This window comes from Clostridium magnum DSM 2767 (assembly GCF_001623875.1).
Classification (GTDB): domain Bacteria; phylum Bacillota; class Clostridia; order Clostridiales; family Clostridiaceae; genus Clostridium_AM; species Clostridium_AM magnum.
In genome coordinates, this window is record NZ_LWAE01000002.1 from 748,380 (window position 1) to 863,722 (window position 115,343).

Annotated in this window: 96 protein-coding genes, 2 tRNA genes, 3 rRNA genes, 3 pseudogenes and 1 riboswitch (1 of these 105 only partly in view); of the genes and pseudogenes, 81 read left to right on the top strand and 23 right to left on the bottom strand. The window is 32.1% G+C overall.

What is annotated here, in order from left to right:
* Nucleotides 1-91: 91 nt before the first annotated feature.
* Nucleotides 92-2,434 carry a YcdB/YcdC domain-containing protein gene (locus CLMAG_RS10910; protein WP_066621981.1) on the top strand — a complete coding sequence of 781 codons (2,343 nt, stop codon included), beginning with the start codon at nt 92-94 and terminating at the stop codon, nt 2,432-2,434.
* A gap of 106 nt (nt 2,435-2,540) precedes the next feature.
* Here CLMAG_RS10910 and CLMAG_RS10915 read toward each other — a convergent pair whose 3' ends face one another.
* Nucleotides 2,541-2,723: a hypothetical protein gene (locus CLMAG_RS10915; protein WP_066621983.1), complete on the bottom strand. Its 183-nt coding sequence runs from the start codon at nt 2,721-2,723 to the stop codon at nt 2,541-2,543.
* 142 nt (nt 2,724-2,865) lie between these two features.
* Here CLMAG_RS10915 and malQ point away from each other — a divergent pair, with 142 nt between their 5' ends.
* Together malQ and CLMAG_RS10925 are read left to right on the top strand one after the other, a co-directional pair.
* Entirely contained in the window at nt 2,866-4,344 is a 1,479-nt protein-coding gene (gene malQ, locus CLMAG_RS10920) for a 4-alpha-glucanotransferase (protein WP_066621985.1), read from the top strand.
* Between the two features lie 187 nt (nt 4,345-4,531).
* On the top strand, nt 4,532-5,182 hold the full coding sequence (locus CLMAG_RS10925) for a PspA/IM30 family protein (protein ID WP_066621987.1): 651 nt from the start codon (nt 4,532-4,534) through the stop codon (nt 5,180-5,182).
* A gap of 46 nt (nt 5,183-5,228) precedes the next feature.
* Here the strand turns inward: CLMAG_RS10925 and CLMAG_RS10930 are convergent, their stop codons facing one another.
* From CLMAG_RS10930 to CLMAG_RS10940, 3 genes are all read right to left on the bottom strand, one after another.
* Nucleotides 5,229-5,837, bottom strand: a complete 609-nt coding sequence (locus tag CLMAG_RS10930; RefSeq protein WP_423231069.1) for an ABC transporter ATP-binding protein — start codon at nt 5,835-5,837, stop codon at nt 5,229-5,231.
* 99 nt (nt 5,838-5,936) lie between these two features.
* Nucleotides 5,937-6,695, bottom strand: coding sequence for an ABC transporter permease (locus tag CLMAG_RS10935; RefSeq protein ID WP_066621991.1), 759 nt, complete (start codon nt 6,693-6,695; stop codon nt 5,937-5,939).
* Nucleotides 6,655-7,668, bottom strand: coding sequence for an ABC transporter substrate-binding protein (locus tag CLMAG_RS10940; RefSeq protein ID WP_066621993.1), 1,014 nt, complete (start codon nt 7,666-7,668; stop codon nt 6,655-6,657). The genes CLMAG_RS10935 and CLMAG_RS10940 overlap by 41 nt, the downstream gene beginning before the upstream one ends.
* A gap of 441 nt (nt 7,669-8,109) precedes the next feature.
* Between CLMAG_RS10940 and CLMAG_RS10945 the strand changes: the two genes are divergently transcribed.
* On the top strand, nt 8,110-9,774 hold the full coding sequence (locus CLMAG_RS10945) for a ribonuclease J (RefSeq protein ID WP_066621995.1): 1,665 nt from the start codon (nt 8,110-8,112) through the stop codon (nt 9,772-9,774).
* Between the two features lie 76 nt (nt 9,775-9,850).
* On the opposite strand, the gene CLMAG_RS10950 is transcribed toward CLMAG_RS10945, so the two are convergent.
* Together CLMAG_RS10950 and CLMAG_RS10955 are read right to left on the bottom strand one after the other, a co-directional pair.
* A complete protein-coding gene (locus CLMAG_RS10950; RefSeq protein WP_066621997.1) occupies nt 9,851-10,393 on the bottom strand; it encodes a serine/threonine protein kinase in 543 nt (180 codons plus the stop codon).
* 201 nt (nt 10,394-10,594) lie between these two features.
* Entirely contained in the window at nt 10,595-11,605 is a 1,011-nt protein-coding gene (locus tag CLMAG_RS10955; RefSeq protein ID WP_066621998.1) for an AI-2E family transporter, read from the bottom strand.
* A 395-nt stretch (nt 11,606-12,000) separates the two neighbouring features.
* Here CLMAG_RS10955 and CLMAG_RS10960 point away from each other — a divergent pair, with 395 nt between their 5' ends.
* The 9 genes from CLMAG_RS10960 (at nt 12,001) to CLMAG_RS32385 (ending at nt 20,923) form a co-directional block, all read left to right on the top strand.
* On the top strand, nt 12,001-12,837 hold the full coding sequence (locus tag CLMAG_RS10960) for a site-2 protease family protein (protein ID WP_066621999.1): 837 nt from the start codon (nt 12,001-12,003) through the stop codon (nt 12,835-12,837).
* Nucleotides 12,838-12,893: 56 nt separating this feature from the next.
* Nucleotides 12,894-13,916 (top strand): DNA polymerase beta superfamily protein, encoded by a 1,023-nt coding sequence (locus tag CLMAG_RS10965; RefSeq protein WP_066622000.1) that lies wholly within the window; start codon nt 12,894-12,896, stop codon nt 13,914-13,916.
* On the top strand, nt 13,903-15,264 hold the full coding sequence (locus tag CLMAG_RS10970) for a CCA tRNA nucleotidyltransferase (RefSeq protein WP_066622001.1): 1,362 nt from the start codon (nt 13,903-13,905) through the stop codon (nt 15,262-15,264). Before CLMAG_RS10965 ends, CLMAG_RS10970 begins: the two co-directional genes overlap by 14 nt.
* 71 nt (nt 15,265-15,335) lie before the next feature.
* Nucleotides 15,336-15,439: riboswitch (purine riboswitch) on the top strand.
* 178 nt (nt 15,440-15,617) lie between these two features.
* Nucleotides 15,618-17,015 carry an NAD(P)/FAD-dependent oxidoreductase gene (locus CLMAG_RS10975; protein WP_066622003.1) on the top strand — a complete coding sequence of 466 codons (1,398 nt, stop codon included), beginning with the start codon at nt 15,618-15,620 and terminating at the stop codon, nt 17,013-17,015.
* A gap of 215 nt (nt 17,016-17,230) precedes the next feature.
* Nucleotides 17,231-17,860 carry a hypothetical protein gene (locus tag CLMAG_RS10980; protein WP_066622005.1) on the top strand — a complete coding sequence of 210 codons (630 nt, stop codon included), beginning with the start codon at nt 17,231-17,233 and terminating at the stop codon, nt 17,858-17,860.
* A gap of 41 nt (nt 17,861-17,901) precedes the next feature.
* Nucleotides 17,902-18,609, top strand: coding sequence for a purine-nucleoside phosphorylase (gene deoD / locus CLMAG_RS10985; protein ID WP_066622006.1), 708 nt, complete (start codon nt 17,902-17,904; stop codon nt 18,607-18,609).
* Between the two features lie 105 nt (nt 18,610-18,714).
* Nucleotides 18,715-19,974 carry a sensor domain-containing diguanylate cyclase gene (locus tag CLMAG_RS10990; RefSeq protein WP_066622007.1) on the top strand — a complete coding sequence of 420 codons (1,260 nt, stop codon included), beginning with the start codon at nt 18,715-18,717 and terminating at the stop codon, nt 19,972-19,974.
* A 65-nt stretch (nt 19,975-20,039) separates the two neighbouring features.
* Complete coding sequence (locus CLMAG_RS10995; protein ID WP_066623040.1) at nt 20,040-20,552, top strand: GNAT family N-acetyltransferase; 513 nt, start codon at nt 20,040-20,042, stop codon at nt 20,550-20,552.
* Nucleotides 20,553-20,770: 218 nt separating this feature from the next.
* Nucleotides 20,771-20,923 (top strand): hypothetical protein, encoded by a 153-nt coding sequence (locus CLMAG_RS32385; protein ID WP_161486954.1) that lies wholly within the window; start codon nt 20,771-20,773, stop codon nt 20,921-20,923.
* Nucleotides 20,924-20,983: 60 nt separating this feature from the next.
* Here CLMAG_RS32385 and CLMAG_RS11000 read toward each other — a convergent pair whose 3' ends face one another.
* The 3 genes from CLMAG_RS11000 to CLMAG_RS11010 all read right to left on the bottom strand — a co-directional run bounded on the left by CLMAG_RS11000 (nt 20,984) and on the right by CLMAG_RS11010 (nt 24,376).
* Nucleotides 20,984-22,537: a cell wall-binding repeat-containing protein gene (locus CLMAG_RS11000; RefSeq protein ID WP_066622009.1), complete on the bottom strand. Its 1,554-nt coding sequence runs from the start codon at nt 22,535-22,537 to the stop codon at nt 20,984-20,986.
* Between the two features lie 154 nt (nt 22,538-22,691).
* Nucleotides 22,692-23,579 carry a DUF2156 domain-containing protein gene (locus CLMAG_RS11005; protein ID WP_066623046.1) on the bottom strand — a complete coding sequence of 296 codons (888 nt, stop codon included), beginning with the start codon at nt 23,577-23,579 and terminating at the stop codon, nt 22,692-22,694.
* Nucleotides 23,580-23,818: 239 nt separating this feature from the next.
* Nucleotides 23,819-24,376 (bottom strand): GNAT family N-acetyltransferase, encoded by a 558-nt coding sequence (locus CLMAG_RS11010; protein WP_066622010.1) that lies wholly within the window; start codon nt 24,374-24,376, stop codon nt 23,819-23,821.
* A gap of 279 nt (nt 24,377-24,655) precedes the next feature.
* On the opposite strand from CLMAG_RS11010, the gene CLMAG_RS11015 reads away from it, so the two are divergent.
* The 9 genes from CLMAG_RS11015 to CLMAG_RS33675 all read left to right on the top strand — a co-directional run bounded on the left by CLMAG_RS11015 (nt 24,656) and on the right by CLMAG_RS33675 (nt 35,085).
* Nucleotides 24,656-25,990 carry a D-glucuronyl C5-epimerase family protein gene (locus tag CLMAG_RS11015; protein WP_066622011.1) on the top strand — a complete coding sequence of 445 codons (1,335 nt, stop codon included), beginning with the start codon at nt 24,656-24,658 and terminating at the stop codon, nt 25,988-25,990.
* A 455-nt stretch (nt 25,991-26,445) separates the two neighbouring features.
* Complete coding sequence (locus CLMAG_RS11020) at nt 26,446-28,485, top strand: HD domain-containing phosphohydrolase (protein ID WP_066622012.1); 2,040 nt, start codon at nt 26,446-26,448, stop codon at nt 28,483-28,485.
* A 248-nt stretch (nt 28,486-28,733) separates the two neighbouring features.
* Nucleotides 28,734-29,819, top strand: a complete 1,086-nt coding sequence (locus CLMAG_RS11025) for a GerAB/ArcD/ProY family transporter (RefSeq protein WP_066622014.1) — start codon at nt 28,734-28,736, stop codon at nt 29,817-29,819.
* 27 nt (nt 29,820-29,846) lie between these two features.
* On the top strand, nt 29,847-30,059 hold the full coding sequence (locus tag CLMAG_RS11030) for a hypothetical protein (protein ID WP_066622017.1): 213 nt from the start codon (nt 29,847-29,849) through the stop codon (nt 30,057-30,059).
* Nucleotides 30,060-30,112: 53 nt separating this feature from the next.
* Complete coding sequence (locus CLMAG_RS11035; protein ID WP_066622018.1) at nt 30,113-31,711, top strand: spore germination protein; 1,599 nt, start codon at nt 30,113-30,115, stop codon at nt 31,709-31,711.
* Between the two features lie 32 nt (nt 31,712-31,743).
* Nucleotides 31,744-32,919 carry a Ger(x)C family spore germination protein gene (locus CLMAG_RS11040; RefSeq protein ID WP_066622020.1) on the top strand — a complete coding sequence of 392 codons (1,176 nt, stop codon included), beginning with the start codon at nt 31,744-31,746 and terminating at the stop codon, nt 32,917-32,919.
* 82 nt (nt 32,920-33,001) lie between these two features.
* Nucleotides 33,002-33,163 carry a hypothetical protein gene (locus CLMAG_RS11045; protein WP_341420317.1) on the top strand — a complete coding sequence of 54 codons (162 nt, stop codon included), beginning with the start codon at nt 33,002-33,004 and terminating at the stop codon, nt 33,161-33,163.
* A gap of 33 nt (nt 33,164-33,196) precedes the next feature.
* Nucleotides 33,197-34,279, top strand: a complete 1,083-nt coding sequence (locus CLMAG_RS11050; RefSeq protein WP_066622024.1) for a GerAB/ArcD/ProY family transporter — start codon at nt 33,197-33,199, stop codon at nt 34,277-34,279.
* A 413-nt stretch (nt 34,280-34,692) separates the two neighbouring features.
* Nucleotides 34,693-35,085 carry a group II intron maturase-specific domain-containing protein gene (locus tag CLMAG_RS33675; RefSeq protein ID WP_278330527.1) on the top strand — a complete coding sequence of 131 codons (393 nt, stop codon included), beginning with the start codon at nt 34,693-34,695 and terminating at the stop codon, nt 35,083-35,085.
* Nucleotides 35,086-35,177: 92 nt separating this feature from the next.
* Here the strand turns inward: CLMAG_RS33675 and CLMAG_RS31660 are convergent.
* Nucleotides 35,178-36,052 (bottom strand): annotated as a pseudogene (locus CLMAG_RS31660) (APC family permease).
* Between the two features lie 285 nt (nt 36,053-36,337).
* Here CLMAG_RS31660 and CLMAG_RS11065 point away from each other — a divergent pair.
* The 5 genes from CLMAG_RS11065 (at nt 36,338) to CLMAG_RS11085 (ending at nt 41,935) form a co-directional block, all read left to right on the top strand.
* Nucleotides 36,338-37,099 (top strand): DeoR/GlpR family DNA-binding transcription regulator, encoded by a 762-nt coding sequence (locus tag CLMAG_RS11065; protein ID WP_066622027.1) that lies wholly within the window; start codon nt 36,338-36,340, stop codon nt 37,097-37,099.
* 79 nt (nt 37,100-37,178) lie between these two features.
* Complete coding sequence (gene pdxA / locus CLMAG_RS11070; RefSeq protein ID WP_066622029.1) at nt 37,179-38,186, top strand: 4-hydroxythreonine-4-phosphate dehydrogenase PdxA; 1,008 nt, start codon at nt 37,179-37,181, stop codon at nt 38,184-38,186.
* Between the two features lie 380 nt (nt 38,187-38,566).
* Complete coding sequence (locus CLMAG_RS11075) at nt 38,567-39,862, top strand: four-carbon acid sugar kinase family protein (protein WP_066622031.1); 1,296 nt, start codon at nt 38,567-38,569, stop codon at nt 39,860-39,862.
* A 31-nt stretch (nt 39,863-39,893) separates the two neighbouring features.
* Nucleotides 39,894-41,231, top strand: a complete 1,338-nt coding sequence (locus CLMAG_RS11080) for a GntT/GntP/DsdX family permease (RefSeq protein ID WP_066622033.1) — start codon at nt 39,894-39,896, stop codon at nt 41,229-41,231.
* Nucleotides 41,232-41,632: 401 nt separating this feature from the next.
* Nucleotides 41,633-41,935 carry an MFS transporter gene (locus CLMAG_RS11085; protein WP_201787646.1) on the top strand — a complete coding sequence of 101 codons (303 nt, stop codon included), beginning with the start codon at nt 41,633-41,635 and terminating at the stop codon, nt 41,933-41,935.
* A 378-nt stretch (nt 41,936-42,313) separates the two neighbouring features.
* Here CLMAG_RS11085 and CLMAG_RS11090 read toward each other — a convergent pair whose 3' ends face one another.
* Nucleotides 42,314-43,129 carry a MerR family transcriptional regulator gene (locus CLMAG_RS11090; RefSeq protein ID WP_066622039.1) on the bottom strand — a complete coding sequence of 272 codons (816 nt, stop codon included), beginning with the start codon at nt 43,127-43,129 and terminating at the stop codon, nt 42,314-42,316.
* A 271-nt stretch (nt 43,130-43,400) separates the two neighbouring features.
* Here CLMAG_RS11090 and CLMAG_RS11095 point away from each other — a divergent pair, with 271 nt between their 5' ends.
* From CLMAG_RS11095 to CLMAG_RS11120, 7 genes are all read left to right on the top strand, one after another.
* On the top strand, nt 43,401-45,158 hold the full coding sequence (locus tag CLMAG_RS11095; RefSeq protein WP_066622041.1) for a diguanylate cyclase: 1,758 nt from the start codon (nt 43,401-43,403) through the stop codon (nt 45,156-45,158).
* 146 nt (nt 45,159-45,304) lie between these two features.
* Nucleotides 45,305-45,946, top strand: coding sequence for a hypothetical protein (locus CLMAG_RS11100; RefSeq protein WP_066622042.1), 642 nt, complete (start codon nt 45,305-45,307; stop codon nt 45,944-45,946).
* A gap of 100 nt (nt 45,947-46,046) precedes the next feature.
* The gene (locus CLMAG_RS11105; protein ID WP_066622043.1) at nt 46,047-47,225 is read left to right on the top strand and encodes a sensor histidine kinase; all 1,179 of its coding nucleotides are present in this window, start codon (nt 46,047-46,049) and stop codon (nt 47,223-47,225) included.
* Nucleotides 47,226-47,267: 42 nt separating this feature from the next.
* Nucleotides 47,268-47,954, top strand: a complete 687-nt coding sequence (locus CLMAG_RS11110; protein ID WP_066622045.1) for a response regulator transcription factor — start codon at nt 47,268-47,270, stop codon at nt 47,952-47,954.
* Nucleotides 47,955-48,074: 120 nt separating this feature from the next.
* Nucleotides 48,075-48,239, top strand: coding sequence for an aconitase family protein (locus CLMAG_RS31670; protein WP_278330529.1), 165 nt, complete (start codon nt 48,075-48,077; stop codon nt 48,237-48,239).
* Nucleotides 48,232-48,573 carry a LeuD/DmdB family oxidoreductase small subunit gene (locus CLMAG_RS11115; protein ID WP_082831887.1) on the top strand — a complete coding sequence of 114 codons (342 nt, stop codon included), beginning with the start codon at nt 48,232-48,234 and terminating at the stop codon, nt 48,571-48,573. Before CLMAG_RS31670 ends, CLMAG_RS11115 begins: the two co-directional genes overlap by 8 nt.
* 196 nt (nt 48,574-48,769) lie before the next feature.
* Nucleotides 48,770-49,132 (top strand): P-II family nitrogen regulator, encoded by a 363-nt coding sequence (locus CLMAG_RS11120; protein ID WP_066622049.1) that lies wholly within the window; start codon nt 48,770-48,772, stop codon nt 49,130-49,132.
* Nucleotides 49,133-49,346: 214 nt separating this feature from the next.
* On the opposite strand, the gene CLMAG_RS11125 is transcribed toward CLMAG_RS11120, so the two are convergent.
* Nucleotides 49,347-50,123 (bottom strand): ion transporter, encoded by a 777-nt coding sequence (locus CLMAG_RS11125; RefSeq protein WP_066622052.1) that lies wholly within the window; start codon nt 50,121-50,123, stop codon nt 49,347-49,349.
* 321 nt (nt 50,124-50,444) lie between these two features.
* Between CLMAG_RS11125 and CLMAG_RS11130 the strand changes: the two genes are divergently transcribed.
* Nucleotides 50,445-51,230 (top strand): GDSL-type esterase/lipase family protein, encoded by a 786-nt coding sequence (locus CLMAG_RS11130; RefSeq protein WP_066622053.1) that lies wholly within the window; start codon nt 50,445-50,447, stop codon nt 51,228-51,230.
* A 335-nt stretch (nt 51,231-51,565) separates the two neighbouring features.
* On the top strand, nt 51,566-51,844 hold the full coding sequence (locus CLMAG_RS11135) for a hypothetical protein (protein WP_066622055.1): 279 nt from the start codon (nt 51,566-51,568) through the stop codon (nt 51,842-51,844).
* A 78-nt stretch (nt 51,845-51,922) separates the two neighbouring features.
* On the opposite strand, the gene CLMAG_RS32390 is transcribed toward CLMAG_RS11135, so the two are convergent.
* Nucleotides 51,923-52,060, bottom strand: a complete 138-nt coding sequence (locus CLMAG_RS32390) for a hypothetical protein (RefSeq protein WP_161486957.1) — start codon at nt 52,058-52,060, stop codon at nt 51,923-51,925.
* Nucleotides 52,061-52,481: 421 nt separating this feature from the next.
* On the opposite strand from CLMAG_RS32390, the gene CLMAG_RS11140 reads away from it, so the two are divergent.
* From CLMAG_RS11140 to rrf, 5 genes are all read left to right on the top strand, one after another.
* A tRNA-Met gene (locus CLMAG_RS11140) sits at nt 52,482-52,557 on the top strand.
* A 507-nt stretch (nt 52,558-53,064) separates the two neighbouring features.
* Nucleotides 53,065-54,574: ribosomal RNA gene (locus tag CLMAG_RS11145) — 16S ribosomal RNA — on the top strand.
* Nucleotides 54,575-54,696: 122 nt separating this feature from the next.
* Nucleotides 54,697-54,772 (top strand) — tRNA-Ala (locus tag CLMAG_RS11150).
* Between the two features lie 262 nt (nt 54,773-55,034).
* Nucleotides 55,035-57,940 (top strand): 23S ribosomal RNA (locus CLMAG_RS11155).
* A gap of 261 nt (nt 57,941-58,201) precedes the next feature.
* A 5S ribosomal RNA gene (gene rrf / locus CLMAG_RS11160) occupies nt 58,202-58,318 on the top strand.
* Together the 16S, 23S and 5S rRNA genes with 1 tRNA gene alongside form the textbook arrangement of a ribosomal RNA operon.
* A gap of 119 nt (nt 58,319-58,437) precedes the next feature.
* Here rrf and CLMAG_RS11165 read toward each other — a convergent pair.
* Nucleotides 58,438-59,898, bottom strand: a pseudogene (locus tag CLMAG_RS11165) (IS1182 family transposase).
* A 432-nt stretch (nt 59,899-60,330) separates the two neighbouring features.
* Here CLMAG_RS11165 and CLMAG_RS11170 point away from each other — a divergent pair.
* Genes CLMAG_RS11170 through CLMAG_RS11185 form a run of 4 tightly spaced genes read left to right on the top strand, consistent with a single transcriptional unit; the run spans nt 60,331 to nt 63,898 of the window.
* Nucleotides 60,331-62,199 carry a SpoIIE family protein phosphatase gene (locus tag CLMAG_RS11170; protein WP_082831888.1) on the top strand — a complete coding sequence of 623 codons (1,869 nt, stop codon included), beginning with the start codon at nt 60,331-60,333 and terminating at the stop codon, nt 62,197-62,199.
* A gap of 20 nt (nt 62,200-62,219) precedes the next feature.
* Nucleotides 62,220-62,777, top strand: coding sequence for a SiaB family protein kinase (locus CLMAG_RS32395; RefSeq protein ID WP_066622057.1), 558 nt, complete (start codon nt 62,220-62,222; stop codon nt 62,775-62,777).
* Between the two features lie 4 nt (nt 62,778-62,781).
* A complete protein-coding gene (locus tag CLMAG_RS11180; RefSeq protein ID WP_066622058.1) occupies nt 62,782-63,159 on the top strand; it encodes a DUF1987 domain-containing protein in 378 nt (125 codons plus the stop codon).
* Nucleotides 63,160-63,172: 13 nt separating this feature from the next.
* Nucleotides 63,173-63,898 (top strand): GGDEF domain-containing protein, encoded by a 726-nt coding sequence (locus tag CLMAG_RS11185; RefSeq protein WP_066622060.1) that lies wholly within the window; start codon nt 63,173-63,175, stop codon nt 63,896-63,898.
* Nucleotides 63,899-63,949: 51 nt separating this feature from the next.
* Here the strand turns inward: CLMAG_RS11185 and CLMAG_RS11190 are convergent.
* Nucleotides 63,950-64,567: pseudogene (locus CLMAG_RS11190) on the bottom strand (alpha/beta fold hydrolase); the annotation flags it as partial.
* 151 nt (nt 64,568-64,718) lie between these two features.
* Here CLMAG_RS11190 and CLMAG_RS11195 point away from each other — a divergent pair.
* The 12 genes from CLMAG_RS11195 to CLMAG_RS11250 all read left to right on the top strand — a co-directional run bounded on the left by CLMAG_RS11195 (nt 64,719) and on the right by CLMAG_RS11250 (nt 75,996).
* Entirely contained in the window at nt 64,719-64,928 is a 210-nt protein-coding gene (locus CLMAG_RS11195) for a spore coat protein (RefSeq protein WP_066622062.1), read from the top strand.
* 14 nt (nt 64,929-64,942) lie between these two features.
* A complete protein-coding gene (locus CLMAG_RS11200) occupies nt 64,943-65,305 on the top strand; it encodes a spore coat protein (RefSeq protein WP_082831889.1) in 363 nt (120 codons plus the stop codon).
* A gap of 20 nt (nt 65,306-65,325) precedes the next feature.
* A complete protein-coding gene (locus CLMAG_RS11205; RefSeq protein ID WP_066622063.1) occupies nt 65,326-66,462 on the top strand; it encodes a zinc-dependent alcohol dehydrogenase in 1,137 nt (378 codons plus the stop codon).
* Nucleotides 66,463-66,559: 97 nt separating this feature from the next.
* Nucleotides 66,560-66,796: a spore coat protein gene (locus tag CLMAG_RS11210; RefSeq protein WP_066622064.1), complete on the top strand. Its 237-nt coding sequence runs from the start codon at nt 66,560-66,562 to the stop codon at nt 66,794-66,796.
* A 26-nt stretch (nt 66,797-66,822) separates the two neighbouring features.
* Nucleotides 66,823-67,128 (top strand): spore coat protein, encoded by a 306-nt coding sequence (locus CLMAG_RS11215; RefSeq protein WP_066622066.1) that lies wholly within the window; start codon nt 66,823-66,825, stop codon nt 67,126-67,128.
* Nucleotides 67,129-68,632: 1,504 nt separating this feature from the next.
* Nucleotides 68,633-69,802, top strand: coding sequence for an ABC transporter substrate-binding protein (locus tag CLMAG_RS11220; RefSeq protein ID WP_066622067.1), 1,170 nt, complete (start codon nt 68,633-68,635; stop codon nt 69,800-69,802).
* Between the two features lie 89 nt (nt 69,803-69,891).
* Nucleotides 69,892-70,776 carry a branched-chain amino acid ABC transporter permease gene (locus CLMAG_RS11225; protein ID WP_066622069.1) on the top strand — a complete coding sequence of 295 codons (885 nt, stop codon included), beginning with the start codon at nt 69,892-69,894 and terminating at the stop codon, nt 70,774-70,776.
* A 10-nt stretch (nt 70,777-70,786) separates the two neighbouring features.
* Nucleotides 70,787-71,737 (top strand): branched-chain amino acid ABC transporter permease, encoded by a 951-nt coding sequence (locus tag CLMAG_RS11230; RefSeq protein ID WP_066622071.1) that lies wholly within the window; start codon nt 70,787-70,789, stop codon nt 71,735-71,737.
* Nucleotides 71,715-72,497, top strand: a complete 783-nt coding sequence (locus CLMAG_RS11235) for an ABC transporter ATP-binding protein (RefSeq protein ID WP_066622074.1) — start codon at nt 71,715-71,717, stop codon at nt 72,495-72,497. Before CLMAG_RS11230 ends, CLMAG_RS11235 begins: the two co-directional genes overlap by 23 nt.
* Complete coding sequence (locus CLMAG_RS11240; RefSeq protein ID WP_066622076.1) at nt 72,491-73,195, top strand: ABC transporter ATP-binding protein; 705 nt, start codon at nt 72,491-72,493, stop codon at nt 73,193-73,195. Before CLMAG_RS11235 ends, CLMAG_RS11240 begins: the two co-directional genes overlap by 7 nt.
* 206 nt (nt 73,196-73,401) lie before the next feature.
* Complete coding sequence (locus CLMAG_RS11245; RefSeq protein WP_066622078.1) at nt 73,402-74,427, top strand: homoserine dehydrogenase; 1,026 nt, start codon at nt 73,402-73,404, stop codon at nt 74,425-74,427.
* 357 nt (nt 74,428-74,784) lie between these two features.
* On the top strand, nt 74,785-75,996 hold the full coding sequence (locus CLMAG_RS11250) for an EAL and HDOD domain-containing protein (protein ID WP_066622080.1): 1,212 nt from the start codon (nt 74,785-74,787) through the stop codon (nt 75,994-75,996).
* An 82-nt stretch (nt 75,997-76,078) separates the two neighbouring features.
* Here the strand turns inward: CLMAG_RS11250 and CLMAG_RS11255 are convergent, their stop codons facing one another.
* Nucleotides 76,079-77,185: a DEAD/DEAH box helicase gene (locus CLMAG_RS11255; protein ID WP_066622082.1), complete on the bottom strand. Its 1,107-nt coding sequence runs from the start codon at nt 77,183-77,185 to the stop codon at nt 76,079-76,081.
* A 328-nt stretch (nt 77,186-77,513) separates the two neighbouring features.
* On the opposite strand from CLMAG_RS11255, the gene rsgA reads away from it, so the two are divergent.
* The 4 genes from rsgA (at nt 77,514) to CLMAG_RS11275 (ending at nt 81,581) form a co-directional block, all read left to right on the top strand.
* Nucleotides 77,514-78,596: a ribosome small subunit-dependent GTPase A gene (gene rsgA, locus CLMAG_RS11260; protein ID WP_066622084.1), complete on the top strand. Its 1,083-nt coding sequence runs from the start codon at nt 77,514-77,516 to the stop codon at nt 78,594-78,596.
* 155 nt (nt 78,597-78,751) lie between these two features.
* Nucleotides 78,752-79,999, top strand: a complete 1,248-nt coding sequence (locus CLMAG_RS11265; RefSeq protein WP_066622086.1) for an MFS transporter — start codon at nt 78,752-78,754, stop codon at nt 79,997-79,999.
* A 112-nt stretch (nt 80,000-80,111) separates the two neighbouring features.
* Nucleotides 80,112-80,657, top strand: a complete 546-nt coding sequence (locus tag CLMAG_RS11270; protein WP_066622088.1) for a pyruvate kinase alpha/beta domain-containing protein — start codon at nt 80,112-80,114, stop codon at nt 80,655-80,657.
* A gap of 93 nt (nt 80,658-80,750) precedes the next feature.
* The gene (locus tag CLMAG_RS11275) at nt 80,751-81,581 is read left to right on the top strand and encodes a Cof-type HAD-IIB family hydrolase (RefSeq protein ID WP_066622092.1); all 831 of its coding nucleotides are present in this window, start codon (nt 80,751-80,753) and stop codon (nt 81,579-81,581) included.
* A 279-nt stretch (nt 81,582-81,860) separates the two neighbouring features.
* Here the strand turns inward: CLMAG_RS11275 and CLMAG_RS11285 are convergent, their stop codons facing one another.
* A complete protein-coding gene (locus CLMAG_RS11285; RefSeq protein ID WP_066622097.1) occupies nt 81,861-82,850 on the bottom strand; it encodes a LysR family transcriptional regulator in 990 nt (329 codons plus the stop codon).
* Between the two features lie 310 nt (nt 82,851-83,160).
* Between CLMAG_RS11285 and CLMAG_RS11290 the strand changes: the two genes are divergently transcribed.
* Together CLMAG_RS11290 and CLMAG_RS34710 are read left to right on the top strand one after the other, a co-directional pair.
* Nucleotides 83,161-84,525: a citrate:proton symporter gene (locus tag CLMAG_RS11290; protein ID WP_066622100.1), complete on the top strand. Its 1,365-nt coding sequence runs from the start codon at nt 83,161-83,163 to the stop codon at nt 84,523-84,525.
* A gap of 370 nt (nt 84,526-84,895) precedes the next feature.
* Nucleotides 84,896-86,398, top strand: a complete 1,503-nt coding sequence (locus CLMAG_RS34710; protein WP_066622101.1) for a chorismate mutase — start codon at nt 84,896-84,898, stop codon at nt 86,396-86,398.
* A gap of 86 nt (nt 86,399-86,484) precedes the next feature.
* Here CLMAG_RS34710 and CLMAG_RS11300 read toward each other — a convergent pair whose 3' ends face one another.
* Nucleotides 86,485-87,447: an AEC family transporter gene (locus CLMAG_RS11300; protein WP_066622102.1), complete on the bottom strand. Its 963-nt coding sequence runs from the start codon at nt 87,445-87,447 to the stop codon at nt 86,485-86,487.
* A 271-nt stretch (nt 87,448-87,718) separates the two neighbouring features.
* On the opposite strand from CLMAG_RS11300, the gene CLMAG_RS11305 reads away from it, so the two are divergent.
* The 6 genes from CLMAG_RS11305 to CLMAG_RS11325 all read left to right on the top strand — a co-directional run bounded on the left by CLMAG_RS11305 (nt 87,719) and on the right by CLMAG_RS11325 (nt 95,996).
* Nucleotides 87,719-90,841: a DEAD/DEAH box helicase gene (locus tag CLMAG_RS11305; protein WP_066622104.1), complete on the top strand. Its 3,123-nt coding sequence runs from the start codon at nt 87,719-87,721 to the stop codon at nt 90,839-90,841.
* Nucleotides 90,842-91,015: 174 nt separating this feature from the next.
* The gene (locus CLMAG_RS32980; protein WP_169809801.1) at nt 91,016-91,159 is read left to right on the top strand and encodes a hypothetical protein; all 144 of its coding nucleotides are present in this window, start codon (nt 91,016-91,018) and stop codon (nt 91,157-91,159) included.
* Between the two features lie 611 nt (nt 91,160-91,770).
* Nucleotides 91,771-93,396: a spore germination protein gene (locus CLMAG_RS11310; protein ID WP_082831891.1), complete on the top strand. Its 1,626-nt coding sequence runs from the start codon at nt 91,771-91,773 to the stop codon at nt 93,394-93,396.
* A gap of 5 nt (nt 93,397-93,401) precedes the next feature.
* Nucleotides 93,402-94,556: a Ger(x)C family spore germination protein gene (locus CLMAG_RS11315; protein ID WP_242873033.1), complete on the top strand. Its 1,155-nt coding sequence runs from the start codon at nt 93,402-93,404 to the stop codon at nt 94,554-94,556.
* Nucleotides 94,557-94,610: 54 nt separating this feature from the next.
* The gene (locus CLMAG_RS11320; protein ID WP_066622108.1) at nt 94,611-94,826 is read left to right on the top strand and encodes a hypothetical protein; all 216 of its coding nucleotides are present in this window, start codon (nt 94,611-94,613) and stop codon (nt 94,824-94,826) included.
* A gap of 72 nt (nt 94,827-94,898) precedes the next feature.
* Nucleotides 94,899-95,996 carry a GerAB/ArcD/ProY family transporter gene (locus CLMAG_RS11325; protein WP_139264272.1) on the top strand — a complete coding sequence of 366 codons (1,098 nt, stop codon included), beginning with the start codon at nt 94,899-94,901 and terminating at the stop codon, nt 95,994-95,996.
* A 148-nt stretch (nt 95,997-96,144) separates the two neighbouring features.
* Here the strand turns inward: CLMAG_RS11325 and CLMAG_RS11330 are convergent, their stop codons facing one another.
* On the bottom strand, nt 96,145-97,197 hold the full coding sequence (locus tag CLMAG_RS11330) for a DUF5667 domain-containing protein (RefSeq protein ID WP_066622110.1): 1,053 nt from the start codon (nt 97,195-97,197) through the stop codon (nt 96,145-96,147).
* A 281-nt stretch (nt 97,198-97,478) separates the two neighbouring features.
* Here CLMAG_RS11330 and CLMAG_RS11335 point away from each other — a divergent pair, with 281 nt between their 5' ends.
* The 12 genes from CLMAG_RS11335 (at nt 97,479) to CLMAG_RS11390 (ending at nt 111,159) form a co-directional block, all read left to right on the top strand.
* Nucleotides 97,479-98,165 carry a sigma factor gene (locus tag CLMAG_RS11335; protein WP_066622111.1) on the top strand — a complete coding sequence of 229 codons (687 nt, stop codon included), beginning with the start codon at nt 97,479-97,481 and terminating at the stop codon, nt 98,163-98,165.
* Nucleotides 98,155-99,063 (top strand): anti-sigma-I factor RsgI family protein, encoded by a 909-nt coding sequence (locus tag CLMAG_RS11340; RefSeq protein WP_066622116.1) that lies wholly within the window; start codon nt 98,155-98,157, stop codon nt 99,061-99,063. Before CLMAG_RS11335 ends, CLMAG_RS11340 begins: the two co-directional genes overlap by 11 nt.
* 146 nt (nt 99,064-99,209) lie before the next feature.
* Nucleotides 99,210-100,016 (top strand): MBL fold metallo-hydrolase, encoded by an 807-nt coding sequence (locus tag CLMAG_RS11345; protein ID WP_066622117.1) that lies wholly within the window; start codon nt 99,210-99,212, stop codon nt 100,014-100,016.
* A 366-nt stretch (nt 100,017-100,382) separates the two neighbouring features.
* Complete coding sequence (locus tag CLMAG_RS11350; RefSeq protein WP_066622118.1) at nt 100,383-101,129, top strand: SDR family NAD(P)-dependent oxidoreductase; 747 nt, start codon at nt 100,383-100,385, stop codon at nt 101,127-101,129.
* Nucleotides 101,130-101,174: 45 nt separating this feature from the next.
* Nucleotides 101,175-102,155: a thiamine pyrophosphate-dependent dehydrogenase E1 component subunit alpha gene (locus CLMAG_RS11355; RefSeq protein WP_066622120.1), complete on the top strand. Its 981-nt coding sequence runs from the start codon at nt 101,175-101,177 to the stop codon at nt 102,153-102,155.
* The gene (locus CLMAG_RS11360) at nt 102,148-103,122 is read left to right on the top strand and encodes an alpha-ketoacid dehydrogenase subunit beta (protein WP_066622121.1); all 975 of its coding nucleotides are present in this window, start codon (nt 102,148-102,150) and stop codon (nt 103,120-103,122) included. The genes CLMAG_RS11355 and CLMAG_RS11360 overlap by 8 nt, the downstream gene beginning before the upstream one ends.
* 26 nt (nt 103,123-103,148) lie before the next feature.
* Nucleotides 103,149-104,486 (top strand): dihydrolipoamide acetyltransferase family protein, encoded by a 1,338-nt coding sequence (locus CLMAG_RS11365; RefSeq protein WP_066622122.1) that lies wholly within the window; start codon nt 103,149-103,151, stop codon nt 104,484-104,486.
* A 130-nt stretch (nt 104,487-104,616) separates the two neighbouring features.
* Nucleotides 104,617-106,329, top strand: coding sequence for a dihydrolipoyl dehydrogenase (gene lpdA / locus CLMAG_RS11370; RefSeq protein WP_066622123.1), 1,713 nt, complete (start codon nt 104,617-104,619; stop codon nt 106,327-106,329).
* 257 nt (nt 106,330-106,586) lie between these two features.
* Nucleotides 106,587-107,228 (top strand): GntR family transcriptional regulator, encoded by a 642-nt coding sequence (locus CLMAG_RS11375; RefSeq protein ID WP_066622124.1) that lies wholly within the window; start codon nt 106,587-106,589, stop codon nt 107,226-107,228.
* A 362-nt stretch (nt 107,229-107,590) separates the two neighbouring features.
* A complete protein-coding gene (gene lipA / locus CLMAG_RS11380) occupies nt 107,591-108,451 on the top strand; it encodes a lipoyl synthase (RefSeq protein WP_066622125.1) in 861 nt (286 codons plus the stop codon).
* The gene (gene lplA / locus CLMAG_RS11385) at nt 108,451-109,440 is read left to right on the top strand and encodes a lipoate--protein ligase (RefSeq protein ID WP_066622127.1); all 990 of its coding nucleotides are present in this window, start codon (nt 108,451-108,453) and stop codon (nt 109,438-109,440) included. The genes lipA and lplA overlap by 1 nt, the downstream gene beginning before the upstream one ends.
* A 411-nt stretch (nt 109,441-109,851) precedes the next feature.
* Nucleotides 109,852-111,159 carry an MFS transporter gene (locus CLMAG_RS11390; RefSeq protein ID WP_066622130.1) on the top strand — a complete coding sequence of 436 codons (1,308 nt, stop codon included), beginning with the start codon at nt 109,852-109,854 and terminating at the stop codon, nt 111,157-111,159.
* Between the two features lie 156 nt (nt 111,160-111,315).
* Here CLMAG_RS11390 and CLMAG_RS11395 read toward each other — a convergent pair whose 3' ends face one another.
* The 4 genes from CLMAG_RS11395 to CLMAG_RS11410 form a co-directional block, all read right to left on the bottom strand.
* Nucleotides 111,316-112,242: an ABC transporter permease gene (locus CLMAG_RS11395; protein WP_066622134.1), complete on the bottom strand. Its 927-nt coding sequence runs from the start codon at nt 112,240-112,242 to the stop codon at nt 111,316-111,318.
* Entirely contained in the window at nt 112,235-113,344 is a 1,110-nt protein-coding gene (locus CLMAG_RS11400) for an ABC transporter permease (protein ID WP_066622135.1), read from the bottom strand. Before CLMAG_RS11400 ends, CLMAG_RS11395 begins: the two co-directional genes overlap by 8 nt.
* Nucleotides 113,334-114,872 (bottom strand): ABC transporter ATP-binding protein, encoded by a 1,539-nt coding sequence (locus CLMAG_RS11405; RefSeq protein ID WP_066622136.1) that lies wholly within the window; start codon nt 114,870-114,872, stop codon nt 113,334-113,336. The genes CLMAG_RS11400 and CLMAG_RS11405 overlap by 11 nt, the downstream gene beginning before the upstream one ends.
* Before the next feature lie 224 nt (nt 114,873-115,096).
* Nucleotides 115,097-115,343 carry the final stretch of a BMP family lipoprotein gene (locus CLMAG_RS11410; protein ID WP_066622137.1) on the bottom strand. It continues 818 nt past the right edge of the window, so 247 of the gene's 1,065 nt are visible here — the last part of the coding sequence; the start codon falls outside the window, past its right edge — the gene reads right to left on this strand; its stop codon occupies nt 115,097-115,099.

Below are 115,343 nucleotides of genomic sequence, written 5' to 3' on the forward strand. Positions count from 1 at the left end.
TTTTAGATATATCTTCGTAATTATGCATTTCTTTTCTAAAGCTTGCAGTATAATAATAAGTATCAAATTAAATTTTTAGGGGGACTTAATTATGAAAAGTAAAAGGATGGTTGTACTTGTTTTAACTGCTACTCTTATAGTATCAACGAAATCTGTATTTGCGCAGGGAATAAATGATACTGCTAATAACTCTAAAACTATATCTATTTCTTCAACTAATATTACTACGGACAAGCTTTCTGCAGTATCAGAAAAAGAGAAAGCAAAGATTTCCCAAGATCAAGCAAAGCAGACTGCAAGGGAAGTATTGAAAAATTATTTTGAAACAACTATTGACGATACAAAATTTCAATGTAATGTAAACTTTAATTTAGCCTATAATGGTGCAAAAACAAGTACTTGGGATATACACTGGTATAATCCAAATGAAGATAAACAGGTTAATATTGATGTTGCAATAGATGGAAGTACAGGAAAAGTACTTCGAGTAAATAAATTTGAAATGATACCTAATCAAACATCTTTAGCTATAGCAACTATTACACAAGAACAAGCAAAAGATATTAGTGAGGCCTTTTTAAAAAAAATTAATCCTAAAGAGTTTTCGGAAACTACACTGGTTAAAGACAATAATTCCATGATTAGTTATGGGATGAATAGCTATAGTTTTACTTATAGTAGAACTATAAATAAAATTCCTTGTGAAAGTAACAACATAAGGGTAGAAGTAGATGGTATAACAGGAAAAATTATTTCCTATGGAATTGTATGGGATAGTGATTTAAAGGTTCCTAGTTCAGACAAGGTAATAAATCAGCAGGAAGCACAAGAGATATTTGATAAAGATACAAAAATGAACTTAGTTTATAATTCTTATATAGAAAAACCATATAATCATCAAGATATTAAAACAAAACTAGTGTATACAACAGATTCCTCTTCACCACTTATTATAGATGCTGAAAATGGTAAGGCCTTGACATGGAATGGAGAATACATGGAAAGTATAAAGACTAGAAATATAACAGATCAACAAAAGGAAGAAATCTTTAAAACTGGTAAATCAACAGAAAAGTTTAGTAGCCCTATAGGTAGTGAAAAAGCTGAACAAGTAATAAAGGAGAAAATCAAAAAATTATTTGGAGATGGATACGATATTAACTCTATTAATTATGAGGAAAATGAAAATGGATATCTAGGAAAAGGAATGAAAGTTTGGTATGCTGACTTTGTGAAGAAGGGGAACAATACTAATTTTGGTCCGCCTGAGGGAAGTATAAGCATTAATGCTTTAACAGAAGAATTGGTGAGAATGGATAAATTCAATTTCAATGATAAATCGGATGAAAAATTTCAACCTAAATTAAACTGGGAACAAGGCTATGATAATGCTATTAGTTTCATAGCTAAGAACTGTCCACAAAAAATTAAGGAAATAAATACAGAACAAAAGAATTATAATAATCAATCATATATATATGGGGGTATCCCAAATAGATTTATAACATTTAATTTTGGAAGAATAGTAAATGGAGTAGGATTTAACAATTCTATACCTTACAATAATGATGGTATAAATATCACCTTTGATACTAAAACTGGAGAGATGAATTCGTATTCGTGTGTTTGGCAAGATAAATTAGATTTACCTACCGCTACAAATACTATAAGCAATGATAAAGCAAAGGAAATATTTTTAAGTGCTAATAAACCTCAACTTATCTATTTACTTTTAAACAAAGGAGAAAACATGGACAAAGTCAACTCAAAACTCCAATTGGTATATTCTGTTGGTAACTTGAACAGTCCATTAAACAGTATAGATGCGTACACTGGAGAGTTATTAAATTTTTACGGTGAAAATATAGATGAAAATATGGATGTATTTAAGAGTAAGGTTAAAGGAAGTGATGTAGAAAAGGAATCAACTATATTAGCATCACAAGGAATTATTGATATAAAAGATTTTAAACTTGATTCTGAAATTACAAGACTTCAACTTGTAAAAATACTTGTTAACGCAAAAGGCTTTAATCCTTACCTAAAAGGCATGAATGAACTTAGCTTTACAAAGGGAATAGGAGATAAAGATTCTACTGATTATAAATATGTGCAGCTAGGAGTAATGTATGGGATTATTGAGGATAAAAAGGAAGTGTTTAAAGGAGAAGAACTTGTCACAAGGGAAGAACTTGCAAAAAGTTTAGTGAAATTATTAGGTTATGATAAAATAGCAGAAATTAAAGGCTTGCTTAATATTACATATACTGATGGTAATATGATAAGTGAAGATAAGGTTGGATATGTTTCATTAGCAGGTGGGTTAAAACTTATTGAGGCAAGTATTGATAATAAAATCAGACCAAAGGATACTGTAACGATGTCAGAATTGATCAAAGCTGTATATACCGCATTGGGAAGTTTGCGAAAATAGGTTAAATTATATAAAAAAGCTTCAAAATAAAGTGACAATTTTATTTTGAAGCTTATTTGAAATTTATACTATATATTTAATATCATTTACAATTTGAATTTTTAGATTAAGCAGTGAAACTATCATAGTAGGAAGCAACATCAATGATGTCGTTTTCTGCGATATTGTTAATGTTATAAAGATTGGCAATAGAACTTAAAAATTCTTGTTTAGACACACCGGATTTTTGTACTAAACCATCGAACTCTTTTAATAATTCTTCTGAAATTTTAACTACATGATTACTCATTAATATACACCCCTTAATTTTATAATATACTACATTATATTATAAATATAAATAAAGTAGCACACATATTTCGTTTGATTTATATATATAGTATAACACTAATGAAAAATAAATTCAATAATTGAAATAAAGGAGAGTTATAATGATTACAAGAAGTAGTGGTATTTTAATGCATATAACATCCTTACCGAGTCCTTATGGCATTGGAACCTTTGGCAAGGAAGCCTATAAATTTGTAGATTTTTTATTAAAAGCAGGTCAAAAATATTGGCAAATACTCCCCATGGGACCTATAGGAGCAGGAGATTCACCTTATCAGTCCTTTTCAACTTTTGCAGGCAATCCATACTTTATAGATTTTGATCTACTTAAAGAGAAGGGATTATTAAAAAAAGGAGATTATGAAAATATAGATTTTGGAGATAACTGTACAAAAGTAGATTATGAGAAAATATTTAATAATAAAATGCCTATTCTAAGAATTGCTTTTCAAAATAGTAGAGGAAAATATGAAAAGGAAATAAAAAAATTCAAGCAGCAAAAGAAAGATTGGTTAGAGGATTATGCACTATACATGGCTGTAAAAGTTAAGTTTGGCTTAAAATCATGGCAGGAATGGGAGGAAGATATCAAACTGAGAGATATAAATGCACTGCTAAGGTATAGGGAAGAATTAAAGGAAGAGATAGATTATTGGATATTTTTACAATATATATTCTTTCAGCAGTGGGCTGATTTAAAAAAATATGCCAACATAAATGGAGTTAAAATTATAGGGGATATTCCGATTTATGTAGCAGAAGATAGTGCAGATACTTGGTCAAATAGCAGGAATTTCCGCTTAGATGAGAATAAAAAACCTATTAAAATTTCTGGATGTCCCCCAGATGCTTTCTCTGTTACTGGTCAGTTATGGGGAAATCCTATATATGATTGGAGATATTTAGAAAGTACTAATTATAAATGGTGGATAGAAAGGATTAAAGGAAATATTGATCTTTATGATATAATAAGAATAGACCATTTCAGAGGTTTTCAAGCCTTTTGGGAAATACCCTATGGTGATAAAACAGCAGTAAATGGACAATGGGTGAAGGGGCCTGGAATTAAGTTATTTAATGTGATAGAAGAGACTTTAGGTGAAGTGGAAATTATAGCAGAAGATTTAGGATTTTTAACAGAAGAAGTTATTAATTTTAGAAGTGTTACAGGATACCCGGGAATGAAAGTATTAGAATTCGCTTTTGATACCAGAGAAGAAAGTGATTATCTGCCTCATAATTATGATAAGAATTGTGTAGTTTATACAGGAACTCACGATAATGATACTGTTATGGGATGGTTTGAGAATACAGAGAAAAGTGATATAGACTTTGCTAGGAAATACCTAAAGTTAGATGACAATGAAGGATATAATTGGGGATTTATTAGAGGAGCTTTAAGTTCAGTTGCAAACCTTGCTATTGTACAACTTCAGGACTATTTGGCTCTTGGAAGCGAAGCAAGGATGAATACGCCATCAACTTTAGGCGAAAATTGGAAGTGGAGAGTAAAAAAAGAGGATTTAACTAACAAACTATCTGGAAAAATTAGTGAAATTACTAAGCTATATGGAAGATAGGAATCGATTCTCAAAAATTGAAGATAGATTTAGATATAGAGAGATTCAGCTAAATATCTAAAGAAAATGGTTTAAAAACTGTCTAATAAGGATTAAAGTAACATTGTTATATTGTATTAAATACTATATAATAAATTTATAGTTATTAAAATATATTTTTTAAAGAGGTTTAGGAGGAATAAATTTTATGGGAATGTTTAAAAGAATATCAAATATTTTTAGGTCAAAAGTTAATAATGCTCTAGATGAGGTTGAAAATCCGATAGAGCTGTTAAATCAAAAGGTAAGAGACATGGAAGAAAGTTTAAATACAGCAAAACTTTCATCTGCACAAATTTTGGGAAATGTTCATGAAATTGAAAAGAAAATGAGTAATGCTAAAAGAACATCAGAAGAATTTGAAGAGAAGGTAAAACTTGCAATGAGCAAGGGTAATGAGGAGTTGGCTAAAAAGGCTTTAGCCAAAAAAATTGAAGCTGATAAGAGCTATGATTCATTAAAGATGAGTTATGATGATGCTGTAAAAAAGGCGGAAGGCATTAAGAAAAAATTAAGAGAATTAGAGGCAGAGATAGAAAAGACTAGAACCTATAGAGATGAGGCTGCTGCAAGATATAATAATGCAGAGGCTAGTAAAAAGGTTAATGAGATATTAGCTAATGTAGATGCTGGAAGTAACAAAATAAACTTAGATGATATAGAAAGAAAAATACAGAAAAAAGAGGCTATGGCTGAAGGTCTAAATGATTTAAGAGAAGATAATTCTTTAGATAAAGAATTTGAAAAACTGAAGGAAGTTGACCTAGACGCTGAGTTGCAAAAATATAAACAAAGCTAGTAACTGGATAAAACCAAAGGTCTGCTTGATTAGCAGGTCTTTGGTTTTATTTCACATTTAAAGGGTATATTATATCTCCTAGGAGCTTTGCTTCTTCCTTGTCATGAGTTACTAGTATGACAGTCCTTTTATCTTTTTTATAGAGCTTTAAAAATTCTTCTATTATTTCAGTTTTTAATTCATCATCTAACCCTTTAAAGGGTTCATCCATTAAAAGTAACCTACTTTTATATGCAAAGGCCCTAGCAATGGCAACCCGTCTTTTCATACCACCACTTAATTTAGATGGAAGTTTATTTTTGAACTCTATTAGTCTAACCATTTCTAGATATTTAGTTATTATTTTATCCATTTCATTTTTATCTAGCGTAGACTTTAGTACAAAGGCTATATTCTCATAAACTGTAAGATAGGGAATAAGCCGGTCTTCTTGAAATATATAAGAAATGCTATTATCTTTTAGGATAACTTGTCCACTATCTTTTTTTTCAACACCACTTATAATGTTTAGTAATGTGGTTTTTCCACAACCGGAAGGCCCTGAAATAACAGTAATCTTATTTTCTTGTATGTCCATATTTATATTGTCTAAAACAGTATTTTCTTCATAGGATTTACATAAATTTATTAACTTAACTTCGTAATTAGCTGACAATTTAATTTAACCTCCTAAAATAATTAAGTATAATTACCTTAATAGCTGCATTAAAAACTTTTAGTAAATATTCTGATGTCACTTAATTAAATTATTAAATTAATTATTTTCTCTCTTTTTTATATAGTATTTAAATATAAGTTCAAAAGCAAAGCTTAATAAAACAACTACAATAGTCCAAGCAAAAAGTTCAGCAGTCTCTAAAGTAGATTTAGCTTTTAGCAGATTTAGACCTATGGAGTACCTAGGAGTACTAAGTATTTCAGAAGCTACTGAAACCTTCCAGCCAATACCTAGGCACATTAGTATTCCTGATACAATATAATGTTTTATTGAAGGAAGATAAATATCTTTTATTATATATATTTTTTTTACTTTATAAATGCTAGCCATTTGGATTAGCTGCTTGTCTACAGCTTTTATCCCCTGCAATACATTGGTGTAGATTATAGGAAAGCATATTAGTATAGCGGTAAAAATTACTACACCAGAGGATCTGAACCAAACTAAAGCTAAGATTATTATAGACATTACAGGAGTAGCTTTTGTAACTACTATTAAAGGTTCCAACAGCTCTTCTATAAAGCTGATAAGTCCGGCTGCAACTCCTATTACTATTCCTATACCTATAGATAGAAAAAGGCCTAATACAACTGTGGTTACGCTGTTACAAACACTTTTCCAAAAATAAATTTTTCCTGTAAGAAAAAATAATACTTTTGCTACCTCTATGGGAGAAGGTAGTAAAAGTGGATTATTAATAAAAAGGGAGCAAAGCTCCCAAACTGATATCCAAAATGATAATGTTAAGATTTTTCTAGTTACTCTTCTCAGTTCCTTTGTAATAGAATTTTTCATCTGGCATTTTTCCTCCGATGGATTTTGGATCATTTTCGTTTAAAACACTGTAGAATTTATCTAAGGATTCTTTTCCATCCTTTGCACTGATAAATACAATATTACATTTTGGAATAGCCATTTCTGCTACTTTAGCTTTTGGAATTATTCCGTTTTTTTCAATTAATTTTCCCGCTTCCTCTTTACTGCTATTTACAAAATCAACAGAGTTTTTATATTTACTTAAGAATTCATCTAAGTCGTTTCCTCTTTTATCTATGAAATCTTTTCTAAATACTAAAGTACCCATTACCAACTGATTCTTACCTTCTGATGCTTTTTCCCATTCTTTAGTTAAGTCTATTGATACTTGTAAATCTGTATCTTTCATTTGTGTTGTAGTTACAAAAGGCTCTGGTAAAACAGCTATTTTAACCTCTTTTGATGCTACTGCAGCAGCCAAATTACTATGATCTGCCTTGTATTCAATTTTAACATCTTTATCTGGATCTAAACCATTTTTCTCCAATATGTAATTTAAAACAAATTCAGGTGTACCACCTTTTCCGCTGGAATAAATAGTTTTACCTTTTAAATCCTTTATATCTTTTATGGTATTACCATTTTCTACGATATATAGCACTCCTAGTGTGTTTATTCCTACTATTTGAACAGCACCCTTTGTCTTATTATACAAAATTGGTGCTAGATTTGATGGTACTGCTGCCCCATCAACTTCACCATTTACTACTTTAGAAATAATTTGGTCAGGTGAATCAAACAAAGATATATCATAACTATCTTTATTTTCCTCTATTAGTTTAACCATTCCCATGCCGGTAGGGCCTTTTAAAGCTGCTATTTTAATTTTTTCTTTTTTGCTTTGTTCAGAAGCTTGACCAGAACTGCTGGTTTGCTTAGAACAGCCTGATGCAAGTAAAATTGAAATTACTAGCATAAATGACATTAATAATGTTACTGTTGTTTTTTTCATGGTAATCCCCCTTGTATAGTGTGTTATAGCTACCTTATTTGTCCGATGACTACCTGCTCTAATACTCCCATCTGTATAGGAAACTCCTCTTCCTAACGTCGGAGGAGTAAGCGATTCATACAAAATCATAGATTTTGTGTGAATCGCTTAACTGTACGTTGCGAGCGGCTATGTCCCTAGATTCGTTCAACTAAGAATCAGGTGGGGGTTAAATGCCTAAATGGCATTTAACGGGCAAAGCCCAGGGTCGTAGACGAAACCCCATCTGATTCAAGTTTCCACTTCATTAAATTATAGATCACATATACCAATTATAACATTAATTTGAAGCTAAAAAAATGATAAAAATTGAATAGTAATTAAATTAAAGAAAGAAAAGAATTAATTTTAGTTTTAGAAGGCAAAATATAATAAATGAACTATTGATGAGGAGGTAGTATAGTGAAAAACGAAAATAATGTAAAAGTTATCCCTTTGGGAGGTCTCGGAGAAATAGGAAAAAATATAACAGCCTTTGAATATAAAAACGAGATTATTGTAATAGATTGCGGCATATCCTTTCCTGATGAGGAAATGTATGGTGTAGACCTGGTAATACCTGATATAACTTATTTGTTAAATAATTCAGATAGGGTTAAAGGTATTTTTATAACCCATGGACATGAAGATCATATAGGATCTTTACCCTATATTTTAAAGCAGCTAAATGTGCCTGTCTATGGCACAAGACTTACTCTAGGGATAGTTGAAAATAAATTAAAAGAGCATAATATTCTTTCAGATTGTGAACTCAATAAGGTGGAAGCAGGAGATATAATAGAATTAGAAAATTTAAAAGTTGAATTTATAAGAAACACTCACAGTATAGCGGATTCCTGCTCTATTGCTATTCATACGCCAATTGGTGTAATATTACATACCGGTGATTTTAAAATAGATTATACTCCTATTGATGGATTAGTTATGGATTTAGAGCGTATTTCAAACTTGGGAAGAAATGGGGTACTGCTACTTATGGCAGATAGTACTAATGTGGAGCGCCCAGGTCATACAATTCCAGAAAGATCTATAGGGGAAACCTTAACAAGAATTTTTTCTAATGCGAAAGGAAGAGTTATTGTGGCGACCTTTGCCTCAAATATTCACAGAATGCAGCAGATAGTAAATGCTTCTGTAAAGTATGGAAGAAAAATAGCATTTAGTGGAAGAAGTATGGAAAATATTTCAGAGGTAGCCATGGATTTAGGATATTTACATATACCTGAAGGCAAAACTATAAGTGTAGATGAGATACAGAGTTATCCTAACGAACAGGTAACAATTATAACCACTGGAAGTCAAGGGGAACCTATGTCAGCTCTTGCTAGAATAGCATTTTCTACTCATAGAAAACTTAAGATTGAACCAAAAGATTTATATATTATTTCTGCATCGCCTATTCCAGGAAACGGGAAATTAGTATCTAAGGTGATTAATCAATTATTTAAGAGAGGCGCAGATGTAATTTATGAAGCTTTAGAGGAAGTACATGTATCTGGTCACGCATATCAGGAGGAATTAAAGTTAATTCATACATTAGTTCATCCTAAGTACTTTATGCCAGTTCATGGCGAATATAGACATTTAAGACACCATTCAGAATTAGCTCAGAAGTTAGGAATGGAAGAGAAGAATATTTTTAATCTTGAAACAGGTCAAGTTTTAGAGTTATCAGATAAAGAAGCAATGATTACAGGAAGGGTTCATACTGGATCTGTATATGTAGATGGATTTGGAGTAGGGGATGTAGGCAATATAGTACTTAGAGATAGAAAACATTTGGCACAAGATGGCATGCTCACAATAGTAGCTACAATAGAAAAAGAATCCTATAGTATAATTGCAGGACCAGATATAATTACAAGAGGATTTGTATATGCAAAGGAATCTGAAGCTTTGATAAAGGAAGCAAAGGACATTGTTAGAAAAGAGTTAGAGGATTGCTTAGAAAATAAAGTTATTGAGTGGTATGTACTAAAAGCTAATATGAAAAAATCTATGGAGAAGTACCTATATGAAAAGACTAAACGAAGACCAATTATACTTCCAATTATTATGGAAATCTAATTTTGTAAATTAAAACAAAATCATGAGCAATATGATATTAAGTCAACCTGATGTAATTATCAGGTTGACTTTTAAACTATAAATTTTTCCAATGAGAATATTTATCACTATATTTATTTTTTATTAAACTAAAGAATTGATCTAAATATCCAAATTTCCTTAATGTGCCTAATATTTTTTTAGGATATTTCTGGACAATATGAAAGGTTTTTCTAGGGTCTATTGCTATAATAGATTCGTCAGCTTGTACAAAAATATGAGGAGCACGTATATCTAATCTTGTAAATCCAAGCCTTTCAAATTCACATACTAATTCTACTAATTCAAATGCTAGTTTTTTACTTAATTTATTTTTTGCCAAGTAGTCCCTAAGATTCACTCCTGGTACAAAGTCCATAACTATAGAGTAGTCATCATGTTTGTATACTTTAGGAAAAAATCTGCTATTTTTTGCACACTCTAAAATATAAAATTGATCTTTACAGGAACGGTTACTGTGAAAAATCTTTATTACTTTGTTAGGTGGCAAGAAATATACTTTACCTTGGGTACCTTGTCCAATAAATTTCAAGTTGATTACATCTATACCACTATAATAATCCCCATATAGCTTGCTCATAATAATTACCTCACTTTGTAATTTTTTATCATGTGTAGATTATTTTATAGTATAGTATATTGCTAAAGAGGATAATATGTTACTTTATATTGTAAAGTAACATTTAAACTATATAAGAGAATTAAGGAGTGGAGTAATTACACAAAATAAAAAGGTTGTCTAAAGTTTATACTTTAGAAACAACCTTTATTACTGCAATAATTAAGTTTCTTCTATGTGCAGTATATCTAACAGGAATACGAACAGAGGTATACCAATGATTAGTCCCCATACTCCCATATAATGTTCTGAAAAAATCAAAATTACAAACACAAAAAATACTGGTAGATTAACAGATATAGACATTAATTTTGGTTTTAGTATATAACCTTCCAATAAATGTAAAATCCCTAGAATAACTAATACATAAATAACTGTTGTTATTCCACCTATGTTAAAGGCTATTATTAGAAGTGGTATAAGTGCTATAAGTAATCCTGCTATAGGTATCAGCCCTAAAATAAACAGCATAAATCCTATTCCTAGAACATTGTCAAAACCTATAAATGCAAATGCAATAGATGCGAATACTGAATTTATAATAGAGAGAATAGCTTGAACTTCCATTATTTTTCCGAAGGAATTTAAAAACTTTTTACCAAGATATTTATAATACTTATAAATAAAAGATATCTTGCTATTTTCAATTTTTCTCACAAAGGTAACTAATTGATCTTGCTCTATCATAAATAATAAGCTTAGTAAAAATGCAAAACAGATATCTAGACTTAAATGTTGTACTTTTAGTAACCATTTTACAAGTATGCTGCCACTTTGATTCAGATAACTGCTTAAATGTGTTTGTTGTATTAGTGATAAGATTCTACTATCCAATATATCCTTATAATCATCAGGATTAAAATGTATTACTTGATTTCTTATAAAATGTAGTTGCTTTATAACAGCAGGAACATAATTATAAAATAAATAAGATATACCTAAAAATATTAGAGTGTAAATAAATATTATTATAGCTTTCCTTTTAATAGGAACTATTCTATGTACCCCTTTGTATGTAAAATTAACACCTTTATAAAACAGGAAAGAAAAAACAAATGTTAGCAGTACTAGTGTAATTATACTTTTTATAGAATAGAACAAAACAATTAGTGAAAAGATAGCGAAGAGTTTTTTGATAAAATCTTCTGTAAATATTCTTCTAAATAGATCCATTAAGTTCACGTCCTTTTGTTAAGATTAAACAGCGTATATTAATATTATAAACTTTTTTATCTATTGTTACAATGAAGATAAAAAACTTGTTTGTATAATTACTAACTAAAATATAATATTTAATATATACAAGTTACTTTTGAAGCTTCATTTATAACTTATTTAGGTTTTAGATAGAACTTTAAATATGCAGGTATTGGAAGAAAGTGAAAATATATAAGATAAAGATAAGTTGTGAAATTAATAGATAGTTAAGAATTAAAGGACAAATTCCGGATATAAATGAATTTTTGAGTTTAAAGAGCAACTTGATTATGTGTTAAATAAATAATATAATATTGTATAAATAATTATTTTAAGAGTTATTTTATACTTTATTAAAGGGGTGGCTAAAAATGGATGATGATATAAAAATAGAGATAGGGGAAGAAAATGGAGTCCAAATTGCAAAAGGAATAGAAGAAGTTAACAGAGAAAAATCTAAAAAGAAAAAAGGCATTCTTGCAATACTTGCAGCAGCTGGAGTGTTTTTAGGTAAGTTTAAATTCTTATTTATATTTCTAAAGTTAGGAAAAATATTTTCAACCTTTGGATCTATGTTGCTGATGATTTGGGTATATGCAAGAATTCATGGATGGACATTTGGGATAGGTTTTGTTTTACTATTGTTTATGCATGAAATGGGACACTACTTTGCTGCAAAAAGAGTTAAATTGCCAGTATCAACGCCGATATTTATACCTTTTGTTGGAGCTCTTATATCTATGAAGGAACAGCCTGCAGATGCTAAAACAGAAGCATTTGTGGCTATAGGAGGACCGGTTTTAGGAAGTATAGCTGCGTTTATATCCTTGGGCATTTACTATGGAACAGGTAAAAGTGTATTTCTAGCTTTAGCCTATAGCGGATTTATATTAAATCTGTTCAATCTTATTCCTGTCCACCCCCTTGATGGCGGAAGAATTGTTACAGCTATATCACCAGTTCTTTGGTTTGTGGGTATTCCTTTAATGCTGATTGCTGTAGTAAAGTTTTTCAATGTGATAATTATAATGTTTCTGATATTAGGAGTGATGGAACTTTATAAATATTATAAAAATCCAGATAAGAAATATTTTGAAGTTCCAAAATCCATAAGGGTAATGTATGCTTTAGCTTATTTCGGATTAATAGCTCTACTAGGTGTATTTAGTGGATATATATATCAAATGGTACCCAGAAATTTCCAGTAATTCTATATATGAGATTCACAGTTGATTTATCCAGATCTGAAAGGGAGGTAAGCAAAATGAAGGTTGAAGATATAGTTAATAAATTAAATAGCACAGAATACAAATTTTTAAGAGAAGAGAAATCCCTTGGAAACAATATTATCTTACTCACCACAGGAGGCAGTCATGCTTATGGAACAGATGTTGAGACGAGCGATTTGGATATCAGAGGAATTGCATTAAATAGCAAAAAAGAGCTATTAACGATGAAATGTAAAGATAAGCCTTTTGAAAATAGGGATAATGAAAAAGATGTAACCATCTATTTTCTAAAACAAATAATAAACTTGTTAACTAATGCCAATCCTAATGTATTAGAAATATTAGGAACAAAAGAAGATCATCTTTTTATTTGTACTAAAGAGGGTAGAATGTTAAAAGATAATGCGAATATGTTTTTATCGAAAAGAGCTTATGTCTCTTTTGGAGGCTATGCGATCCAACAATTGAGAAGACTGCAGAATGCTCTAGCAAGAGATAGCTACCCTCAAGTGGAGAAAGAGAAACATATATTGGGAAGTATTGAAAAACAAATGATGACATTTACTGATAGATATAAGAAAGTAATAAATGGTGAATTAAAGCTATATATTGATAAATCTAGCAGACAAGGATTTGAAAATGAGATTTTTATAGATATTAGTTTGAAAAAATATCCTTTAAGAGATTTAAAAGGTATGTACTCTGAAATGAATCAGGTAGTTAACGATTATTATAAACTTAATCATAGAAATAGTAAAAAGGATGAATTACATCTAAATAAACATGCTATGCATCTTATTAGATTACTAGTAACAGGGACTGAAATACTCGAGGGAAAGGGTATTAATACTTATAGAGAAAAAGAAAGAGAATTGCTTCTAGACATAAGAAGTAGCAAATATACTTATGAACAAATTTTTGAAATGGTTGATACTTATGATAAACAATTTGAATATGCAAAAAAGAATTGCAATTTGCCGGATACACCAAATTATAAAAAGATTGATGAGTTAGTCATAGAGATTAATAAAGGAGTAGTAGTCAATGGAGAAGATTAATATTATGATACCAAAGGATGTAAGGTTTATAATTAGTACTTTAAAAAATGAAGGCTATGAAGGCTACAGCGTAGGGGGATGTGTAAGGGACAGCATCCTAGGGAGAGAACCTCAGGATTGGGATATAACTACAAATGCCTTACCTCAGCAAACCATGTCTATATTCAAAAATAAAGGGATTAGGGTTATAGAGACAGGGCTAAAACATGGAACAGTAACAATACTTATTAATAATATTGGATATGAAGTAACTACTTACAGAATAGAGGGAGAATATTCGGATAATAGGCATCCAGACAATGTAACATTTACGACTTCGTTGAAAGAGGATTTGTCTAGAAGAGACTTTACAATAAATGGGATGGCATACAATGATGATAACGGAATAGTAGATTATTTTAACGGGCTTCAAGATTTAAAGAACAAGATAATTAAATCCGTTGGAACTGCTGATGATAGATTTAAGGAAGATGCTTTAAGAATGCTTAGAGCTGTAAGGTTCTCGTCACAGTTAGGCTTTGAGCTGGATTATGAAGATTTATTCATTAGCATTAAGAAAAATGCCCATCTAATAAAGAATGTAAGCCAGGAGCGTATAAGAGAAGAGTTGTGCAAAATTCTAGTTTCTCTAAAACCAAGTGTAGGCATAATAGCATTAAAGGAAAGCAATCTTCTAGAACATATTTTGCCAGAATTAATGATTTGTGTTGGTTTTGATCAAAAAAATTATCATCATGATAAGGATGTATTTAATCATATATTAGCGGTATTAGATAATACTCCTGCAAAACTGGAAATAAGATTAGCAGCTTTGCTTCATGATATAGGAAAACCTCAATGTTTTACAATAGACGAGAAGAGTATAGGACACTTTTATGGACATCATAAAAATAGTGCTGATATTAGTAGAAGAATATTAAAAAGACTAAAATTTGATAATAAAACAATAGATGTTGTATCATTGTTAGTTTATGAACATATGAGCAAATTTGATAAGATAAAAACTCCAAGTATTAAAAAGTTCATGAATAGAGTTGGAATTGAAAATTTAGAAGATTTATTTGAATTACAAATAGCAGATAGTAAAGGATCTGCAAAGAAGTTTCAAGATTATAGTAAAATCTTGGATTTGAAACACAAATGTCAAGTAATACTAGATGAAAAACAGCCATTGAGCATAAAGGAATTAAAGATTAATGGAAGTGATTTAATAGAGTTAGGTATAAAACAGGGAAAGCAAATAGGAGAAGCTTTAAATATGTTGTTAGAAATGGTTCTTGAAAATCCAGAATTGAATGATAAGAAAAAATTAATAGAGATTCTAAATAAATCAAATTATATTAAGTGACTATTAAAAAAAGTATTGCATTTTTCAGTAACTTGAGTTAAAATTTCGTTGTAGCAAGAACTTTAATGATAAAAATGATAAAATTGTTCACTTATATAAATCTGGCAATATGGGCTGGATGTTTCTACCGAACTACCTAAAATAGTTGTAGGCTATAAGTGCTTTATGCACTATAGTTATACAATTTTCTTCATTTTTTGCATTGAAAATTCCTTTGGGGAAATTTAATGTTAAAAGGATATAACACTAAAATATAATTTGTTTTAAACTCATAGCATTGTTCGTTACTAGGCGAATAATACTATAAGTGATTTATATTCAGAAATAATGAAGGTATTAAGGAGATGATTAGTTTGGTTTATGATGTAATAATAGTAGGAGCTGGTCCGGCAGGAATTTTTACTGCTTTAGAGATGGTAAGAAAGAAATCTAAGAAAAAGATTTTGATAATTGAAAAAGGAAGAAGTATAGATAAAAGGCATTGTCCAAAAGAAAAAACGAAGCAATGTGTTTCTTGCAAGCCTTATTGTCATATTACAACAGGCTTTTCAGGAGCTGGTGCATTTTCAGATGGCAAGTTGTCTTTAAGTTATGAGGTGGGTGGAGATTTACCAAGTCTAATTGGAAGCGATAAGGTACAGGAGTTTATTGAATATACAGATAAAATATACCTTGAATTTGGAGCAGATCCAAAGGTAGAGGGATTAGATAATACTGAGGAAGTTAAAGAAATAAGAAGAAAAGCAATAGAAGCTAGTCTTAAATTAGTGGACTGTCCAATAAGACATTTAGGAACAGAGAAAGCTCAAGAAATTTATTTTAAAATACAAAATTACCTTTTAGACTCTGGAGTAGAAATTAGATTTGATACAATAGTTAAGGATATAATTATTGAAGAAGGAGAGGTAAAAGGTGTAAAAATAGCGGATTCCAAAACTAAGAGTCAGGAAGAAAGTATATATAGCAGCAATGTAGTGGTGGCTGCAGGAAGAAAAGGAGCAGACTGGCTTAAAGATATGTGTGTAAAACATAATATTAGCCATCGTGCAGGTACTGTAGATATAGGTGTTCGTGTTGAAATTAGAAATGAAGTTATGGAGAAGGTAAATAATGTCCTTTATGAGTCAAAGCTTATAGGTTATCCAGCACCTTTTAGAGATAAAGTAAGAACCTTCTGTCAAAACCCGGGCGGTTTTGTAAGTCAGGAAAATTACGACAATGATTTGGCTATAGTTAACGGACATTCCTATAAAGAGAAAAAATCCAACAATACTAATTTAGCTATATTAAGTTCTCATAATTTTTCTGAGCCATTTAATCAGCCTATTGAATATGGTAAGCAAGTAGCAGAATTAGTTAATATGCTTGGAAATGGTAAGATATTAGTTCAAAGATATGGTGACATTTTAGATGGAAAGAGAACCTGGCAGAAGGAATTATATCAATCAAATGTAAGACATACACTACCAGATGCTGTGGCAGGGGACTTAACTTCAGCCATTCCATATAGACCAATGATGAATATCTTGAATTTCATTAATGCAATGAATACTGTTGTACCAGGTTTTGCAAGTAGAGAAACATTACTATATGGACCAGAAATAAAGTTTTATAGCAATAAAATAAATTTAGATGAAAGTTTTAATACAAATATAAAAGGACTCCACTGTTTAGGGGATTCCAGTGGATGGACAAGAGGATTAATGATGGCATCTGTTATGGGAGTGTTGATGGGACAAATAATTGAATAGGATAAATAACTCAAAATACTAAGTAAAAGCACATTAGAGCAAGGAAGCATTTTAGGGATTGTTTCATTTTTCTAATGTGCTTTTTATACTATTGTGAAAAATTCGAATGAGGATATAATATGTGTATATTTTGTAACTTAATAATTTACTATAAATAATATCTTAAATATGGGCAAAATAAATATAACAGTTAGTATTTTTAAGGATGTGCTAATATGAAAAAAATTGTATTATTACTAATCTGCTTTACAATATCATTTACAGCAGGATTTGTATCTGCTAAAGGCCCATTACGAATATTTATAGAAAATAGAGAAGTTGAAAGTAATGACGGATATATGATAAAGGATGAAAAAGTGTATGTGTCTCAAGATGCACTAAAAAGAGATTTTGGATTTAATGTATTTTATGATAAAAATGAGAATCGAGTAAGGCTATATGATATGAAGAAAATATCTTTAGAAGGCAGAGTTAAATCCTTTGAAGAATTTGTAGAGTATTATGAACCTAAAACTCCTGATGAAGCTTCAGAGCTTTGGGCAAAAGGAGTCAAGGAAAGAAATGGAGTATTTCAATATGCTGTTCTAAATAAGGGCTTGAAAGAACAATTTAAGAATAAGGCTGAAGAACATGGCAGCTGGGTAACAGGATTTTCTAGTCCTTGGGTTGAAAGTTATGAAGTAACAAAGAAAAAAGTAAATGAATCAACCTGGGAATACAAGATAGTCTTTAAAGCTGTAACATCAGCTTCAGATACATATAATTGGAATGCAGCTTTGATAATTGGTAAAGAAAATAATAAATGGAGAATAATTGATATTAAAAAAGATTTTGATATAATGTAATATATGTAGGGAATATATTATTTAATTAGGAGGAGTTTGTAATGAGTATTCATATAAATGCAAAAGAAGGTCAAATAGCTGAAAGTATATTGCTCCCAGGAGACCCATTGAGAGCTAAATTTATAGCAGAAAATTTTCTCCAGGATATTATATGTTACAATGATGTAAGAGGGATGTACGGATTTACGGGAACATATAAAGGAAAGAAAGTTTCTGTTCAAGGAACAGGTATGGGTATACCATCAATATCAATATACGTAAATGAGCTAATTCAAAGTTATGGTGTTAAAAATCTTATAAGAGTTGGAACCTGTGGTTCTTTTCAGCAATCAGTTAAAGTTAGGGATATAGTTATTGGTATGGCTGCTTCAACAGATTCTAATATAAATAAGATAAGATTTAATGGAAGAGATTTCGCACCAACAGCGAGTTTTAAGCTATTAAATAAAGCTTATGATATAGCAATTAAAAAAGGATTTGACCCAAAAGTGGGCAATATCTTTAGTTCTGACACATTTTATAATGACAATCCAGATGAATGGAAACAATGGGCTAAATTCGGATGTTTAGCAGTAGAAATGGAAGCTGCGGGTCTGTACACATTAGCTGCAAAGTATGGGGTTGATGCACTTACTATACTTACAGTAAGTGATCATCTTGTAACTGGTGAACTTACAACAGCAGAAGAACGACAAACAACTTTCACAAATATGATTGAAGTGGCACTTGATACTATACATTCACTATAATTGTATCCACATATTAAACTAAGCTATAGCGATCTAACTGATACTATAGCTTATATTTTAGATAAAAATTTTATTATATAAAGTAGCAAAGGATTTGGTGTTGGTATGGAATATTTAGAGAAGAAATCAGTTCATAGAAACTCAATTTTTGATAGTATAAAAAAAGAGATTACATTTGAATTAGATAGCAGTAATTTAATTATTGATATAAGCCATAACGTAATTAATATATTAGGATTTTTATCTGATGAAATGATAGGAAGAAATATTTTTGATTTTATTGAAGTTAAGGAAAGTTATTTTAATTTGAACTTTCTTGATAATATAGACATGTTCTTTATTCATAAGAATAGGGGCTTAGTTTATATGGAATTACAAATAAAAGTTATAGAAGATGACAGAGGGAAAATTTTAAGAAAGTATGGATCTATGATAGATATATCAAAATATAAAGAAATTGAACGAAGGAAGGAGCACTTTAAAGTTGTACTTGAAAGTGCTAAGGATATAATATATCGTTTTGAAATTATACCTGAGCCTAAATTTGTATATATTAGTTCAGCTGTAGAAGAAGTATTTGGATATGAGGTGGAAGAATATTATAAGAACTATATGCATGTTTTTAATACATCTCATCCAGATGATATTTCAATTTTGTATAAAAAAATGAATAATGAATTAGATTACTCTAAACCAATTGAATCCCGTTGGATTCATAAGAGTGGTAACTGTGTTTGGATAGAAGACTATGTTACGCCAGTATATGATAATAGTGGAAAACTTATTGCCTTTGAAGGTGTTTGCAGAGATATTAGCTATAGAAAAGCTTTAGAAGAAAATCTTAGTTATTTAACTTATCATGATAGTCTAACAGGCTTAAAGAATAGAGCTTTTTATGATAAACAAATTGAAGAACTAAATACTTTAAGTAACTTACCTGTTGGAGTAATTGTTTGTGATTTAGACAACCTCAAGGTAATAAATGATACCATGGGACATAATAAAGGGGATTCAATAATTAAGTCAGTTTCAGACTTATTATTAGGAATAGAAAATAATCATATATTTATTTCAAGAATAGGTGGGGATGAATTTGTTATTTTAGTTAAAAATACAAGTGAGTTTGAGATAGAAGAACTAGGGAGAAATATAAATTTGTTAATTAAAAAGCATAATTCAAAGAATCGAGAGTGTCCTATTCAATTATCTATTGGATATGCTTTTGCTGATAGATCAGTTGGAAAAATGGAGGAAATTTTTAAGATAGCTGATAAAAATATGTACGCTAACAAATTGCATAAGAACAAAAGAGATAGAAATGCTATTGAAGTTACATATAATTATACTACTATTGCTATTGAATAAATATAACACTTATTGAATTTTCAGGAGTACCTATGAGCTCTGCATATGAGAGGAGTGGTAAAATAGTGAAAATATCTGTAAAACGTGTTACAAAAGAAGATGTTAAAATAATAAGTAACATTTATGCTTTAAGTTGGAAAACTGCTTATAGAGGATTAATACCTCAAAAGTATCTAGATGAGCTAAGAGACGATTTTTGGGTAGGAACTTTTGAAAATTGGATAACAACTAAAGTGATAACAGCAGATATACTATCTGTAGATAACTTTCCGGTTGGAGGTATAGCCTATGGTAAATCTAGAGATGAGAAGTTGACAGATTGGGGAGAAATTGTTTCTATTTATGTTCACCCAGATCATTATCGATTAGGATATGGAAAAATATTGTTAGATACAGCTTTAAAATTCATGAGAGAAGATGGTTATAAAAAATGTTATCTTTGGGTCCTGGAACAAAATGAAAATGCAAAATGTTTTTATGAAAAAAATGGTTTTAGGTGTAATAAAGATCAATTTGAATTTCAAATAATGGGTAAACAATTAACTGATTTAAGATATGTTTTGGATTTAGATAACTAGATATTATTATAAAAAAATAGTAATAAGTAATTTGGTGAATAAACTTACGTAGGAAGTAAAACCTATATCAGATCACATTTGAAAGCCCATCTGATTTAAGTTTCCACTTCATGAGTGTACTTTCCACAAATAACAGAAAGATCAGAAATTAGGGTACAAAACACTAGAATAAAACAGTTTCACCGGGATAACATAACATTAGAAAGGAGCGTTGTAGAATGAAAAATAAATACAGCAATTCTTTAGATAATGTAATGACAAAATACAAAAATGATATGAATGATATAACTATTATAGATAAAGGGGACATCATGGCCATGTTTAATACAGAAAGACCAAAAAAGAAGGGTAGGTTTAGAATATTTAATTAGAGTTATTAAAAAATGAAAAAACAAATTACATCCTTAGGATATCCTAAGGATGTAATTATATTACTGCATACTATTTTTTATTTTTGTAAGTCTATCATTTAAATTTTTGATATTGTCTTCTCCGCTTGGTAATTTTTTTAGGTCAGTCATATATTTATTGTTAAAATCTTCTAATTCTATAAATTTTTGCTGAACTGTATTCATGTCCAAAGCTTTAAAAGCATTTTTAATAGAATCAAATATACCTGCATAGGTATCTATATATCCCTTTAGAGTATCTAGACTCTTTATTTCAGTATCTATATTATTTATATAGTCTGACTTAAGAGATTCAAGTCCAGCGGGACTTTGTAAGTTGTAAGCATCATTTTTAAGTTTAATTAGATTCTGTTTATATGTCTCTAAATAAGCATTACCATCTTTAAATGCCTGAGAGAATTTACCGAAAGCGTCAGATATTTGGTTTGGATCGGTTAAGTTTGCAAGTTCATTATTAACATTAATATCATTTAATAATTTAGTCATATAGTTATATGAATCAGTGCTCTCAGTTATATAATCACTGCAGTAATCAGATAAACTATTTATATAATTCTTTTCTGCAGTGCTAATTTGGCTGGCACCTTTTAATGAGTATTCAATTGGTAAATCGATTGAGCCTAAGCCACCAAGAAGAATTAAATTTTTATAATTCTTAGTATCCATAAATGCCTGTTGATTGATTAAATCCTGTCCGTTTGTTAGTATTATAGGTGCACTTAATTTTGAAGCAAGAGCACTTCCAGATAGGGCATCTGGAAAGTTTTCACCATTTGCTAATACGGCATTATCAGTATCTAAATTAAAATATTTACATATTTCCAATGAAGTATCATACCTAGTTTGTCCAGCTATTCTAATCACTTTATCACTTGCTAAGGTAGGAACTAAATTTTTTACTTCATTTACAACATTATCTGATACAGAACCAGTTCCCCCTATAATATATACTTGACTAGGCTGTATAGTGGAAAACATATTTTTAGTTTCATCTGGTAGATTTGATGCTCCTGTCATTAATATAGGATATCCTTTTATAGAAGCAACACTTGAAACACTAAGTGCATCTGCAAAACCATACCCATTTGCAATAACTACTGGAGTTCCTTTCTCTAAATTCATAGAATCAACTATGAACTTATTTGTATCAAATCTATTCTTTCCCCCAAGTCTTACAATATTGTTGTATCCTTCCTTCCTCATTTCGTTAACAAATTCGTTACTTACTGATGCATCTCCACCTAAAACGTATATATGCCCAGTTTTATCTAAATGAGTCTTTATGTAGTCAATAGAGTCTGTGCTTTCATTTAGGGTACTATTCAGAAGTAGTATAGGGGCATCGTATTTTTGGGAAAGTACACTTCCTGCTAGAGCATCAGGAAAGTTTTTACCACTTGCAACTATTACATTTTGAACTGTACCGCTATTAAAGCTATTTGAAATACTGATAGAAGTTTTATATCTATCTGCACCATAAAGTCTGTTTACGTTATAGCTGTCCCTCGCATATGCAGTATTTGAAATGCCAACAACAATAGAGACAACTGCAACTAAACTCAATATTTTTTTCAAGCAATCACGCTCCTTTACAATGTTATATCTAGAGTTTAACATATAAAAGACAAAAAACACATAGGTAAAATTAAGTAATGAAAAATTAACGAACCGATAAGAGTAATAACTCTATCGGTTCGTTAGTTTAACTAATTATGAAGTGAAACTTAAACTATAAGTTTACACAATACTTTTCTTCCAATTTCAAAGGATAGTAGGATCTTTTGGCTTTTCTTAAGCCTTCTATACCTAGATCTTGTTCTCTATTAATATATTTTGTATTGCTTAGGTACTTTTCTACAAAGACTTTATTAGTAAATGTATAGATACCTCTTATGTCAGAACGTCCTTTTTCTACATGAACTATTGACATATCTTTGTTAACGGATTCGCCTATAGTAAAAGCAGCTATAGCATCATCAACATATACAGCCATCCCTTTTAAACTAAGCTTATCTGAATTAGATATTATTTCTCGTATACCCTCTAATTCGTAAGATAAGTATTCATTGTTACTATTTTTTTCTTCATGCCAAGCTTGTGAAGCTTTAATACAATCTTCTTTGACGTTAGGTTCAGAAAAGTCTCTTACAGCATAATTATAAGTTTTTAAAAAATAGTTATAGTGATTTTTTTTGCTGTGAAGTTTTTTTCCAGATAAATTTATAAGTTTGTCGGTAGCATATATATAATCAAAGTTATCCACATCTTCTTCTATTGTTATATTATCATTGTAAATCTCTTTAAGTTCATCTAAAAAAGAACTTTCTACATCTTTAAAAAGATAGGGCATTTTATTTTCAGTTTTATAGTCCCTTAATTTTTCAACTATACATCTTAGATTTTCTTTTTTATATCCGACTGGCTGCATAAAATGATAATTTCCTTTGAAATCTCTTTTCTTTATAATTAATGTACCGTTATATATAGTATAACTGATATCGCAACCTTTACGCCATATAATGAGATTTACAAAAGAATATTCACTAGTTTTAAATCTATAGTCTTTTAAATATTTATCAAATAAAGGCTTATCATGAATCGTTAATGAATTAAACATAAGCTTATTTTTTTTAAAATTTTTATGGCCTTCTAATACATCACAAGTATTTATAGGTTTTAATGTTAACATAAATACACTCCTTGTTTATTGATAAAAGTCAAGCAAACTTTATAATTAATCTACCTTAATTTAAGATTAATTATAAAATTTGCTTAGTATCACTAAAGTTAATTATATAACTCAGTGTATATAATAGAGAAGTATGCACTTTTTAGTTTTATAGTATCAAAAAGATACTATTTATTAGCCTTGTGTTCCCATTCTGAACGTAAAATTCCATATAGATACATGTCGTATCTCTTGCTATCCCTATGAATAAATTCCCTATAAGTCCCTTCTCTCTTAAAACCTAACTTTTCATAGAGACTTATAGCAGGTTCATTATAGGATAAAACATTAAGTTGAATCCTATGCAAATTTAACTCCTCAAAGCCAAACTCCATAGTTAGTGCTAGAGCTTCACTACCAAAGCCCTTACCTCTGGATAAAGTATCTCCAATACCGATATATATAACTGCTGTACCATTGTTCCATAGTATATTTTCAAAACCAGTAACGCCTATTAGTCTATTGTCAACTTTGATTCTTACTGCAAAAATATATCTATCATGAGCTTGCCTAATATCTTTTAACATATCCTTTAATTCAATTTGTGATACAGGAAAAGCTGCAACCATATCATAAGATCTTAGAAAAGCTATATTATTGTACCATGATTCAAAAATAGACAAGTCTTCTTCTTTAAATGAGGTCAAATATAAATTTTCACCCTTTAATAAATCTTTTAATAACATTTTATAATTCCTTCCCTAATAATTCATATAAAGCTATTATAACTTATAAGTTACCTATTATTCAAATCTATAAAAAATGAAAGGAGAAACTTAACGTTTTATTGACTAAGTTTAAGATATATGCTATTAATTTGAAATCAAGGAAGCACCAGTCTTTGGAAAGATATTGACAGGGAGTAGCTTGTATACTATTCTATACTATGAAGTTGCTAGTATTTAGTAATAACAAGTTACTATTAGCAATAATTATATTTATAGAAAAGGGTAATGGTTGTAAATATGAAATATTTTAAAAGATTATTAATGCTTAGTTGTTTTATTTTAATTTTTTCATTAAGCGGTAATTTAGTGAAAGCAGCTCAAAACTCCGCTGATGACTATTATAAAAGAATATGTGGATACGGATATTCAGAGACTTATGAAGCTTTAAATCTGCTTTCTGAGGCACATAAACTATATCCAGAGGATAAAAGATTTATTGAAGGACTAAACGATAAAGCGGATATAATATTAAGCTGGAGCAAGGGAAGTCAGCTTAATCAGTCCTATGATGGGGCTATATGTGGATATAATTCAATAATAAAGACTGAAGGTATATCTCAGGATATAAAGCATGAAGCGAATGTTTGTCTAACACTGGCAAAAAGAAGAGAAAGAGGTATAACTGGGAGATTTGAATTAAAAAAGGATTATAATTTAATAAAAAACTACAGAGAAGAGTATGAAGGAAACTATGAATATCAAAATATAAATTCCTATAGTACCTTTGGAAATTATTTATTCATAGAGAATACTTCAAGTTATACTAATACTGATGAAATAAGATTTGATATTAATGGGATACCTAAAGTCAATTATTCCGGGGATTTTCATTATAATCCGGTAACTATAGGACAATATGCCCTTACTCTTTATGATAGATATTTGAGTGCACAAGTTGGTAGAAATCAAGACTTAAAAAAACAATTTTTAAATGTGGCAAACTCTCTTTTGTATAGTGTTGATAACACCGGGGCATTAAGATATGAATTTGAGTACAAGCACTATCTTGAAGATAATAATTTTCAACCAGGATGGGTATCGGCTATGGCGCAAGGAGAAGCATTAAGCGTATTTGCTAGAGCTTATCATTTGACAGGTGACAAGAAGTATATCCAAGCGGGAAATGCAGTGTTTAAGTTTTTAATAACTAAAACGTCAGATGGTGGAGCGATGGATGATTTAGGAAGCTTAAATGAATCCCTTAGAGATCATATTTTCTTTCAATTATATGTGACAGACCCTCCATCCTATACTTTAAATGGACATATGTATACATTAATTGGACTCTACGACTGGGCTAATGTAAGTTATGATAAAAAGATAGGTGATCAAGCTAAATATTATTTTAATCAAGGCTTAGAAACTTTAAGATATATACTACCTTATTATGACATAGGGGGTTTTGTAGCTTATGATCTTGGATATCTAACAAAACCGGGTACAAATCCCACAGTTAATTTAAATTATTATGGTATTCATATTACATTGTTAGATGCTTTATATAGAATAACAGGTGATAAGACTTTTGAGGATTACGGTAACTTATGGATTTCCTATGTAAAGAAGTATTAGTTACAAAAAGATGTTGATAGTTATTATTGTCAACATCTTTTTGTATTTACTGATCTGCTGTGTGTGGAATAAAGTGCCATAACAGTTTTTAAGTCTATAAAAATATAAATTTAGATATAAAGTTATGTATAAATTTACGATAATTATAATATAGTAGAACTCTTATTTTATGTAGTAAGTTATTTAATTAAATTACAGCACAAATATAACAATTGATTTAGAGTGTAGGGAGTTGTTTTTTTAATTATATTGGACGGATACTGTATATCTAGAGGAACTATTAGTATGCAACATTAAATTGAAATATGAATAATGTAATAGGTTATGAAATATATTTTCAAAGTTTATATTAAAGTTGATTTTAAGTAGTAACAAACGAGTAATCGTTTGTTATTGTCTTTATTAAAAAAACAAAATCCTAGGAGCTCTTCTGTCTTTTTAAAGGAGATGAATTTATGACTGTTAAGTTTAAGACTTTATTAATTTCTGTTATTAGTTTTTTACTTATTACAATTTCAACATATACAGTATTTAATGTTATTGTTTTTAACTATATTAACAAAATTGAAATTCAAAGTTTAAATAATAATTTTGAAGTGGTGAAATCATTATTAAATAGAGAAGAAATTGCTATGAATAAAACTGCTATCGATTGGGCAAATTGGGATGATACATATAATTTTGTATTAGGTAATAACAAAGAAGTTTTCATAGAGTCAAATCTACAAGACACCACATTAAAACAATTAAATCTAAATTTTATGTTTTTCACTGATACAGAAGGTAATATTCTTTATAGTTTAACAGGTAATTTAGAAAGTAAAACAAAAGACTTATTAATAGAAAACCTATTTAATATAAATAAAAAGTTAAATCCAATAATGAGTTTTAAAAATAATGGTGAAGTTCATTATGGAGTTTTTAGTCTTAATGAAAAATTTTTCATTGTTAGTGCAGCCCCTATAACAACAAGTGATGAGAAAGCAAAAAGTAATGGAAGATTGGTAATTGGAAGAGCTATAGATGAGTCACTAATTAATTATATAAACTCTATAATTGGAGCCCAATTTGAGCTTAAAGAAATCACGAATTCAAATGAATCAAATTATACAATTAAAAAGGATAATTCTCATATTACTTTGTATAATTCAATACAAGACGTACATGGCGATATGTCAATAGGCTCATCAATTTCTATGAAACGAGATGCTTATAAGCTAGGTAAATTTTATTTGGAACTTATGATTCTTATTTTCTCTATAGCACTATTTTTGATTTTTTTCACTCATGTAATTATCTTTAATAAATATATATTAAAGAGGCTTAGAAAATTAAATGAGTTTATTGATGATGTTGCCATAACCAAGGAACTGACAGCTCGTATAGAGATGGATGGTAAGGATGAAATTAAAAATATTGCGAATGCCACTAATAAAATGCTATTTGAATTAGAAGACGCATATAAAAGTATTTCTAATTTAAGTTATTCTGATAAATTAACGGGACTAAAAAATAGAGCGTACATTGAAGATCAGTTTGAAAAATTAAATAAACAAGAAAATATTGATTATTCAATAATAATGGGGGATGTGAATGGCCTAAAGCTTGTAAATGATACCTTTGGACATAAAGAAGGTGACAGACTAATTTGTATAATAGCGAATATATTAAATGATGTCAGTTCAAAGGAAGATATTATAGCAAGGTGGGGAGGAGACGAATTTATAGTACTTATTATAGATGAAGATTATTCCTACCTATCTAATCTAGTACAAGAGGTTAAAAGTGAATGTATAAAAGTAACTGACTTCGGTTTTAAAATTAGTATAGCTTTAGGAATTGCAGAAAAAAATGAAGGCTCTGATTGTGAAGCAGTAATGAGTTTAGCAGAAGAAAGAATGTATAGAAGTAAGCTTACAGAAGTTAAAAGTTCAAGAAACGGAACCATTGTATCTTTGGAGAGAACTTTATATGAAAAACATAGCGAAACAGAAGAACATACTCAGAGGATTAAACAACTTAGTGCTAAGTTAGGAAAAAAAATTAATTTATCCCAAGACAAATTAAATGAATTAGAACTATTAAGCTTATTGCATGATATCGGTAAAATAGGAATACCGGAGCATATACTAATGAAGCCTGGAAAATTAACTGATGAGGAATGGGAAATAATGAAACGTCATGCAGAGATAGGTTACAGAATTGCTAAAGTTACACCGGAGTTAGCCCATGTTGCAAATGAAATACTTTGTCATCATGAAAGATTTGATGGAACCGGTTATCCCCAAGGACTTAAAGGAGAGGAAATACCAATTTTATCAAGAATAATAAATGTAGTAGATTCCTTTGATGTAATGACTAATAAAAGGATATATAAGGAAGCTTACAATGTTGATTATGCAGTTAAAGAGCTGGAAAGATGCTCTGGAACTCAATTCGACCCAGTCATAGTAAATCATTTTATGGAACTTTTAAAGAATGACGATATTACATAATTATCTACAAGATTTAAGTGAAAATTTTAAAAGAGTGGATAAAGTTATCTATACATATTATTTGATAAATTGCCACAATACATATAATTTATATTGAAAAATCACTGCAATTTTAGTATTGCAGTGATTTTTACTTTATTATTACATACTTTTCTATATAAATTAACAAAATATAAATACTGGTTGTATAAAATTTAGGATTTATTTTTAAATTGGCAATGTGGTTATAAGCAAAGAAGGAGATTTAGATGATACGCTTAAGCAAACATCAACTATTCACATTAATGTTTATATTTGAAGTAGGAAGTACTACACTCTTTGCACTGGGTATTAATGCAAAGCAAGATGCATGGATTGTTATTTTGTTAGCTTTATTAATCGGATTAGGTTTTGCATGGATTTATACAGAACTTCAAAGTGCATTTCCAGATAACAATTATGCTGAAATAATTATTAAAATATTAGGGAAAAAATTTGGAGTAATTCTTGCCTTACTTTATGTACTAGATTGTATTTGGCATGTAGGTCGTAATGCTCGTGAGTTTGGAGACCTTATAGTTATTACTATTCTTCCAGAAGTTCCGCTGTGGTTTATAAATTTTATATTTATATCTGTTAGCCTATATACTTTATTAAAAGGAGTTGAAGTGTTAGCACGTACAAGTGAAATAATCATGCCTATCTTGTTGTTATTTATGATTAGTATATATGTACTTGTCTACATATCAGGAGGTGTGGATTTTAGAAGGTTGATGCCGGTTTTAGGTAATGGCATTAAACCAGTTTTGCAAACTATACCAAGCGTAGTAATGTTTCCTTTTGGAGAGAGTTTTATTTTTTTAATGTACTGGCATTATGTTAATGAAAAAAACGCTGTGCGAAAAACAGCAATGAATGCACTTTTTTTGTCTGGTATATTGCTTTGTTTTTCTTTAATAATGGACATCAGTGTATTAGGTGTTAAATACACTTCTATAGCAACCATCCCTTTAGTGGAAACTATAAGAACAGTTAACTTAGGGGACATAATAACCCGCATAGATGCTATAGGCATAATTATTATATTCTTTGGTGGTTTTTTTAAAATGACTATATATTTTAATGGAATTGTTGAGATTTTAGTAACGGTATTTAAAATAAAAAATCATAAATTGACTCTTGTTTTATTTAGCATATTTTTACTATGGTTTTCAATCGTATTTGAACCTGATTATGCCTATCATAAATGGATGTATCCTTTTGATGTACACTATTTTGGCATAATTTATTCTAATGTATTTCCATTACTACTATTAATGATTTATAGGATAAAAAAGAAAAGAGCTGAATTATGATAAGTATTTTTTGAAGGTGATAATAATATGTGGATTATAGAATTCTTAAAAAAATCATTAGAAGGAAGGGGGTTTTATCCAAGTTTATTGGTTATTATTTCCTGGACCTATACTATTGTTATGGTTGGAGTGCTTATCTGCCAAATTTTCCTTTACATCTTTAGGGTAAAATATTGTGGCTATAACTTTATCAAAAATGCTGATGGGGAGATAGGGAAAAAGGAAGGAGAAAACGAATAATATGCTATGTATAAACAGATAATATAAACAAAATGAAAGTAGGGGTAATGACAGTGTTTAATTATTTATATAAGAAGCTTAAATTTACACAACTTAAAAGTGAAAAAATCAATAATGTAGCTGCAGAGCAAAAAACTTCACATCCTGAACTTTCTACCAGCCTTAAGTGTAACTTAGATATCCTAAAGAATATTTTAGGTTCAAGTAATGATATTATTTATCGTGAGTTTTCCTTTGGTTCTAAAATGCAAATAAATGCTGCAATTATATTTTTAGAAGGTATGACAGAAAAAGTAACTATAAATGAGCTTATAATTAAACCTTTTATGTATGATAGCAGGTTATATAATCTTGAATGTGAATTAGGCAATATAAGCATTATAAAAAATTGTATGCTTTCTATTGGAAATGTTAAGCAGGTTACATCCATAAATGAAATTATAGATGGATGCTTATCCGGGGATACTATATTTCTTATGGAGGGTTCTAAAGAGTCTTTGGTCATCCATTCAAAGGGTTGGGAAACTCGCGGTGTAGAAGAGCCTAAAACTGAAGCTGTAGTAAGGGGACCTAGGGAAGGTTTTTCTGAAACCCTGGCTACCAATATGACATTATTACGACGTAAAATAAGAAATCCTAATTTAACCTTTGAAACAATGCAAATTGGTACGCAAACAAGGACTAATGTATCTATTGTTTATTTAAAGGCAGTTGTTAGTCCTAAGCTCATAAAAGAAATAAAAGAGAGGCTAAATAAGATTAATACAGATGCTATCTTAGAGTCAGGCTACATTGAACAATTTATAGAAGATGCACCTTATTCTATTTTTCCTACTGTGGGTAATTCGGAAAAACCGGACACCGCAGCTGCTAAAATATTAGAGGGAAGGGCTGCTATTTTAGTTGATGGCACTCCTTTTGTACTTACTATGCCAATGCTTTTTATTGAAGGCTTTCAAAGTGCAGAAGACTATTATTCAAGGACATATTTTGCAAGCCTTTTAAGGATTTTAAGATTTGGATCTTTTTTTATAAGTATATTATCTCCAGCTACTTATGTAATGCTATCCACATTTCATCAAGAATTAATACCTACTACCCTACTATTTACTATGGCAGCTGGTCGAGAAGGAGTTCCTTTTCCAGCAATTATGGAAGCTGGTCTTATGATAATAACCTTTGAGATTTTAAGAGAAGCAGGTGTGCGATTACCTCGTCCTGTAGGTCAGGCAGTTAGTATTGTAGGAGCTTTAGTAATAGGAGAAGCAGCGGTAACAGCAGGGTTGGTGTCAGGGCTTATGGTTATTGTAGTAGCACTAACTGCTGTTTCTAGTTTTGTAGTTCCAGTGTATACAGATGTGGCTGCTATTTTACGAATGATATTTCTTATTTTAGCTGGAGTTTTAGGCATATTCGGAGTTGGTATTGGTCTCCTGGTGCTGCTTGTACATATAGTATCTTTAAGATCTTTTGGCACTCCGTATTTAGCTCCTCTAGCCCCACTAAGTGCAGAAGATTTAAAGGACAGCTTAATAAGAACTCATTTATGGAGTATGTTTACCAGACCAAGAACTATAGGGTGGCACAATTTAAAAAGACAAGAACCAGGGGGAAAGCCTGAGACGCCCTTAGAAGAGGAAAATAAAGATTAGAAATACTGAGGGGATTGTATGAGGTGAATTTAATGAAAAAATACATAAATATAGGGGCAAAAATAATTATATGTATTTTGCTAGTTTCAAATCTAGCTTCCTGCCGGAGTGCTCACGAGCTAAACAAACTAGGTATTGTAATGGGAGTTGGAATTGACAAAGGAATAAAAACAGAGCCGATAGAATTGACCCTGCAACTGGTTAATGTATCAGGAGGTAAAACTCCTTCAAAAGGAAGTGATGGTGGGGCAAGTAACACTGGTTATTTAAATTTAAAGGAAAAGGGAAAAAGTATTTCTGAGGCAGCAAAAGCTTTTAGTCGTAAATTAAATCGCAGATTATTTTTTTCACATAATCAAGTTATTATATTAGGAAAAAATGCAGCAGAAGAGGGTGTTGAAAAGTACATGGATTTTTTCTTGCGTTATAGGGAGACCCGTCTTTTGACATGGGTTTTAGTATCTAAAGGACCTGCTGGTGAAATATTTAATATAAACCCAGCGCTTGAAACTACTCCAGGAATGAATATTGGAGAATTAATCAAAAATGAACGAGACGTATCCCAAATACCAACTGTAGATTTAAAGGATTTTGCATCTAAGTTGATGAGCAAGACTACAGCACCAGTTGCGCCTATTATTGAGGTTTCAAAGGATGATGATAAAAAAATAGCATATCTTTCAGAAACAGCAGTGTTTAAAAAGGATAAAATGGTTGGAGCTCTTGGAAAAAGAGAAACTCGTGGTCTCTTATGGGTCACTAATAGAGTTAAAGATGGGGTTGTTGTTTTAGGTACAGAAGATGATAATAAAGTAAATATTATAACAACACGATCAAAAAGTAAAGTAACCCCGGAGATAAAGGATAATGAACCGAGTATAAAAATAGAGATAGAACAAGAAGGAGATTTACAGGAGCAAACCTCCTCTGAAGACTTAGTAAACCCAAAAGCCTTTGCAAAGCTTGAAAAAGTTGAAGGAGAGGTTATAAAAGAAGAAGTAACGGCAGCATTACAAAAATCAAGAGAGCTAAATGCAGATATATTCGGATTTGGAGACATTATATATCAGCATTATCCTAGGCAATGGACTAAGCTGGAAAAGGATTGGGAGCAAATCTTTAAGAACATGCAGGTGGATGTAAGTGTAGATGCTAAATTAAGAAGAACAGGTAGAATTACTAAACCTATTATGTCTAAGGAAGAATAGTATTAATTATAATGAGGTATAAAAAGTGATACTTTTATTGATAATCATTTTTATAGGTATAATATTGTTTGAGGTCCCAGATATGATTAGAAATGGATATTGGCATGAACTTAAAATATTTTCTGTATTTTTAATAGCAGCCTTTACCATGAGTCTATTTTATATTATAGGTATACCTATACCTAATCCTGCAAAAGGTATGGAATATGTGGTAAAGGATTTATTACATTTAAATTATAAATGAAGCTAATTTTTATACATAGAGGTAACGGCAATTATGAAAATTGAAATAGGTATAATATCCAGCACACAATTAATGTTTTTAATCATTGGGTTACTTGAAGCTTCTACACTTACAGCAGCTTTTATAAGCGGGATCACAAAACAAAATACCTGGTTAGTTTTGTTAGCAGGCTATACTATAACACTATTTTTGTTATTGGTTTATACATCACTAAGCAAAAAATATCCTGGTAGAAATTTAATAGAAATAAACAATATATTATATGGGCGTTATTTGGGAAAAGTGATGTCTATATTATACATTTGGTATTTTTGGTACATAATTGCTGCTAATTTTAGATTTACTGCAGACTTTTTTTCTACATATCTTTTTCCAGAAACAGATATTAGTGTATTTATAGTAATACTTGCAATTATTTGTGCATATGCAATAAAAAAAGGAATAGAAGTTATAGCTAGATCTAGTTTTATTTTAAGTATTTTAACAATTATTATAGCTATACTAATCACAGTACTTACCATTAAGGATATGAATTTATCAAATTTTTTACCTCTTTTTCAAATAAATTTAAAACAATTTGTTCAGGGAACAAATCTTATGGTATCTATTCCTTTTGGTGAAATAGTTACATTTTTAATGATTTTTCCGTATGTTAACGATATGAAACAAGTGAAAAAATCTGCATTTATGGGTTTAATTATAGGTGCTATGTTTTTTTTAACTGTTATTTTACGAAACATAGCAGTACTTGGAAATATAGGGTCTATCCATTTTCTTCCGTCATATCAAGTAGCAAGACTTATTAATGTAGGGGACTTTATTACGAGAATGGAAATATTAATTGCATTAGTATTAATATTTAATGAATTTGTAAAAATATGTATATTTTATTGTGCCACAGTATTATCCATATCACAGTTTTTCAAAATGCGATCCTATAAACCTTTAGTTATTCCTGTTGGAATTATAAGCATTGTATTGTCAATCATTATGTTTGATTCACCAGCGGAGCACGCGGATTTTGCAGCTACTATATATGTTATATATGTTATTCCTACTATAATTATATTTCCTGTTATTTCTTTGATTATAGCCTCAATTAAAAAATCCACTTAGTTTAAAAATTTCTTTAAATATACCTCTTAATAAATATAGTTTAAAAGAAATAAAGTAGGCGTCTTAAAATATACGCCTACTTTTATATGTGCGCCCAGTATGGGCGACAGCTTGGTGGTGAAAGTCCACTATGGGGGGTGATAGCACCAACCATTAGCTTACGGCAAGGGTGTCCATCGTGAGGTGGAATCTGAAGGAAGCCTGCGGCAAAACTCTGGTCTGACGAACAGAAATCACATATAAGGCTTACTTAAATCGGGTGAGCATGCATAACAAAGTTCATCGAAAGCAAACTCAAACTTAAAGTAAACAAGGATAAAAGTGCAGTTGATAGACCTTGGAGAAGGAAATTTCTAGGGTTCACATTCTACCAATGGTATGGCAAGATAGGAATAAGAGTACATGAAAAATCCATAAACAAGTTCAAGGCTAAAGTTAGAAAAATAACACTAAGAAGCAATGCTTGGGATATGGACTATAGAATGTTAAAACTTCGTCAGTGCATAATAGGATGGCTCAATTACTTTGGAATAGCTGATATAACAAGGCTAACAAAAGAGTTAGATGAATGGACTAGACGAAGACTTAGGATGTGCTTTTGGAAACAGTGGAAAAAGATTAAGACCAAGCACGATAATCTAAAGAAGCTTGGAGTTAAAGAAAGTAAAGCATGGGAATTTGCTAATACACGAAAAAGCTATTGGCGAATAGCCAACAGCCCCATACTTGCAACAACACTGACTAATTCTTATTTTGAAAAGATAGGATATACAAGTATTCATAAAAGGTATAAGAAAGTACATTAATTCTTATTGAACCGCCAAGTACCGAACGGTATGCTTGGTGGTGTGAGAGGTCGCTGAATAAAATAATTATTCAGCTCCTACTCGATTACAAATTAATGGGGATTTTTGAAAACTTCTGGAACTTCTTTATAACCATTTGATTTAAAATATCCAATGGCTAATCCTATGATTAGCCATGTAATACCAATAATGACAGCTCCTACATAGGGGGGCTTAAATTTGGGATGTATCTTTGAGAAGATCTTAGGAAGAATGCCATCTCTTGACATACTAAAAAGCATACGAGCAGTTGCAGTCTGTGCGGCCATTGTATTTGCGATGCCCACTGCTAAAATATTTACCACAAGAAGTACAACCTTGAAGCGTTCACCTGCAGCAAGTGCAGCAGCATCAAAGAATTCTGTACTTTTATTGGTGTTCTGCCAATCTGGCAAAATAAAGTAGCAACGTAAGTTTGTAAGATAAATATTATACCGATAGCAACTAATGATATTAGAATTCCTCTTCCAACTGTTTTTTCAGGGTTTACTGTTTCTTCTGCTAATGTACTGATTCCGTCAAAAACTAGGAAAGACAGACAGGCGATAGAAGTAGCAGATGCAATAAATCCTAGATTAATCTTACCAGGCTGATAGAACGGATTGATAGAAAGTTCCCCTGCTCCGCCGCCGCTGAAAACAAACTTTAGTCCCATTATGATGAAAAATAATAAGATACCGATTTCTATAATAAACATTACCCAGTCTGCTTTCGCTGTAGATTCAATTCCTCTAACATTGATGGTAGTATTAATTACTACAAAGAGAATAATCCATGCAACAAAAGGTACTGCAGGCACTAATTCAACACACCAAGCTGCTACCAGTGAATAAAGCAGTGATGGTACAAATACATAGTCTAACAGAATCAACCAGCCTGCAACAAATCCTACATGTGGATTAATACCTCTTTGCACATAGGCATACAATGATCATGCAACCGGAAAACGTGCACTTATCTGCATATATCAGAATGCCGTAAAAGCAATAGCAATAATACCTATTAATTATACCAAAGGTGTCATACCACCACTGGCAAGTTGAATCTCTCCGAAAATGGACATCGGGGCTATAATAACCATAAGCAACATACCATAAATGACAAGATCTTTTAGACAAAAACTAAACGAAATGTATTGAAACTATTTGAAATATATGTTACTATTAAAATGCTTTCAAAAGGTTTTGAGCAGTTTTTTAAAATGGAGGATATTATGTTTACTTTAGAAAGAAGAGAAAAAATTTATGATTATATTTTAGCCAATGGGAATGTGACTGTACTGGAATTATCAAAAAAACTAGATGTTTCTGAAGTAACAATTAGAAAAGATTTATCTTTCCTAGAAAAGCAGGGACTTATAGATAGAACCTTTGGTGGAGCAATAGTTAAAAGTCCAATAATCCAAGAGCAAAGTTATATAGAAAAAGAAAAGTATATGACTAATGAAAAGCATCTAGTAGGAAAAAAAGCTGCTGAATTTGTAAAACCAAATTCAACAATTGTTTTAGATGCTGGAACAACAGCAATGGAAATGGCTAAAAGTATAGTAAATGTTGAAGGGTTAAATGTTATTACTAGTGACTTAAAAATTGGTCTATTTCTTAGTAATTTTTCTAATATTGATGTTACACTAATTGGTGGAAAGGTTTCTATGAAATCAAAAGAGTGCATAGGAGTTGAAACCTGTAAAATTGTTGAAAAATATAATGCTGATGCTTGTTTCTTAGGATGCGATGCTTTTGACACAAATGGTAATTTTATGACCACTAGTATTGAAAAAATGTATTTGAAAAATACCTATATGAGTATAAGTGAGAAATCCTTCATGTTAGCTACTAGTGATAAATATGGTAAAAAAAGCAGGATGAAAGTGTCTAATTTCAAGAACTTAACAGGAATTATTATTGACAGCCAATCAGCAAAATTGATTAAGGATTTTGATAAGCTTAATATTGACAATTGTGTATTCGTTTAACTTTTAAAAGTTATGCTAATTTAGTTAAGTAGGATATACAGTTGATTAATATAAATATAAATTGAAAAGAGGAGATAAAATGACTAAACCAATCATTGCAATTACTTTAGGAGATCCTGCAGGTGTAGGTCCTGAAATTGTAGTAAAGGCATTAAAAAGCAAGGAAGTTTATGATGTATGTAGTCCACTTGTAATAGGGGATAAGGGTGTTTTAGAAAAGGCATTAGAGATAACAAATACAGTATTAGAACTAAATGCTATTTCTAAGGCTAATGAAGGTAACTATACTCTTGGAACATTAGATTTTATTGATTTAGGCAATATTGATATTGCATCCTTAGAATATGGAAAGGTTCAAGCACAATGTGGACAAGCAGCTTTTGATTATCTAGCTTATGCAATAAAGTTAGCATTGGACAAAGAAGTATCTGCAGTAGCAACAGCTCCTTTAAATAAGGAATCTTTTAAAGCGGCAGGTGTTCCATACATAGGACATACAGAAGTTTTAGAAGGTCTCACTAATGTTAAAGATCCTCTAACAATGTTTGAAGTAAGGGGATTAAGAACATTCTTTTACAGCAGACACCTTTCTTTGAGAAATGCTTGTGATGTAATTACAAAGGAAGGAATTGAAAATTTTATTGTTCGATGTGAAGAAGCATTAAAAGTATTGGGAATTGAAAAACCTCATATGGCTATTGCTGGTCTTAATCCACATTGCGGAGAACATGGTCTTTTCGGTGATGAAGAAGTTAAATATATTTCTCCAGCTGTTGAAAGTTCACGTGAAAAGGGTATTGATATTAGCGGACCAATTGGCGCTGACTCAGTTTTTTATCAAGCCTTACATGGAAAATATGATGTAGTTCTTTCTCTCTATCATGACCAAGGACATATTGCTACAAAAACTGTAGATTTTGAAAGAACAATTTCATTGACAAATAATATGCCATTTTTACGCACTTCTGTAGACCATGGAACGGCCTTTGATATAGCTGGAACAGGCAAAGTAAGTGCTGTCAGCATGATAGAAGCTATTCTATTAGCAGCCAAGTATGGACCAAAGTTTTTAAGTGAAAGCAATTAATATTGTTTTTATTGGGGATGGATAAATGAATAGTTTATTTTTTCGTTTAGAGAAGTTTTATAGGCAATCAAAAAGCCTCAGTTTGTTATTATATAGACAAGACTCCTCAATCAAATCTATTAAACAAAAAGAGGCGTGTTCTAATGAACAGTTAATAATTTATCATAAATAGTTTATCACAGATAAAGTAATATTGTAAACAGGTTGTGTTACTTTCTCTAAGTTAAAAAATTAATATATGTCTTGAAGCTAGTTATGGTAGTGAGTTCTGTAAGAATTGCAAAAGTTATTAACTAAGCTGAAAGACATTTATTTAAAGCTTTATGTAAGCGTTTAATTTAAATAGTTTGTTAAAATATTGTTTAGAAGGGGGAATTTATATGTTAAAAACAGTAATTATTGCGGATGACTTAACTGGAGCTAATGATACAGGTGCAATACTCGCACAAGATGGAATGAAAGTAGGAACAATATTAAAAACTTCAGATAAGGATCACTTCAAAGATTTTGATGTATTATGCATTAGTACTAATAGCAGAGGAATGTTACCTGCTGAAGCTTATGAAAAAGTTAAAAATGCTGCAAATCTATTTGAAAATAAAGAAGCCTTATTTTTTAGCAAACGAATTGATTCAACTTTAAGAGGAAATGTTGGTGCAGAGATAGATAGCATTATTGAAACTTTAGGTAATGATACTATAGCTATTGTTGTCGCTTCCTTCCCAAATTCCGGTCGTGTGAGTATAGGAGACCTTTTACTAGTAAATGGAGTTCCTCTTCAAAATACGGAGGTTGCTAAAGATCCTACTTCACCCATTAAGAGTTCTAGAGTAACAGAAATCGTTAAAAAACAAAGTAAATATAGTGTTGGATATATTTCTTTAGATCAAGTACTAAAAGGTGAAAAGGTTATAAAAAACGAAGTTTTAGAAAAAGCAAAAGATAATAAAATCATTGTAATTGATGCTCAAACATTAAATGATATTGATGAAATTGCAAAAGGTTGTGTTGAAAGTAAGTTAAAATTTGTGGCTATTGATCCAGGAACATTCACTGCAGCTGTAGCAAGGGTACTTTTTAAAAGAGAAGAAGTAGTAAAAGCCGCAGGAAAAATATTGTGTGGTATTGGTAGTGCAAGTAATTTAACAAGAGAACAGGTAAACTTTTTAAAATCACAAAGAAATCCACTGATTGTAAAAGCAAATACAATTGAATTTTTAAACAAAGACCTTAAAGAAAAAGAAATTAACCGTGTTGTAAATGAAGTGGTTGAAAAAGAAAGTAACTATAATATTTTAGTTGTTACAACTACTATTGATGAAAAGGACGTATTAGATTTTTCGGAAATTAAAAATACATATAAATTTGATAAAAAAGAATGTGCGAATTTAATAACAGATGCTATAGCTACAATAGTTCATAGAATAATTGATAAATTGGGAAATAAAATTGGAGGCGTTTATACTTCCGGTGGTGATGTTTCAGAGGATTTTTGCACTAAAATAGAAGCAGCAGGATTTGATGTAAAGGATGAAGTTATTCCACTAGCTATTTATAATAAGGTAATAGGTGGAGTTTTTGATGGTATGCCAATGGTTACAAAAGGAGGATTGGTAGGAAATAAAGAAACACTAGTTACATGTGTTGATTATTTGGAAACAAAAATATCTAGTTAAAAATAGTAATGAAAATTAGGAGGGTTAAATCATGAGTAGCGTAACATATTTAGTTCTTTGTCTGCTTGTTTCTATTGCTTTAATTATATTTCTTATTATGAAAACAAAGTTGAGTGCATTTATAGCATTGACTGTATCCGGGTTGACACTTGGTATTTTAGCAGGTATGCCCCTTGATCAAATTGCAGTTTCATTTCAGAAAGGTATGGGGAATACTTTAGGATTCCTAGCCACTGTTCTGGGTCTTGGAACAATTCTTGGAAAGATGCTAGAGATTTCAGGTGGAGCACAGCGTCTTTCAAAAACATTAATCGGAGCCTTTGGTGAAAAAAGAACTCATTGGGCAATGATGGTTGTAGCCTTTATATGTGGTATACCCGTATTTCTTCAAGTTGGTTTGGTTTTATTGATGCCAGTAATATTTAGTGTTGCTCGTCAAACAAAGATGTCCCTTGTTAAAATCGGGGTTCCTGTTGCAACTACTTTAACGGTAGTTCATTGCATGGTACCACCACATCCTGCTGCTTTAGCAATTGTGGGCATACTTAAGGCTGATGTTGGAACCGTTATCATGTGGTCGTTAATTGTAGGATTACCTGCCGCAATGATTGGAGGACCTATTTTTGGTAATATTATTTCAAAATATGTTAAGACTAATGCTTCAAATGAACTTTTTAAGGACGAGCTTATACCAGATGAAAAGCTTCCAAAATTCGGAATAACACTATTTACAATACTTTTACCAATGATAATCATGGTATTAAAAACCATTGTTGAATTAATAGCTCCTAAAAATGCCCCATATGCACCGTTTGTTTCATTTGTGGGAAATCCAATAACAGCACTTTTAATTTCTGTAATCTTCTCATATTTTAGTCTTGGTTTTTCAAGAGGTTTGAAAAAGGAAGACATATTGAAGCTAACTGACAGTTGCTTTGGACCTGTAGCAGGCATACTGCTAGTTATAGGTGCAGGTGGAGCATTTAATCAGGTGCTTCAGGACAGTGGAATAGGAAAGGTACTTGGAACTGTTCTTGCAAACCTAAATATGAATCTTATAGTTTTAGCATGGGTGGTTGCTCTTGTAATGAGAGCTACTGTGGGTTCTGGTACTGTTGCAATGATGACCGCAGCTGGCATAATTTTACCCCTTTTAGCTAATTATCCTGGAGTTAATCCAGCAATTGTATGTGTAGCTATTGGTGCAGGGGCAATTGGATTGTCTCATGTAAATGACTCAGGATTCTGGACAGTTAAAGAATTCTACGGAATGACAGTACAAGATGCATTAAAGTGTTATACAACAACTACTACCATTGCATCAGTTGTTGCCTTGATAGGAACACTGATTTTAAGTAACTTTGTTTAATTTTAAAAAGTAATATTTGGATAGAAACCAGGTTACCTAATTTAGTATTCTAGGTAATTTGGTTTCTGTTTTTTTATTTTAATAAAAAGTACCTAAAGGATAAAATGCAGGAATTGCAAGATATCAGGGGATTAGTAGAATTTTATGAACAGGTGTATTTATATAGCATGTTACTTTTAGTTATGAGTATAAAGAATAATGAGGCAGCTGCAGATTCATCAAGAAGTGAAGAATCTACTGCTGAAAATGGAGTAAATTTATAATTATAATTTAAGAAAGCACCAGTTGAACTGGCGCTAGAGACTTTTAATTAACCTTCTTGCCATTATTAGTTGATCGAATTGTTGACTCACTTGATGCGCCTATTTGGGGATTGATTATTGATCACACCCACTCAAATTATGGGCAAAGTAGACCTTGGGTTTCTTTGGCTATCGGTACCATTTTCACTCTTTATGGTTCTTTCATTTATCACACCAGATTTCTCTACAGGACAAAAGGCAATTTATGCGATGATTACATATCTTATAACAGGTATTCTTTATACAGGAATATCAACACCAATTATCGCAATTTTGCTAAATTTAGGTAATGATTCTAATGACCGTGTTCAGCTTAACTCCTACCGAATGATTGGAGGTAATTTAGGTTATTTTGTGACTGCTTCCTTCACATTACCGCTTGTTGAGTTCTTTGGTAAATGAAATAGGCTGTAGATATGACCTAAAGGGGTTACTATATTAGTGCTTTCAGTATATATAAGCTGAAGGCACTTTTTATATTTCTATGACAAAATATAAAAGTGCCTTCTTAGTAAAATCAATGGAAAAGATACATTTCAATAACTAAAAGTGGTATTGATGTACTTAATGAAGCATTACCCTTATAGAATAATGCGCAGATTGTTATAGAACAGGGAATTGGTGAAGAGAAATTCAAGGAATTTTTAAATACTTTAGCCTATATACAAAAACTTATTTAGTTAGTATAGATATAATTAAATATTTATATTCATCGAGAAAAATATGCATAAGATTAGTAAAAATTCGCTAGACAAATAAATTGTTTAGCGAATTTTTATTTTATTTTTTAGTTATTGGAAAATATACCTCAGTTACAAATTCATCGGGGCTGCAATTAGATTCAGGACCCTTAATATATTTGTCAAAAGGAGCACCAGTTATTTCATAGGAATTTTTAGAAATCCAATCTGTAAGTTCAGCATAAGCTTCACCAATCTCACTGTATGGACCTACAAATGTAGTATGGGCAAATAATCCACCTTTTAAAATTCTTGTTTTTATAGCAGGGTTTTGTAGTTCTTTATTCACAGGTATACAAACCTCTAAATCTGCATTAGTTTCATCAAAATCTTCATCATAATAAAGTGTCATTATATTTCCGCAAATTTTAAGGTTGTTTCTATATATATTTTCAAAAACTTTTCCGATTAAGTTTCCTATATTATCCATTGATATTCTGTTTCTTAAACTTAAAACTAATGTATCCTCTAAAGTATAAGTTGAAATTTCAAAAATTCTCTTATAAGTCATTATATCATCGCCTTTCTTCAATTTCTCTATGGAATCTTTTAATTCAAGTAAAATATTGTTACTATACTCTATTTCTTTAGTAATATGATTTACTTGTTTTTGTAATAAATCCTTTAAGGTTTCATTGCTTTTATCCTGAATGATTTGCTTTATTTCATCTAAAGAAAATTTGTATATTTTAAGTTTGTTTATCCTTAATATATCTTTAATTTGATTTTTTTCATAATACCTATATTGATTCTCTGGATTAACAAAGCTAGGTTTTATTAAACTAATTTTATCATAGTCTCTAAGGGTTTTAGTTGAAACTTTTCCGATTTTCGAAAATTGTCCTATAGTATACATTATTGAACCTCCTATTTTTTTCACTTCGAAGAGATTAATTTCATTTTAAACTTTAACATAAGGTTAAAGTCAATATTTTTATAAAAAAATATTGACTCAATTATAAAGAATTTATTAAAAAAACTAAGAGTATGAATGGTATAAGGAATTTATGCTTTTCCTTTTTTCATTATGCGATTTCAGCAGGGTATAGTTATTAATATATATTCTATTATGAGAAAAAATGTTATATAATAAGGATTAATGTCAATTTTATGTAAAGAGGTTTTTTATGAAAAAAGTTTTTGTTAAAGTTATAGTTGTATTTTTGATAATAACTGTAGGAATAATGACATTTTTAGATGAAGAAAGAATTGCAAACTTAAAAGCACATAAAGGCATATTAAATTTAAATCAATGGAATTTTGAAAAACAAGGAATTGTAAATCTAGATGGTCAGTGGGAGATTTATGATAATAAGCTTTTAGAGCCAAAAGAGTTAAGTGGTGAGAAACCAGACGGATATTTTAATATTCCAGGATCTCTAAAAAAAGAATTAAATGGCAGAACTACAGGGTACATGACATTAAGATTAAAGATATACGCTAAAGATGAAATAGTTTATGGATTAAGAATTAGTAGATTATTATCCGCTTCAAAAGTATGGGTTAATGGAATTTTGCAGGGGCAAGCTGGAAAAGTAGGAACGAGTTTTCAGGATGAACAAGCTATCTACCTGCCAGTATATTCATATTTTCCAGCTGAGTCTGGATTAATAGATATAGTAATTGAAGTCTCAAATTTTAGGGATGTTTTTCCTGTAATTAAATCCATGGAATTTGGTACTAAAACACAGATAATGAATAGATTTTTATTATCGGTATTTATTGATTCCATTATAATAGGTGCACTCTTAATTATTCAGTTATTATTCTTATTCCTTTATAAAAGACGCAGAGAAAATAAGGCCTTTCTATATTTTGCTATCTTATGTTTATTTATTCAGTTAAGATGTTTATTTTTAAATGAAAGAATAATTGTACATGTTTTTCCTAATATGCCCTATGAATTACTAAGTAAAACTGCAGCACTTACTTATTATCTATGGATCCCTGTGTATGTCATATTTTTAAAAGAACAATTTATAAGTCTTTCAAAAAAAATAATTCTTGTTTCTTCAATTTTTGGAGTAGCCTTTGGTATCATATGCCTGATAACTAATAATGTGTTCTATGATAGACTTGCTTTTTCAGGGGAAGCAATATTATTTATTATATTATTGATGATTTTGAGGTTTTTATCAGAAAAAGTAAGACTTAAAGAAAAAAACTCTCTTATATCTCTAATTGCATATATAATTTTAATTGTGACAGCTTTTAATGATATACTGGTAAGTAATGGAATGATTTATAGGAAGTACTTATTTCAAATAGGTATGTTCATGTTTGCAGTTCTTGAAACCTATATACTTTCGGTAAAATATTCTGATGAAATAAATAAGTCTCAGGAATTAGAAGCTAAGAATAGGATTATATATGAAAAATCCATAAGGGACAGTTTGACTGGAGTATATAACAGAAATTATATTGATAAAATTATTGATGACATGATGGATAATTATTTAAATAATAACAAAAAATTTAGTGTAATCATGTTTGATATTGATCATTTTAAATCCATTAATGATAGTTATGGTCATTTATATGGAGATAAGGTAATTATAAAAGTAGCGGAACTTATAAAAGAAAATCTAAGATACATGGACTATGTAGGTAGATATGGTGGAGAAGAATTTATAGTTATTCTTAGTAATACTGATGTAAAAAAAGCATTTGAAATAGCTGACAATATAAGACACAGCATAGAGGATTTTGTTTGGGAACATAAATCAAAGATAACAGTAAGTGGTGGAGTATATGAAAATATTTCAGATAAAAAGACTGAAGTCATAGAAAATGCAGACAAGCTACTGTATCTTGCAAAGGCAAGAGGAAGAAATCAAGTTTGCTCACCTTTAATACAAGATATAGCAAGCTCAGGCAAACCTTAACAAACATTTTAAACTTATTTTATAATTCTTTATAAAATTTTTAAAATTGCTTTAAAAGATTTTTAATCTCTGTCTTTATAATGAACTCATAACAACAAGGACATCAAATCATAATATCCTTGCAAAAATATTAGGAGGTCATATTAATGAACAAGATTAAACTTTTATATGATGTATTTAAAACTATGAAGGAAAAAGAATCATTCAATGTAAACATTAAATTAGATGCAGTAAAGGGCGAAGAAAAAGTATTATCATTCTCTAACGAATTTAATACTAACACAACTACTGGGGAATCAAAGGCTAAAATAAACAGTGAATTTAATTGTGATGGAAAGAAAGTAAAACATGAAAGCAACACAGAATTTAACATGAAGGATTGTAAACATCACAAATTCCACCATCATATGGGTCATCATGCTATGGGATGTTGTGAACATGGAGGGATAAAGGCAAAACTTTCAAAAATTACTTTTATACTTAATATCTTAAATAATCTTAAAGCTGAAGAAAAGGACGGAATATCTATATTATCTCTTAACTTAAAGGATATAATCAATGAAATCAAAGATCAACATAAAGATTTAGCTGAACACCATAAAAATTTCCATACTCAAGAGATGGGTGAATATCATAAGCACTGTGATTTTATTAAAGAATTACTCTGCTCTGAAAATAGTGATGCTGAGTTAAATATATACATTAATAAAAATAATGAAGTAGAAAAAATAGAAGTTAGTGCTAAAGGTGAAAATAGTCTAGATGCTTTAGTAAACTTCAATTGGTAAATGCGCATGGGTGTAAGCTAAATTTTACACCCATTATTTTATTTTAAGTAAGAGTATATTGTGGTAATATTAGTGTAATTAAATTTTAAAGGTGGTATATATGAGCATTTTGAAAAAGAATAAAAGTGAATTTCACAAGCGGTGGCATATAAAACACCGTAGATGGCGTGAAATGCATGATAAAAAGCATGAGCATTTATATGAAATTCATAAGATACACCAAAAGCACAAAAATGAATTTAACTTATGTCATAAATATTTGATATGGCTTCGTCCAATGGCCCTTCTTATTAATATATTTATAATTTACTTAATCTTTAAGGTAGTAGGAATTAAGGCTATAACCATGTTTTTTGCAGCAATATTTACTGCTAAGGAGATAGCACATTTATATATATACTGGCGGTTAGAAAAAAGAATTATGAAGCCTATCGAAAGCTTAAAAACCGGAGTAGAGCAAATTGCTAAGGGAAACTATGAGGTTAGAATTGAAAAAGAAGTTTATAACGAAATTGGTATTTTAATAGATGAATTTAATGAAATGGCTGAGAGATTAGAGCAAGGGGAAAGGTTAAAAAAAGAATATGAAGAAAATAGAAAGACTCTTATAGCAAACATATCTCATGATTTAAAAACTCCAATTACCTCAATAAATGGATATGTTGAAGCTATATTAGATGGAGTTGCTAATTCCCCTGATACAATAAATAGTTACCTTAAAACAATTCATAATAATATAGATTATATAAATAGACTCATTGATGATTTATTTTTATTTTCAAAACTTGATATGCAAAAGTTAGATTTTAAATTTGAAAAAGTAAAGATAAAACCTTTTATGCGTGATCTCATGGAAGAGTTTGCATTTGTGTTAGGTGAAAAAAATATTAATTTTAGTTTTACTGATAGAATAGAAAGAGAAGTAGAAGTTAATATAGACGGAAAAAGGATATATCAAACTATAAGAAATATTATAGGAAATGCTGTTAAATATGGTCATGAAGAAAATTTAGCGATTTCTATTGAGTTAAAAGATGAGACAGATCATGTAAGGATTAACATCAGTGACAATGGTCCGGGCATAGCCGAGGATAAACTTTCTTATGTATTTGATAGGTTTTATCGTATAGATACAGAAAGAACAAAAGACTTAATGAGTACAGGACTTGGACTAGCAATTGCTAAGGAAATGGTAGAAGCCCATGGTGGAAGAATTTCTGTTTGGAGCTCTTTGTCAGAAGGTAGTACTTTCTCAATAGAGCTTTCTATAGCAATTTAATGATGATGTAGAGCGTGATGGTACAAGGAAGGAGATGTTTTTGTGAAACAAGTTTTGATAATTGAAGATGATAATAATATTGCAGCGTTAGAGAGAGATTATCTTCAATTAAACGGATTTAAGGTAGATATAGAGCAAGAGGGAGTATCAGGATTAAAAAAAGCTCTACTTGGTATTTATGACGTAGTTGTAGTAGACCTAATGTTACCTGGTAAAGACGGATATGGGATAGTAAAAGAAATTAGAGATAAATTTGAAATTCCTATTATAATTGTATCTGCTAAAAATGAAGATATAGACAAAATAAGAGGTTTAGGCTTTGGGGCAGATGATTATTTAACTAAACCCTTTAGCCCAGCAGAATTAGTTGCAAGGATAAAATCTCACATTATAAGATATGAACGTCTATCAGGTAAGAAAGTTGCTTTAGAGCTTATTAGCCATAAAGCTATGGAAATCCAAACAGATTCTCATAAAGTATTTGTTAATGGTAAGGAAGTTTTACTTACAACAAAAGAATATGAATTATTGGTTTTTCTAGCCTCAAATCCTAATATAGTTTTTACAAAGGACCAAATATTTAGTAATATTTGGGGTGAAGACTATTGTGGCGACACAGCTACTGTGGCAGTACACATACAAAAGCTTAGAAAAAAAATAGAAAAAGATTCTGGGAATCCTGATTATATTGAAACTATATGGGGTACAGGGTACAGGTTTAATTCATAATTTATCAAGAGGAATAACTGCTAAAATTTTAAAAGAAACAGTTCCATCAACATCTTTAGTTGAGATAGTAGTTTCTTCATATGATATTCTTTTTTAGATATAAACTTAAAAGCTTATCATATTGACAAAGATACTCGTTTAGTAGTTATTCCTGCTTCAGCTGAGGTATTCCAGAAGGCAATGAAGCTTGGCTATGTAGATATTTTAATTACCGCAGGACCAACCTTTACATCACCTGGTTGTGGTCCATGCTTAGGAACCCATGCAGGGTTATTAGCTGTATAACGGCAACAACTTTGGATGTGGATCAAGCCGTGAACATGCACCGATTACTCTAGTAAGTGCAGGTGTAAGTTTAGTGTTAGCTGATTCCTTTGCTCGTATTTTTTACAGAAATGCAACTAATTTGGCCCTACCTTTAATAGTTTGTCCAGGAATCAGCAAAAAGGTTTCAGAAGGTGATCAACTTGAAGTTGACCTAGAAAAAGGGATGGTTATAAATAAAACTACTGGAGAAACTATTGAAGCTGAAAAAATCTCTGAATATATTATGAATATAATAGCAAGTGGAGGTATTAAGCCTCTATTTAAGAAAATAACTGAAAATATGTATAAGTAATAATTCCACAATGGCTTTAGTTTTGGTGATATTTTGAAGGCAAGTAGGTGAAAGTATATTTGGTATGAACAGTATTTTAGGCATCTAAGAATATTTTTGCACAATCTCTTTTAATTCTGCAAAATATCTGATAATGTTAAATAGTAGGAACTAGAATTCATTATTATGATTATTAGAGCAACAAGGAGGTATATGTATGAACGAAAGGTTAACTAAAATTGATATTATTACATCTCCAAGTAGATTTGAAGAATTAAAGGATGCATTAAATGAAATTGGAATTACGGGAATGACTGTTTCTAATGTATTAGGTTGTGGAATGCAAAAGGGTCATAAAGAATATTATAGGGGAAGAACTGTAGATATTAATTTACTACAAAAGATAAAGGTAGAAATTATAGTTTGCGAAGTACCTGTGGATACTGTGGTGGAAACTGCGAAGAAGGTACTGCATACAGGTAAAAGTGGCGACGGAAAGATATTTATTTATGATGTTGCTAATGTTATGCGAATAAGCAATGGAGCAGAGGGAAGAGAGGCCCTTCAGTATAAAAAATAGGCTTTGGCAAGCTTAGGCAAATCTTCGAAAGGCCCCCAAGGGTGTGTGAAATAATAAGGTATTATAGTATATGAAAGGCACAGATATCAATTCTGTGCCTTTCATATACTATAATAAGATTTTTGAACATCACATCTATATCTATAGCCGTCTAACTGTTGTAAAGGCTAGAGAAAGTTATAATATCTCTAACTATAACTTTAGAGGGAACTTTTTAATTTTTAAGAGCTTTTAGAACCCTGTAAATATCATCTATGTCTTCTGAATTTAGTTTATCAGAGTTGTCTAATTTATTTTTTATGTTATTAATAGTTTCGTTCCTATAGGTTGGATTAGTATTTTTCGTTAGAAAAAATGTTGATATGGTACCTGTAAGCATACTTATAAAACCTATGCCAACAAGCATAAGAAAACTGGCTAATATTTTGCCCGCTGGAGTAGATGGAGATATGTCACCGTACCCTACTGTTGTAAGTGTAACAAAACTCCACCAAAGATCATTTCCATAGGTAATGCCTTCTAAAAAGTGTATACCTATAGTACCGGTAAGTAACATAGTTAAGGTAATCCAAATTGTATAATTAAGATTATTAGTTTTTAAAAATTTATCAACATGTTTTCTAAATTTCATTAATAATACTGCAGTTTTAAAAAGTTTTAGAACCATTAGTAATTTTGCTAATTTGAATATATTTATTAATTTCAATAATCTAGCTGTTTGAAACAGTAAATCAAAAGGAAGTATTGCGATTAGATCAATTATATTATGTTTAAAGAAGGTCTTTTTATCTTTAGCTAGATATAACCTTATAAAATAGTCTATTGCGAAAATAAGTAAAATTATATTATCCATGATTTCAAATGCATATGTAGTAATTTTAGATAAATTATACGAACTGCTGATTATTAGCATAAAAGCAGCTACTATTGATAAAAGAGCCATTAATATATCATATAATATCTTTAAAGTTTCTTTTGTGTACTTAAGCATTAGATCATCTCCTACTGATAGCAGTTTGTTTTTCAAATCCAGATAAAAGTAATAAAACTAAAGCACCGCTAAAGTTTTCAGAACTCCAAAAACTATAACAAGAACATTCATTCTACAAATAACAAAAAAATCCTTTTTTTTGTTATTTGTAGAATGAATGTTGATGTCTTTATAAGAAGATATATCCATCGAAATATTCGATCTAAGTTAAGGTTCGGTTATGGTTATCTACAACTGTTTAAGATAAATGGAGGATTATATACAACCCTGTAGAATATTATCTAGTAAAGAAAATAAATACAGTTTATACAGGAGACAAGCATGAAAAAAACAAGAAGGGCAAAAAAGAAAAAAAGGATAAAAAGGAAAACAACTTTAATATTAATTATTGTGATTGTATTATTCAGTCAATCAATTTGTGTTGATTTAGAAAAGTCGAATAAAGTTGATACTGTTACTTCAAAAGTATTAGAAAAAAATGAAGCTGTTAAAGCTCAATTAGATAGTATAAATTTAAGGAAAGATATCTATAGCGAGTATTATATAAATAAAGTAACAAGCTTTATGGCTTCAGATAGTGGTAAAGGAAAAATAGTATTCTTAGGGGATAGTTTGACTGATATATGTGATTGGAGTGAATTATTAAATAATAATGACATAATAAATAGAGGAATTAGTCTTGATACTACAGATGGTGTTCTAAATAGACTAGTTGAAGTTACAAGGCTTAATCCCAAAAAGGTCTTTATTATGATAGGAATAAATGATATCGGAAAAGGACGAAGTACTAGGAGTATAATATATAATTATAAAAAAATACTGGATTTTATAAAGGAAAACTCCAAATCAACTACAATATACGTTCAGAGTCTACTTCCTATAAATAAGGATATATTGAAAACTACCACAAAGAATGAGGATATAATAAATCTAAATAAGGAGCTAGTTAAACTTTGTAATAGTTATGAAGTTAAATATATAGATTTATATCCTCTATTTGTGGTAGACAATAATAAACTTAACCCTGAATATACTGTTGGTGGGTTACATGTAAATGGTAAAGGGTATATTGTCTGGAAAAGAGCTATTGAGCAGTACTGTAATTAATCAATTAGCTTGAATTTGATATTGATTGTGCAGCATATAAAAGAAATCTCTGTGTTATTAACGTAGAGGTTTCTTTTATATGTTGCAAATATGTGCGGATAACTATGTTTAATGTTTTTTTGTGAAAGTGAATCTATACTAGGTAATATGAAAAAGGTTCAAAGTAAATTGTGACTAATGCAGATTAGCAAAGAAATGGTACAGTAGCTCTAACTGTACTAGTATTATTGATAAAATTATCTTAAATAGCGGGAAATACCTATTGATACAGATGCAAAAATGGTATATAATAGGCTTATAAGATACAGGATATATCAAAAGGAGAAATTAAGAAAATGAGTAATAAAACTATGTCAATAAACGAAAATAAATTAGTTGAAGATAGATTAGAATTAAATTTTAAAGATGCTATAAATTATTTTAAGGCTTCGGTTAAGGGTGTTATAAGTGCAATTATAAATGATGATACTAATAATATAATAATACTAAAAAACAATGAGAAGCTTGAGATTAAAGACTTATCGATTTTTAAGATAGAGTTTATAAGAGATGTTGAAAATTGTATTCTTGCTAAAGTAAAGTACTGCGCATCTGAAAAAAATTCAATTGCGTAGTTAGATATTAAATAAAATAGTTTAATATGCATGTAATGTAAAGGTATCCAATTTAATTATCTATTTTAAGGGTAAAGTTTAAGGCCCCAGTTTAAGGGTAAAGTTTAAGGCCCCAGTCACAGCCGCACCAGAGCAACTTCCTACTATAGCTACTGCTCCTCTTGCTAGAATTTTAGCCGTTTTAAATGATTCTTTAATCTTGAGTGCTTTATTCATAGTTGAATGGACAGGCTCAGGCAGTAGAAAGTTCGAGGTGCGCTCTCGCTATAAAGGTCTGTCCCCATGGTATCAATCTCTAGTTTTTGTTTGTCCGATGACTACCCGCTCTAATACTCCCGCTTCTCAAAGCGTACGTTGCGAGTGGCTAAGTCCCTGGATTCGTTCAGCTAAGAATTAGGTGGAGCTTGAAACTCCACCTAATTCAAGTCTCCACTTCATTACCGGTAAACTAAGTCAGGTGTGTCACCATGTGAATTATTGAGTATGTGGAAGTATAATTATATAATAATAGAGTATTATATAATTAAAGGGTATATTAATAATTTTTGATATCTGTACACATGGTAAGATACTACTTATCGCTTCAAGAGGTGACAAATACAAACAACAATGGTTGATCAAAAAATATATATAATGACGCGGGGTGGAGCAGTTGGTAGCTCGTCGGGCTCATAACCCGAAGGTCGTAGGTTCAAGTCCTGCCTCCGCAACCAAAAATATTGACAACGAATAAGTTTGTTTGATATTATGTGTAAGCTGTTAAGAACATCGTATAATAATGTAGTATGGTGTGAGTAACTTGGTAACAATTTACTAATTGACAGACAAGCACAGAGATGATAAGATGTAAATCCGGTCGCAGTTAGCGATCAGATACATCGGTTAACTGGTAACAAATTACTAGTTGACGAGCTGAGACAAGGATGGTAAGATATAAATCCAGTCGTAAATAAGCGACATGATCCTTGAAAATTAAACAGAGGTAAAAAGCCTAAATGGCTTTTTACGGGTAAAGTTGTGAATCGATGACAATCGATGAATAAATTTACACCGTGCAATGAAAGTCAAAATGACTTTTATTAAATAAACTAAACCAGCAATTCTTTAAACTACTATATATTATATAGTTAAGGAAGTTAAACACTAACGTGTTTAACTAAGCGACCATCACAAAATCAAAGATTTTGGATGTCTGCTTAACTAATGAGCATTCAAACTTTTAAATTGAGAGTTTGATCCTGGCTCAGGACGAACGCTGGCGGCGTGCCTAACACATGCAAGTCGAGCGATGAAGCCCTTCGGGGTGGATTAGCGGCGGACGGGTGAGTAACACGTGGGTAACCTGCCTCAAAGAGGGGGATAGCCTCCCGAAAGGGAGATTAATACCGCATAACATTGGTTTTTCGCATGAAGAACTAATTAAAGGAGCAATCCGCTTTGAGATGGACCCGCGGCGCATTAGCTAGTTGGTGAGGTAAAGGCTCACCAAGGCGACGATGCGTAGCCGACCTGAGAGGGTGATCGGCCACATTGGAACTGAGACACGGTCCAGACTCCTACGGGAGGCAGCAGTGGGGAATATTGCACAATGGGCGAAAGCCTGATGCAGCAACGCCGCGTGAGTGATGAAGGCCTTCGGGTTGTAAAGCTCTGTCTTTTGGGACGATAATGACGGTACCAAAGGAGGAAGCCACGGCTAACTACGTGCCAGCAGCCGCGGTAATACGTAGGTGGCGAGCGTTGTCCGGATTTACTGGGCGTAAAGGATGCGTAGGCGGATATTTAAGTGAGATGTGAAATACCCGAGCTTAACTTGGGTGCTGCATTTCAAACTGGATATCTAGAGTGCGTGAGAGGAGAATGGAATTCCTAGTGTAGCGGTGAAATGCGTAGAGATTAGGAAGAACACCAGTGGCGAAGGCGATTCTCTGGACCGTAACTGACGCTGAGGCATGAAAGCGTGGGTAGCAAACAGGATTAGATACCCTGGTAGTCCACGCCGTAAACGATGAGTACTAGGTGTAGGAGGGTCCAACCTTCTGTGCCGCAGTTAACACAATAAGTACTCCGCCTGGGAAGTACGATCGCAAGATTAAAACTCAAAGGAATTGACGGGGGCCCGCACAAGCAGCGGAGCATGTGGTTTAATTCGAAGCAACGCGAAGAACCTTACCTGGACTTGACATCCCCTGAATAGTGCAGAGATGCATGAAGCCCTTCGGGGCAGGGAGACAGGTGGTGCATGGTTGTCGTCAGCTCGTGTCGTGAGATGTTAGGTTAAGTCCTGCAACGAGCGCAACCCCTATCATTAGTTGCTACCATTAAGTTGAGCACTCTAGTGAGACTGCCCGGGTTAACCGGGAGGAAGGTGGGGATGACGTCAAATCATCATGCCCCTTATGTCCAGGGCTACACACGTGCTACAATGGTAGGTACAGAGAGATGCAAGACCGCGAGGTGGAGCAAAACTCAAAAACCTATCCCAGTTCGGATTGTAGGCTGCAACTCGCCTACATGAAGCCGGAGTTGCTAGTAATCGCGAATCAGAATGTCGCGGTGAATACGTTCCCGGGCCTTGTACACACCGCCCGTCACACCATGAGAGCTGACAACACCCGAAGTCTGTGAGGTAACCTGTAAAGGAGCCAGCGGCCGAAGGTGGGGTTAGTGATTGGGGTGAAGTCGTAACAAGGTAGCCGTAGGAGAACCTGCGGCTGGATCACCTCCTTTCTAAGGATAATACAGACAGGTAATGCTGTCTGAAAGACTGGTTGTTTAGCCTCTGTTTAATTTTGAAGAATTATTATGTATCGACTAGATATGCCGGTATGTTTAAGTGAATCTTCAAAAATGGGGGTATAGCTCAGCTGGGAGAGCACCTGCCTTGCACGCAGGGGGTCAAGGGTTCGAATCCCTTTATCTCCACCATTTGTTCTTTGAAAATTGCACAGTGAAGAATCGTTAAACAATCGCAATTGTTTAACAAATAAAAGTAAAGCTAAAGGTAAATTACTTATACGAAAGTATATTTAACACCTTTGTAACTTTAAAGATTGAAACTAGAAAATTGATAGTAATGAGCAATTCGAGGAAAGGCTTGAATGAGGAGCGGAATTTACTGACTGGTAAATGAGCACCGCAATGAAAGACTTGACGAAGAAGTACGAAGTTAATAGCAATTTTTGGTATAGGTCAAGCTACAAAGGGCGCATGGTGAATGCCTTGGCACCAGAAGCCGAAGAAGGACGCGATAAGCTGCGATAAGCTTTGGGTAGGCGCAAATAGCCAGTGATCCAGAGATTTCCGAATGGGGCAACCCACATTACGAGCAGTAATGTACTGTAAACTGAATCCATAGGTTTATAGAGGTATACCCGGGGAACTGAAACATCTAAGTACCCGGAGGAAGAGAAAGAAAAATCGATTTTCTAAGTAGCGGCGAGCGAAAGGGAAAGAGCCCAAACCAGGAACTTGTTCCTGGGGTTGCGGATAGACCATAAATACTGCGATTTTTTAACTGAAGAGAGCTGGAAGGCTCCGCCGTAGAAGGTAAAAGCCCTGTAAGTGAAAAGGAAGAGCAGTCAGGTCTAATCCAGAGTACCACGAGACACGTGAAACCTTGTGGGAAGCAGGGAGGACCACCTCCCAAGGCTAAATACTAACTGGTGACCGATAGTGAAGCAGTACCGTGAGGGAAAGGTGAAAAGAACCCCGGAAGGGGAGTGAAATAGAACCTGAAACCGTGTGTCCACAATCAGTCGAAGCACTTTTATGTGCGACGGCGTGCTTTTTGTAGAACGAGCCAGCGAGTTACGATGTGTAGCAAGGTTAAATACTTAAGGTATGGAGCCGAAGGGAAACCGAGTCTGAATAGGGCGAGAAGTTGCATGTCGTAGACCCGAAACCGGGTGACCTATCCATGGACAGGTTGAAGCGGAAGTAAAATTCCGTGGAGGACCGAACCACGTTGGTGTTGAAAAACCATGGGATGAGCTGTGGATAGCGGAGAAATTCCAATCGAACTCGGAGATAGCTGGTTCTCCTCGAAATAGCTTTAGGGCTAGCGTTTTGAATGAGTAATGGAGGTAGAGCACTGAATGGGCTAGGGGCTGACAACAGTTACTGAACCCTATCAAACTCCGAATGCCATATACTTGAATCAAAGCAGTCAGACTACGAATGATAAGATCCGTGGTCAAAAGGGAAACAGCCCAGACCATCAGCTAAGGTCCCAAAGTGTAAGTTAAGTGGAAAAGGATGTGGGATTTCTAAGACAACTAGGATGTTGGCTTAGAAGCAGCCACTCATTTAAAGAGTGCGTAATAGCTCACTAGTCGAGAGATCCTGCGCCGAAGATGTCCGGGGCTAAAACTTACCACCGAAGCTATGGATTGATACGTAAGTATCAGTGGTAGAGGAGCTTCCTGTATGGATTGAAGTCGTACCGAAAGGAGCGGTGGACTGTACAGGAGTGAGTATGCTGGCATAAGTAGCGAGAAATAAGTGAGAATCTTATTGGTCGAAAACCTAAGGTTTCCTGAGGAAGGCTCGTCCGCTCAGGGTTAGTCGGGGCCTAAGCCGAGGCCGAAAGGCGTAGGTGATGGACAATCGGTTGATATTCCGATACCGCCAAGCTTCCGTTATTACAAATGGGATGACGCAGGAGGATAAGATGTGCGCACTATTGGATGTGTGTCTAAGCATCTAGACAGACTAGACAGGCAAATCCATTTAGTCAATGTTGAGGTGTGATGGGGAGCCCTTATGGGCGAAGTATCTGATTCCACGCTGCCAAGAAAAGTCTCTATGGAGGAAGCCCGCGCCCGTACCGCAAACCGACACAGGTAGGTGAGGAGAGAATCCTAAGACCAGCGGAAGAATTGTTGTCAAGGAACTCGGCAAATTGACCCCGTAACTTCGGGAGAAGGGGTGCCTACGCAAGTAGGTCGCAGAGAATAGGCCCAAGCAACTGTTTAGCAAAAACACAGGTCTCTGCTAAAGCGAAAGCTGAAGTATAGGGGCTGACGCCTGCCCGGTGCTGGAAGGTTAAGGGGAATACTTAGCGCAAGCGAAGGTATGAACTTAAGCCCCAGTAAACGGCGGCCGTAACTATAACGGTCCTAAGGTAGCGAAATTCCTTGTCGGGTAAGTTCCGACCCGCACGAATGGCGTAATGATTTGGGCACTGTCTCGACAACAAATCCGGCGAAATTGTATTGCGAGTGAAGATGCTCGCTACCCGCGATTGGACGGAAAGACCCCGTAGAGCTTTACTGTAGCTTAGCATTGAATTTCGGTATTGTCTGTACAGGATAGGTGGAAGACTTGGAAGCAAGGGCGTCAGCCTTTGTGGAGTCAACCTTGGGATACCACCCTGACAGTACTGGGATTCTAACCGGCGGCCATGAAACTGGTCACGGGACACAGCTCGGTGGGCAGTTTGACTGGGGCGGTCGCCTCCAAAAAAGTAACGGAGGCGCCCAAAGGTTCCCTCAGAACGGTTGGAAATCGTTCGAAGAGTGCAAAGGCAGAAGGGAGCCTGACTGCGACACAAACAAGTGGAGCAGGGACGAAAGTCGGGCTTAGTGATCCGGTGGTTCCTCGTGGGAGGGCCATCGCTCAACGGATAAAAGCTACCTCGGGGATAACAGGCTGATCTCCCCCAAGAGTCCACATCGACGGGGAGGTTTGGCACCTCGATGTCGGCTCGTCGCATCCTGGGGCTGAAGTAGGTCCCAAGGGTTGGGCTGTTCGCCCATTAAAGCGGCACGCGAGCTGGGTTCAGAACGTCGTGAGACAGTTCGGTCCCTATCCGTCGCGGGCGTAGGAAATTTGAGAGGAGCTGTCCTTAGTACGAGAGGACCGGGATGGACTGACCTCTGGTGCACCAGTTGTTCCGCCAGGAGCACAGCTGGGTAGCTATGTCAGGACGGGATAAACGCTGAAAGCATCTAAGCGTGAAGCCCACCTCAAGATAAGATTTCCCATAGCATAAGCTAGTAAGACCCCTTGAAGAACACAAGGTTGATAGGTTAGAGGTGTAAGCATGGTAACATGTTCAGCTGACTAATACTAATAGGTCGAGGGCTTGACCAAAGAATAGTTAACAGTGTAGAGTTGAGAATTAAGAGTTAATGATGATTTTCACTAGCGTGAAAATCTAAAATTTAATTAATTGAACTCTATAATAAAAGCGATACTTAGCACTGTGCAATTTTCAGAGAATAATATTCTCATAGAGTTAATAATTTATTGTGTATAAAGTTATTAGTTAATATAATTAACGTTTTTTCGACGCTAGGAGAAAAAACAACCATAACTCTTAGCTATTAATTCTTAACTCTCAACTAAATAAAATCTGGTGATTATGACGTAAAGGTAACACCCGTTCCCATTCCGAACACGAAGGTTAAGCTTTACAGTGCTGATGGTACTGCACGGGAGACTGTGTGGAAGAGTAAGTCGTCGCCAGGTAATTAAAAAAGCTCCGCTTTTTCAGCGAACATTGAATTTAGTCCTAAAAAAAGCACGAAATATTTCAGCATTTTATGAAATACTTCGTGCTTTTTTCTTTTTTATGTGCCCCTTAAAGCTTACTGCTCCGTTAGGAGCTTTATGATTCGCTTGATGTTAACAGTAAATATCGTAAGTGCTCCTTGCATCTGCATGCCAATTAAGCCCGACGATACTGCTACATCATAGCCGGGCTGATGCTTGAGTTCACTATTTTTAGCTTCAATCATATATCTTTCTCTTGCTCGTTGCTTAAAATATTCAGTTTCTTGAAAAGCCATCTGCTCTTTATGAATATCCGATTTTATAGATACAGAATAGGTTTTAGATTTGGAACCTTCTTTGTAGCAACCACCTCGTTGTGAGCAATACTTACATTTTTTAACATCAAAGTAGTACGTAGTAACTTGATTTTTACTTTGGCCTTTCTTGCCCTATCGGGCTTTTCTTATAGCCATATGCCCGGCAGGGCAAACAAACATCCCAGCATCCTTGTTGAATTGGAATTCATCCTCTTTCTTACGACTTCCACACGAAACCATTGGATTAAGCTTTGAAATTAGTATTATTTCATTTTCTTTTGCATACTCTAAATTTCCTTTTTCTGAATAAGCAGTATCACCAATTATCTCATCAACTATTATACCTGCTTCTTGACTCTTTTCGATCAAGCTTTGAAGTTCCTTACCATCAGTTTTTTCTCCTGTTGTAATGACATTATCTGTGATGATACGTTCTTCACTCATTACAATGTGTGTTTTATATCCAAAGAATGAGGAATCCTCTGTCTTATGCCCTATACGGGCGTCCTCGTCCGTTGAGAGCGTTAAATTCTCAAGATCATCTTCAATAGCCTCATTCAAATAATTGAGTCGTTGTTTAACCTTTTCATATACTGCTAGCTCAGGTGTAGATTCCACAACATTTACTAAGTCTTTACAATATTCAATAATCTCCTCAAGTTTATCGCTTGTTATTTTTTGGGAAAATTTTTCTTTCATTTCACTATTGATTGTGTAAATCTCTTTTCTTAAGGATTTTGCTCGTTCCAGTAAAACCTCTTGAGCAGACTTCTGGTTATATCTTGCCTTAGTATGTGTGGCATTAACAATAAGAGTTTTGCTTATCAAAACTCCCTTAGCAATAGCGATTTCTACTGTTTTCTTGATTAATAAGTCTAGTAAGTTCGTATCTTTTAAACGTAGCTTTCTAAACTTGGTTAATGTGCTAGGGTGAATCAAATTAACTTCATCTGGTGCTAAGTTTAAGAAGTATTTAAATGACATATCGTTAAGTGTTCTTGAAACTACATCCTCATCGGATAATTCATAGGTAGTCTTTAATATGAGGTACTTAAATAGCATGATAGGATCTTTGGCACCACGTATCATGTCGACACTGTAATTTTCCAGTAGTTCATCGTAGATGAACGAAAAATCAACTAAATCATTAAGCTTTCTTAAAAAATTGTCCTTTGGAATTATAATGTCATACAATCCTTGATAAGCACTCACCACAAATTGCTGTTGACCCTTTATCATTTAATTCATCCCTCTCAATCAATAATATAAATTATTTCTAAGTTATATATTCGACGTATCTCTCGTAAATCCTTTTTGTTAAGGTGTTTTATGGATGAAAAAGTAAAAACGCCATCACTTTTGTGATGACGATTCAACATTGCCAGTTTTTCAGTGGCCTCGCAATTGCTTAGCGCTTTTTTACGTTATAAAACTACATTTCTTTTTTGTTAGAAATGCCTTATATGAAATATGGAAGTATTAGTATAGTAATTTGATAAATTATGGTATAATGATTTTAAGTTAATTCATGTGTGGATTAGAAGGAGTGTATAGAAGAATATAGGGATTCACTTGCCTTATTCGATTTATACATCCTTTTTTTATTATTACACCACAATATCCTTATTATTACAGTAAGTTTTGATTTAAAATAGACATGGGGGGTCAAAATTGCATAAAAAATTTTCCATTAGTAAAAGGAAAAAAAGTAAGGAATTAAATCCATTACTTGATAATAATTCAATAAAAGTTATAATTGCTGGCTGTGTTGCAATTGCCATAGCAATGATTATTATGAGCATTACAAGCATGATTATAACAAGAAATGCTGTAATTCATAAACTAAAGTCAACTGACATTTATAATTTGGCAAGAAGTATAAGCGGAGTTATAGATGGAAAAATTGAAAAATCACTAGAAACATCACTTACACTAGCAGATGATCCAACAATTATAAAATGGATTGAAAGTAGCGATGAAGATAAACAATCGGAAAGAATCGTACAAAGCAAGATGGGTAATATCGTAAATGATTTAGGATATGATACCTCCTTTTTAGTAAGTAATAAAACAAATAACTATTGGTCCTATCATAATAAAAAGTTTGAACTTTTAGACGTTGTATCAAAGGAAGATCCAAATGATAAATGGTACTTTAATACCATCAATATGAAAAAAAGATATGCAATAAATATTGATTCAAACAGTGAACTACACAATACCTTTCTATGGATTAATACATTGGTAGGCGATATTTATAATCCAATAGCAGTAACGGGAATTGGGATGGATTTAGGATCTGTTATAGGTGAGCTTATAGCAGAGGAAAGCAAAAATGAAGTGAAAAACGATATTTGGCTTGTAAATGAAAGTAATATTATAAGTCTTTCAAAAAACTCTGAGTACATAAATAAAAATTTATCTGATTATATTCCTGATTCTTTGGCAAGCACAATCGGAAAACATGGTAATTTAGATGACAAAGAGTTTGAGGTTTCTGAATATAAAAACACCAAAGGAGAAATTTATGACCTAGCATTTAAGGGGATAAAGGGCTGTGGTTGGAAGATAATCGTTAGAATACCGCGAACAGAAAGTTTAAGCGTTATGAATGCCATTACTGTAAATACAGTTATGTCCTGCTTTTTAATAATATTAATAATGGTTATAATATTCTATTTAATTTCAAAAAAAATAGCAGATCCATATAAAAGGGCATTGATTTTGAATCAAGAATTGGAAAAAAAGGTAGAGGAGCGTACAAAAGAGCTTCAAGAAAAAAATGCTAAGATTCAAGATAGTATTGAATATGCAAAAATGATTCAGGATACAATACTTCCTTCTCATTCAGAAATGAATATAACTCTGAAGGATTACTTTATAATTTCAAAACCAAGAGATATTGTTGGAGGAGACTTCTACTGGATGAAAACTTATAAGGATCATTTCTTATTATTGGTAGGAGATTGTACAGGCCATGGAGTTCCCGGTGCATTAATGACCACTGCAGTTACTGCAATGCTCAATCATATAGTAGATGAAATCAATAATGATAATCCATCAATAATCTTGCAGGAACTAGACAGGCTTATTAAGCAGTCCTTTAGAGCAGACAGTACTAATGAAAATATTGAGTATGGATTGGATGCAGGTATTCTATATGTGTCAAAGGAAAAAGAAATTTTATTTTCGGGTGCAAAAATTTCTGCTATTATTGTAGATGAAAATGGTGTGAAAGAAATAAAACCAGGAAGGAAAACAATAAACTGTAAAAAAAGTAATAAAGAAATACCTTTTAAAAATTATGAAATTAAATATAATCCTGGTGCAACAATATACATGGCAACAGATGGAATAACTGATCAAGTAGGTGGCGAAAAGCGCCTACCATATGGTAAGAAAAAGCTTATGGCATCAATTGAAGAAGTTAAAAATTTCAAAATGAAGGAACAGGCTGATATTATTATACATTCATTTGAAAATTATTATGGGAATGAAATGCTTAGAGATGATATAACGATATTAGGCTTTAAATTATAATATTTTAAGGGGGTTTTTTTGTGGAACTATCATTATATAATTTGTACAAGGATTTGAAGGCAAAGAAAATTCTTTTTTGCTATAGTGGTCCTATTGACCAAGCAAGTATTGAAGGAGTGGGAAGTACCCTTCGTAAAAATCTTGAAATTGAAGAAGCAGGTAATGTTACAACAATATCTGTGTTTTCTATATTTGTAGAACAGGTTCAAAATGTATTAAATTACTCTGCCGAAAAGCTAGGTAAGTCAGAAGAAGATGAGGATGATCTTAAAGTGGGAATAGTTGTAATCGGACATGAACAAAATGGAGATTACTTCATATACTGCGGGAATCGTATATATAATGAGGATATTCCAAGGATGTCTGAAAATATAGATCTTGTTAAGAACCTAAATAAGGATGAGTTAAAAGCATTATATAAAGAACGAAGAAGGATGGAAGCTGCTCCTGGTAGTAAAGGAGCTGGGCTTGGACTAATTGAAATGGCTCGAAAATCTTTAAAACCTATAGAGTATTCCTTTGAAAAAATCGATGACGTTTTTTCATTTTTTAGCATCAAAGTTATGGTAGGGAGGTAATGACATGGAGAACTTAATAATTGAAAAAACAAAATCAACACCTGGAATAAACTTTGATGCGGCTTCAGGACTGATGCAACTAAAAGGTGAGTCTTTTCCAGAAAATGTTGTCAAGTTTTATGCACCAGTAATTGATTGGATTAAGGATTACTTAAGTTGTGAAACAAAGGAAATAACACTAGAATTTGAAATTATATATTTTAACAGCAGTACTTCGAAGGTATTCATGACAATTTTTGATTTACTTGACGAAGAAGTTGCTAATGGTAAAAGTATAAAGGTTAAATGGCTCTGTGACAGTGAAAATGAAACTGCAATTGAATGCGGAGAAGAGTTCCAAGAAGATGTTAAACTTCTTCCATTTGAAATTGAGACTTTTTAATTGGAGGAAATAAATGAATAACATTTTTTCGAAGGAAGAGAATATTATTTCAAATGCTGAAAAACTAATTTCTTTAAAACATTTTAAGTCAATTGAGGATGAAGTGAATTATACAAATCTACTTAACGAATATAAAGAGCTTTTAAAACAAATGATGAAAATGATAAAAATGTCTGATAAAACTCAATTAGATCTTAAAACTATATCTGATAACTTTGAAATAATTTCTCAGATAGATGTTCTTACAGGACTTTACAACAGAAGATATTTTAATGAAGCCTATGATAGAGAATGGAAAAATTCTATCCTAGTAAAGACGCCAATTTCCCTTGTAATGATAGATGTTGATTATTTTAAAAAATATAATGATACTTATGGTCATTTAAAGGGTGATGAATGTCTTGCAGCTATAGCGAAAGAGGTTAAACAAAGTACGAGAAAATCTAGAGATATTGTTTCACGCTTTGGTGGGGAAGAGTTTATTATGATTCTACCGGAAACTGATATTAATAGTGCTGTATTGCTTGCAAAAGAACTACTAAAAGCCGTTAAAGATCTAAATATAGCCCACGAAAGTTCTCCAATAGATAAAAGAATAACTTTATCTATTGGAGTAGCATCAATGATTGCAAATGAAAATGTCAATATGGACATATTTTTAAAAATGGCTGACGATGCATTATATGAAGCTAAAAATAATGGGCGAAACTGCATTAAAATATACATTCCAGCGGTGTAAGTTTTGTTATAGAAGTACAAAGCTTGTAAATTAGTACTCTTATTCCTCAATAAACTTTATTAATTCTTCATGTAACCAAGAATTTGCAATTGCTGCAGTAGCCCATCCTGACGCATGCAGTCCCAATTGGAAGAACCAATCTGAGAAGGACTTAGTTATATACTGAAAGAAAAAGATCTCTCCAAATCTTTGCAACATCTTAGGACGGTCATTGTATGTTCCTTGAATAATTTCATTCACAGCTTCTTTTTCTAAACCATATGGAAAACATGAACGTTTTATGAGGCTAGGAGCTGCTGCTACAAAAAGTGCAAGTTTAGATACTTCATATTCACTGTGTCTAGCCATGTATCTAATGGCAATCGCTCCTCCTGTAGAGTGCCCTGCTAGTGTAAAATTTTTTTGTTTAAGTACTTCCACTACTTCTAAAACATCATCCGATAATCGATTATAAGAGCATCCTGTAAAAGGCTTATCTGACTTGCCAAATCCTCTCTGGTCTATACCAACACATCTATATCCCATTTTAGCAAGCTGATCAAACTGATATTCAAACAGCTTATGACTTCCAGGCCACCCGTGTAGAAACAAGATTGTCTTCTTACCTTCTAGATTAAGATCCTCTACATAAATTTTTACATTTGATTCTACTTTAACATAATACCCCATATAAATACGTTGATTTTAAAATTTTATCATTATCATCCTACTCTCTTAGTGATAAATAGGTGAATCACATATTTGATTTAATTGATTTTATCGTATAAAAAGATGTAATAAAGGGAACAATACGTTAGATACAAAAATAGGAGGTGACCGTATGAAACAACAAAGTTTAGCATTACATGAAACAATGGAGGTACATGAAATGCTTAATCTCAAAACTGTTTCCATGACTACATCTAAAATGATGGAAGGTGTTGTATTTGACCAAGATCTTAAAGCTTTATTAGAGAAGGATGTACAACAATCTATAGGAGCAATAAATGATTTGCAACGTCTATTAAAAAAGGCACCAAAAATAGAATAGGGGGTAAAAAATAGATGATTAATGATTATTTAGAACTTAGAAATGCAGAAGGAATGCCTAGACTTGTTGATGCAACTATGGCACTCAGTTTTTTGCTATCAGCAAAAAGTGCAGTAAGAAATTGTGCCCTTGCACTAGGTGAAGCTGTCACACCGGAAGTAAGAACAGTGTTAAAGAATCAGTTGAATAACGCAATCAATATGCATGAAGAAATATCTAATATGATGATTAATAAAGGATGGTTCCACCCTAATAATTTAGATAAACAATTTCAAATGGATATAGAATCATCTCAAACAGCAGTTCAGATAGCTAGTTTAGATCTCTTCCCTGGGGACACAAGTAGACTTGGTACTTTTGCAACACCAGAAAAATGATTTAGGAGGTAACAGAAATAATGAAAGCTGTAACATTTCAAGGTATAAAGAATGTGAAGGTTAAAGATGTTCAAGCACCTAAGATTCAAAAATCAGACGATATTATAGTTAAGCTTACAAGTACAGCTATATGTGGATCAGATTTGCACTTGATTCATGATATGGTTCCCAATATTCATCAAGATTATATTATAGGTCATGAACCTATGGGAATTGTTGAAGAAGTAGGTCCAGAGGTTACAAAGGTAAAAAAAGGGGATAGAGTAATTGTACCTTTCAATGTAAGCTGTGGTGAATGTTTTTTTTGCAAGCATGATTTAACATGTATGTGCGATAACTCAAACCCTAATGGTGAAAATGGGGGATTTTTCGGATATTCAGAAACCTTTGGGGGATATCCTGGGGGGCAAGCTGAATTCATGAGAGTTCCTTATGGTAATTTTACTCCTTTCCGTATTCCAGATGATTGTGAGGTAGAGGATGAAAAATTGTTGCTAATGTCAGATGCTATGGCTACTGCTTACTGGAGTGTAGAAAATGCCGGTGTAAAAAAAGGTAATACAGTGATTATACTTGGCTGTGGTCCAATAGGACTTTTAGCACAAAAATTTGCATGGCTGCATGGTGCAGAGAGAGTTATAGCCGTTGACTACATAGATTACCGACTAGAACATGCAAAGAAACATAATAAAGTTGAAATAGTAAATTTTGAACAACATCAAAATACTGGTGAGTATTTAAGAGAAATTACTCATGGTGGAGCAGATATTGTTATAGATTGTGTAGGAATGGATGGAAAGATGACACCATTGGAGTTTTTAGGTTCTGGCGTAAAGCTTCAAAGTGGAGCTCTAGGTGCTTTTATCATGGCTACTCAAGCGGTTAGAAAAGGTGGAATGATACAAGTAACAGGAGTTTACGGAGGCAGATATAATGCTTTTCCTTTCGGTGATATAATGAATCGAAACATTAATATAAGAACAGGGCAGGCTCCTGTAATTCCATATATGCCAAAGCTCTATAGTTTACTTACAGAAGGAAAAGTTGATCCAAGTGATATTATTACACATAGATTACCACTGGATAAGGCTGAATATGGATATGAAGTTTTTGACACAAAAACTGATGGATGTATTAAGGTTGTTCTTAAGACATAAATAATAAGAGAACTAAAGTGAAAATGAAGGCTTAATTCCTACTATAAAGATGGAAAGTTAAAATAGGACTATAGATTAAAGTTGAGGAGATGGTATTATGAATCAACATGGAATGGCGCCACATGAGAGTATTGAGTTACATGAACTTTTAACATTTAAGAATGTTTGCCTTACAAAGGCCCTTACTATGTCTTTATTAGCTTCTGATGATGAATTAAAATCAATCTTAAAACAGGATGCTGCCTCAACACAGCAGCATATTGAAGAACTAAGAGGATTTATAGAGCAGTCTGATATGAACGGAATAAGTAATTCAGACAACAAACAACAATAAATAAATCATAGAAAGATGGTGAAATTATGAATGCAATAATTGAAAGTCTTACTGGAATGAATAAGATGAGTGATCAAGTTATCGCCACAGATTTTTTAATATCAGCTAAAAATGGAATAGTCAACTATGCGGCTGCAATAACAGAAACAAAATCGCCAGAGGTAAAGGCAGTGCTAAGAAAACAGTTAGATGCTGCTATTTTAACCCATGAAACTATTACAAGTTATATGATGAAAAAAGGATACTATCAACCTTATGACTTAGAAGAGCAGTTTAAAGTGGACTTAAAGACAACTGATACAGCTTTAAGTCTTACAGAAAGAATGATTTAGAATTCTGTGTATAGCAAGTAATTGTATCAAGGCTTATCTGAGATCTGAATCTCCAAGGGGGTTAATAATAAAGCAAATAACAATTGAAAAAGTTTGATAAAATTTCAATATTAAAATTATACAGAATATATTGACAATATCATTGTGTTCTATTATAATTATTTTATAGTAACTAATTAGTTATCAAAAAATATTAAGTTAACACATACTTTTAGTTTTTAAAATAGCTATTTTTAAACTGAAAGTAAATATAAAGAGAAGAGAGGTGAATCCACCAAAACAGTACGTAAATCCAAATGTATGATTAAATTAATTTTTAAATCAAGATCTCAGATTGAAGCTATTTAAAAAATTCTAACTCAACAATTTTAGTTATTAGATTAAAGTTATATGTCCTTATGTCCATTTAAAAGTTCAATATTTAGCTATTTGTTGTAGCCTATAGGTTTAGTTCAGAGGATTCAAGTTAGAAAAAATATGAAAATAGTCAGTAAATTTAAATCCGAGTCAATAAGAATTCAATATTAATGTGTTATAGAAATTTTTCTTACTATAGTGAGGATTGAGTTACAAAGTTAATTAGTCAAGTTAAATTGAAAAATTTATATGTTACATTTAGGAAAATTGTTTAAGGTGATTATTATTTGAAAAATAGGTTTGTAAAAAGATAGAAACCAGAGTACCTAATTTAGTATTGTAGGTAATCTGGTTTCTGTTTTATTTTTTTGGGATTATAGCGAAATTTACGTAAAATTTTGTATGTAATGCTATGATTTTTTAGCAGATATTTAATATAATTATTTCATAATAACTATAAAATGAATAATTTAATCAATTTAGTCTTTTTTTAATATCAATAATTCAGTATTTTAAACTAAAAACTTGCACTCTATCATAAGTTCAATAATTACGAATATTAGAATTATTGTATCGATAAAATTACTATGCTAAAGTTAATTCAGTGATAATTTTAATATGGTATTTTTAAAACGTTTTCATTAGTAAATAAATAAAATTATCATAGATTGCCAATAAAAATGTGAAAAAAATATTTCTTAAAAAGATTGACACGGGCAAAATCCTGTGATAATATCTTTATAAATTAATAATACATAAAACGACAAAATAAATAAAATTCCGAAAAATGATGACGAAGACAGAACTATCGCAAGATTAAGTACAGAGAACGGGGTATGCTGAGAACCGGATTAATCAGATAGCAATGATCACTTCTGAGTTGTGTGACTGAACTTTAGTAAGTCATAACGCAGGGCTGCGTTAACAAGCCAAGGTTTAATTGAACCTGATAATGCTATTGCTGTGAGGTAATAGTGAAGTAGAGTGGTACAGCGTAAAAATCGCCTCTACGTGGATTAATATACACGTAGGGGTTTTTTTATACATTAATTTTCAATAAAGTGGACAACTTCTTTGAAGATTAGAATAAGTTTATCGTCAGATAATACTTAAGATAAAAATATTATAAAAAGAGGAGAGATTTAACATGAGAAAAAAAATATCAATACTATTAGCGGCATTATTCGTAACAGGTTCATTGGCGGGATGTGGAAAAAATACAGCGACATCCGGTAAGTCAGATACAATAAAGGTAGGACTTAACTATGAGTTATCAGGACCCGTTGCTACATATGGACAAAGTTTAACTGATGGAATTACTTTAGCTGTTGAAGAAATAAACAAAAATGGTGGAGTTTTAGGTAAACAAATAGAAACAGTTAAAGTTGATAATAAGTCAGAAAATGCTGAGTCAGCTAACGTAGCTACAAAACTTGCTACAAGAGATAAAGTTGTTGCAATACTTGGGGCAGCTACTTCAGGAAATACAAAAGCAGCAGCACCAATTGCAGTGCAAAATAAAGTACCTTTAATATCAGCATCAGCTACTGCAGACGATGTTACAGTAGATAGTAATGGAAAAGTAAGAGAATATGTATTTAAAACTTGCTTTAGTGATTCTTTCCAAGGAGTTGGAATGGCTAACTTTGCATACAATGATCTTGGTAAAAAGAATGTAGCTTTACTTGTAGATAGTACTAGTGATTACAGTAAGGGACTTACAAAAAGCTTTAAGGAAACTTATACTAAACTTGGTGGACAAATTGTAACAGAACAAGCTTACCAAGCAAAAGAAACAGATTTTAAAGCAGTTCTTACAAAGATTAAAGGAGCAAATCCAGACGTAATATTTCTTCCAGGTTACTATGAAGAAGTTGGTCTAATAGTTAAACAAGCTAGAGAATTAGGACTTAATGTACCTGTACTTGGAGGAGACGGTTATGATTCACCAAAACTTGCAGAGTTAGCAGGAAAAAGTGCTTTAAATGGTGTTTATTACACAAATCATTACTCTTCAAAAGATACTTCAGCAGAAGTAGTAAAATTCAGAGAAGTATTCAAAGCTAAATACAATAAGGAACCAGATGCATTCAATGCTTTAGGGTATGACTTAGCATACTTATTAGCAGATGCTACAAAGAGAAGTGGAGAAGCAAATCCAGAGAAAATTAAGGATGCTCTTGCTGCAACTAAAGAATTCAAGGGTGTTACAGGTACTGTTACTATAGACAAAAATCATAATCCTATAAAATCAATAACTGTACTTGAAATGAAAGATGGCGAGCAAACATTCGTAAAGAAAGTATTACCACAATAATATTGAAAAATATTTATATCGGGTAGAAGTCTTACTCTACCCGACTTATTATTAGGCAATGAATATAATTTAAAAAGGAAGTGAAAAAAGTGCAACAGTTTTTACAACAGCTAATAAACGGTCTCTCTTTAGGAAGTATATATGCATTGATTGCATTAGGATATACAATGGTATACGGAATAATAAATCTTATAAATTTTGCTCATGGTGACATATACATGTTAGGGGCCTATATAGGATTTGCACTTACAACATTTTTTCATCTAGGATTTTTTCCAGCATTAATTATATCTATGTTGCTTTGTGCAATTCTTGGTATCATCATTGAAAAAGGGGCATACAAGCCAATAAGAAACTCTACCAGAATAGCAGCATTGATAACAGCAATAAGCGTATCTTTATTTTTAGAATATGGAACTATGTATTTTGTAAATGCAGAAACTAGAACATTCCCGCAAGTGCTTGCAAGTAAAAGCATAAAGCTATTTAATGGGGGAGTGGTACTAAATACTACAGATATATACATCATACTAATAACAGTTGTTTTAATGGTATTACTTCAATATGTAATACACAAAACAAAAACTGGTAAGGCTATGAGAGCAGTAGCTATGGATAAGGAAGCTGCTCAATACATGGGAATAAGTGTTGATAACACTGTATCAGTAACCTTTGCTATCGGATCTGCTCTTGCTGGGGCGGCAGGAGTACTAGTTGGAGTATATTATAACTCTATAAATCCTCTTATGGGGGTTGTTCCAGGGCTTAAAGCTTTTATAGCAGCGGTAATTGGCGGTATAGGTATTATACCGGGAGCAGTATTTGGAGGTTATTTCTTAGGAATGACAGAGACTATGGTAAGTGCTTATGGGGGCTCATTATATAAAGATGGAGTAGCTTTTGCTATTTTAATAATAATACTTTTAATAAAGCCTAATGGTTTATTAGGACGTAATGTCAAAGAGAAGGTATAGGAGGGGTAGCATGAAAATACTAAATAAAAGAAATATTTTGGGAGCATTCATGGTGGTTTTCCTATATATACTAGGACAAGCATTGATAAGTGCTGACATTATGGATTCATATGTATTACTTAATATAGTAGTAATAGGAATAAATATAATATTAGCAGTTAGTCTTAATCTTATTACAGGTTTTACAGGTCAATTTTCACTAGGACATGCAGCATTTATGGCTATCGGAGCCTATGTTTCAGCTGTAGTTACTGCAAAACTATCTATGCCATTTGGGGCTGGTATTATTTTAGGAGCGGTAACTGCCGCATTAGCAGGTATTGTTATAGGTATTCCTACATTAAGATTAAAAGGTGACTACCTAGCAATAGCTACATTAGGATTTGGAGAAATTGTTAGAATCATAATCCTTAATAATGAATATGTAGGGGGAGCCAGTGGTTTAAATGATATTCCTCAGAATACTACTTGGACATGGTTATATGTTGTTACCGCTGCTACAATCATACTTATAAAGAATTTTATAAATTCAAAAAGTGGAAGAGCGTGTATTGCTATAAGAGAGAATGAAATTGCTGCTGAAGCTATGGGTGTTAATACTACCTTTTATAAGGTACTTGCCTTCACTGTTGGGGCTTTCTTTGCGGGAGCTGCAGGATCTTTATATTCAGGTTATTTTTACTTTATAAAACCAGATGCCTTTGGGTTTATGAAATCTATTGATATACTTGTTATTGTTGTATTTGGAGGCATGGGCAGTATTAGTGGTTCTGTTGTAGGTGCTATTGCACTTTCTTTAATATCCTTAGCCCTTCAAGGTGTACCAGAACTTAGAATGATAATATATTCTGTTATACTATTCACTATAATGGTTTATAGACCTCAAGGTCTTATGGGTAATGTTAAGTTCAAGATATTCAAGAAGGGAGGAGCAAAGAATGTTAGCGTTGAAGGTAAATAATTTATCTAGATTTTTCGGAGGAGTAAAGGCTGTATCTGGGGTGAATATGAGCATAGAGCATGGTGAAATCGTAGGATTAATTGGACCTAATGGAGCAGGGAAAACTACTCTTTTTAATCTTCTTACAGGCATATATTCTCCATCAGAAGGTGATGTGGTTTATAACTTCGATAAGGAAACATCTATAAAAAATATGAAGCCTTATAACATTGCAGCTTCAGGAGTATCAAGAACTTTCCAAAATATAAGACTTTTTGGTGAGATGACTGTAGGAGAAAATGTACGAGTAGGTCTTCATAAGAATACTAAATATGGAGTGTTTTCTTCTTTCTTTAGAACACCAGCCTTTTATAGAGAAGAAAAAATTGCTGATGAAAAGATAATGGAGCTACTTGAAGTTTTCAATCTTGCAGACAAAAAAGACGAATTAGCAAAAAATTTACCTTATGGAGAACAAAGAAGGCTTGAGATAGCAAGGGCCCTTGCTTCAAATCCTAAGGTTCTTCTTCTTGATGAACCGGCAGCAGGTATGAATCCTAATGAAACAAAAGAGCTGACAGACCTTATAATGTGGATAAGAGATAAGTTTAATATTACTGTTATACTTATAGAGCACGATATGTCCCTTGTAATGACGGTATGCAGCAGAATATATGTATTAGAATATGGACAACTTATTGCAGAGGGAAATCCAGAAGAAATAAAGAATAACCCTAAAGTTATTAAGGCTTATCTTGGAGGTGAAGACGAGGAATGTTAGAATTAGTTGATGTAAATGTATATTATGGAGCAATTCATGCACTTAAAGGAATAAACCTGAAGGTAAATGAGGGTGAAATTGTTACCTTAATAGGTGCCAATGGAGCAGGCAAATCTACAACTCTTAAAACCATATCAGGAACCTTGAAACCAAAAAGCGGAAAAGTTTTATTTAAGGGTAATGATGTAAATAAAACAAAAGCACACCAGGTAGTAGGGCTTGGAATATCTCATGTTCCAGAAGGAAGAAGAGTTTTTGCAAGTATGTCTATTATGGAAAATCTAGAAATGGGAGCTTATACAAGGAATGATAAGTCTGAGATCAAGAAGGATTATGATAAGATATTCGAAATGTTTCCTAGACTTTTAGAGCGTAAAAACCAAATGGCAGGGACACTTTCAGGAGGAGAACAACAGATGCTTGCCATAGGACGTGCACTGATGGCAAGACCTAAACTACTTCTTCTAGATGAGCCTTCGATGGGACTTGCACCTTTAATAGTTAAGCAGATTTTTTCTATAATAAAAGATATAAATGAAAGTGGTACTACAGTTTTATTAATAGAGCAGAATGCATCTATGGCACTAAAAATTGCACACAGAGCTTATGTAATACAGAACGGGTGTATTGAAATGGAAGGAAACGCCCAAGAACTATTAAATGATGATAGTGTGAAGAGTGCTTATCTTGGAGCGTAGAAAAACTGTTGCTATTGTTAGAAAACTACTAAGGCACTATAAGGTCTTAGTAGTTTATTTTTGCTTAATTTAATATAAACCTAATGTAAATATGATGTGGTTAAGCAAGAGTTCATATTAAAAAATTAGAAATATGGTCATATTTACAGCAAATCATAAATTAAGTAAAATAAGTATGAAGTGAAATAGCGAAGGAGTAAAACAATATGAGAATTGCATTAATAGGATACGGGGGAGTGGGAAAAGCTTTTATAGAGCTAATTGTAGATAAGAGTTCTAAACTGAAGGAAGAAGGAATTGACTTTGAAGTAGTATACATTATGAATTCAAAGGGAGGAATTTATAATCCAAAAGGAATAGATTGTGCTGAATTATTAGCTGCTTCAAAAGTATGCAAAAATACATTTGAGGATATTAATGAAAATAAAAAAATTACGCCTGATTTTATGTTACAAAGAAAAGATGTAGATTTAATAGTAGAGTTAACATCTACCAATAAAGAAACAGGAGAACCAGCATTAACATATATTTTAAAATCATTGGAAAATAAAATACATGTAGTTACAGGAAATAAAGGACCAATCATACATGGTTATAAAAAATTAGACAAGATTGCAAAAGAAAATGGGGTATATTTAGGAATTGGATGTACCTGTGGAGGAGCCTTACCTTCTGTTAATGGAGGAGTAATAGAAATGGCTGGTTCCCAAATTTATTCTATAGAGGGTGTTTTAAATGGAACAACAAACTACATTCTAAAAGAGATGGAGGACACTGGTTGTACTTATGATATTGCCCTTAAAAAAGCAAAGGATTTCGGAATAGCAGAAGCTAACCCTAGCTTTGATGTAGAAGGATGGGATACTGCATTTAAACTGCTTATTCTTACAAATGTAATTATGAAGGAAGAAAAAAAATTATCTGATATAAACATTGAAGGAATTACAGGTTTAAAACCAGAAGATATCAAAATTGCCTTGGAAGAAGGGAAGAGATACAAGCTTATTGGACGGACAACCAGAGAAGGAAAAGAATTAAAGATGGTTGTTAAGCTGGAAAAGGTAGGTAAAGAACATAGTTTTTATAATGTAGATGGCAAAAATAAGGCAGTTAGATATATATCAGATACACTAGGTGAGCTGACATTAATTGGTGGAGCGTCAGGTACTACAGCTGCAGCGGCCTCTATTCTAAGAGATATAATATATATTTGCAAGGTATCTGGAGAATAATAATGAAAGTTTTCTCTTTCCCTTTTTTTTTAATACATAGGTGAAATGGCTCAACAAGTAGTTGGTTACTACAAGTTGAGCCTTAAAATGTTTATGTATAAAGTATTTCATTCACAGCTAATACTTGTCTACAAACAATATTTTAAGATTTTGTAATATGAGTGGTTCCAAAGACATATTTGTGTTTGTTATGTTATTTACTAAATAAAGAACTTTTTATAAAATTTGCCAATGAATTAGAGCAAATTTCAATTTCTTGTAGTATACTTAGTTTAGAATATATTATAAAACAAACTAGCATAATTCAGTAAAAACATTTTAAAATTCTACAACTATATTGTATGAGGGGGATACAACATGGATGTATATGTTGCTAGACAGGCGATATTTGATATTAATAAAGAGGTAATTGCTTATGAACTTCTTTTTAGAAATAATAAAAACAATAAATTCGTTCCTGTAGAAAATTCAAATCCAACTTTAAATGTAATTAGAAACAGTTTTTCAGTTATAGGTTTTGATAAAGTTACAGGAGGAAAACGTGCTTTTATCAATTTTGATGAGGAACTTATAAAGCTAGGACTTATCGAAGCATTTCCAAAAGATTGTATTGCTATAGAGGTACTAGAAACAGTACATCCAGATAATAAAGTCGTTGAGTGCTGCAAAAGGTTAAAAGAAAAAGGGTATATTATTGCACTAGATGACTTTCAATATAATGAAGAGTTTGATGAGTTAATGAACTATGTGGATATAATAAAAGTGGATTTTCTTCTTACTAAAGGAAAAGAAAGAAAAGAAATTATGTATAAAATAAGAAATAAAAATGTAAAGTTTCTCGCAGAAAAAGTGGAAACAGAAGAAGATTATAAGGAGGCAGTGAGATATGGTTATTCTTATTTTCAGGGGTATTTTTTCTGTAAGCCAGTAATTATTTCCGGTAAGGATATATCCGGTTACAAATTAACTTACATTAATTTAATTAATGAATTAAATAAAAGTGATGTAAATATTAAAAATGTTGAAAATCTAATTAAGAATGATGTTTCTCTATCCTATAAATTATTAAAGTCTGTAAATTCGGCTTATTATGGGTTTAAAAGAGAGATTACATCTATTGGTGATGCAATAATAATTATTGGAATAGAAGAATTAAAAAAATGGATTTTTATTATCACATTGCAAAACATGGGAGAAGGTAGTGTAGATGAACTTGTAAAATTATCTTTACTTAGAGCTTCTTTTGGAGAACTATTAAGCCGAAGAATACAATATAGAATATCTAGTTTTGATGCCTTTCTGGCTGGGATGTTTTCCTTAATAGATGCATTAATGAATATGCCAATAGAAAAGATTTTAAGCGAGTTACCAGTTTCAAAAGATGTAAAGGAGGCCCTGTTAGAAAAGGATAATATGATTTCTGAATTATTAGAACTAATTATTAAGTATGAAAATGGAGATTGGGAAGAAGTAAATGAATTGTCTCATAAATTTGGACTTGATGAGGATTTTGTAAGCGGTTGCTATTTAGAGGCTGTACAAAGACTTCAAAGTTTAGAAAGCATATGAAAATAATAGGTAAATGCCCTATAGAGTAGACCTAAAAAAGTCTATCTATAGGGTATTTTGTGTATAATGAAATCAAAAGAACTTAGTTCAACTCTCTTCTAGGTATTTTGAAATTTATAATTCTCTCTATTTCTTGCAGAGTTACAGTGTCTTTTGGATCAACAAATAGGCAAGTGTAGCCTTTTTCACCAGCTCTTCCTGTTCTGCCAATACGATGTATATAACCTTCTACACTTTCTGGTATGTCGTAATTATATATATGGCTAACTCCAGTTATGTCCAAGCCTCTAGCCGCCACATCTGTAGCAATTAAATATTGGAAATCACCATTTCTGAAGGACTTCATTATCCTTTCTCGTTTTGATTGAACAATATCACTATGTATTTTTTTACAATCATATCCACGTTTATAAAGAGCAACTTCAAGTTCGTCTGACCGTCTTTTGGTTCTACAGAATATGATAGCCATGTAGGGGTTATCTTGATCCAAAACAGTGCATAATGCATCTTGTTTTCGTCTGTCTGTAGTTTCTACAACAAATTGTTCGATATTATCAAGTGTCACATCTTCTTTTTTTATAGATATGGTTAAAGGATCTGTCATATATCTGTAAGCTAATCTTTTAACCTCTGAACTTATAGTTGCAGAAAAGCAAAGAGTCTGACGTTTTTTAGAGGTATTCTTGATGATAGACTCCATCTCATTTTTAAATCCCATTAAAAGCAACTGATCTGCTTCATCAAATACCAGGGTTTTTAATTTGCTGAGATTAATTGTCTTCCTTTCAATATGATCTAAAAGTCTGCCTGGAGTTGCAATTATAAGATGAATACTCTTTCTTAGCTTTTTAAGCTGAGAACCTATATCTTTACCACCATATGCAGCTAATATGTTTATATCTTTAGCTTCTTTAAGTTTTAGAGCTTCTTCTGTTATTTGAATGGCAAGTTCTCTAGTAGGAGTAATTATAAGTGCTTGAACTTCATCAATGCTAGGTGATATATTTTCAAAAATAGGGAGCAAGAATGCTAGTGTTTTTCCAGTACCTGTTTGGGCTTCTGCTATAATATCCTTTCCTTCTTTTATAAGGCTGATACTGTTAGCCTGAACTGGAGTTGGATTAGAAATACCATTGACTTTTAATACATTTATTATATCTTCACTAATACCTAATTCTCTAAAATTCATTATGTTCTACCTTTCGCTTATAATATATTGTTTCATTTGCTAATTAATAATATCATACTGTTAGAATTAATGCTAATTATAGTATTTAATCTTGGAGAAGTTTTTATTACAACTACTTAATACTCTGAGATGCTGTTTATTCTACCTCTTAATTTTGTGATATAATATTTTAGTACTAATTCATTAAAAGAGAGGAATGATGTTTTGTGACAAATATAAATAAGTACTATGAAATGGACATTGTAATAAATGGGGAGGTGCATACAGAATAATCTTTGATGCCTCCCCAAAGTCAAAAGGCTATAGTTCATTATGGGAGGAATAAAAATTGAAAAAAGTAGATTTATATGACTTGGGTTTAAATGAAAGATATACTCAAGAAGCTTCAATGTATGAGAAAGAATTATATATTGGGAGAGTTGCCGTTCAATATAGAAATATTTATAAGGTTATCACTGAAGAGGGAGAAATTTTTGCAGAGGTTTCTGGCAAATTAAACTACACTTCAAAATCTGCTATTGATTATCCAGTAGTTGGAGATTGGGTTTTAGTAGATAGGGCTACCAATGAAAAGGGAACTGCAATTATTCATCATACTCTTTCAAGAAGGAGCTGTTTTGAAAGAAAGGTAGCAGGAGCTAGAATAGATGGTCAAATAGTTGCTGCTAATATTGACATAGTTTTTATATGTATGTCACTGAATAATGATTTTAATATTCGTAGGTTAGAGCGATATGTTTCAATTGCTTGGAATAGTAGTGCAGCACCTGTAGTTGTCTTAACTAAGGCAGATTTGTGTAATGATATTGAAAGCAAGGTTTTTCAAGTGGAATCTGTTGCCATTGGCGTAGATATATTAGTTACAAGCAGTATATCTGAAGATGGATATTTGATTGTTAAGAATTATATTAGTAAAGGTAAAACTATAGCCTTTATTGGTTCTTCTGGAGTGGGGAAATCAACTCTTATAAATAGACTTTTAGGCAATGAAGTTTTAGAAACAAAGGGTATAAGAAATGATGATAAGGGAAGACATACTACAACTCATCGAGAATTACTTCTAATTCCGAGTGGTGGCGTTGTTATAGATACTCCAGGAATGAGGGAATTAGGGATAGTAACTGCTGATTTAAATAAATCTTTTAGCGATATAGATGAGATAGCTCAAAGATGTAAGTTTTCAGATTGTAGTCATGAGGATGAACCTAAATGTGCTGTCAGAGAAGCTATAGAAAAAGGTCTGCTTGACATAGAACGTTTAGAAAATTATAAGAAGCTTAAAAGAGAATTAAAATATAGCGAGCTTAATTCAAAGCAAATTGAAAAGGAAAAAATTAATGAAATGTTTGGTGGTATGGCTGCTATAAAAGAAGTCAAGAGATTTATTAAAAATAAGAATAGAAGAAAATAACTGATAGAAGGCGCCTAGTTTTTTACAGGTGCCTTCTTTAGACTTTCTGTTTAAATAATCTGTGATTAAGCTTAATTAGCTAAGGTAAGGAAAAAGTTTAAAATAACTACTAAAAATAGGATTGAATTTATATATTAGTCTTAAGGAGTGATAAGATGGAAAGGTCATCATCTGGAGATGCAGGTTTTTTTCAAAATCGTTTTGTTCAAGTTATTATGGCTTCAGGTATTTTGTTGCAAATAGGAGTATGGGTCCGTAATTTTGCTATTCTCCTGTTTGTAATGGAAAAAACACAAAATGATCCCTTTGCGGTTTCAATGATTTCTGTTGCGGAATTTGCACCAATATTTATTTTTTCTTTTATAGGGGGAACCTATGCAGATCGTTGGCGACCTAAACGAACAATGGTATGGTGTGATTTATTAAGTGCTATTTCAGTATTAATAGTACTGCTTGCAATAATTTTTGGTACTTGGCAAGCTGTATTTTTTGTAACTTTTATTTCAGCTATTCTTTCACAGTTCTCACAGCCGTCTGCTATGAAGCTATTTAAAATTCATGTGCCTGCAGAAAAGTTACAGGCAGGCATGGCAATGTTTCAAACATTGATGGCAATTTTCATGATTATAGGACCAATGATGGGGACCTTTGTATATCAAAGATTTGGAATTAATGTTGCCATAGGGGTAATGGGAGTTGCATTTCTACTGTCTGCGGTTGTATTGACATTTCTTCCTGCTGATGTAAAAGAGGAAAACAAAGAGTTGGAGGCAAATTTTTGGCGGGAACTAAGTGATGGTTTCTGTTATGTTTGGAAAAGAAAAATGCTAACTATACTTGGTGGAGTTTTTGCTGTAGCTGGTTTAGCAGTAGGGATTATTCAACCACTTACAATTTTCGTTGTTATAGAAAGGTTGGGTTTGCCAAAGGAAAGTTTACAATGGATACTGGCAACAAACGGTGCGGCCATGCTTATAGGTGGTGGTGTGCTGCTAGGTCTTTCAAAAAAGATTAGTCCGCAAAAATTACTAGCTCTTGGAATGCTTGTCAATGGTATATCAATTGTAGGTATTGGAATGTCTACAAACTTTTTCATTACTTTTGGACTTGAGTTTTTTAATGGACTATTTATGCCTTGTATTCATATAGGAATAAATACTCTAATTCTTCAATTTACGGAAGAAGAATTTGTAGGAAGAGTAAATGGAGTTCTAAATCCACTTTTTATGGGGGCAATGGTAGTGACCATGAGTTTTGCAGGATGGTTAAAAGTTCAATTTTCTTTAGTAACTATGTATGCAGTGTCTGGGGCGCTATTCTTTTTAGGTGTACTCTTAACAGCTCAACTATTTAATATAGTTAGCTATAATGAAGGAACTAAATTGATTGCTGATGAGGAATAACTTCAATTATTAATGTAGAAAAAGGTACTATTTGTTGGAATGTTTCAGCATCAGCTTAGAAAATATAAGATATACATATGAAAAGAATAATTTATATAAGGGAGGAAGTAAAATGTATTTTAACAAATCAGGTAAAGAGAACACTAAAGAAACATTAGAACTTGCGGTAAAAGTTGCGAAAGATAGAGGAATTAATTATATAGTAGTTGGCTCAAATGAAGGGGAAACTGCTTCTTATCTTAAAGATTGTGGTCTTAAAGTTGTAGTAGTTACCCATGCTAATGGTTTTAGTAAAAATGGTCATCAAGAGCTTTCAGATGAAAAAAGAAAAGAGTTAGAGAATACGGGCTTTATAGTATATACCTCAACACATGTTCTTTCTGGTGCAGAACGGTGTCTTTCTAAGAAATTTGGAGGTATATCCCCTATCGAAGTTATGGCGTATTCATTAAGAATGTTTGGACAGGGTGTTAAGGTAGGCGTTGAAATAGCGGTTATGGCATTAGATGGTGGTGTTATTCCTTATGGTGAAGATATAGTGGCAATAGGTGGTACTGGTCGTGGAGCTGATACAGCAATTATATTAAGACCTGCTCATGCAGCAGATATACTTAATACTAAAGTAAAAGAAATTATCTGTAAACCTTCGGAGTGGTAATATGTTTGATCCTATAGGGAAGATTCTTTTAGATAGAAATTATAGGTAGTATGATATTATTAAAAAGGTTTTGGTGAGGAAAGGACGATACAAATGACTAAATATAAATGGTGCGTATGTGACATGGATGGAACATTATTAAACTCTCAAGGTGCTATATCAGAAGAAAATGAAGCGGCACTAAAAAAGTTACAGGATAGAGGATTAGAAGTTATTATTGCTTCTGGAAGAACAGACCTAATGGTTAAATCCTTTATAAAACAGTTAGGGTTGACAGGCTCTGTTATATCAAGCAATGGAGGATTAATTAGAAATATAAGAACAGGAGAAGTCCTTTACTCAAAGTTAATTGAAAAATCAGTGGTACGAGAGATTTTAATTTATTGTGAAGAAAACAAAGTAGATTTTCTTTTATATACCCTTGATATGGTATATGGTAACAAGGGAAATCCTCTTATGGTTAAATATGAAAAACGTAATGAGGAATTAGCGGAAAATATGAAAGCACCTCTAGCATATTTACAGAATATCAGTGAAATTGATAATCTGGATATACTTAAGGTCTTACTTGTTTGTAGAGAACAACCTGAAAGAATTGTAGAATTAGAAAAATATTTTTCTAAAAATGAAAGAATTACTGCTGTAAGTTCAGCAGTAGGTCTCTTAGACATAATGGCTTCTAATATATCTAAAGGTAATGCTTTGAAAATTCTAGCAAAAAAGATGGGTATAGATTTAAATCATGTAATTGCATTTGGAGATAACTACAATGATGCAGAAATGCTAAAGTGTGTTGGAATGCCTATAGCTGTAGAAAATGCTGTAGAGGATATTAAATTGCATGCAAAACATATAACTAAATCTAATAATGAGTCGGGGATAGCTTATGCAATTCATAACTTTATCTTGAATCTAAAGAACTGATAGTATGTATGAGAAAGATATAAAAGTTATAAAGTTTAATAAATGGAACCGGAAGATACTAAATATATTCTGGATTATTTATGTGGAAAGTTCCAGCTGAATATGGAGATAAAATTGCTAAAAGTACCAGGCACATTAGTTGTGGCTGGTACTTTTAGCAGTATAACAATTAAAGTTGTCATTATTTCTATTTTAAAATGCAACCAATTTGTTATTAACAAAACAAAAAGCTCAAATTTTAGATATATCGAATCTTTTGTTTTATCAATACACCATCTACTAAACTGCTGCATTCTTTAAGCTTCTTAATTCAGAATCATTACTAAGTGTTGATAAATAGTTGATTGCTGAGTTTTCCTGTTGAAAACATTCTTTTGAGATTTTAATAAAGTCTTTTGCATATTTAGATAAGTAGTCTTTATTAACATAAGCAGCAATAAAATCCATGTTTATAGTTGGATTACCAACAGAACAAAACATAAGGTTATCTTCATTGGATATATATTTCATATGGCTTTCAGGAATAAAAGTCAGGCCATAATTTAAACCAACGAGCCGTACAGAAGCCTCAAAATTTTTAGTCTCTAATATAATATTAGGATTTATATTTGCTTCATCAAAAATATGCCTTTCAACTCTTCCAGTATGCTGACTAGGTGAATGCATAATAAAGGACTCATCCTTACAAAGTTCTATATCCATCCACGGATATTTTGATTCTTTAACCTTTTTTGCTTTTTTTGATAGTGGGTGGCCTTTATGCATAACTAGAAGCATCTCTTCCTGATAAATAACTTCATGGTCTAAATCCAATTTGCGAAAGGGTTTGTTGAAAATTGCTAAGTCGCTAATGCCATTTTTAACGTCTTTCTCACTTTCAGTAGAGTCACCTTCAGATAAAATAATATGGACATTTGGGTATTTCTTCTGAAAGGCTGGAATAATTAAAGGAATCAAGTAGCTTCCTCTAAGTAATGGGACAGACAGTTTTAACCTTCCTCTCTCTGAGTCCACAGATTCGTTTAATTTATTCATTAGAGTATCTCTTTGTTGCAACATCTTAATACCACTTTCTAAAAACATCTCTCCTTCAAAAGTAAGGTCGATTTTATTGCCTTCCCGTTTAAACAAAGTAATTCCTAATCTTTTTTCCATATTTTTGATATAGGTACTAAGATTAGGTTGAGTTACATAAAGTGATTCTGCAGCTTTTGTAATATTGTGGTACTTTGAAATCGCTAGAACGTACTCGATATCTTTGAATTCCAAAAAAAACATCCTCCTATAATTTTTATTTTACTTGATTATAGCATAGAAATTATTGATTTAGATTATAAACACACCGAAAAAACATAACTTTCGATTATGAAAAATATAAAAAGAACTAATTGGAGTATTATGTCGAATTACTGTATACTTAAATAGTATTCTTGATTAAATAATAACTGGTATGAAAGAATTGTTTACAGTAAACAATTACTTTTAGGAAATAATATTCTTTTGTTATTCGGGCTTTAATAAATCTAACTTTAGGGCCTTTAAATAAAATTAAATTTAAAATCTTGTAGGAGGTTACAAAATGGAAGTATTAATAGGTTCTATACTTATACTTGTTTTTATTCTAGCAATTTATAAAAAATGGCTAAGCCCTTATGTAGCATTAATCGTTGTTCCATTATTCTTTGGAATCGTTTATTGTTTACTAACTAAGCAGTCACCAGTTGCAGCTTTAAACTGGGCTTATGATGGGGTGTTTTATAAGGTAGGGGCTAATGGAAAGGTTTCCCCAGGAACAATGAAATCAGCATTAATGGTTTTATTTGCATGTACATACTTTACTTTGATGATGCAGGTAGGTTTGTTTGATCCATTAGTTATTGCAATTATAAAATTAGTTAAAGGTGATCCGATGAAGATTATTGTCGCTTCTATGCTTACAGCTGCGATGGTATCTCTTGATGGAGATGGAACTTCAACAGTACTTATTACAACTGCTGCATTTATGCCGCTTTATAGACAGTTTAAAATTAAAGGTATATATCTTGCAGTACTTATTGCTTTACCAACTTCAGTATTCAACATGACACCGTGGGGAGGACCACTGGCAAGAGTATTATCAGCACTTAGCTTAGATGTAACACAACTTTTCCCACGTCTATTACCTGGTATGGCAGTTGTTTTACTTTATTCTCTTGCAGTTGCGTACTACTTTGGTAGAAAAGAAAGAGCTAGACTTGGTTATGATCCAAAGACAGCGGCTAAAATTTCCGATGAAGAAATGGAAAAGATGTACGATAGCGTTAGAAATAACGACCCTGAATTAAAAAGACCAAAGGCTTTTTGGTTTAACTTAATAGCTACTGCTATCATCATGTACATGTTAGTAGAAGGTGTAGCAAACAGTGCGGTTCTATTCTTATTTGGTATAGCTTTAGCACTTGTAGTTAACTATGGTTTTAACTTTAAAGAACAAAAGGATAGATTAGCAGGAGCATTAGAAGAAGGTACACCAGCTGCTGCAATGATTATCAGTTCAGGATTTTTCATGGGTATATTAAATGGAAGTGGTATGGCATCAGCTATTGCTACAAGCTTAGGTAATCTAGTTCCTCCAGGAATGGGTAATCTTATCCCTATCCTTACAGCTGTTCTAGGAATACCTGGACTTATCTTCTTAAGCTCAGATGGATACTATTTTGGAATATTGCCAGTATTAGCTAAGGTAGCTGCGGGCTTTGGTGTTTCAGCAACTACAATGGGTGTAGCAGCAATGGTTCCACTAGCAACTTATTATGCAACACCACTAGTTGCATGGATATTCATACTATGCGACAGAACAGAGGTAGAGTTTGGCGATTACCAAAAGGCAATATTGTTAGCTGGTATCCCAGCATTTATTATCTATATAATTGTGTTCATCTTAACTGGACAAATTCCACTATAATAATGCAATAAATAAAGCTTAGAGAAACTCTTTTGGACAAGTTCAAAGGGGTTTCTTTACTTTGCATAATACGATATTTTTTTAAAAATTCAATAACATTAATGAAATGTTATAGCACTTTCCATATTGACAATATGTCAATTGAAAAATATAGTATTATTAATAGAAAAATCATGGTTATTAAAAATCAGTACTAGGATTGATTTTTAATAACCATGAACAGTAAAAATATTAAAAAGAAAGATGAGGTGAAAAACCTGATTTTTAGTTAGTAAATGGAAAGAAATTATTAAGATTTGATATTAACCTTAGTAGTTGAATTATGTGAAGCTGACGTTCTATTAGGCAATAGGATGAAAAATCATACATTATGATTTTAGAAATCAGGATTATTTTGGAAGAATTAAGCATTTTAAGAGAGAAAATTGATAAAGTAGATAAAGAATTGGTTAAACTTTTTCAGGAGAGAATGGAATTAGCATGCAAAGTTGCTGAATATAAGAAGAATAACTCAATGGAAATTCTAAACATTGAAAGAGAAGAGCAGGTTATAAAAAAACAATTGAGAAATCTTGAAGATAAATCAATAGCAGAGGAAACAGAAGCTTTTTTCAGAAATGTTATGTCTATAAGCAGAAGTTTACAACGTAAAATAATTGATGATAATAATGTAATTTTTAATAATATTGTCAATAAAGAAGCTCGTAAAAATGAATTCTGTATAGTAGGGTTTCAGGGAGATGCTGGTTCTTTTAGTCAGGAGGCTCTCACTGAATACTTTAGTGCAAATGCCAAGGCTCTTAATTTTCAAAGTTTCAAAGATGTCTTTGAAGCATTAAAAAGAGGAGATATACAGTATGGAGTTTTACCTGTAAAAAATTCATCTACAGAAGTTACAACTGAAATTTATAACTTGTTAATGGAGTATGGTTTTTATATAATAGGTGAAAAATCTGTTAGAATTGAGCAGGAGCTTTTAGCAGATAAAAATGTACAAACGTCAGATGTAGAAGAAGTATATTTGAATAAGCAAGCTGTGTATCATAACAATAATAATTATACAACTCTTATGGTTATTGCACCAAAATTTGAAGTGGGAAAAGATTGTAATAAGGTAAGTATAGTCATCACATTACCAGATGAAGTGGGAATTCTTCATAATATTACAAACTATTTTTATAAAAATAACTTAAGTATGACTAAAATAGAATCACGACCAGTAGTAGATAAGCCTTGGGAGTATTTCTTCTATATAGATTTCTATGGAAATGTGTTAGAGGAAGATACAAAAAATGCTATAAAGGCTATCGAAAATAAAAGTACCTATTTTAAACTCTTAGGAAATTTTAAATCCGAAAAGGGATTAATCTCAATGGAAGAGGCTTTTAATAACATTGTGTTAATTGGTATGCCAGGCTGTGGTAAAACTACTATAGGAAAAATAATTGCTGAAAAACTCAATAGAAAATTTATAGATATAGATGAATATATAGAAAAAACAAATAATGCAACTATCCCTGAGATTTTCAAAAATGGTGAAAAACACTTTAGGATGCTTGAGTCTAAGGCAGTTGAGGAATTAAGCAAAGAAACTAATGCTATCCTTGCTACAGGTGGAGGTGTAATAAAAAACCAAGAAAATATCGAAAAGCTTGCTAAAAATGGCCTTATAATTTTTGTAGATAGACCTGTAGATCAAATAGTTTCTGATGTGGAAATACAAAAAAGGCCTCTTTTGAAAGATGGAATTAAGGTAGTATATCAGCTTTTTAACGAGAGGTATGATCTTTATATACAAAGTTCTCACCTTCAAGTCTATAATTCAGGATCTTTAAATGAAATTGTAGAGAAAATATCTGATATTTGCAAATAAAAATAAATGATTACATAAATTATAAAATAAGCCATACTATATCCAAGAAAGCTTAAAGGGGTATATAGTATGGTTTATTTAAAAGCTTAAACAGGAAACAAAACTCTAGCTAAGTATATGGACGAGGTTAGTGTAATACAACTAAAAATAGTAGATATCATCACTTCCTGAGAGGCAAAGTCTTGATAGTTGTCACATTCAACAGCAATTAAAGCTGTATTTACTGCTGTCGGTACTGAAAAAGAGATGAAAACTGTTTGTGCAACAACTCCAAAGAAACCAAATATATGTATTAATACTGCTGCTAGTATAGGTCCTATGATTAATCGAGTAAAAACTGCTATATTTACATTAATGTCTTTAAAATCAAATTTAGTTTTTGAAAGCTGAACTCCTAAGGTTAGTAATGCCATAGGTACAAGTCCATTCTTTACATATTCAAGTGTATTCCATAGAGGTGTTGTTGTTATATCAATTTTAGCATATTTAAGTAAGAGTGCAAGTGGTATAGCATATATAGATGGCATAGAGAAGATTTTGTGCATTGAATCTTTGATATTCATTTTACCTCTTCCTGCATTATAAAAACCGATAGTATACATGGCAACATTAGTAAACACCAGAATCATAATTTGAACTGTAAGAGCCTGATTTAAATATGGTGTCTTACCGTTAATAATAAAGGGCGCGGCGCCAAAAATAAGAGTAATAAGAGATATCCCAATATTACCTGTATTATTAAACATAATGGAATTTTTAAAGGCATTTGTTTGTCCAACATCATATTTACGAATTTTTGAGACAACTCTAGCTATTAAATCATTAAATATTAAATATATTATGCAAAATAATAAAATTTTAAGCATCTCATGAGATAAATGAGCGGTATAAAGATTATAAAATATAAATGCGGGTATAAATAAGTAGAAATTTAGTTTGCTAAGAGTAAATACACTTAAGTCAAATTTCTTGCTTATTATGTAACCAAATGCGATTATTATAAAAACTGGTATAATGTTATGTGCTAGTATGTGTAAAAAAATAGACATTTATGAAATCCTCCTAAACTTATCTATATCTTATGTGATAGCTATCCACTTTAATACTGTAATCAGATTAAAGTTTTCACTTTATCCTTTGATTTGATATAAGTAGTGTAAAATCAACAATTAAAAACTTAATTACAGTCTATTTTACTAAATATATCTATAACATTCAACTACTTACAGATTTCTTTATTTATAGTTATAATAAGTAATGAATATATAAATAATAGAAGAACATTATCGGATTGCTTAGATATGAGAAAGTGGTGAGAAAATGAAGTTAAAAGAATTAGAACAAATAATTTTCAAACCAGCTTCTACTTTGATGAAAAAAAGAGGCGAAAAAGTCTTTAGAGATGGCCTAGTTTCTAATATTAAAGGTAGAAAGATCGAAAATGTACATCATGTTTATGGAGATGTACTAAACAATATTAATTACAAGGAATTTAAAACTCACATAAAAATAAATTTGTTAAATAAAAAATTAGATGGGGTCAGTTGTACTTGCAATGATTTTAAAGACATTTCTATTAATAAAAATATCTTTATGTGCGAACATCTAACTGCCACTGCGTATAAGTTTTTAAACTTGCTATATAAGAAAAATCAATTACTTAAAAAGTTACCTAGAGAGAATAAAGAAAAGATAGAAATAGATATGGGCGTAAAAGTAACTCATAAGCTGTGGAAGGGTGTAACTAATTATGAGTTAGAGTTTAGGCTAGGTTCTGAATATAAGCATTTAATCACTAATCTAAAGGATTTTGTCTTTGCTTTAGACAATAAGAAAAATATTTTCTTTAATAATCAGTTTACATATAATTCTAGGGAGTATAGTATCTCTAATAGTGCTATAAGAATTATAGATTTTATTAAAGAATATGTTTATGCAAACAAAGGGATATCATCCACAGGAAGAAACTTGATAATTAATCCTAATGATTTAAGAAAATTTTTAGAGTGTTTTGGCGAAGGTAATATCCAATTTAAATATAATGGTATGGAATATAAAACTGCTGTTTTTAACAAGGATTTACCTCTTAGCTTCACATTAAAAGAAAAAAGTGCAAGGTTTATATTAACTACTCATAAGAAGCTTCCAATCCCATTAAATGAAAACAAAGATGTTTATTTATTTAATTGGCAACTTTACTTGCCTTCAAAAAATCAAATTCAAAAATATATGCCTTTATATGAAAGATTTTTGAAAAAAGATGAACTTTTATACAATAAAACTATAGAAAACTATAATAAAATTATTTCATTGTTAAGCAGTATTTCAAAAAACGTTACTATTGCAGAAAGTGTAAAAAACTTTTCCTCAGCCTCATTAAAGATAGAGTTTTTAATTTATAAAGAGAACTTCAACATATACTGTAATGTAAAAGCAATTTACTATAATGAAAAGATTAATATATTAGATGATGATAAAAATAAACAACAGCTTATAAGAGATTTAAACAAAGAAGAAAAAGTTCTTATGAAGCTTGAATATTATAAATTTGTTAGAAGAAAAGATAGGCTTATGTTTATTGGTGGAGATGAGGAGCTTTTCGACATTTTGAGTAAAAGAGAAAATGATATCCATTCACTTGGCACCGTCATATTAGGGAAAGGTTTTGAAGACATAAAAGTATATAATTCAGATTCTATCGAATTAGATTTCTATGAGGAAAATGGATATTTAAAATTTAATTATAATATGGGCAATATTGAAAGAGCAGAACTAGGGAATATATTTGAAAGCTATAAGTCTAATAATAGGTTCTATAAAACTAGAAACAATGAATTTATAGATTTGGAAGATAATGATGTAAGAGGATTTTTTAATTTAATTGAGATGCTAAATGCCAGCGAAGGTATAGAAGAAGGTTCAGTAAAGATAGAAAAAAATAAAGCTTTATTTATAGTGGAAAGTTTTAAAAATAGAAACTTCAAATTTGGTCAGGGTGTTAACTTATTAAAAGATATAGAAAATAAGCTGACTTATATAAATAGTAAAGAAATAGATTTGCCAAAGGATTTAAAAAGGATACTTAGGGGGTATCAAATTAAAGGATTTAAATGGTTTAAAACTTTAAGTCATTTAGGATTTGGGGGTATTTTAGCTGATGAAATGGGTCTTGGTAAAACAGTTCAAACAATATCCTTTCTTGCAACAGAAGAGAACAAAAAAACCTTAATAATTGTTCCAACCTCGTTAATTTATAATTGGAGAGATGAAATAGAAAGGTTTGCTCCTAGTTTAAAGGTTGGAATTGTACATGGAGAGAGAGCACAGAAAGAAAAGGTAATAAATGAACTAAAAGAGTATGATTTGATTTTAACTACCTATGGCACTCTAAGAAACAATATTAAGATGTATAATAATATTCGATTTGATTATTGTATTGTAGATGAAGCACAAAATATAAAAAATCCGATAGCACAAAATACTAAGGTAGTTAAAGAAATTGAAGCAAAAGTAAGGTTTGCACTGACTGGAACTCCTATTGAAAATAATCTAACAGAGCTTTGGTCCATATTTGATTTTATAATGCCAGGCTACCTATATACTAAAGAAGCTTTTTATGAGAAACTTATTTCTAATAATGATATTGATTTAGAGGAGCTTAAATTATTAATTAAACCTTTTATTCTAAGACGAACTAAAATAGAGGTTATGGAAGACTTACCAGATAAACTAGAGAAGACTATCTTAGTTGAAATGACAGCAGCTCAAAAATCAGTATATAATGCTTATATAAAAGATGTAAGAACGAAAATAAAGAAGGATTTTCATGGGAAGGTAGAAGTTTTTTCTTATCTAACAAAGTTAAGACAAATTTGTCTAGATCCTTCTCTTATATTTGAAGAATATGAAGGTGGAAGTGGAAAACTTAAAATTGCAATGTCTCTGGTAGAAGAACAATTAGCTACTAATGGAAAAGTGTTGCTATTTTCTCAATTTACATCTGTGCTAAAAAAAATAGGTCAATATTTAAAAGAAAAGGATATCGAATATTTTTACTTGGACGGTTCAACGGTATCTAAAGAAAGAATTAATTTAGTAAATGAGTTTAATAACAATGAGAAGATAAAGATATTTTTAATTTCATTGAAGGCAGGAGGAACTGGTCTTAACTTGACTTCAGCAAATTTAGTTATTCATTTTGATCCATGGTGGAATCCTGCAGTAGAGAATCAAGCAACAGATAGAGCACATAGAATTGGCCAAAGAAATGTAGTGGAAGTAATTAAGCTAGTTGCTAGAGGAACAATAGAAGAAAAGATTGTTTTATTACAAGAACATAAAAAGGAATTAATTGATAGAATTATTACAGGTGAACTTAAAAATAGCAATATGCTAAATAAGTTATCCAAGGAAGAATTAATGAAACTTTTCGGTAGGGATTAAGTAAAAAATTCAACAAGCTAAGGTTTACCTTCAATATAAGACTTTGCTTTCTTTTACCTAGTAATGTATTTAATTAATTCGTACTAAGAGTGTTGGTATTTTTTATTTGTTTTGAGGCAAAATACCTTATTATAGCTTATAGTACTTATGCTTATGAAAAAGGAGAGATTAACAATGAAAAAGTTTACTGAAAGAACTTATGAAAGTGAAAAACAATTTAATAAAGCCTCAAAAAAGTTAGGTAAGAAAGGATTTAAGGTTTTAAAAACAACTATAGATGATGGTAAATATGTAGTAGAATATCAAACTAGACCTTAGAATTAAGAATCTCATTTCTTAATTATTGTTTGTTATCAAAAAGCCTCTGCTTATTATAATTAAGCAGGGGCTTTCTAAACCAGTAGCTAGTTAACTACTTCCCTTTCTTTCTAAATATATTCTTTTGGGAAATGTAAGCTATAAAAGAACCAGTTAAGACAACTGAAATCCCCATCGCCACAGAAAGTAAATTATTTAGTTCACCATACTTCATATCAAAGCACCTCCAAGCTAAAAATCTTTTTAAATTTAAGTTATATTTTATATTTTGCATAAAACTTATTTCTATTAATCATGGTTATTTAATTATAGGAAAATTAGAAAGATTATAGTGCATAAGAATAAACTTTACAGGAAAAATATTATATATTAGCAAGTTTATCCGATGACTACTCGCTCTAATACTCCCATACGCACTCTGTGAAAGCGATTCACACAAAATCATAGATTTTGGTTCTCTGCTTTTCTTCAAAGTGTACGTTCCGAGCGGCTATGTCCCTGGATTCGTTCAACTAAGAATTAGATGGAGTTGAAGCTCCATCTGATTCAAGTTTCACTTCATATTTAATCATTGAATTTATACAGTAAAGGTAGGGAATAAGGAGGGAGATATGATGTCTAATAGTAGCAGCAATACACAAAATCAAATTGGAAGTTCAGCTGAACAAAATAGTCAAGCAGATATTTCCCAAGAAGCCTATTCTGAAGCAAGACTAGAATCAATGAAACTATCTACTTCCTTAACTGTAAATATAGAGATGTTAAAAAAAATTGCAGGAGCCAACGCTGACCTAGTGAGTAGGAGTTTTACATTAGGAAAAACGGAGGTAATATCAGCAGTAATTTTTTATTTTGATAATCTTATTGACTCTGAACATATAGATTCTAACATTATGCAGTCTTTATTGACAGATCCATACGGAATAGGTTTGAATACAGGGGCCGATATAGTAAAAGAGTTAAGCTTGGGAAACCTAATTACTCGTGCACAGATTAAAAAGTCAAATAATATGAAAGAGCTAATGGATGGAATTCTTGTAGGCGAGGCAGTTCTTCTAATAGAAGGAATAGATCAGGTCTATATTATAAGTGCAAAGGGGTATGAGCATAGGACGGTGGCAGAATCAGACGTTGAACCTATAGTAAGAGGTCCTAGAGATGCATTTATTGAGGTATTGAGCACTAATCTAGGACTTATTAGAAGAAGGATTCACAGCCCTAACTTGGTGTTTGAATCACTAAAGGTTGGCAGAGTGACGCAGACAATAGTTTGTATTGGATATATTAGAGGTATTTGTTCACCTAAGCTTGTAGATGAAGTTAGGTTACGAATTAGTAGAATAGACATTAATGGTGTATTAGGAAGTACTTACATAGAAGAACTTATTAATGATGCACCTTTAAGTCTTTTTCCCAAAGTACGTAATACTGAAAGACCTGATGCAGCTAGTTCAGCCTTACTAGAAGGAAGAATAGTTATTATTGTGGACAATACACCGGTGGCTCTCATTATTCCAGGTGAATTTTTTTCACTTTTACAATCCTCAGAAGATCATTATAATGAATATATATTTTCGACTTTAATAAGATTTTTGAGATATATTTCATATGCTATAGGACTTACGCTGCCTTCATTTTACATTGCTATTGCTAATTTTCATCAGGATTTAGTGCCTACTAAACTTTTGGTAAGTATTATATCAGCTCGTACAGGAGTACCTTTACCTAATTTTGTAGAGGCAATTCTTATGGAAGCTACCTTTGAAATCCTCCGTGAAGCTGGATTACGTCTTCCAAGACCCTTAGGGCAGGCGGTAAGCATTGTTGGAGCACTTGTTATTGGGCAGTCAGCGGTTCAAGCTTCATTAGTTTCGCCACTGATGGTAATAGTAGTGTCTTTAACTGGTATTGCTATATTTACTATCCCTCAATATAATATTGCTCACCCCGTACGAATACTCAGGTTTCCTTTAATGATTGTGAGCTCAATTCTAGGCCTTTATGGTTTAATGCTAGGACTATTATTTCTATTGATTCACCTATGTTCTGTAAGGAGCTTTGGTACACCATATCTTACTCCTTTAGCTCCTTTTAAGGCTAGAGATCTTAAAGATACTGTTGTACGGGCACCGCTTTGGAGCTTCAACGGACGACCAAGATCAACTATTGAGAATAATAAACCTATGTCCTCTGGTGAAATGCCGAGACCACCTAAAGACGGGAGGAATAATCCGTGAAAAAGATGATAGTCCTTTTAATAATTATTTCATTTACTTTTATGGGTTGTTGGGATTCAGTGGAAACTGAAGAACTTGGAGTTGTAACGGCAATAGGACTGGGGATAAGTGAAAGTAATAATATCAGGGTAATTATTCAGGAAATACCCCATAAAAAACAGACAACAAGTAATGAAGGATCAGCTGGAGGTAATAAAAGTTCATTTTACATGTATGACGGATCTGGTCCTACTATATCCGAAGCAATACAGAGGATGTCGGCAAATGAGCACCACAGGTTATACTTTGCCCATACTAAGGTAATTATATTAGATGAGGCATTAGTTAGTACAAAAGGCATAAAGCCTATAATTGATTTCTTTGAAAGAACCCCAGAGGTAAGACTTAGCACATGGATATTAACATCACCAATGAATCAGTTTGATAAAATGCTTAGTAAGGATGTAGGAATTGGCATTGATACAGGTTCAATGTTAGAAGAAACAATTCATAATAAGAGGCAGAATTCAATCCTTACTATCAGCGATCTAAAAGATTTTGTAGAGATGTTTAACAAATCCGGCAGTGAGGCCTATTCATCTGGTGTAAGTATAAAATCTCAGAATTCCGCTGATAATCAAGCCAGCAAAGAAAAATTTTATGTTAAAGACACTGCAGTGTTCAAAGGTGATAAAATGGTTGGTTGGCTTACGGATGAGGAATACATGGGGTTTTCATGGATTAATGGAGATGGAAAAGGAGCGATTATGAACATTCCCCTTGGTGATGGGGTACTTTCACTTCGAATAGTTAGAATTAAATCCAAGTTACAGCCCGTAATAGATGATGGGGAAATGAAAATGAATATTGATATAGAAATTATATCGAATATTCAAGAAAGTCAGGTTAATTACAATTTTATGAATGAAGACACAATCAAAAAAGTTGAACATCTTCAAAATGAAAAAGTAAAATCTCAAATAACTGCAGCATTTGAAAAATCTAAAAGATTAAATTCAGATGTTTTTAGAGTGGGTAGTTATTTTAATATGAGATATCCTGATTTTTGGAAAGGAATTCAAAATAATTGGTACTCATACTATTCAGAGGTAAAAGTAAATATTAATGTAAATTCAACAGTTAAAGATGTTGGGAATGTTTATAAGTCGTTAAGAAGATGATGAATATTTAAATAGAATGATTTAAGTACAAAATACGAGAGAGGATGGTAGCAAATGTTCAGGGTGCTGATAGTTCTAAGCTCCATCATTTGTATTGCTGAAGGAATACCTTTAGCGAAAAAGAAGTTATGGAAGGAATTAACTACAGTAATATTTTTGGTATTTATTGCTATATTTCTTGGAATAATAAAGGTATTAGATATGACTAATCCAATAGATATTTTAAATAATTTGATATATCCCTTTGGAAGAAAAGTCTTTAGACATTAATGCAGTGAAACTTAAATTAGAAGAGAGGATTAAAGTGGGGAGATAGTATAAAGGAAGAGGAGGTAGATAGTTTTGGCTAACAAAGAAATCATAAGTTCAAATCAGTTTGTCTTGATGCTTTTTAGCATAATCACCTCTTTTTCAACTTTACAAATACCAGGACTACTTATATTTCACTCAGGGAGGGACGCATGGCTGTCAGTAATTATTGCATGGCTTTTGGATGTGCTGCTAGCTATAGTTTATGCTTATATGGGAATCAGATTTCCAGGTGAAAATTTTACTCAGTATAGTATTACTATTCTAGGTAAGTATTTAGGGAGAGTAGTTGGTGCAATGTTTCCAATCTACTTTTTAATGGTAGCTTCAGTTTTAATGAGATCCATTAGTATATTAATTACTAATATGATGTTACCGAAGACACCAATGGAAATAGTTCTTCTTTCCGGGTATATGTTAATAGCCTACGGCGTTAGAAAAGGAATAGAGGTAATTGCAAGAGCTTGCCAGGTTTTGAGCCCAATTTATTTATTGAGTTTTGCTATATTATTTACACTAGTTGCTCCTTTTGTGAAAATAAACCGACTTAAGCCTCAGCTTGTAGAAGGCTTTTATCCTGTTTTATCAGGTTCTATATTCATTCTGGCCTTTATTGGAATATGTATTATGATGGGCATGTTTATTCCCATTTGCAATCGTCCGCAAAATGGATTTATTGCTAAGTTTATTGCAGTAAGTATAGGTTCAGCTATAGTTTGCATCCTTGTTGTTTTAAGTATAGCGTCTTTTGGTCCAGAGCAGGCAGGAAATATGCTTAACCCAGGTTTACGGCTTGCTCAATTAGTTAAAATAGGAACTACCATTGAACGTTTAGAAGTGATATGGTTTATTATTGCCATAGGAGCTGGTATCATGACATCGGTTATCCTAGTGTGGGCATTTAGTCTTGGAATATCTCAAATTATAGGTTTGAGCACCTATAAACCTATTGTGTATCCAGCTACTTTAATTGCTCTTGTACTTAGTATAACTTCCTTTGATAGCAGTATGGATGTTTCTAACTTTGCCTTTTATACATATCCTTTCATTGGTATATTTGTTGGGACTGGACTAGAGATGTTTTTGTTTATAATGGCACTGTTTTTGAAAAAAAGAGGAAACACTATATAAGTTTTATTTTGCCTTTGTCTAACAAATAAATATATATGAAACGCAAAAATGCTAAAGCAATCAAAATTGATTACTCTAGCACTTTAGACAATGTAAAGGGAGTGATATTTTTATATTTACTTTGGGCCCAAATGCCTCGTTATATCTTCTAGTTCTTATCCTTATTTTCATTTGCTGAATTATTTTCTTTATCGGCCTTCATATCGTCACCTTTATTTTCTTTCACACTATTTTCTTTATTAGTTTTTATCTCCTGTCCTTTATTTTCTTTTAATGCTGCATTAGTTGTGCTGTCCTTTGTAACAGTTGCATCGGAAGTCTCAGTATTTGTAGTGGAAGTAACTTTGTTATTTACCGCTGGAGAAGTTTCAGTGGTTGTATCAGCATCTTCTGAAGAATTTGCTGCTTCTTCAGCTTTTTCCTTTTTAGCTTCTTTCTTTAGTTGTCCTACTCCACCTTTCATAGCTTCTTTCTTTGCAGCAACTACTTGGATGAATTTTTCATTTTGAGTAGCTAGAGTTAGCTTAGCATGAACTAAAGTTTCTTCAGCAGTTTTTATTGCTTGCTCATCACCAGCTTTTTTAGCCTCTTCTAGATTCTTTTCAGCTTCTTTCACTGCTTTTTTATTTTGGTGTAATATTTCTCTTTCTTTAGCAACTTCTACTATCGCTTCTTTCTTTCTTGTTTGCATTTCTATAACTAGTGATAAAGTTCCTTTAGCATTTCCAGAAACTTTAGACTCTATACTTTTTAAAACTTCTATGGAGTTCATTTGCTTATTAATTATTACTGATTCTAACTTTTCTAGTTCATCTAATTTTACAGCACTATCAGTAGTTGTACTAGTAATAGATACGTTATCTATTACTGCATCTATCTTATCCTGAGCTTCAGCTATTTTATCATTATATTCCATTAATGCTTCATTTAAAAGTTCAGCCTTTTCTTTATCAGCCAGTACTTCACTTTCTCCAAGGCGTTCTTCTGCTATTTCTACTAGAGCTTCAGCTTTTTTTTCATCTCCAGAAGCTAGGCTAACCTTTAAGTTATCTAATGCCTTATCAATAGGATATAGTATGGTGTTTTCAGCAGTAGTACCAGCTTTATCTGCAAGTGTTGCAGTATTAGTGTCTGCTAAGGCTCTTCCTCCTATACTTAAAGATACAGCTATAGCTGTAACGAATAATGCTATCTTTTTCATCTTTGTTCCTCCTAAAAATGTTTGTCATTTTGTTCTCATAGATATTTACGGGGGCAATTTATTCTTTTGGGGGGTCCGTAAAAAATATGCAAAGAAGTATTTTGAACTTTTAATTTTATTCAAAATAATATTATGGAGTGGAAACTTGAATCAGGTGGAAGTACTAGAGCGTGTAGTTATCGGATAAAATTTTTAACATACCCTCATAAAACTTGTTTATTAAACCGTAATAACTAATGAGATGGTTAGATGAAAGGGTGGTTAAATGAAGAGGTGGTTAAATGAGTCTGGAGAAAGACTTAAACAATAACAGAAATGATTTTATAGAAAAAAGTAAGAAATTTATATATAATGTTGCTGCTAACATTTGTAAAAAAAAATTACAATGGGAGAATGACGATGAACTTAGTGTAGCATTAATTGCTTTTAATAAAGCTTGTGAGTCTTATGTTGAAGATAAAGGAAACTTTTTCGGTTATTCAAAAGTTCTGATTAAAAACGCAATCATAGATCATTTTAGAAAAAGTACAAATAATCCATATTTAATTTTTAGTACTGAAGATAATCAGCTTGAATATATTGATGCTAAAAATTCTATGACTAGTTACGAACTTGAACAGGAAAACATTAAAAGAGGCGAAGAAATAAAATTATTTAATGATGAGTTAAAAAAATATGGACTATCCTTTGAAGTACTTGCAGAATCATCCCCGACACACAGAGATACAAGGGATAAACTATTGAACTTAGCCTTTAATTGTGCAAACCAACCATCTATCCTGGAATACGTTCATAAGTATAAAATGCTACCTGTAAAGCAAATTTGTCTTCTGACAAATTCTAATAGAAAACTAATTGAAAAATGGAGAAGATATATATTGGCATTGATTTTAATTTTTTCAAATAAAGAATATGTTTATATAAGATCTTATTTAAATATAAAGGTAGGTGAAGGTAATGAATATTAAAAATGGACTGGTTATAGACATAAAGGGAAATGCTGCTTATATAATGACTTCTAGTGGTGAGTTTTTCAAAATAAAAATTGATAAAAATAAAGCTTTGCCTGTTATAGGGGGAGAGTATAGCTCAAGAACCTTTGAAAATTCTTTTGTGTTTTTAAGTAAATTTAAATATGCTGTAGCAGCATGCTTATTATTTTTTATGGTAAGCTTAGGCGGGGGGACTTATGCCTATTATACTCCTACTTCTACTGTTACTATTGATATAAATCCATCCATTGAATTCAAGTTAAACAGATGGAGCAGGGTACTATCTTCAAATTCATTAAATTCTGATGGAGAGGAGGTTTTATCGGAAATAAAAACGAAGAACAAACCAATAGAGGATGTTTTAATAATGGTAATAAATCAAGCGAAAGAAGACAAATATATTAATGATGAATATATTAATTTAGGTAAATTAATTACTATAAATATAGTTGGAAAAGAAGTTGGTTTATCAAATCTCGAGGAAGAAGTATCAAAGGATACTATAAATGTGAAAATTGATAGTAATGGAAAGAACATATATAATAAGAGTAATAGAAAGCTAGATGATGCTACACCTAAAAAAAATAGTGATAAAAATTCTAATGTTAGTACAAATGCTAACTCAGCTATAAATAAATCCTCTACAGTTGAAAATAATTCAAATATTAATGCTAATAAAATTGATAAGTCCGTAGATAATACTGGAAAAAATGATAATAGCTCTAATGGTAAGTATAATAATGCTTCAGGAAATGGTAACAAAAAAGACAATAATAATTCTAATATTGAAAAGCCAGATGAGAAATTCGATAAAGACAAAACAGATGATCATCATAATTCAAGCAAAGAAGATAAAAATAGTAAAAATAAATAAAATTCACTTAATAATCAGATGAAGTTGAAACTTCATCTGATTTAAATTTCACTTCATGAGACTATACTAAATTTTCGCTATATTCCCTTGTTTAATAAAAATTTGGTATAATATAGTATAATATTATATTATAGAGGTAATTTTAAATGAAAAAACAGGAATTTTCCAATTTACATTTATTGAATGAAAATGTCTCTATGACACTTATTGCAAATACAGGTGTTTTAGTTGAGTATGATGGAATAAAAATTTTAGTAGACGGAATTCATTATGACAGTGAATATCACTTTAGTAAGGTGCCAAAGAAAATACTAAATGATATGATGGAGGGAAATGGCAAGTTTAAAAATATTGATTATATTATGTTTAGCCATGAACATTCAGATCATTTCTCTCCTTATTATACTATGGAGTATCTGAAAAATAACAATGTGAAGTGTATTTTTATGCCTTTGGAAGGATCAGAAAAACTTGCAAATCTACAGTCTTATATAAATAACTATTCTTTTTCCTGCAGATTATTAAAGCTTCCAGTAGGAGAGAGCTGTTGTTATCAACTTAGACAAGATATTTCTGTCACTATATTTAATGCAGTTCATATGGGTAAACAATATAGTTTTATGGATAACTATTGCTTTTTATTAACACTAGGTGAAAAAAACATTCTATTTACTGCTGACGCTGACTATGTAGATTCTTATTTTAAAAATCCATTGACAGGAAAAGATATAGACGTGGTTTTTGTAAATCCGTTATTTTTTAATAATATAGCGGGAAGGAAGGTAATTGAAAATGTCATAAAACCAACAATGGTAGGCGTATATCATATTCCATTTCTTCAAGATGATAAGTTGATGTTTCGAAAGATAGTTAAGAGGGATATGAATAAATTTAAAAATGACTTCTATGATGTTTTTGCTTTGTGTGATGAAGGACAAACAGTGATAATATAGTATAGTTTTATTTCATATATTAGATGAAAGCCTCGTACTTTTTAAAAGTATGGGGCTAATTTTATATGCACTATATTAAGAGATAAGTATAAAAAAGATAAAAAGGAAAAATTATCAATAAAGGATTGGCATGTACATGGAAATTTTTGTATTGACAATATTAGTGTAAAATGTTAGTATTTAAATATAAAATACAAAGTACAAAATACAAAATACAAAATCCTCATACTAAAATAAGATTACACCTGTGTTAGATTAGTATATAAATATAGGATTTTGTTATAAAATTAGGCGCTATGTAATCGTTTTAAAAGAAATTATGTGCATTAAAAGGCATATAAAATAAAAAATAAGGGATGAAAAGCAATGAATTTTAAGGGGAAAAATATAATTGTTACAGGTGGAGCAAGTGGCATCGGAAGAGCAGTTGTTGAAGGCATAGTAGAAGGTGGAGGTCATGCTATTATTGTTGACTTAAACTTAGATGCTGCAATAAGAACAAAAGATGAAATTAACGGAAGTGCAGTTTCAGTTTACAAAGTTGATTTGGGAAACAGTGATGAAATCCGTCGAGTATTTAATCAAATTGCAGAAAATTTTGGACAAGTTCACGGATTAATAAACAACGCAGGTATTGTAAGCACAAAGCCTTTTGTAGAAGTTGACCAGAAGGAATGGGATAAGGTGATTTCTGTTAATCTTACAGGTGTTTACGCGGCAATTAGTACATTATTTCCTTATATGCAAGCACAAAATTATGGCCGTATTGTAAATGTTGCTTCTGTTGCGGCAAAATGCGGAGGGGGGCTTTTAGGAACAAGTGTTTATGCAACTTCTAAAGCGGGAGTAATTGGTTTAACAAAAGCTATTGCTCGTGAGGGAGCAAAGTTTGGAATTGCATGTAATGCAGTTTGTCCTAGTTTAACAATGACTGCGATGACTAAGGATATGGAAGAATCAAAAAAGAAAAAAATACTTAGTATGATTCCGCTTGGACGCGCAGCATCACCAAAAGAAATAGCAAATGTTATATTATTTTATGCATCTGATTTAGCAAGTTTTGTTACTGGTGAAATTAGCGATGTTGATGGTGGAGTTACAATGGATGGTTAACTATTAGAAAAAATAGATTTATATAAAATTATGGAGGTGTAATAAATGAACGCATCAAAAGAACTCGCTGCTCAATTTTATGAAACAATGTGTAAAATTCGCTACTTTGAAAATAAAGTAGAAAAATTCTTTTTAGCAGGACATATTCCTGGTTTTGTTCATCTATATACTGGTGAAGAGGCAATTGCAACAGGGATCTGCGCGGCAATGGAAAAAACAGATTATATAGAAAGTACACACCGTGGGCATGGGCATACAATTGCAAAAGGTGCAGATATCAATAGAATGATGGCTGAAATCTTTGGTAAAGAAACAGGTCTTTGTAAAGGAAAGGGAGGATCAATGCATATTGCTGATTTCTCCGTTGGTATGTTAGGAGCAAATGGTGTTGTAGGTGGTGGTTTCAATCTTGCAACTGGTGCAGCTTTAGCATGTAAAATGCTTAATAACAAACGTATTTCAGCTGTTTTTTTCGGGGATGGGGCGTCTAACCGTGGTACGTTCCATGAAGCTGCTAATTTGGCCGCTGTTTGGAAGTTACCTGTAATCTTTGTATGCGAAATGAACTGTTGGGCATCTACTACTCCTTATAGGACAACTACTTCAGTAGAAAATATTTCTGATCGTGCAGTAGGCTATGGTATGCCTAGTGTAATTGTAGATGGAAATAATGTATTTGCTGTTTATGAAGCTGCAGTTGAGGCAGTAGAAAGAGCAAGAAAAGGAGAAGGCCCTACGTTTATTGAATGCAAAACTTATAGAATTAAAGGACATTTCGTTGGTGACCCTGAGATGTATCGTACAAAAGAAGAGGTTAAAGAAATTTTTGAAACTACAGATCCATTGAAAAAATTTGCAGAACGTGTTCTTAAAGATGGATTAATGAGTGAAGATGAGCTTGCAGCAATTAGAGAAAAGTGTGAAAAAGTTATTGAAGATTCAGTGGAATTTGCAGAAAGATCTCCTTACCCAGATGAATCTGAATTATTCAATGACTTATATGTAGGAGGTGGGCTTAATGCGTAAAATTACTTTTTCAGAAGCAACTCGAGAAGCAATGGCAGAGGAAATGGAAAAGGACCCTACAATATTTATAATGGGTGAAGATTTAGCAAGACAAGGTGGTATTTTTGGTCAGTTTAGAGGATTACCAGAGCAGTTCCCTGGACGAGTCATTGACACTCCGATTTCAGAAACAGCTATCATAGGTGGTGGTGTTGGTGCAGCACTAGCAGGAATGCGTCCAGTAGTTGATATGCACTTTGCAGACTTTATTGGGGTTGCAATGGATGAAATTTTTAACCAGATGGCAAAGGTTAGATATATGTTTGGTGGCCAGGCAAAAGTGCCTCTAGTCTTAAGAGCTCCAGATGGTATGACAATTCAGGGAGCGGCACAACATTCTCAAAGCGTTGAGGCTTGGTTTATGCATATTCCAGGTATAAAAGTTGTAACACCTTCGAATCCTGCTGATGCAAAGGCATTATTAAAGGCAGCTATTCGTGATGATAACCCAGTTTTATATTTTGAAAACAAAATTCTATATAAAGAATATGGCGAAGTACCTGAAAAGGACGCTGATGAAATTTTAGAGATTGGAAAAGCAAAGGTAGTTAGTGAAGGAACAGATTGTACAATTGTTTCCTATTCTATTGGAATGAAGAATGCTATTGCTGCTGCAAAGCAACTTGAAAAAGAAGGAATTAGTTGTGAAGTAATAGATCTTATTACAATTTCTCCTCTTGATAAGGATACAATAATTAATTCTGTTAAGAAGACCCACAGACTTTGCATTGCCCATGAGGCAGTTCGTCAGGGTGGTGTAGGAGCGGAAATTTCTGCACTTGTAGCTGAGGAAGCTTTGGATTACTTGGATGCACCAATACTTCGTTATGGGGCACCTTTTGTACCTTGTCCTTTTGCACCAACCCTTGAAAAATTGGTTAGAATACATCCTGAAGACCTTGTTAAGGGCATCAAGGGCATGTTTTAAATTTATATAGTTAGGGGGAATAAAACATGGCAAATATTGTTGTGATGCCAAAGCTAGGTTTAACTATGACTGAAGGTGTAATTGCAAAATGGTATAAAAATGTTGGTGACAGGGTTGAAAAAGGAGAAACACTTTTTGAAGTTACTACAGATAAACTTACCAATGAAATTGAAAGTGAATATAGCGGCGTTGTTTTAAAACTTTGTGCTGAAGAGGGAGACAGCATTTCCTGTACAGATCCAGTAGCATATATAGGAGAAGCAGGAGAACAAATTAAAGGTACTGGTATTACAGCTGACGAGGATATCAATGATGAAGAGAAAATAATTGAAGTTGAAAAATCAGAAACTGCAGTAAAGACAAAAAGAGAAAAAGGAAGCTATGTATTGGCTTCTCCTTTAGCAAAAAAAATGGCTAGAGAAAAGGGTTATGATTTAGGACATATTGAAGGAACAGGTCCTAATGGAAGAATTGTTGCAAAAGATGTGGAGAGTTATACGACTGGAAAGAATGTTAAACTCTCTCCTACTGCAGCAAAAATAGCAAAGGAATTTGATGTTGATGTTGAAGCTTTGTATCAGGGGGAACGACTAATGAAATCAGACATCTTAGATTCTATGAAGCCTACCGAAACTTCCAAATCAGAAATTGAGATTCTAAATGTAGATGCTGCTCAAGTTGAAGAGACCATGAAATTAACTCCAATGAGAAAAACTATTGCTTCACGTATGAGTGAAAGTTGGTCAACTTCACCTAGAGTTACTTACAACAAAGCGATTGATACAAGTGCAATGAAAGAACTACGTTCAAAAATTGGTCCTACTCTTAAAGATAGCAGCATTAAGCTTACATTTAACCATATATTAATGAAGGTTTGCGCTAAGGTGCTTATGGAGATGCCAACAATTAATGCAAGTTTAAGTGGTGATACATTGATACTCCATCCACATGCTAATATTGGTCTTGCTGTTGGATTGGACTCAGGATTATTAGTGCCAAATGTAAAAAACTGTGATATTAAGTCTCTATCACAAATTGCTGTTGAGACAGAAAGATGCATTGCTGCTGCTCGTGATGGAAAATTAACAATGGATGATTTGGTAGGCGGTACCTTTACTATCACTAATTTAGGTGCATATGGTGTTTCGACATTTTCACCAATTATAAATCAACCTGAATTAGCTATTTTAGGTGTGGGTGCTATCGCAGATACACCGGTTGTTGTTAATGGTGAAATTGTGATTAGGCCAATGATGAATTTGAGTTTGACTGCTGATCACAGAATAATTGATGGATTGCTTGCAGCAAAATTCCTTAAACGTATTACAGAATATTTGGAAAATCCATACATGCTGTTGGTATAGCATTTTAAGAATTAAAAAATAAAAGTAAAAAGTGACCCGCAAAAGTAGAAGTATGCTTTGTATTGCGGGTTCACTGTTTTTATGAAAGTGAAACTTGAATGGAAAAATAATATTAAAGGGGTTGAGTAATATGGCCATTAAAGTCCTTATGCCAAAGCTTGGTTTAACCATGACAGAAGGGGTTATTGCAAAATGGTACAAGAAAGTAGGAGATTCAGTAAAGGCTGGGGAAACTCTTTTTGAAGTTACTACAGATAAACTTACTAATGAAATTGAATCAGACTACAGTGGAATTATATTGAAACTATGTGCAGATGAGGGGGATGCTGTATCTTGTACAGAAGCAGTTGCTTATATAGGCCAGGCAGGAGAAAAAATAGAGGACGAAGTGTTTGATGAAAATGAAAAAGGAGAAAAGACGGCAAAAGAAGTTGATAAAGAAGCAGGAAAAATTAGTGAGGAAATCAACGTTGTTGTAATTGGTGGAGGTCCGGGGGGATATGTGGCAGGTATTAGAGCGGCACAGTTAGGAGCTAAAGTTACTTTAATTGAAAAGAGCAAAATGGGCGGAACCTGCTTAAATGTTGGATGCATTCCTACAAAAGCATTGCTACATAGCGCAGATGTTTATACAGAAGCAAAAAATGCTGCAAAGGTTGGTATTAAGACCACAGTTACTGTGGATTGGAAAAAGGTCCAATCTCATAAGAATAAGATTTCAAGTGGACTTTCAAAGGGTGTAGCAGGATTAATGGCAGCAAATAACATTAAGGTTCTAGAAGGAACAGCCGAGTTTGTAAATTCTTCTACATTAAAGATTGTAAAGACAAATGGTGTAGAAGAGACTGTTGTGGCAGATAAAATTATTGTGGCATCGGGATCTATATCTGAAATGCCTCAAATACCAGGAATCAACAGTAAAAACTGTATAGACAGCACAGGAGCATTGGAGCTTCCGGAAATTCCAAAATCAATGGTGGTTATAGGTGGAGGTGTTATCGGCATTGAGTTAGCATCTCTATACAGTACATTTGGTACAAAGGTAATAGTAATAGAACAGCTGCCTAAATTATTATCCTTAATGGATCAAGAATTAGCAGGAATTATTGAGAAAAAACTTACTGCTTCTGGCATTGAAATTTATAAAGAAACTCAGGTACTTTCAATAGAAGATTCTTCTGAAGGGGTTAGGGTGAGGGTATATGTAAAGGAAAATGAAATGTGCTTTGAAGCAGAAAAAGTTGTTGTGGCAGTAGGTAGGTGTGCTTATACAGAAGCTTTGAAGCTTGAAAATGCAGGAATTGCTAACGACGAAGGGGCTATAAGAGTAAACAGCAAACAACAGACTAGTGTAGCAAATATTTATGCAGTGGGTGACTGTTTAGGAAAAGAAATGCTTGCTCACATTGCTTCAGCACAGGGTGAGGTTGCAGCTGAAAATGTTATGGGGATTGAATCTATTTATAATGAAAAGACAAATCCTTTCTGTGTTTATACAAATCCAGAATTTGCAGGAGTGGGTCTCACAGAAGAAAAAGCAAAAGAAAGGAAGATTGACTATTTGGTAGGAAAGTTCCCACTAATCGCAAATGGTAAATCAAAGATTATGGGATGTTCAGAGGGGATGATAAAGATTATTGTGGATTCAAAATACAAAGAAATTTTGGGAGTTCACATTGTTGGACCACGTGCTACAGATCTAATTACAGAGGGTGCACTGGCAATCCGTCTTGAAGCTACTATTGATGAGTTAATATCCACCATTCATGCACATCCTACAGTTGGAGAGGCAGTGAAAGAGGCAGCTTTAGCTATTGAAAAGCGTGCAATTCATTTCAAATAGAAATATTAAAAAAATAGGTCAATTAACTATACACCTTATTAAATTACTTTTAATAAAGTGTATTATGTATTTTGAATTTTGTATTTACATAAATAGGTTTTTTAAGTATAATATTAGTATATATTTTATCATAATTAGATACTTTATACAATTTTAGAGTTTTTAATTTACTTTTGTGTCAGAAAATTACCTGTTAAAAATGTTGTGATTTTCTAAAAAGAGAAATCTTAAATAATTTAAAAATGAGGTTATGAATTATGGATCAACCACAGTCATTGCTTGAATTTGCCCTTACAAAAATACGTGATAATATACAAAGTGGAAAATATCCACCAGGTTCGAAGCTTTCTTCAAAGGATATTTCAGAAGAGTTAGGTATTAGCCGTACGCCTATAAATGCCGCAATTAACCGACTAGTTGCAGAAGGATTGGCTGAAGCAATTCCACGACGTGGTAACATTGTAACCCAACTGTCGGCAAAAAAGGTTAACGATATTGCAGATGTACGTACTATGATAGAAACTCATGCTGCTAAAGTTGCTGTTAAGAATGTAGAAAAGCACCCAGAGATTATTTCAGAAATGGAATCATTACTAGAAGAGTTCGAAAATATTGGGGATGAAGATTTCAGTATTGCTACAAAATTGGAATCTAGATTTCATACACTCTTGGTTATGCTCTCTGAAAATGATCAACTAATAAAGCTTTTTCAGATTAACTGGAGTGTAGGAGCATTATATCATGTGCATAGATATTCAAAAATACCACTTTCATACCAATATAAATCATTTAATAAGGGGCATAGAAAAATTGTTAAGCTTCTTAAAGAAAAAGATGCGGAAGAGCTTTGTAGCTTTGTAGAAGAACATCTTGCTGTATGCTACGATTTTAGAAAGTAGTCATAGGATAAAGTTATTTGAAATTTCCTGGATTTATACTATGAAAATATAAAATTTTCTTAATTTAAAATATTACTAGCCCTTATGAAAAATCATAAGGGCTAGTAATATTTTAAAAAGAAGTATTAGAAGAAAGAGAACTAAGTGTAATTGTTCATAATATAAAATATTCAGAAAATTAAGGTTGATTGTAAGCATTTGGTATGTTATAATTTAAATATAAAATACAAAATACAAAATACAAACAAAAATATAGATGTTGTAAAATTGGAGATAAAATATAAACTGGTTAAGTCTGTTTTATAAACAACATAGAATTGATACAAAAACTTCTCAATATAAAGCGATTGGGGGAAGTAGATATGAGTAAAGAAAAACCATATTGGCTTAAGGTAAGATATAATGAAAAGTCTGTAGCAGAGATTAACATGATTATGGACACACTAGCATTGAATACTGTATGTAAAGAGGCAAATTGTCCTAATTTGGGAGAATGTTATAAGAGGCGCACAGCAACATTCATGATTATGGGAAATAAATGTACAAGAAACTGCAGATTTTGTAATGTGACACATGGACAACCTTTAAAGCTTGATCTGGAGGAGCCTAGCCATGTAGCTGAAGCTGTAAGACATCTCAATTTAAAGCATGTTGTAGTTACAAGTGTTACAAGAGATGATTTAAGCGATTGTGGTGCCGGACATTTTGCTAAGACCATAAAGAATATTAGAAAATTATGTCTTGATACAACAATTGAGGTATTAATACCTGACTTAAAAGGTATAGAAAGAAACCTAGATATTGTAATTGATGCAAATCCAGATGTAATTAATCATAATATTGAAACTGTAGAGCGCTTATATGATTTGGTACGTCCAGAAGCAAATTATGAAAGATCACTATTTGTACTGAAATATGTGAAAAAAAAGGCCCCGCATATTCTAAGTAAAACGGGCATTATGGTAGGTTTAGGTGAAACTGATGAAGAAATTTATAAAGTTATGGATGATGTCTTGGGTGTAAACGATGACATTTTTACTATTGGACAATATTTAAGACCTTCCAGTGAGCATGCAGAATTGGTAGAGTATGTTACCCCTGAAAAATTTGAAGAATATAGACAGGTAGGAATACAGAAGGGATTCAAATATATTGCTAGTAGCCCTCTTGTCAGAAGTTCTTACAAGGCAGAAGAGGCTTTAGAAGCAAGGAGGGCCAAGTAATGGTTTATATAGAAAGTGATTCAACAAGTCCATATTTTAATTTTGCTCTTGAGCAATATTTAATGAAGGAAAAGGATTTGGAAGATAACGAAATATTTATGCTTTGGAGAACAAATCCTACAGTTATGGTGGGAAGGTATCAAAACACTATAGAAGAGATTAATGAAAAGTATGTAAAAGAAAATGGTGTAAATGTTGTGAGACGTGTTTCTGGGGGAGGAACAATTTATACCGATATGAATGGGTGGCAATATAGTTTTATTAACAAGAATTATAAGGTAAGTTCTATTGATTTTAAAGCCTTCACATTACCAATTATAGAGGCACTAGAAAAACAGGATGTAAATGCATATTTTAACAGCAGAAATGATTTGTTAATTGGTGGGAGAAAATTTTCTGGTAATGCCCAATATATTAAAGGTGATCGCATACTTCATCACGGTTCTATTTTGTTTAATACAGATATTAAGGCTATGGTTGAAAGTATAACCGTTGCAGATGAAAAAATAATTTCAAAGGGCATAAAGTCAGTAAGGGAGAGAGTAACAAATGTTGCTGAACATTTAAATAAAAATATAGATTGTATTGGGTTTAGAGACATTATGCTTGAGAGTTTGCTTCAAGGCAGGAAGAATATCTACAAATTGAATGAGTATGATATTAGGCGTATTAATGAAATTGCAAAAGAAAAATTTGAATCATGGGAATGGAATTACGGAAACTCTCCGAAATTTAATATAACTAAATGGGGAAGGTTTCTTGGGGGTAAAGTGGAATTTAGGCTTGATGTGGAAAAAGGAATCATAAAAAACTGCAAAATTTATGGTGATTTTTTTGGAATAGGAGAAATCAATATGATTTCAAAAGCACTTTGTGGGTGCAAATATGAAAAGAAAAGTATTGAAAATATATTAAAAGAAATTGAAGTTGAAAGACATTTCTATAAGATATCAAGAGACCAGATTTTAGATTGCATTATTACTAATTAATAAGATTATTACTATGAAAAGTTTTGATGATAATTTAATGATATTACTATGTGTCTTTTTTATATTTTCACATTATTTGTATAGGGGAGTTAATGAAAGTTTTTGACTATTAGCATAGAATTACTCACTAATATTAAACAATCTATCTTTAACATCGATTTAGTTCTGAGAATTCTTACTAACTGTCAACTTTTATTATATATTAGAAAACTGAGTTAAATCTTTAAATATACAAAATACCTTATATGTTATATATGTTAGGGAGTAGAAGCTTTTAAGATGAAATCAGTTTCAAAGAAAAAAGGAGGTGAATAAGTTCAATTTGTGTTTGCTTTGGCACATTGAGAAATTATTTATAACTCGTAAATTTTCAATTAAACTTAATAAAATTTTGGGGGAGGATTAAGGATTATGGATGTTAATAGTAGTCTAACGAAGAAAAAATATTTACATGTTATTTTACCTTTATTTATCGGCTCAATGTTGGCGTTTCTTGACAGGCTTAACATATCCTATGCCGCTTTGACAATGAATAAGGACCTAGGATTTACTGCGGAAGTTTTTGGGATGGGAGCAGGTATTCTATTTTTCGGTTATATTTTATTTGAAGTACCAGGTACTGTATTTGCCGAAAAGCGCAGTCCGAGTAAATGGATATTTAGAATTATGGTTACTTGGGGGCTTGTATGTGTGCTTATGGCTTTTATCCATACATCAGTTCAGTTCTATTTTGTTCGTTTTTTGATTGGAGCAGCAGAAGCAAGTTATTATCCTGTTTGTTACTCTGTTGTTATTCCTCGTTGGTTTAATACTCAGGAGAGACCTAAGGCAATATCAATAATGTTGACTTCTCTATTGGTCTCTAATATTATTGGCTCACCTCTTGCAGGTGTACTAATAGGAATTACATGGCTAGGCTTCAAAGGTTGGCAGATGTTGTTTATACTAGAAGGTGCAATGGCTTTCATTTTTGGATTTATAGTTCTTTTCTGGTTGAAAGATTCACCAAAAGATGCTCATTGGCTAACAGAGGAAGAAAAGAACAAGTTAATATCAGAGTATGAGCAAGAGATTGCTATAAAAAATTCTGCGAAGAAATATACTCTATGGCAAGCGTTGTCAGACAAGACAGTACTTAAGATGTGTTTTACTTACTTCATGTGGATCACCGGTTTTTGGGGATTTGGATTCTGGCTACCAACAGTATTGAAATCAGTATCTGGATTGAGTAATTCCAGTGTTAGTATGTTAATTATAGTTCCAATGACTTTAGCATTAATTGGTTTTATTGTTAACGGTAGTTCTTCTTCCAAGAGAGGAGAAACAAAATTGCATATAGCAATTCCATTGTTTATTGGTGCTATCGGTATGCTTGCAGGAACTATGACTACAAATCCATTATTAAGTTTCATCTTTACATGTGTTACTGCTGTCGGTGTATACGTAGGAATGGGAGTATGGTGGACTGTACCTACAGCGTTCTTATCTGGTGAAGCAGCAGCTGGTGCCACAGGTTTAATTAATTCTATAGGAAATATAGGTGGATGGATTGGACCATATTTAATTGGCTTTATTAAAACTCATACAGGTTCTTATACTGGGGGATATCTATATTTGTCTTTCTCACTTGTAGTTGCTGGTATTTTGATGTTAACACTTAAAAAAGAAGCTCCTACTAGTAAATTAACACAACAATCTTCAAATACTATTAGTGAATAATATTTATTATTGCAATGATTATTAATTGGTAACTTGTATTATTGTATTTAAATACATCTGCTAATTTTCTTGAATCATAAACAAATGTATCTAATAGTAATCCTACTATAAGGTGAATAAGTATTTTCATCTTATAGTAGGGTAATTTATTTTTCTTCATCCCTTTTCATATGGCTGGCCATCTGCCAGTGGAGCAGTTGTTTTTCCAACAAATCCTGCTAGAGCAAGCATTGTTAAAACATAGGGAATCATTGAATATATTTCAGTTGGTATATTTAGTACTAGACTTTGAGCGTTTATTTCTAAGGCATTACCAAAGGCAAAAAGTAAACATGCCCACATAGTTCCTTTAGGTTTCCAGTTACCAAATATCATGGCAGCTAGTGCTATAAAACCACGTCCTGAAACCATACCTTCTTTATATACAGGAGTCATACCTAAAGATAGGGCAGCTCCACCGATACCGGCAAGCATTCCTGAAAGTATTACGCATAAGTATCTTATTTTATAAACACTTATTCCAAGAGTATCTGCTGCCTTTGGATGCTCACCTACTGCCCTTATTCTAAGACCTAATGCTGTCTTAAATAGTACAAATTCTGATACAAATACGAATATTAGTGCAAGTATTACAAACCAGTTTAAGCCTGCTATAAAAGGTCCAACAACGGGAATACTTTTTATAGCTCCAGGTATATTATAGGAAAGACCGGTTACTATATCAGTCTGACCACCTTTTTTAAATATCTTAAAAATAAGAAAGCTTGCAAAGGCAGTTGCAAACAGATTTATTGCGGTACCGGATATAATCTGGTCTGCTCTTAAATGTATGCTTAAAAAGCCATGAATTAAAGCTAAAAGACCACCGGCTATAGCAGCGAATAATATTCCTACTACTGGACTTCCGGTAGCATAGGATCCAAAGACCGCAAAGAAGGCACCCATTACCATCATACCTTCAAGACCAATATTAACAACACCAGACCTTTCGGAGAATACTCCTCCAAGGCCAGCAAATATAAGTGGGGTTGCCATTCTTAATGTAGATGCTAATATTACCACAATAAGGGATGTATTATCCATTTACAATCGCCCCTTTCTTCCTTCTCTTGTTTTCAAAGTATTTGATAACATAGTCTGTAGCAACGAAAATTATTACTATGGATTGAATTAAGTATACTATCTCTTTTGGTATAGAGTTTAACTGAAGTATTCTGGAGCTACTATTTAAGGCCCCAAATAGCAATGCTGAAGGTATGCATCCAATAGGATTACTCTTAGCTAAAAGTGCAACTGCGATACCATCAAAGCCATAGCCTATAAAACCCATAAGGTCTGTACTGCTGTACATAACACCTGCTAGGTGAGATGCACCACCTATTCCAGCAATAGCTCCTGATAAAACCATAGCTAGTACTGTATTTCTTGCTATGTTAATTCCGCCATATTCTGCTCCTAGAGCATTTATTCCTACTGCTCTTATTTCATATCCTACAGTGGTCTTCCAGAGGAGCCAGTATATGAGAACAGCAAAAATGATACCTATTATAAGACCTATGTTTGCTCTGCTGGCTGGACTAAACTGAAGTAACTGAGCACTTTCTTGTATTATTGGTGTTGAAGCTTTAGATGCAATTCCAATAGGGGTTCTAAGCACAATTATATTAACTAAATATAAAGCAAGATAGTTCATCATAATTGTATTGATAACTTCATTTGTTCCAAACCTAGCTTTTAGGTAACCAGGTATTGCTCCCCATATTCCTCCACCAACAATACCAGACAGTATTATTAAAGGTGCGTGTATCCAAGGGTTAAGACCAGGGATTAATCCAACTATAGCTGCACAAATCATTCCTAAAGTAAACTGTCCCTCAACTCCAATATTAAATAATCCACATTTAAAAGCTATAGAATGAGCAACTCCTGTAAATATAAGTGGAGTTACAAAAACCATTGTTTCCAGCGTTTTAGAAGTATCTCCAAAGCTTCCTCTAATAATTACAGATATAAGGTCAGCTAAGGCTTCAAAATATTGAGTTATTGAATATTCTTTTGCCCACATTACAAAAAACACTGCCACAAACAAAGAAACAAGTATCGAAAATAACGGAAAGATTAAGCTTTTTAATACTCCTTTTACTGCAATTGCAGTCTTATTTCTATTCTCCACTTTATTCAACATTCTTCACCTCTTTTTTACTATCCAAAGTTCCTCCGGCCATAAGTATTCCAAGCTTCTTTTCATCAGCTTCTTTTCTGTCCAATATATCAACTATATTACCATCATACATAACCGCTATTCTGTCTGAAAGCGCTAATACTTCATCAAGTTCAAGAGATACTAATAGAACTGCTGTACCTTTGTCTCTCTCTTGAACCAGTCTTTTATGTATGTATTCTATAGCACCAACATCAATACCCCTTGTTGGCTGAGATGCTATCATTAAATCAGGATCTTTGGCGATTTCTCTTGCTGCTATTAGTTTTTGTTGATTACCACCGGATAATGCAGATGCTGCTACTTCATCATTAGGTGTTCTAATATCAAACTCCTCTATTAGTCTTTGACAGTGTTTACGTATTTCACTGTAATTCATCACTATACCGTTACTAAAAGGTTTTCTATAGTAGGTGCCTAAAACTGAGTTTTCAAATAAGGAATACTTAAGAATAAGTCCTCTTTTGTGTCTATCTTCCGGAATATGAGCTAAGCCTGAGTCTGTGATTTCCCTGGGACTTTTTTCGAACAGATCTTTATCTTTTAATTGTATCTTTCCAGATTCAGATTTTCTAAGACCGGTTAAGGCTTCTATAAACTCTGTCTGACCATTTCCATCTACACCAGCTAATCCTACTATTTCTCCAGCTCGTACAGTTAGATCTACTCCCTTAACAGCCTCAACTCCTCTATGATCCTTTACTACAAGTTTTTCAACCTTTAATATTTTGTCCCCTAGCTTTGCCTCATCCTTTTTAACAACTAAATTTACTTTTCTGCCTACCATAAGCTCTGCTAGCTGGTCTATGTTGGTCTCCTTAGTTTTGACAGTTCCTGTTACTACACCTCTCCTTATTATAGTTACCCTGTCACTCATTTTCATAACTTCCTTTAGCTTATGAGTTATTAGAATAACGGATTTACCTTCTTCTTTTAAGTTATCTATAATTGCACCCAGTTCATCTATTTCCTGTGGTGTTAAGACTGCTGTAGGTTCATCTAGTATTAACACATCTGCGCCCCTGTACAAGGCTTTTAGAATTTCAACTTTTTGCTGCTGGCCAACAGACATATCCTCAATAACAGCCTTAGGATTTATATTAAATCCATATTTATCTGCAATTTCTGTAACATCTTTTATTGCCTTTTTCATGTCAATTTTTAAACCTACTTTAGGTTCCATTCCTAAAACTATATTTTCTGCTACGGTAAAATTATGAACTAGCATAAAATGCTGATGAACCATACCTATTCCAAGCTTAATAGCATCGTTAGGATTAGTAATCTTAACTGGTTTACCGGTTACGAGAATCTCTCCCTTTTCCGGTTGATATAATCCATAAAGTATATTCATAAGGGTAGTTTTTCCTGCACCATTTTCACCAAGTAAAACATGAGTTTCACCTTTAAATAAGTGGAAATTAACCTCATCATTGGCTACAGTTCCCGGAAAAATTTTAGTTATCCCAATCATTTCGATTACCTTATTCATTTTTACCCTCCTGTATTCCTTATACTGCCCTAAAAGATTATTAATCTTTTAGTCTCCTGTATTCCTTATACTGCCCTAAAAGATTATTAATCCTTTAGCATCCTTAATATAATATGAGCATACTTTTAAAAATAAGCTAGGCATTCACCTAGCTTATTTTTAACATAAAGAGCTTATTATATTACCCCACCTGATCCAAGTTTTAATTCATCAATAAGCCAATTTTAGATTGAAGGTGCTGTAAATTTTGCTGCATCTTCTTTTGTAGCAGGAACAGTTATTTTTCCGTCAACTATAGCTGTTCTGTATTTTTCAACTAAATCTAAAATATCCTTTGGAGTATTCTTACTTGAAGTACCTGCTATATCAACACCTTTATCTTTTAATGTAAATACTTTTGATTGACCGCCATCGAATGTTCCAGCTGCAATTCCTTTAACTGTATCATAAGTTGCAGTGTCAACTCTCTTT

Coding starts and splice junctions, on each gene's coding strand:
- CLMAG_RS10990 (WP_066622007.1), top strand. CDS start 18,715: ATGGAATATTTAGAGAAGAAATCAGTTCATAGAAACTCAATTTTTGAT.
- CLMAG_RS32980 (WP_169809801.1), top strand. CDS start 91,016: ATGAAAAAGTTTACTGAAAGAACTTATGAAAGTGAAAAACAATTTAAT.
- CLMAG_RS11350 (WP_066622118.1), top strand. CDS start 100,383: ATGAATTTTAAGGGGAAAAATATAATTGTTACAGGTGGAGCAAGTGGC.
- CLMAG_RS11320 (WP_066622108.1), top strand. CDS start 94,611: ATGTTCAGGGTGCTGATAGTTCTAAGCTCCATCATTTGTATTGCTGAA.
- CLMAG_RS11330 (WP_066622110.1), bottom strand. CDS start 97,197: ATGAAAAAGATAGCATTATTCGTTACAGCTATAGCTGTATCTTTAAGT.
- CLMAG_RS11090 (WP_066622039.1), bottom strand. CDS start 43,129: ATGTATACTATAGGACAATTTTCGAAAATCGGAAAAGTTTCAACTAAA.
- pdxA (WP_066622029.1), top strand. CDS start 37,179: ATGACTAAACCAATCATTGCAATTACTTTAGGAGATCCTGCAGGTGTA.
- CLMAG_RS11085 (WP_201787646.1), top strand. CDS start 41,633: ATGGGCAAAGTAGACCTTGGGTTTCTTTGGCTATCGGTACCATTTTCA.
- CLMAG_RS11095 (WP_066622041.1), top strand. CDS start 43,401: ATGAAAAAAGTTTTTGTTAAAGTTATAGTTGTATTTTTGATAATAACT.
- CLMAG_RS11220 (WP_066622067.1), top strand. CDS start 68,633: ATGAGAAAAAAAATATCAATACTATTAGCGGCATTATTCGTAACAGGT.
- lpdA (WP_066622123.1), top strand. CDS start 104,617: ATGGCCATTAAAGTCCTTATGCCAAAGCTTGGTTTAACCATGACAGAA.
- CLMAG_RS34710 (WP_066622101.1), top strand. CDS start 84,896: ATGATTTTAGAAATCAGGATTATTTTGGAAGAATTAAGCATTTTAAGA.
- CLMAG_RS11230 (WP_066622071.1), top strand. CDS start 70,787: ATGAAAATACTAAATAAAAGAAATATTTTGGGAGCATTCATGGTGGTT.
- CLMAG_RS11135 (WP_066622055.1), top strand. CDS start 51,566: ATGAGTAATAAAACTATGTCAATAAACGAAAATAAATTAGTTGAAGAT.
- lplA (WP_066622127.1), top strand. CDS start 108,451: ATGGTTTATATAGAAAGTGATTCAACAAGTCCATATTTTAATTTTGCT.
- CLMAG_RS11345 (WP_066622117.1), top strand. CDS start 99,210: ATGAAAAAACAGGAATTTTCCAATTTACATTTATTGAATGAAAATGTC.
- CLMAG_RS11005 (WP_066623046.1), bottom strand. CDS start 23,579: ATGTTTAATTCATTAACGATTCATGATAAGCCTTTATTTGATAAATAT.
- CLMAG_RS10915 (WP_066621983.1), bottom strand. CDS start 2,723: ATGAGTAATCATGTAGTTAAAATTTCAGAAGAATTATTAAAAGAGTTC.
- CLMAG_RS11265 (WP_066622086.1), top strand. CDS start 78,752: ATGGAAAGGTCATCATCTGGAGATGCAGGTTTTTTTCAAAATCGTTTT.
- CLMAG_RS11025 (WP_066622014.1), top strand. CDS start 28,734: ATGATACGCTTAAGCAAACATCAACTATTCACATTAATGTTTATATTT.
- CLMAG_RS11335 (WP_066622111.1), top strand. CDS start 97,479: ATGAGTCTGGAGAAAGACTTAAACAATAACAGAAATGATTTTATAGAA.
- CLMAG_RS10960 (WP_066621999.1), top strand. CDS start 12,001: ATGGATGATGATATAAAAATAGAGATAGGGGAAGAAAATGGAGTCCAA.
- CLMAG_RS10965 (WP_066622000.1), top strand. CDS start 12,894: ATGAAGGTTGAAGATATAGTTAATAAATTAAATAGCACAGAATACAAA.
- CLMAG_RS11215 (WP_066622066.1), top strand. CDS start 66,823: ATGAATGCAATAATTGAAAGTCTTACTGGAATGAATAAGATGAGTGAT.
- CLMAG_RS11355 (WP_066622120.1), top strand. CDS start 101,175: ATGAACGCATCAAAAGAACTCGCTGCTCAATTTTATGAAACAATGTGT.
- CLMAG_RS11130 (WP_066622053.1), top strand. CDS start 50,445: ATGAAAAAAACAAGAAGGGCAAAAAAGAAAAAAAGGATAAAAAGGAAA.
- CLMAG_RS11390 (WP_066622130.1), top strand. CDS start 109,852: ATGGATGTTAATAGTAGTCTAACGAAGAAAAAATATTTACATGTTATT.
- CLMAG_RS10980 (WP_066622005.1), top strand. CDS start 17,231: ATGAAAAAAATTGTATTATTACTAATCTGCTTTACAATATCATTTACA.
- CLMAG_RS11080 (WP_066622033.1), top strand. CDS start 39,894: ATGAGTAGCGTAACATATTTAGTTCTTTGTCTGCTTGTTTCTATTGCT.
- CLMAG_RS11300 (WP_066622102.1), bottom strand. CDS start 87,447: ATGTCTATTTTTTTACACATACTAGCACATAACATTATACCAGTTTTT.
- CLMAG_RS11210 (WP_066622064.1), top strand. CDS start 66,560: ATGAATCAACATGGAATGGCGCCACATGAGAGTATTGAGTTACATGAA.
- CLMAG_RS11395 (WP_066622134.1), bottom strand. CDS start 112,242: ATGGATAATACATCCCTTATTGTGGTAATATTAGCATCTACATTAAGA.
- CLMAG_RS11075 (WP_066622031.1), top strand. CDS start 38,567: ATGTTAAAAACAGTAATTATTGCGGATGACTTAACTGGAGCTAATGAT.
- CLMAG_RS11315 (WP_242873033.1), top strand. CDS start 93,402: ATGATAGTCCTTTTAATAATTATTTCATTTACTTTTATGGGTTGTTGG.
- CLMAG_RS10935 (WP_066621991.1), bottom strand. CDS start 6,695: ATGAAAAATTCTATTACAAAGGAACTGAGAAGAGTAACTAGAAAAATC.
- CLMAG_RS11290 (WP_066622100.1), top strand. CDS start 83,161: ATGGAAGTATTAATAGGTTCTATACTTATACTTGTTTTTATTCTAGCA.
- CLMAG_RS11245 (WP_066622078.1), top strand. CDS start 73,402: ATGAGAATTGCATTAATAGGATACGGGGGAGTGGGAAAAGCTTTTATA.
- CLMAG_RS11020 (WP_066622012.1), top strand. CDS start 26,446: ATGACTGTTAAGTTTAAGACTTTATTAATTTCTGTTATTAGTTTTTTA.
- CLMAG_RS10970 (WP_066622001.1), top strand. CDS start 13,903: ATGGAGAAGATTAATATTATGATACCAAAGGATGTAAGGTTTATAATT.
- CLMAG_RS11030 (WP_066622017.1), top strand. CDS start 29,847: ATGTGGATTATAGAATTCTTAAAAAAATCATTAGAAGGAAGGGGGTTT.
- lipA (WP_066622125.1), top strand. CDS start 107,591: ATGAGTAAAGAAAAACCATATTGGCTTAAGGTAAGATATAATGAAAAG.
- CLMAG_RS10950 (WP_066621997.1), bottom strand. CDS start 10,393: ATGAGCAAGCTATATGGGGATTATTATAGTGGTATAGATGTAATCAAC.
- CLMAG_RS11100 (WP_066622042.1), top strand. CDS start 45,305: ATGAACAAGATTAAACTTTTATATGATGTATTTAAAACTATGAAGGAA.
- malQ (WP_066621985.1), top strand. CDS start 2,866: ATGATTACAAGAAGTAGTGGTATTTTAATGCATATAACATCCTTACCG.
- CLMAG_RS11205 (WP_066622063.1), top strand. CDS start 65,326: ATGAAAGCTGTAACATTTCAAGGTATAAAGAATGTGAAGGTTAAAGAT.
- CLMAG_RS11120 (WP_066622049.1), top strand. CDS start 48,770: ATGAACGAAAGGTTAACTAAAATTGATATTATTACATCTCCAAGTAGA.
- CLMAG_RS10925 (WP_066621987.1), top strand. CDS start 4,532: ATGGGAATGTTTAAAAGAATATCAAATATTTTTAGGTCAAAAGTTAAT.
- CLMAG_RS11255 (WP_066622082.1), bottom strand. CDS start 77,185: ATGAATTTTAGAGAATTAGGTATTAGTGAAGATATAATAAATGTATTA.
- CLMAG_RS11250 (WP_066622080.1), top strand. CDS start 74,785: ATGGATGTATATGTTGCTAGACAGGCGATATTTGATATTAATAAAGAG.
- CLMAG_RS11405 (WP_066622136.1), bottom strand. CDS start 114,872: ATGAATAAGGTAATCGAAATGATTGGGATAACTAAAATTTTTCCGGGA.
- CLMAG_RS11010 (WP_066622010.1), bottom strand. CDS start 24,376: ATGTTATTAAAAGATTTATTAAAGGGTGAAAATTTATATTTGACCTCA.
- CLMAG_RS11375 (WP_066622124.1), top strand. CDS start 106,587: ATGGATCAACCACAGTCATTGCTTGAATTTGCCCTTACAAAAATACGT.
- CLMAG_RS11125 (WP_066622052.1), bottom strand. CDS start 50,123: ATGCTTAAGTACACAAAAGAAACTTTAAAGATATTATATGATATATTA.
- CLMAG_RS11240 (WP_066622076.1), top strand. CDS start 72,491: ATGTTAGAATTAGTTGATGTAAATGTATATTATGGAGCAATTCATGCA.
- CLMAG_RS11340 (WP_066622116.1), top strand. CDS start 98,155: ATGAATATTAAAAATGGACTGGTTATAGACATAAAGGGAAATGCTGCT.
- CLMAG_RS11185 (WP_066622060.1), top strand. CDS start 63,173: ATGAATAACATTTTTTCGAAGGAAGAGAATATTATTTCAAATGCTGAA.
- CLMAG_RS11275 (WP_066622092.1), top strand. CDS start 80,751: ATGACTAAATATAAATGGTGCGTATGTGACATGGATGGAACATTATTA.
- CLMAG_RS32385 (WP_161486954.1), top strand. CDS start 20,771: ATGAAAAATAAATACAGCAATTCTTTAGATAATGTAATGACAAAATAC.
- CLMAG_RS32390 (WP_161486957.1), bottom strand. CDS start 52,060: ATGAATAAAGCACTCAAGATTAAAGAATCATTTAAAACGGCTAAAATT.
- CLMAG_RS11180 (WP_066622058.1), top strand. CDS start 62,782: ATGGAGAACTTAATAATTGAAAAAACAAAATCAACACCTGGAATAAAC.
- CLMAG_RS11305 (WP_066622104.1), top strand. CDS start 87,719: ATGAAGTTAAAAGAATTAGAACAAATAATTTTCAAACCAGCTTCTACT.
- CLMAG_RS11065 (WP_066622027.1), top strand. CDS start 36,338: ATGTTTACTTTAGAAAGAAGAGAAAAAATTTATGATTATATTTTAGCC.
- CLMAG_RS11200 (WP_082831889.1), top strand. CDS start 64,943: ATGATTAATGATTATTTAGAACTTAGAAATGCAGAAGGAATGCCTAGA.
- CLMAG_RS11040 (WP_066622020.1), top strand. CDS start 31,744: ATGAAAAAATACATAAATATAGGGGCAAAAATAATTATATGTATTTTG.
- CLMAG_RS11365 (WP_066622122.1), top strand. CDS start 103,149: ATGGCAAATATTGTTGTGATGCCAAAGCTAGGTTTAACTATGACTGAA.
- CLMAG_RS10940 (WP_066621993.1), bottom strand. CDS start 7,668: ATGAAAAAAACAACAGTAACATTATTAATGTCATTTATGCTAGTAATT.
- CLMAG_RS11270 (WP_066622088.1), top strand. CDS start 80,112: ATGTATTTTAACAAATCAGGTAAAGAGAACACTAAAGAAACATTAGAA.
- CLMAG_RS11360 (WP_066622121.1), top strand. CDS start 102,148: ATGCGTAAAATTACTTTTTCAGAAGCAACTCGAGAAGCAATGGCAGAG.
- CLMAG_RS10955 (WP_066621998.1), bottom strand. CDS start 11,605: ATGGATCTATTTAGAAGAATATTTACAGAAGATTTTATCAAAAAACTC.
- CLMAG_RS11310 (WP_082831891.1), top strand. CDS start 91,771: ATGATGTCTAATAGTAGCAGCAATACACAAAATCAAATTGGAAGTTCA.
- deoD (WP_066622006.1), top strand. CDS start 17,902: ATGAGTATTCATATAAATGCAAAAGAAGGTCAAATAGCTGAAAGTATA.
- CLMAG_RS11195 (WP_066622062.1), top strand. CDS start 64,719: ATGAAACAACAAAGTTTAGCATTACATGAAACAATGGAGGTACATGAA.
- CLMAG_RS11045 (WP_341420317.1), top strand. CDS start 33,002: ATGATTAGAAATGGATATTGGCATGAACTTAAAATATTTTCTGTATTT.
- CLMAG_RS11400 (WP_066622135.1), bottom strand. CDS start 113,344: ATGTTGAATAAAGTGGAGAATAGAAATAAGACTGCAATTGCAGTAAAA.
- CLMAG_RS11050 (WP_066622024.1), top strand. CDS start 33,197: ATGAAAATTGAAATAGGTATAATATCCAGCACACAATTAATGTTTTTA.
- CLMAG_RS11015 (WP_066622011.1), top strand. CDS start 24,656: ATGAAATATTTTAAAAGATTATTAATGCTTAGTTGTTTTATTTTAATT.
- CLMAG_RS10910 (WP_066621981.1), top strand. CDS start 92: ATGAAAAGTAAAAGGATGGTTGTACTTGTTTTAACTGCTACTCTTATA.
- CLMAG_RS11105 (WP_066622043.1), top strand. CDS start 46,047: ATGAGCATTTTGAAAAAGAATAAAAGTGAATTTCACAAGCGGTGGCAT.
- CLMAG_RS11235 (WP_066622074.1), top strand. CDS start 71,715: ATGTTAGCGTTGAAGGTAAATAATTTATCTAGATTTTTCGGAGGAGTA.